Annotated in this window: 108 protein-coding genes; 66 read left to right on the top strand and 42 right to left on the bottom strand. The window is 71.0% G+C overall.

The genetic code is table 11. The annotated features are described in order from the left end of the window. Nucleotides 1–70 precede the first annotated feature (70 nt). Entirely contained in the window at nucleotides 71–718 is a 648-nt protein-coding gene (locus ACIBKX_RS01170; protein WP_363272364.1) for a DUF4291 domain-containing protein, read from the bottom strand. Nucleotides 719–825: 107 nt separating this feature from the next. Here ACIBKX_RS01170 and ACIBKX_RS01165 point away from each other — a divergent pair, with 107 nt between their 5' ends. Beyond that, complete coding sequence (locus ACIBKX_RS01165) at nucleotides 826–1245, top strand: hypothetical protein (RefSeq protein ID WP_363272363.1); 420 nt, start codon at nucleotides 826–828, stop codon at nucleotides 1243–1245. A gap of 34 nt (nucleotides 1246–1279) precedes the next feature. Here ACIBKX_RS01165 and ACIBKX_RS01160 read toward each other — a convergent pair whose 3' ends face one another. Both ACIBKX_RS01160 and ACIBKX_RS01155 read right to left on the bottom strand, forming a co-directional pair. Next, nucleotides 1280–1930, bottom strand: coding sequence for a 2'-5' RNA ligase family protein (locus tag ACIBKX_RS01160; RefSeq protein WP_363272362.1), 651 nt, complete (start codon nucleotides 1928–1930; stop codon nucleotides 1280–1282). A gap of 88 nt (nucleotides 1931–2018) precedes the next feature. Next, entirely contained in the window at nucleotides 2019–2507 is a 489-nt protein-coding gene (locus tag ACIBKX_RS01155; RefSeq protein WP_363272361.1) for a DUF3574 domain-containing protein, read from the bottom strand. Between the two features lie 263 nt (nucleotides 2508–2770). Here ACIBKX_RS01155 and ACIBKX_RS01150 point away from each other — a divergent pair, with 263 nt between their 5' ends. Next, nucleotides 2771–3862: a phosphatidylinositol-specific phospholipase C domain-containing protein gene (locus tag ACIBKX_RS01150; protein WP_363272360.1), complete on the top strand. Its 1092-nt coding sequence runs from the start codon at nucleotides 2771–2773 to the stop codon at nucleotides 3860–3862. 108 nt (nucleotides 3863–3970) lie between these two features. Here ACIBKX_RS01150 and ACIBKX_RS01145 read toward each other — a convergent pair whose 3' ends face one another. Then, nucleotides 3971–4930: an endonuclease/exonuclease/phosphatase family protein gene (locus tag ACIBKX_RS01145; protein WP_363272359.1), complete on the bottom strand. Its 960-nt coding sequence runs from the start codon at nucleotides 4928–4930 to the stop codon at nucleotides 3971–3973. 146 nt (nucleotides 4931–5076) lie between these two features. Between ACIBKX_RS01145 and ACIBKX_RS01140 the strand changes: the two genes are divergently transcribed. The 7 genes from ACIBKX_RS01140 (at nucleotide 5077) to ACIBKX_RS01110 (ending at nucleotide 12307) form a co-directional block, all read left to right on the top strand. Beyond that, the gene (locus ACIBKX_RS01140; protein ID WP_363272358.1) at nucleotides 5077–6438 is read left to right on the top strand and encodes an amidohydrolase; all 1362 of its coding nucleotides are present in this window, start codon (nucleotides 5077–5079) and stop codon (nucleotides 6436–6438) included. A 37-nt stretch (nucleotides 6439–6475) separates the two neighbouring features. Next, a complete protein-coding gene (locus tag ACIBKX_RS01135) occupies nucleotides 6476–7708 on the top strand; it encodes a cytochrome P450 (RefSeq protein ID WP_363272357.1) in 1233 nt (410 codons plus the stop codon). 164 nt (nucleotides 7709–7872) lie between these two features. After that, nucleotides 7873–8562: a DUF899 domain-containing protein gene (locus ACIBKX_RS01130; RefSeq protein ID WP_363272356.1), complete on the top strand. Its 690-nt coding sequence runs from the start codon at nucleotides 7873–7875 to the stop codon at nucleotides 8560–8562. A gap of 182 nt (nucleotides 8563–8744) precedes the next feature. After that, nucleotides 8745–8936 carry a hypothetical protein gene (locus ACIBKX_RS01125; protein ID WP_363272560.1) on the top strand — a complete coding sequence of 64 codons (192 nt, stop codon included), beginning with the start codon at nucleotides 8745–8747 and terminating at the stop codon, nucleotides 8934–8936. 155 nt (nucleotides 8937–9091) lie between these two features. Beyond that, on the top strand, nucleotides 9092–10096 hold the full coding sequence (locus ACIBKX_RS01120; RefSeq protein ID WP_363272355.1) for a thiamine pyrophosphate-dependent dehydrogenase E1 component subunit alpha: 1005 nt from the start codon (nucleotides 9092–9094) through the stop codon (nucleotides 10094–10096). 38 nt (nucleotides 10097–10134) lie between these two features. Then, entirely contained in the window at nucleotides 10135–11148 is a 1014-nt protein-coding gene (locus ACIBKX_RS01115; protein WP_363272354.1) for an alpha-ketoacid dehydrogenase subunit beta, read from the top strand. 43 nt (nucleotides 11149–11191) lie between these two features. Continuing rightward, nucleotides 11192–12307: an acetoin dehydrogenase dihydrolipoyllysine-residue acetyltransferase subunit gene (locus tag ACIBKX_RS01110; RefSeq protein WP_363272353.1), complete on the top strand. Its 1116-nt coding sequence runs from the start codon at nucleotides 11192–11194 to the stop codon at nucleotides 12305–12307. A gap of 121 nt (nucleotides 12308–12428) precedes the next feature. Here ACIBKX_RS01110 and ACIBKX_RS01105 read toward each other — a convergent pair whose 3' ends face one another. Together ACIBKX_RS01105 and ACIBKX_RS01100 are read right to left on the bottom strand one after the other, a co-directional pair. Beyond that, nucleotides 12429–12884, bottom strand: a complete 456-nt coding sequence (locus tag ACIBKX_RS01105; protein WP_363272352.1) for a hypothetical protein — start codon at nucleotides 12882–12884, stop codon at nucleotides 12429–12431. Between the two features lie 13 nt (nucleotides 12885–12897). Then, nucleotides 12898–13368 carry an ATP-binding protein gene (locus tag ACIBKX_RS01100; RefSeq protein WP_363272351.1) on the bottom strand — a complete coding sequence of 157 codons (471 nt, stop codon included), beginning with the start codon at nucleotides 13366–13368 and terminating at the stop codon, nucleotides 12898–12900. 156 nt (nucleotides 13369–13524) lie between these two features. On the opposite strand from ACIBKX_RS01100, the gene ACIBKX_RS01095 reads away from it, so the two are divergent. Further along, nucleotides 13525–14385 (top strand): helix-turn-helix transcriptional regulator, encoded by an 861-nt coding sequence (locus ACIBKX_RS01095; RefSeq protein WP_363272350.1) that lies wholly within the window; start codon nucleotides 13525–13527, stop codon nucleotides 14383–14385. A gap of 93 nt (nucleotides 14386–14478) precedes the next feature. Beyond that, nucleotides 14479–14694 carry a DUF397 domain-containing protein gene (locus tag ACIBKX_RS01090; protein WP_055528010.1) on the top strand — a complete coding sequence of 72 codons (216 nt, stop codon included), beginning with the start codon at nucleotides 14479–14481 and terminating at the stop codon, nucleotides 14692–14694. Nucleotides 14695–14760: 66 nt separating this feature from the next. Here the strand turns inward: ACIBKX_RS01090 and ACIBKX_RS01085 are convergent, their stop codons facing one another. From ACIBKX_RS01085 to ACIBKX_RS01055, 7 genes are all read right to left on the bottom strand, one after another. After that, a complete protein-coding gene (locus ACIBKX_RS01085; RefSeq protein WP_363272349.1) occupies nucleotides 14761–15471 on the bottom strand; it encodes a dual specificity protein phosphatase family protein in 711 nt (236 codons plus the stop codon). A gap of 89 nt (nucleotides 15472–15560) precedes the next feature. Continuing rightward, nucleotides 15561–16469 (bottom strand): hypothetical protein, encoded by a 909-nt coding sequence (locus tag ACIBKX_RS01080; protein ID WP_363272348.1) that lies wholly within the window; start codon nucleotides 16467–16469, stop codon nucleotides 15561–15563. After that, entirely contained in the window at nucleotides 16466–16678 is a 213-nt protein-coding gene (locus tag ACIBKX_RS01075) for a hypothetical protein (RefSeq protein ID WP_363272347.1), read from the bottom strand. The genes ACIBKX_RS01080 and ACIBKX_RS01075 overlap by 4 nt, the downstream gene beginning before the upstream one ends. Continuing rightward, nucleotides 16675–18834 carry a PEP/pyruvate-binding domain-containing protein gene (locus ACIBKX_RS01070; protein ID WP_363272346.1) on the bottom strand — a complete coding sequence of 720 codons (2160 nt, stop codon included), beginning with the start codon at nucleotides 18832–18834 and terminating at the stop codon, nucleotides 16675–16677. The genes ACIBKX_RS01075 and ACIBKX_RS01070 overlap by 4 nt, the downstream gene beginning before the upstream one ends. Before the next feature lie 231 nt (nucleotides 18835–19065). Next, nucleotides 19066–20556, bottom strand: coding sequence for a glutamate synthase subunit beta (locus ACIBKX_RS01065; protein ID WP_363272345.1), 1491 nt, complete (start codon nucleotides 20554–20556; stop codon nucleotides 19066–19068). Between the two features lie 129 nt (nucleotides 20557–20685). Then, nucleotides 20686–21165, bottom strand: a complete 480-nt coding sequence (locus ACIBKX_RS01060; protein WP_363272344.1) for an anthrone oxygenase family protein — start codon at nucleotides 21163–21165, stop codon at nucleotides 20686–20688. A 479-nt stretch (nucleotides 21166–21644) separates the two neighbouring features. Further along, on the bottom strand, nucleotides 21645–22448 hold the full coding sequence (locus ACIBKX_RS01055) for a DUF2293 domain-containing protein (protein WP_363272343.1): 804 nt from the start codon (nucleotides 22446–22448) through the stop codon (nucleotides 21645–21647). A 54-nt stretch (nucleotides 22449–22502) separates the two neighbouring features. Between ACIBKX_RS01055 and ACIBKX_RS01050 the strand changes: the two genes are divergently transcribed. Beyond that, entirely contained in the window at nucleotides 22503–23144 is a 642-nt protein-coding gene (locus tag ACIBKX_RS01050) for a uridine kinase (RefSeq protein ID WP_363272542.1), read from the top strand. A gap of 147 nt (nucleotides 23145–23291) precedes the next feature. After that, nucleotides 23292–23711 (top strand): CBS domain-containing protein, encoded by a 420-nt coding sequence (locus ACIBKX_RS01045; protein ID WP_363272342.1) that lies wholly within the window; start codon nucleotides 23292–23294, stop codon nucleotides 23709–23711. Nucleotides 23712–23829: 118 nt separating this feature from the next. Here ACIBKX_RS01045 and ACIBKX_RS01040 read toward each other — a convergent pair whose 3' ends face one another. Next, nucleotides 23830–26037, bottom strand: a complete 2208-nt coding sequence (locus ACIBKX_RS01040; RefSeq protein WP_363272341.1) for a serine/threonine-protein kinase — start codon at nucleotides 26035–26037, stop codon at nucleotides 23830–23832. Between the two features lie 84 nt (nucleotides 26038–26121). After that, entirely contained in the window at nucleotides 26122–27258 is a 1137-nt protein-coding gene (locus ACIBKX_RS01035) for a magnesium and cobalt transport protein CorA (protein ID WP_363272340.1), read from the bottom strand. 171 nt (nucleotides 27259–27429) lie between these two features. Between ACIBKX_RS01035 and ACIBKX_RS01030 the strand changes: the two genes are divergently transcribed. After that, nucleotides 27430–28233 carry a methyltransferase domain-containing protein gene (locus ACIBKX_RS01030; RefSeq protein WP_363272339.1) on the top strand — a complete coding sequence of 268 codons (804 nt, stop codon included), beginning with the start codon at nucleotides 27430–27432 and terminating at the stop codon, nucleotides 28231–28233. Between the two features lie 76 nt (nucleotides 28234–28309). Here the strand turns inward: ACIBKX_RS01030 and ACIBKX_RS01025 are convergent, their stop codons facing one another. Further along, nucleotides 28310–29245 (bottom strand): carbohydrate kinase family protein, encoded by a 936-nt coding sequence (locus tag ACIBKX_RS01025; protein WP_399375559.1) that lies wholly within the window; start codon nucleotides 29243–29245, stop codon nucleotides 28310–28312. Then, a complete protein-coding gene (locus tag ACIBKX_RS01020; protein ID WP_363272337.1) occupies nucleotides 29230–30135 on the bottom strand; it encodes a pseudouridine-5'-phosphate glycosidase in 906 nt (301 codons plus the stop codon). The genes ACIBKX_RS01025 and ACIBKX_RS01020 overlap by 16 nt, the downstream gene beginning before the upstream one ends. Before the next feature lie 133 nt (nucleotides 30136–30268). Here ACIBKX_RS01020 and ACIBKX_RS01015 point away from each other — a divergent pair, with 133 nt between their 5' ends. Continuing rightward, on the top strand, nucleotides 30269–30634 hold the full coding sequence (locus ACIBKX_RS01015; RefSeq protein WP_363272335.1) for a cupin domain-containing protein: 366 nt from the start codon (nucleotides 30269–30271) through the stop codon (nucleotides 30632–30634). A 49-nt stretch (nucleotides 30635–30683) separates the two neighbouring features. On the opposite strand, the gene ACIBKX_RS01010 is transcribed toward ACIBKX_RS01015, so the two are convergent. The 3 genes from ACIBKX_RS01010 to ACIBKX_RS01000 all read right to left on the bottom strand — a co-directional run bounded on the left by ACIBKX_RS01010 (nucleotide 30684) and on the right by ACIBKX_RS01000 (nucleotide 33558). After that, nucleotides 30684–31946, bottom strand: a complete 1263-nt coding sequence (locus tag ACIBKX_RS01010) for an MFS transporter (protein WP_363272334.1) — start codon at nucleotides 31944–31946, stop codon at nucleotides 30684–30686. Between the two features lie 72 nt (nucleotides 31947–32018). Beyond that, complete coding sequence (locus ACIBKX_RS01005) at nucleotides 32019–32588, bottom strand: methylated-DNA--[protein]-cysteine S-methyltransferase (RefSeq protein WP_363272333.1); 570 nt, start codon at nucleotides 32586–32588, stop codon at nucleotides 32019–32021. Nucleotides 32589–32652: 64 nt separating this feature from the next. Next, on the bottom strand, nucleotides 32653–33558 hold the full coding sequence (locus ACIBKX_RS01000) for a glycerophosphodiester phosphodiesterase family protein (RefSeq protein WP_363272332.1): 906 nt from the start codon (nucleotides 33556–33558) through the stop codon (nucleotides 32653–32655). Nucleotides 33559–33825: 267 nt separating this feature from the next. On the opposite strand from ACIBKX_RS01000, the gene ACIBKX_RS00995 reads away from it, so the two are divergent. From ACIBKX_RS00995 to ACIBKX_RS00970, 6 genes are all read left to right on the top strand, one after another. After that, nucleotides 33826–34692, top strand: coding sequence for an MHYT domain-containing protein (locus ACIBKX_RS00995; protein WP_363272331.1), 867 nt, complete (start codon nucleotides 33826–33828; stop codon nucleotides 34690–34692). A gap of 40 nt (nucleotides 34693–34732) precedes the next feature. Beyond that, a complete protein-coding gene (gene uvrB, locus ACIBKX_RS00990) occupies nucleotides 34733–36877 on the top strand; it encodes an excinuclease ABC subunit UvrB (RefSeq protein ID WP_363272330.1) in 2145 nt (714 codons plus the stop codon). Between the two features lie 159 nt (nucleotides 36878–37036). Continuing rightward, nucleotides 37037–37615, top strand: a complete 579-nt coding sequence (locus ACIBKX_RS00985; RefSeq protein ID WP_363272329.1) for a TerD family protein — start codon at nucleotides 37037–37039, stop codon at nucleotides 37613–37615. A gap of 58 nt (nucleotides 37616–37673) precedes the next feature. Next, nucleotides 37674–39623 carry a TerD family protein gene (locus ACIBKX_RS00980; protein WP_363272328.1) on the top strand — a complete coding sequence of 650 codons (1950 nt, stop codon included), beginning with the start codon at nucleotides 37674–37676 and terminating at the stop codon, nucleotides 39621–39623. Nucleotides 39624–39885: 262 nt separating this feature from the next. Continuing rightward, nucleotides 39886–40899, top strand: a complete 1014-nt coding sequence (locus ACIBKX_RS00975) for a TerC family protein (protein WP_363272327.1) — start codon at nucleotides 39886–39888, stop codon at nucleotides 40897–40899. Between the two features lie 126 nt (nucleotides 40900–41025). Beyond that, nucleotides 41026–42123 (top strand): ionic transporter y4hA, encoded by a 1098-nt coding sequence (locus tag ACIBKX_RS00970; RefSeq protein WP_363272326.1) that lies wholly within the window; start codon nucleotides 41026–41028, stop codon nucleotides 42121–42123. Between the two features lies 1 nt (nucleotide 42124). On the opposite strand, the gene ACIBKX_RS00965 is transcribed toward ACIBKX_RS00970, so the two are convergent. Continuing rightward, entirely contained in the window at nucleotides 42125–43429 is a 1305-nt protein-coding gene (locus ACIBKX_RS00965) for an MFS transporter (protein WP_363272325.1), read from the bottom strand. Nucleotides 43430–43549: 120 nt separating this feature from the next. Here ACIBKX_RS00965 and aroQ point away from each other — a divergent pair, with 120 nt between their 5' ends. Further along, entirely contained in the window at nucleotides 43550–44011 is a 462-nt protein-coding gene (gene aroQ, locus ACIBKX_RS00960; RefSeq protein WP_363272324.1) for a type II 3-dehydroquinate dehydratase, read from the top strand. A 31-nt stretch (nucleotides 44012–44042) separates the two neighbouring features. Here aroQ and ACIBKX_RS00955 read toward each other — a convergent pair whose 3' ends face one another. Both ACIBKX_RS00955 and ACIBKX_RS00950 read right to left on the bottom strand, forming a co-directional pair. After that, nucleotides 44043–44699, bottom strand: a complete 657-nt coding sequence (locus ACIBKX_RS00955) for an MBL fold metallo-hydrolase (protein WP_363272323.1) — start codon at nucleotides 44697–44699, stop codon at nucleotides 44043–44045. A gap of 10 nt (nucleotides 44700–44709) precedes the next feature. Next, nucleotides 44710–45393, bottom strand: coding sequence for a maleylpyruvate isomerase family mycothiol-dependent enzyme (locus ACIBKX_RS00950; RefSeq protein ID WP_363272322.1), 684 nt, complete (start codon nucleotides 45391–45393; stop codon nucleotides 44710–44712). A 223-nt stretch (nucleotides 45394–45616) separates the two neighbouring features. On the opposite strand from ACIBKX_RS00950, the gene uvrA reads away from it, so the two are divergent. Both uvrA and ACIBKX_RS00940 read left to right on the top strand, forming a co-directional pair. After that, the gene (uvrA, locus tag ACIBKX_RS00945) at nucleotides 45617–48625 is read left to right on the top strand and encodes an excinuclease ABC subunit UvrA (protein WP_363272321.1); all 3009 of its coding nucleotides are present in this window, start codon (nucleotides 45617–45619) and stop codon (nucleotides 48623–48625) included. Between the two features lie 79 nt (nucleotides 48626–48704). Further along, nucleotides 48705–49469: a crotonase/enoyl-CoA hydratase family protein gene (locus ACIBKX_RS00940; protein ID WP_363272320.1), complete on the top strand. Its 765-nt coding sequence runs from the start codon at nucleotides 48705–48707 to the stop codon at nucleotides 49467–49469. Nucleotides 49470–49479: 10 nt separating this feature from the next. On the opposite strand, the gene ACIBKX_RS00935 is transcribed toward ACIBKX_RS00940, so the two are convergent. After that, nucleotides 49480–50049, bottom strand: coding sequence for a YceI family protein (locus ACIBKX_RS00935; RefSeq protein ID WP_363272319.1), 570 nt, complete (start codon nucleotides 50047–50049; stop codon nucleotides 49480–49482). 102 nt (nucleotides 50050–50151) lie between these two features. Here ACIBKX_RS00935 and ACIBKX_RS00930 point away from each other — a divergent pair, with 102 nt between their 5' ends. Then, nucleotides 50152–51006 (top strand): helix-turn-helix transcriptional regulator, encoded by an 855-nt coding sequence (locus ACIBKX_RS00930; protein ID WP_363272318.1) that lies wholly within the window; start codon nucleotides 50152–50154, stop codon nucleotides 51004–51006. A 12-nt stretch (nucleotides 51007–51018) separates the two neighbouring features. Here the strand turns inward: ACIBKX_RS00930 and ACIBKX_RS00925 are convergent, their stop codons facing one another. Then, a complete protein-coding gene (locus tag ACIBKX_RS00925) occupies nucleotides 51019–51930 on the bottom strand; it encodes a carbohydrate kinase (RefSeq protein ID WP_363272317.1) in 912 nt (303 codons plus the stop codon). Between the two features lie 228 nt (nucleotides 51931–52158). Here ACIBKX_RS00925 and ACIBKX_RS00920 point away from each other — a divergent pair, with 228 nt between their 5' ends. Next, nucleotides 52159–52584, top strand: coding sequence for a Rieske (2Fe-2S) protein (locus tag ACIBKX_RS00920; protein WP_363272316.1), 426 nt, complete (start codon nucleotides 52159–52161; stop codon nucleotides 52582–52584). 64 nt (nucleotides 52585–52648) lie between these two features. Here the strand turns inward: ACIBKX_RS00920 and ACIBKX_RS00915 are convergent, their stop codons facing one another. After that, on the bottom strand, nucleotides 52649–53605 hold the full coding sequence (locus ACIBKX_RS00915; protein ID WP_363272315.1) for a hypothetical protein: 957 nt from the start codon (nucleotides 53603–53605) through the stop codon (nucleotides 52649–52651). Between the two features lie 226 nt (nucleotides 53606–53831). Between ACIBKX_RS00915 and ACIBKX_RS00910 the strand changes: the two genes are divergently transcribed. From ACIBKX_RS00910 to pgi, 13 genes are all read left to right on the top strand, one after another. After that, the gene (locus ACIBKX_RS00910; protein WP_363272314.1) at nucleotides 53832–54500 is read left to right on the top strand and encodes a papain-like cysteine protease family protein; all 669 of its coding nucleotides are present in this window, start codon (nucleotides 53832–53834) and stop codon (nucleotides 54498–54500) included. 5 nt (nucleotides 54501–54505) lie between these two features. Continuing rightward, the gene (locus ACIBKX_RS00905) at nucleotides 54506–55285 is read left to right on the top strand and encodes a hypothetical protein (protein ID WP_363272541.1); all 780 of its coding nucleotides are present in this window, start codon (nucleotides 54506–54508) and stop codon (nucleotides 55283–55285) included. 128 nt (nucleotides 55286–55413) lie between these two features. Then, entirely contained in the window at nucleotides 55414–57471 is a 2058-nt protein-coding gene (uvrC, locus tag ACIBKX_RS00900) for an excinuclease ABC subunit UvrC (protein WP_363272313.1), read from the top strand. Further along, a complete protein-coding gene (gene rapZ / locus ACIBKX_RS00895; RefSeq protein ID WP_363272312.1) occupies nucleotides 57468–58403 on the top strand; it encodes an RNase adapter RapZ in 936 nt (311 codons plus the stop codon). Before uvrC ends, rapZ begins: the two co-directional genes overlap by 4 nt. After that, on the top strand, nucleotides 58400–59407 hold the full coding sequence (gene yvcK / locus ACIBKX_RS00890; RefSeq protein WP_363272311.1) for a uridine diphosphate-N-acetylglucosamine-binding protein YvcK: 1008 nt from the start codon (nucleotides 58400–58402) through the stop codon (nucleotides 59405–59407). Before rapZ ends, yvcK begins: the two co-directional genes overlap by 4 nt. Beyond that, nucleotides 59398–60387, top strand: coding sequence for a DNA-binding protein WhiA (gene whiA, locus ACIBKX_RS00885; protein WP_160504363.1), 990 nt, complete (start codon nucleotides 59398–59400; stop codon nucleotides 60385–60387). Before yvcK ends, whiA begins: the two co-directional genes overlap by 10 nt. A gap of 174 nt (nucleotides 60388–60561) precedes the next feature. Continuing rightward, nucleotides 60562–63528 (top strand): M14 family zinc carboxypeptidase, encoded by a 2967-nt coding sequence (locus tag ACIBKX_RS00880; protein WP_363272310.1) that lies wholly within the window; start codon nucleotides 60562–60564, stop codon nucleotides 63526–63528. 179 nt (nucleotides 63529–63707) lie between these two features. Further along, the gene (gap, locus tag ACIBKX_RS00875; RefSeq protein WP_363272309.1) at nucleotides 63708–64718 is read left to right on the top strand and encodes a type I glyceraldehyde-3-phosphate dehydrogenase; all 1011 of its coding nucleotides are present in this window, start codon (nucleotides 63708–63710) and stop codon (nucleotides 64716–64718) included. 109 nt (nucleotides 64719–64827) lie between these two features. After that, nucleotides 64828–66039 (top strand): phosphoglycerate kinase, encoded by a 1212-nt coding sequence (locus ACIBKX_RS00870; protein WP_363272308.1) that lies wholly within the window; start codon nucleotides 64828–64830, stop codon nucleotides 66037–66039. 6 nt (nucleotides 66040–66045) lie between these two features. Then, nucleotides 66046–66822 (top strand): triose-phosphate isomerase, encoded by a 777-nt coding sequence (tpiA, locus tag ACIBKX_RS00865; protein ID WP_363272307.1) that lies wholly within the window; start codon nucleotides 66046–66048, stop codon nucleotides 66820–66822. 152 nt (nucleotides 66823–66974) lie between these two features. Continuing rightward, on the top strand, nucleotides 66975–67205 hold the full coding sequence (secG, locus tag ACIBKX_RS00860) for a preprotein translocase subunit SecG (RefSeq protein ID WP_135329442.1): 231 nt from the start codon (nucleotides 66975–66977) through the stop codon (nucleotides 67203–67205). A 193-nt stretch (nucleotides 67206–67398) separates the two neighbouring features. Continuing rightward, nucleotides 67399–67734 carry an RNA polymerase-binding protein RbpA gene (locus ACIBKX_RS00855; RefSeq protein ID WP_003957010.1) on the top strand — a complete coding sequence of 112 codons (336 nt, stop codon included), beginning with the start codon at nucleotides 67399–67401 and terminating at the stop codon, nucleotides 67732–67734. Between the two features lie 215 nt (nucleotides 67735–67949). Further along, a complete protein-coding gene (gene pgi, locus ACIBKX_RS00850) occupies nucleotides 67950–69602 on the top strand; it encodes a glucose-6-phosphate isomerase (RefSeq protein ID WP_399375551.1) in 1653 nt (550 codons plus the stop codon). A gap of 69 nt (nucleotides 69603–69671) precedes the next feature. On the opposite strand, the gene pgl is transcribed toward pgi, so the two are convergent. The 5 genes from pgl to tkt are packed head-to-tail and all read right to left on the bottom strand — an operon-like array spanning nucleotide 69672 to nucleotide 76289. Then, nucleotides 69672–70451 carry a 6-phosphogluconolactonase gene (gene pgl, locus ACIBKX_RS00845; protein WP_363277376.1) on the bottom strand — a complete coding sequence of 260 codons (780 nt, stop codon included), beginning with the start codon at nucleotides 70449–70451 and terminating at the stop codon, nucleotides 69672–69674. After that, the gene (opcA, locus tag ACIBKX_RS00840) at nucleotides 70448–71497 is read right to left on the bottom strand and encodes a glucose-6-phosphate dehydrogenase assembly protein OpcA (RefSeq protein ID WP_363277375.1); all 1050 of its coding nucleotides are present in this window, start codon (nucleotides 71495–71497) and stop codon (nucleotides 70448–70450) included. Before opcA ends, pgl begins: the two co-directional genes overlap by 4 nt. Continuing rightward, nucleotides 71494–73026, bottom strand: a complete 1533-nt coding sequence (gene zwf / locus ACIBKX_RS00835; protein WP_363277374.1) for a glucose-6-phosphate dehydrogenase — start codon at nucleotides 73024–73026, stop codon at nucleotides 71494–71496. Before zwf ends, opcA begins: the two co-directional genes overlap by 4 nt. Before the next feature lie 5 nt (nucleotides 73027–73031). After that, nucleotides 73032–74150 (bottom strand): transaldolase, encoded by a 1119-nt coding sequence (gene tal, locus ACIBKX_RS00830; protein WP_363277373.1) that lies wholly within the window; start codon nucleotides 74148–74150, stop codon nucleotides 73032–73034. A gap of 45 nt (nucleotides 74151–74195) precedes the next feature. Further along, on the bottom strand, nucleotides 74196–76289 hold the full coding sequence (gene tkt, locus ACIBKX_RS00825) for a transketolase (RefSeq protein WP_363277372.1): 2094 nt from the start codon (nucleotides 76287–76289) through the stop codon (nucleotides 74196–74198). A 399-nt stretch (nucleotides 76290–76688) separates the two neighbouring features. Here tkt and ACIBKX_RS00820 point away from each other — a divergent pair, with 399 nt between their 5' ends. The 3 genes from ACIBKX_RS00820 to ACIBKX_RS00810 all read left to right on the top strand — a co-directional run bounded on the left by ACIBKX_RS00820 (nucleotide 76689) and on the right by ACIBKX_RS00810 (nucleotide 79290). Continuing rightward, nucleotides 76689–77642, top strand: coding sequence for a heme o synthase (locus ACIBKX_RS00820; RefSeq protein ID WP_363277370.1), 954 nt, complete (start codon nucleotides 76689–76691; stop codon nucleotides 77640–77642). Nucleotides 77643–77738: 96 nt separating this feature from the next. Continuing rightward, the gene (locus tag ACIBKX_RS00815; RefSeq protein ID WP_363277369.1) at nucleotides 77739–78086 is read left to right on the top strand and encodes a hypothetical protein; all 348 of its coding nucleotides are present in this window, start codon (nucleotides 77739–77741) and stop codon (nucleotides 78084–78086) included. A 124-nt stretch (nucleotides 78087–78210) separates the two neighbouring features. Next, nucleotides 78211–79290, top strand: a complete 1080-nt coding sequence (locus ACIBKX_RS00810; RefSeq protein WP_363277368.1) for an amidohydrolase — start codon at nucleotides 78211–78213, stop codon at nucleotides 79288–79290. A gap of 43 nt (nucleotides 79291–79333) precedes the next feature. Here the strand turns inward: ACIBKX_RS00810 and ACIBKX_RS00805 are convergent, their stop codons facing one another. From ACIBKX_RS00805 to ACIBKX_RS00790, 4 genes are all read right to left on the bottom strand, one after another. Continuing rightward, nucleotides 79334–80341, bottom strand: a complete 1008-nt coding sequence (locus tag ACIBKX_RS00805; RefSeq protein WP_363277367.1) for a COX15/CtaA family protein — start codon at nucleotides 80339–80341, stop codon at nucleotides 79334–79336. Between the two features lie 75 nt (nucleotides 80342–80416). Further along, the gene (locus ACIBKX_RS00800) at nucleotides 80417–81187 is read right to left on the bottom strand and encodes an ABC transporter permease (protein WP_363277366.1); all 771 of its coding nucleotides are present in this window, start codon (nucleotides 81185–81187) and stop codon (nucleotides 80417–80419) included. After that, on the bottom strand, nucleotides 81184–82110 hold the full coding sequence (locus tag ACIBKX_RS00795) for an ABC transporter ATP-binding protein (protein ID WP_363277365.1): 927 nt from the start codon (nucleotides 82108–82110) through the stop codon (nucleotides 81184–81186). Before ACIBKX_RS00795 ends, ACIBKX_RS00800 begins: the two co-directional genes overlap by 4 nt. 150 nt (nucleotides 82111–82260) lie before the next feature. Continuing rightward, nucleotides 82261–82656 carry an AAC(3) family N-acetyltransferase gene (locus tag ACIBKX_RS00790; RefSeq protein ID WP_399375549.1) on the bottom strand — a complete coding sequence of 132 codons (396 nt, stop codon included), beginning with the start codon at nucleotides 82654–82656 and terminating at the stop codon, nucleotides 82261–82263. Nucleotides 82657–82779: 123 nt separating this feature from the next. Between ACIBKX_RS00790 and ACIBKX_RS00785 the strand changes: the two genes are divergently transcribed. The 8 genes from ACIBKX_RS00785 (at nucleotide 82780) to ACIBKX_RS00750 (ending at nucleotide 89364) form a co-directional block, all read left to right on the top strand. Further along, on the top strand, nucleotides 82780–83511 hold the full coding sequence (locus ACIBKX_RS00785; protein ID WP_363277364.1) for a metalloregulator ArsR/SmtB family transcription factor: 732 nt from the start codon (nucleotides 82780–82782) through the stop codon (nucleotides 83509–83511). Then, the gene (gene sufB / locus ACIBKX_RS00780; protein ID WP_363277363.1) at nucleotides 83508–84929 is read left to right on the top strand and encodes a Fe-S cluster assembly protein SufB; all 1422 of its coding nucleotides are present in this window, start codon (nucleotides 83508–83510) and stop codon (nucleotides 84927–84929) included. Before ACIBKX_RS00785 ends, sufB begins: the two co-directional genes overlap by 4 nt. 91 nt (nucleotides 84930–85020) lie before the next feature. After that, nucleotides 85021–86202 (top strand): Fe-S cluster assembly protein SufD, encoded by a 1182-nt coding sequence (sufD, locus tag ACIBKX_RS00775; protein ID WP_363277361.1) that lies wholly within the window; start codon nucleotides 85021–85023, stop codon nucleotides 86200–86202. Continuing rightward, nucleotides 86199–86516, top strand: a complete 318-nt coding sequence (locus tag ACIBKX_RS00770; RefSeq protein WP_363277360.1) for a bifunctional 3-phenylpropionate/cinnamic acid dioxygenase ferredoxin subunit — start codon at nucleotides 86199–86201, stop codon at nucleotides 86514–86516. Before sufD ends, ACIBKX_RS00770 begins: the two co-directional genes overlap by 4 nt. Before the next feature lie 5 nt (nucleotides 86517–86521). Then, a complete protein-coding gene (gene sufC / locus ACIBKX_RS00765; RefSeq protein WP_363277359.1) occupies nucleotides 86522–87286 on the top strand; it encodes a Fe-S cluster assembly ATPase SufC in 765 nt (254 codons plus the stop codon). Further along, a complete protein-coding gene (locus ACIBKX_RS00760; RefSeq protein WP_363277358.1) occupies nucleotides 87283–88539 on the top strand; it encodes a cysteine desulfurase in 1257 nt (418 codons plus the stop codon). The genes sufC and ACIBKX_RS00760 overlap by 4 nt, the downstream gene beginning before the upstream one ends. Nucleotides 88540–88555: 16 nt before the next feature. Beyond that, complete coding sequence (sufU, locus tag ACIBKX_RS00755) at nucleotides 88556–89032, top strand: Fe-S cluster assembly sulfur transfer protein SufU (RefSeq protein ID WP_363277357.1); 477 nt, start codon at nucleotides 88556–88558, stop codon at nucleotides 89030–89032. Beyond that, a complete protein-coding gene (locus ACIBKX_RS00750; protein ID WP_135329414.1) occupies nucleotides 89029–89364 on the top strand; it encodes a metal-sulfur cluster assembly factor in 336 nt (111 codons plus the stop codon). Before sufU ends, ACIBKX_RS00750 begins: the two co-directional genes overlap by 4 nt. 75 nt (nucleotides 89365–89439) lie before the next feature. Here ACIBKX_RS00750 and ACIBKX_RS00745 read toward each other — a convergent pair whose 3' ends face one another. After that, the gene (locus tag ACIBKX_RS00745) at nucleotides 89440–90459 is read right to left on the bottom strand and encodes a hypothetical protein (RefSeq protein ID WP_363277356.1); all 1020 of its coding nucleotides are present in this window, start codon (nucleotides 90457–90459) and stop codon (nucleotides 89440–89442) included. Between the two features lie 275 nt (nucleotides 90460–90734). On the opposite strand from ACIBKX_RS00745, the gene ACIBKX_RS00740 reads away from it, so the two are divergent. Both ACIBKX_RS00740 and ACIBKX_RS00735 read left to right on the top strand, forming a co-directional pair. Beyond that, complete coding sequence (locus ACIBKX_RS00740; RefSeq protein WP_363277355.1) at nucleotides 90735–91055, top strand: multidrug efflux SMR transporter; 321 nt, start codon at nucleotides 90735–90737, stop codon at nucleotides 91053–91055. After that, nucleotides 91055–91606, top strand: coding sequence for a TetR family transcriptional regulator (locus ACIBKX_RS00735; protein WP_363277354.1), 552 nt, complete (start codon nucleotides 91055–91057; stop codon nucleotides 91604–91606). Before ACIBKX_RS00740 ends, ACIBKX_RS00735 begins: the two co-directional genes overlap by 1 nt. Here ACIBKX_RS00735 and ACIBKX_RS00730 read toward each other — a convergent pair. Then, nucleotides 91595–92485 (bottom strand): winged helix-turn-helix transcriptional regulator, encoded by an 891-nt coding sequence (locus tag ACIBKX_RS00730; protein WP_363277353.1) that lies wholly within the window; start codon nucleotides 92483–92485, stop codon nucleotides 91595–91597. The genes ACIBKX_RS00735 and ACIBKX_RS00730 overlap by 12 nt on opposite strands. A gap of 57 nt (nucleotides 92486–92542) precedes the next feature. On the opposite strand from ACIBKX_RS00730, the gene ACIBKX_RS00725 reads away from it, so the two are divergent. The 4 genes from ACIBKX_RS00725 (at nucleotide 92543) to ACIBKX_RS00710 (ending at nucleotide 96753) form a co-directional block, all read left to right on the top strand. Next, nucleotides 92543–93769, top strand: coding sequence for an MFS transporter (locus tag ACIBKX_RS00725; protein WP_363277352.1), 1227 nt, complete (start codon nucleotides 92543–92545; stop codon nucleotides 93767–93769). A gap of 9 nt (nucleotides 93770–93778) precedes the next feature. Beyond that, a complete protein-coding gene (dapD, locus tag ACIBKX_RS00720; protein WP_363277351.1) occupies nucleotides 93779–94768 on the top strand; it encodes a 2,3,4,5-tetrahydropyridine-2,6-dicarboxylate N-succinyltransferase in 990 nt (329 codons plus the stop codon). Between the two features lie 192 nt (nucleotides 94769–94960). Beyond that, on the top strand, nucleotides 94961–95530 hold the full coding sequence (locus ACIBKX_RS00715; protein ID WP_363277350.1) for a SigE family RNA polymerase sigma factor: 570 nt from the start codon (nucleotides 94961–94963) through the stop codon (nucleotides 95528–95530). Beyond that, nucleotides 95527–96753, top strand: coding sequence for a WD40 repeat domain-containing protein (locus ACIBKX_RS00710; RefSeq protein ID WP_363277349.1), 1227 nt, complete (start codon nucleotides 95527–95529; stop codon nucleotides 96751–96753). The genes ACIBKX_RS00715 and ACIBKX_RS00710 overlap by 4 nt, the downstream gene beginning before the upstream one ends. Here the strand turns inward: ACIBKX_RS00710 and dapA are convergent. Next, nucleotides 96686–97654 carry a 4-hydroxy-tetrahydrodipicolinate synthase gene (dapA, locus tag ACIBKX_RS00705; RefSeq protein ID WP_363277348.1) on the bottom strand — a complete coding sequence of 323 codons (969 nt, stop codon included), beginning with the start codon at nucleotides 97652–97654 and terminating at the stop codon, nucleotides 96686–96688. The two genes, ACIBKX_RS00710 and dapA, sit on opposite strands and share 68 nt — an antisense overlap. Before the next feature lie 184 nt (nucleotides 97655–97838). Here dapA and ACIBKX_RS00700 point away from each other — a divergent pair, with 184 nt between their 5' ends. The 5 genes from ACIBKX_RS00700 (at nucleotide 97839) to ACIBKX_RS00680 (ending at nucleotide 101204) form a co-directional block, all read left to right on the top strand. After that, complete coding sequence (locus tag ACIBKX_RS00700) at nucleotides 97839–97991, top strand: hypothetical protein (RefSeq protein ID WP_363277347.1); 153 nt, start codon at nucleotides 97839–97841, stop codon at nucleotides 97989–97991. Next, nucleotides 97988–98656, top strand: a complete 669-nt coding sequence (locus ACIBKX_RS00695) for a hypothetical protein (RefSeq protein ID WP_363277346.1) — start codon at nucleotides 97988–97990, stop codon at nucleotides 98654–98656. The genes ACIBKX_RS00700 and ACIBKX_RS00695 overlap by 4 nt, the downstream gene beginning before the upstream one ends. 91 nt (nucleotides 98657–98747) lie before the next feature. Next, nucleotides 98748–99515: a glucose 1-dehydrogenase gene (locus ACIBKX_RS00690; RefSeq protein ID WP_363277345.1), complete on the top strand. Its 768-nt coding sequence runs from the start codon at nucleotides 98748–98750 to the stop codon at nucleotides 99513–99515. Nucleotides 99516–99601: 86 nt separating this feature from the next. Further along, nucleotides 99602–100390 (top strand): SGNH/GDSL hydrolase family protein, encoded by a 789-nt coding sequence (locus ACIBKX_RS00685; protein WP_363277343.1) that lies wholly within the window; start codon nucleotides 99602–99604, stop codon nucleotides 100388–100390. Nucleotides 100391–100466: 76 nt separating this feature from the next. Beyond that, the gene (locus ACIBKX_RS00680; protein ID WP_363277342.1) at nucleotides 100467–101204 is read left to right on the top strand and encodes an SRPBCC domain-containing protein; all 738 of its coding nucleotides are present in this window, start codon (nucleotides 100467–100469) and stop codon (nucleotides 101202–101204) included. A gap of 7 nt (nucleotides 101205–101211) precedes the next feature. On the opposite strand, the gene ACIBKX_RS00675 is transcribed toward ACIBKX_RS00680, so the two are convergent. Beyond that, nucleotides 101212–103071, bottom strand: a complete 1860-nt coding sequence (locus ACIBKX_RS00675) for an endonuclease/exonuclease/phosphatase family protein (RefSeq protein ID WP_363277341.1) — start codon at nucleotides 103069–103071, stop codon at nucleotides 101212–101214. Between the two features lie 226 nt (nucleotides 103072–103297). Between ACIBKX_RS00675 and ACIBKX_RS00670 the strand changes: the two genes are divergently transcribed. Beyond that, entirely contained in the window at nucleotides 103298–104761 is a 1464-nt protein-coding gene (locus ACIBKX_RS00670; protein ID WP_363277340.1) for a hypothetical protein, read from the top strand. A 72-nt stretch (nucleotides 104762–104833) separates the two neighbouring features. Here the strand turns inward: ACIBKX_RS00670 and ACIBKX_RS00665 are convergent, their stop codons facing one another. Genes ACIBKX_RS00665 through ACIBKX_RS00655 form a run of 3 tightly spaced genes read right to left on the bottom strand, consistent with a single transcriptional unit; the run spans nucleotide 104834 to nucleotide 106776 of the window. Then, nucleotides 104834–105280: a hypothetical protein gene (locus tag ACIBKX_RS00665; protein ID WP_363277339.1), complete on the bottom strand. Its 447-nt coding sequence runs from the start codon at nucleotides 105278–105280 to the stop codon at nucleotides 104834–104836. 46 nt (nucleotides 105281–105326) lie between these two features. Next, nucleotides 105327–106484 carry a hypothetical protein gene (locus ACIBKX_RS00660; protein WP_399375544.1) on the bottom strand — a complete coding sequence of 386 codons (1158 nt, stop codon included), beginning with the start codon at nucleotides 106482–106484 and terminating at the stop codon, nucleotides 105327–105329. A 55-nt stretch (nucleotides 106485–106539) separates the two neighbouring features. Further along, complete coding sequence (locus ACIBKX_RS00655; protein WP_363277337.1) at nucleotides 106540–106776, bottom strand: hypothetical protein; 237 nt, start codon at nucleotides 106774–106776, stop codon at nucleotides 106540–106542. 266 nt (nucleotides 106777–107042) lie between these two features. Here ACIBKX_RS00655 and ACIBKX_RS00650 point away from each other — a divergent pair, with 266 nt between their 5' ends. From ACIBKX_RS00650 to ACIBKX_RS00635, 4 genes are all read left to right on the top strand, one after another. Beyond that, nucleotides 107043–108506, top strand: a complete 1464-nt coding sequence (locus ACIBKX_RS00650) for an alkaline phosphatase PhoX (protein ID WP_363277336.1) — start codon at nucleotides 107043–107045, stop codon at nucleotides 108504–108506. A 992-nt stretch (nucleotides 108507–109498) separates the two neighbouring features. Then, the gene (locus ACIBKX_RS00645) at nucleotides 109499–109681 is read left to right on the top strand and encodes a hypothetical protein (protein WP_363277335.1); all 183 of its coding nucleotides are present in this window, start codon (nucleotides 109499–109501) and stop codon (nucleotides 109679–109681) included. A gap of 517 nt (nucleotides 109682–110198) precedes the next feature. Next, the gene (locus ACIBKX_RS00640) at nucleotides 110199–111779 is read left to right on the top strand and encodes a TROVE domain-containing protein (RefSeq protein ID WP_363277334.1); all 1581 of its coding nucleotides are present in this window, start codon (nucleotides 110199–110201) and stop codon (nucleotides 111777–111779) included. A 165-nt stretch (nucleotides 111780–111944) separates the two neighbouring features. Beyond that, on the top strand, nucleotides 111945–112172 hold the full coding sequence (locus tag ACIBKX_RS00635) for a CarD family transcriptional regulator (RefSeq protein ID WP_363277333.1): 228 nt from the start codon (nucleotides 111945–111947) through the stop codon (nucleotides 112170–112172). Nucleotides 112173–112303 lie beyond the last annotated feature (131 nt).

The raw sequence follows: 112303 nt of genomic DNA, 5'->3' as shown, positions 1-112303 counted from the left end.
CGGCAGGCACGGTCGCCGCCGCCTTGCCGAGTGGCGGCCTCGGCGGCCCGGACGGACAGTTCCTCAAGAATCATCCGGGTGGGGTGCCTCGCCGGTTCCTCGCGGTCAGATGACCGAGCAGACCCTCGGCGGCCGGGTAGGGCTGCTCGCGGGGGAGCAGCCGGGCGGCACCGTCGAGATCGTTCTCGCGTACGAGGGTGTGGACGGCCCTGGCCTTCTCGGTGACGTCCGTGATCGACACCGTCCACTCGTCGGCGTAACGCCGCGCGGCATCACCCGCGAGCCCCAGCTGAAGTGAGCGGTGCGGGAGGGGGTTGAGGCGCAGGTCGCGCTCCGGATCCCACTGGACCCGCGCCGGCGCCCGCCGCAAGTCCCGCTTCCAGGAGCCCTGGTCGGGGTGCAGGCCAGGAAGGTAATGCGAAAGGCACGCGTTCCGCAGCGCCCACTCGAATCCCTCACGGGCGATCTCGACGGCCAGGACGGTCTCCTGGTTCTCCTTGGCGGCCCACCCGCAGCGGTACATCATCCACAGGAACGAGGGCTTGACCCAGGTCATGCGGTCCCGTTTCCACGCGGCGGGGAACCGCCCGTCTCGTGCCGCCGCCTCGCCGATGGCGGGGGCGTACGCCTGGTAGACGGTGACCGTCGTGGCCGTGTACTGGGCGCGGATCTGGTGGGTCGGGGGTGCGGTGGCGTCGACGGTGTCTGTGGCGTTCATGGGGGTCAGCGTGCAGGGAGACGACTCCGTCCGCCAGTGGATTGTCGGTGGTCGGCGCTACCGTGAAGGTGTTGGTTCGTGGTGGGCGGTGAGATGGAGGAGGCCTGGTGGACGCTGAGTTGACCGCATTGGCGGCGGCGGGGGCTACGGCTCTTGTGCAGCAGATGGTGACCGATGGGTGGGGGCAGGTCAGGGGGAAGGTCGTCGGGTTCTTCTCGCGGGGGCGGGAAGGGGACGAGGACGTCGTCGAGGGGGAGCTGGAGGAGGCGCGGGCCGAGCTTGCCGCCGCTCGGGACAGTTCTGATGAAGAGGCCGAGGCGGATGTGCTGGCCGAGTGGCGCGGGCGGATGCGGCGTACGTTGCGGGCGGATCCCGAGGCCGCCGGTGAACTGCGGGCGCTGCTCGACGAGTTGGCTCCCCAGGGGGAGCCGGAGCGGCGGGGCGATGTCTACAACACCATCAGTGGTGGGGTGCAGAGCGGGTTCGTGATCCAGAGCGGGTCCATCGGGCAGGTGCGGAAGGGGTGAGCCTGCGAGGTCGTCGAGGGTGGCGCCGGGGGCGTCAGCTCCGGCTTCCGGTCGGGTAGCTCCCGCTCCCGCTCCCGCTCCTGGTCGGCGTCAAGGCGTACGTCCTGCTGTTCTGCCATGCGCCGTTCCTCTTCACTATCAAGTGGACCTCGCCGACTCGGGCTCGGAGAGGGAGGTGCGGGGCTAGTTCGGACTGCAGGGTGTCGTACGCCGTCTCGTACGTCTTCGGGCCCTCGTGGTTCGCGATCGTCAGGTGGGGGTCCAAGCCCTCGGGGCCGAAGATGCCCCGGTACGGGATCGCCTCCGGCCAGCGGGTGGTCAGCGCCTGAGTCAGGGCTTGTATGGGGTCCGGCGGGGCCGGGGGGAGGTAGAGGACTCCGGGGTAGCGGCGGAACTCCGTGAAGTCGAGGGTGAACTCGGGGTGCGCCGTGAACAGGCGGCTCAGTTCGGCGTCGGTCGACTTGTCGATACGGGACTCGTGGAGGAACGGGTACAGGACCGTCACGTGCGCCGGGAAGTCCGCCCGCACCAGCTGGTCCGCCTCGGGGACCTTGATGGTCAGGGCTGTCTCGCCGGGGCGGTCGGGCCAGCCGGATTCCTTGCCTGCCGGTTCACCTTCCGGTTCTCTCTCCGGTTCCTTTTGCGGGTGCTGTTGCGGTTCTTTCCTCAGGTTCTTGTTGCGCACACCGCAGCATCACATTCGAGCGTCACATCGTGGAAACGTGGCAGCGGGCTCCCCGCCCTGGCCTGAACCCGCTGCACCTGTACGAGCGTCAGAAGTCCACGCGGGTTCGGTCGTCCAGGCGGGCCACCGAATCCTGCGCGTACAGCTTCTCGTAGTCCGAGCGGATCTCCTCGATCTGCGGGTCGCGCTTGCGTGCCTCGCTCGTCGGGTACAGCAGGATCAGCTCGTACGAACGCTCCCGCTCGATCTTGCCGTTCGAGTCGCGCCACTGGCCGCGTCCGTCCTGCACGGTCAGTCCATCGGGGAACGACGGCGTCACCTCGTCGTCGATGAACGCCATGAACTGCTCGTCTGTCACATCGGGGCCGCCGTCGGGGCGTTCCGTGCCGAAGAAGAGGCGGGTCTCGGTGTAGGCGTCGCCGCGCGCCACCGTCGCCGTCCTCGGCGTCGTCCGGGTCGGGGTGTCGGCCGTGTCCAGCGAGGCGTAGGCGGCCGGTGCGCCGACCGCGAGGACCGCCGTCGCGGCGGCGGCCACGGCGAGACGGGTGCGGGAGACAGGGGAGAGAGTGATCGGCATGGCGGCGTGAGCCCTTTCTGCGGGGGGTGGAGAACGCTTCTGCGGGGGGTGGAGAACGCTGTGGAGCACGCTGGGAACCTCCGCGGAACACGGAGATCCACAACGGTGGCAGACAGTAGCGGACTCGTGACGCCCATGGACCGTCCCCGCCCGCGCCCGGCCGGATATCTCCCCCCTCCCGGCAATCGGCCGTCTTTCCAACGGTCACTCAACTCCCATACTTTGCTGAGGACTTGACCGTGTGGCGGTAGGGAGCAGTGGACATGAAGGTGCATTCGAGAGGGGCGGGACTCGCGGCGGCCGTCGTCGCGGCGGGCGCGCTCGCGCTGGGTGCCGCCGGTGGCCCCGCCCAAGCCGCCCACGCCGACCGCGCCGACCGCGCCGACCGCGCCGTCTACGAACCCGCACCCGCGTCCCCGTACTCCTCGACCACCGGAGTAGGCGTCCACAACGCCTACGAGAAGGCGAAGTACCCCTACTTCGCCGACGCGCTCGACTCCGGCGCGGGGATGCTCGAACTCGACGTATGGACCAATGTGTTCGGCAGCGGCTGGCGCGTCTCGCACAGCAATCCGCTCGGCAACGACAACAACTGCGAGAACGCCGCCACCGCGGCCGAACTGCGCACCAAACCGCGCGACCAGAGCCTCGCCGGCTGCCTCGCGGACATGCGCAGCTGGCACGACGCGCACCCCGGACACCGGCCCATCCTGGTGAAGGTCGAGCTGAAGGACGGCTTCCAGGCGAAGAACGGCCGCGGCCCCGCCGACCTCGACGCCCTCCTGGCGAGCAAGCTCGGCGACGCCGTCTACCGCCCCGGCACGCTGACCGGCGGACACGCCACCCTCGACGAGGCCGTACGCGCCGACGGCTGGCCCCAACGGAGCGCACTGGCCGGGAAGTTCGTCGTCGAGCTGATCCCCGGCACCGTCGAACAGGGCAACCCGGCGGACACCCTGTGGACCGACCGCGAGTACGCCACCCATCTGCGCGACCTCGCGGCAGCCGGCCGCCTGGGCGAGGCCGCCGCCTTCCCCGCGGTGCTCGGCGCCGAGCCGGGCGATCCGCGCGCCCGGTACCAGGACGCGGCGATCAGGCCCTGGTTCGTGCTGTTCGACGGCGCCGCCTCCGCGTACGCGGGCGGCGGCATCGACACCAAGTGGTACGCCGACCGGCGCTACCTGGTCGTCATGACCGACGCCCACAACGTCGCCCCGGCCATCGACTCCGTCAACCCGACCGAGACCCAGGCCCGCGACCGGGTCGCCCTGCTCGCCCGCGGTCACGCGAGCATCGTGTCGTCCGACTGGTATCCGCTGCCGGGGGTGCTGTCCACGGTGCTTCCGCGGGGCTGACGGCAGCCTGTCACGTACGCCGAAATCGCGCGGGCGACGTGCGCGCGTGTCGCGTGAAGTGCCGGTTCAGACGGGACTGGTCTCGCGTGACCCGGTCAGAGTGCGGAGCTAGCGCTCGATCCGGATCCACACCGGCGCATGGTCCGAACCCGCCGCGTTCCTCCGCACCGCCGGATCCTCGTCCTCGGCGAGCGACGGCAGCGCGGTCGGTGCGGCGCCCGGTACGCCCGTGCCCGCCTCCTTGACGTAACCGAGGAGCTTCTTGCTCAGCAGGATGTGGTCGATGAGTTCGCGGCGGCCCGCGTGGATCCGGGAGAAGCGCCGGTCTGCGGGGATCAGCGGGGCCACGTTCCACAGCCGCCGCGCGTCGCCCTTGTCCGGCTTGTCGAAGCCGGGGGTGCCGATCTCCGATCCCGGCGGGCCCAGGAGGAGCTGCGTCGTCGCCGACGCGACCTCGTCGTTCAGGTCGCCGAGCACCATCACCTCGTGCAGGCGGCCGTCGCCGTGCAGCATCCGGTCGGCGAGGAAGCGCACCACGGTGGCCTCCGCCGCACGCCGGTACAGGGCGTAGGCGCCGTAGCGGGCCCGCTCGCCCTCGTCCTCGGGCTGGAAACGGCCGCCCGGATACGACAGGAGTTTCGACTTCAGGTGGCAGACCGCCGCCTCGAAGAAGAACGCGCGCGTCGACACGCTCACCGCGAGTACGCCGCGCCCCGACCGCGCCACGGGGCGGCCCGAGTCGTCGGCCTGCACCGGGCGCATCGGACCGGGGAAGCAGTTCTCGTCGGCGACGACGGACATCGGCAGGTCGGCGAGGAAGCCGACCCGGATGCCCCGGTCGTCCGCGTGCTCGGAGAGCAGCACGTTCCAGCGCTCCCCGAGCATGCCGGCCAGATCCTGCACGGCCTCGGGGTCACCGACCTCCTGTACGCCGAGGACACTGGGTCGCAAGGCCTTGATCGTCGTCGCGAGCGAGGCCAGCTTCGCCTCGTACGCGGCCTTGTCCTTGGGCCCGAACCTGCCGCCGGGCCGGTAGAGGTTCTCCAGGTTCCAGGTGCCTAGGAGCATGGCGGGCTCCAATTTTCCGTACGGGAACGCCGGTTGATGTCACGGGTCCGCCGGTGACGTCGCGCGTTCGTCGGTTGACGTCAGAGTGCTCGCGAAACCGGCGACGTGACAGGGCACGGGATGCGCACTCCCCGTACCGTGAAGAGATGACGCCGCCTCCCGCGCAAGGCCCCGCCGATCTCGTCGTCACCGGCTGCACCGCCCTCGTCCATGACGCGGACGAGACGATCCGCTTCCGTGCGGACGCCGCGATCGTCGTCCGGGACGGGCTGATCGACTCCGTCACCACGAGCGAGGCCGTGGCCGGGCTGGCCGCCGCCGAGACCGTCGACGCCCGCGGCCAGGCCGCCCTGCCGGGGCTGATCAACTGTCATACGCATACCCCGATGGTGGCCCTGCGCGGCCTCGCGGAGGATCTGCCGGCCCACGAGTGGTTCAACGACTGGATCTGGCCCATCGAGTCCAATCTGACGGAACGGGTCGTCGCGCTCGGTGCCCGCCTCGCCTGCGCCGAGCTGATCCGGGGCGGGGTGACGTGCTTCGCCGACCACTATTTCGCGATGGACGCCGTCGCCGACGCGGTGACGGACAGCGGGCTGCGGGCCAACCTGGGCGCGGCGTTCTTCTCCTCGCAGGGGCCCGAGGGGCGGGAAGCCTCCCTGGAGTTCGCGCTCCGGCGCCAGGGCGATGCCGACGGCCGCATCACCACATCCCTCGCCCCGCACGCGCCGTACACCGTCGACGACGCCGACCTCGCCGCGACCGCCCGACTCGCCGGGGAACACGGACTGCTGGTGCATCTGCACGCCTCGGAGAATGCCGAGCAGACCCGGAACAGCCTGGACCGGAACGGCCGTACGCCCATCGAGGTGCTGCACCGCACCGGACTCCTCGACGTCGACGTCCTCATCGCGCACGGCACCGGCATCCTCGACCGCGACCTGCCCGTGCTGCGGCAGGCCACGGGCCGCGTCGCCGTCGCCTCCGCACCGCGCGGCTACCTCAAGTTCGGCTGGGACACCACACCCGTACGCGCCCTGCGCGACCTCGGCATCCCCGTCGGCCTCGCCACCGACGGGGCCGCGTCCAACAACTCCCTCGACGTGTGGGAGTCCATGGCGCTCACCGCGCTCGTGCAGAAGTCCACCGAGCGCGACCCGCGCTGGCTGACCTCCCGTCAGGCGCTGCACCACGCCACGCTGCAGAGCGCGCGGGCCGTCGGCCTCGGCGAGCAGATCGGCAGCCTCGCGCCGGGGCGCCGCGCCGACATCGTCCTCGTCGACCTCACCGGGCCGCACACCCAGCCGGTGCACGACCTGGCGGCCACGCTCGTGCACAGCGCCCGCTCGGCGGACGTCCGCACGACGATCGTCGACGGGCGGGTCCTGATGCGCGACGGGCGGCTGCTGACCCTTGATGTGCCGGAGATCGTAGGGGAGTTGACCGCCGAGCTGCCCGCGCTGATCGACCGCAGCCACGGCAAGCGCATCCAGGACTACCAGGGCTGACGACAGGCTCCGCAAGGCCGCTGCCTAGGGTGGGGGCATGCCGCACGCACCGCAGCCGGACCCCGCCGAAGGACTCGTCGACGACCCGTACGCCGGGTACGCGCGGCTGCGTGACACCGCCCCCGTGCACCGCGTCGCGGGACCCGACGGCAGCCCGGCCTGGCTGGTCACGCGGTACGACGACGTCCGCGCCGCACTCGCCGACCCCAGGCTCTCGCTCGACAAGAGCCATGCGCTGCCCGGCGGTTACCGGGGCTTCGCGCTGCCGCCCGCCCTGGACGCGAACCTGCTCAACATGGACCCGCCGGACCACACCCGCATCCGGCGTCTGGCCACCAAGGCGTTCACCGCGCGCCGCGTGGAGAGCCTGCGCGCACCGATCCGGCGCACCGCCGACGAACTCCTCGACGCCGTCGAGCCGTTGGGACGCGCCGACCTCGTCGCCGGCTACGCCGCCCCGCTGCCGATCACCGTCATCTGCGACCTGCTCGGCGTCCCCGGGGACGACCGGCCCGACTTCCGCGCCTGGACCGACGCCCTGGTCGCGCCCGACCCGGCACGGCCGCAGGGCGCCAAGGAGGCCGTCGTCGCGATGCTCGGCTTCTTCACCCGGCTGCTGGCCCAGAAGCGCGAGAGGCCCGCCGACGATCTGCTGTCGGACCTCATCGCCGTACGGGACGAGACCGTACGGGACGAGACCGTAAGAGACGAGCGCGCAGGCGAAGGCGGCCGGCTCAGCGAGGACGAGTTGATGTCGCTCGCCTTCCTGATCCTCTTCGCCGGGTACGAGAACACCGTCCAGCTCATCGGCAACGCCGCCCTCGCCCTGCTGCGCCACCCCGACCAGCTCGCGGCCCTGCGTAAGAATCCCTCCAAACTGCCGCGTGCCGTCGAGGAGTTCATGCGGTACGACGGTCCAGCTCTGCTCGCCATCCGGCGCTTCCCGCTGGAGGACGTCACCATCGGCGGCGTCACCGTACCCGCGGGCGAGACCGTGCTGCTCTCGCCGTCCGCCGCCAACCGCGATCCGCGCCGATTCGCCGACGCCGACCGCCTCGACATCGGCCGCGACACCACGGGGCAGCTCGCCCTCGGCCACGGCATCCACCACTGCGTGGGCGCGCCCCTCGCCCGCCTGGAGACGGCAACCGCGCTCGGCGCCCTCATCGAACGCTTCCCCCGCCTCGCGCTCGCCGTGCCCCCGGAGGAACTGCGGTGGCGGCCCTCGACGCGGGCCCGCGGTCTGCTCGGACTCCCGGTCACCTTCTAGGCGTTCAGGTCAGGCGCCCAGGCCGGACTTCGGGCCACTGACCAGGCGTAACAGAAAATCTCAAACTTTCTTCGCGCAGACCGATGAGTTCCGGTGAGTGCTCGGGTCACACCTCCGAAGGCACGGATCCGACGTGCGGATCCCGCAGGAGGGACTGAGGGACCATGGGACTTCCCGACATCGTCACGCGCGAGGAGTGGGTCGCCGCGCGCGCGGAACTGCTCGCCAAGGAGAAGGCCGAGACGCGGGCGCGCGACGCGCTCAACGCCGAGCGGCGCAGGCTTCCCATGGTGGAGATCGAGAAGGAGTACCTGTTCGACGGATCCGACGGCAAGGCGACCCTGTTCGACCTCTTCGACGGGCACGCCCAACTGATCGTCCATCACTTCATGTTCGCCCCGGAGTGGGACGCGGGCTGCACCAGCTGCTCGGCGTTCCTCGACCAGATCGGGCACCTCGCCCATCTGCGGGCCCGCGGCACCAACTTCGTCACCGTCTCCCGCGCGCCGTTCACCAGGATCCTGCCCTTCAAGGCGCGCATGGGCTGGACGGTGCCGTGGTATTCGTCGAACGGCGACGACTTCAACCACGACTTCCACGCCACCCTCGACGAGGACGGCCACTCCGTCGACGTACCAGGTCTGAGCTGCTTCCTGCGGGACGGCGACCGCGTCTTCCACACGTACTCGACGTTCGACCGGGGCACCGACTGGGTGGGCTCCTACTCCAGCCTCCTCGACCTCACCGCCCTCGGCCGGCAGGAGGAGTGGGAGGAGCCGAAGGGGCGGTCGTCGGCGCTGGGCGCTCCGGCGGGCAGCGGGCGGGTGCGGTATCACGACGAGTACGAGGACTGACGGGTACGAGGACTGACGGGTACGAGGACTGACGGGTACGAGGGCTGACGAGTACGAGGACTGAGGTACCGATACAACTCGGTGTCAGGTACGTCACGTTGTGAGTCCTTCTCGCCCCGCGGCGCGTTCTACTCCCTGAGAGTCCTTTGCGGGACTGCCGACGGGGGAGCAGGAAGACGACGATGACGACAACGACGATGAACAGCCGAGTGGTACTGGGACGCTTTCCGGCCGGCGGGCCGCGCGGATCGTGGCCCGCGGAGGAGTTCGCACGGGCCCGCCGCATGGAGGGGCAGCCGGCGGAGGTCGTCATGGACCTCGCGAGCGACGCCTTCCTGGTGATCGTGCGGGAGCCGGAGCCCGCCGCCGCGTGAGCCCTCGCGGCGCCGTGAACCGAAGCTGATCCTGCTCCGGTTGCGTACGTCCTGTGGTGACTTGCAACCCCGGGCAACTGTTGCCGGTCGGTCCGGGTCGCAGTGCGATACCCCATGCACGCGACTGAGCACCGCACAGGCAGAGGGGTTCTTCCGTGACCGACGCACTCCGGACATCCCGAGCGCCCCGCGAGCATGGTCTCGACCAGCCCGCGCTGCTCGACGCGTACCGCACGATGCGTACGATCCGTGCCTTCGAGGAGCGGCTCCACGAGGAGTTCGCGACCGGCGACATCCCGGGCTTCGTCCATCTGTACGCGGGTGAGGAGGCGTCGGCGGCCGGGGTGTGCGCGCATCTCGACGACGAGCGCGACGTCATCGCGTCCACCCACCGGGGCCACGGCCACTGCATCGCCAAGCACGTCGACGTGAAGTCGATGATGGCCGAGATCTACGGCAGGGCGACCGGATCCTGCCACGGCAAGGGCGGCTCCATGCACATCGCCGACCTCTCCAAGGGCATGCTCGGTGCCAACGGCATCGTCGGCGGCGGTCCGCCCCTCATCTGCGGTGCCGCGCTCGCGGCGAAGCTGCGCGGGGACGGCGGTGTCGGCGTGGCCTTCTTCGGTGACGGCGGCAGCAATCAGGGCACCACGCTCGAATCCCTCAACCTCGCCTCCGTCTGGCGGCTGCCCGCCGTCTTCGTCGCCGAGAACAACGGGTACGCGGAGGCCACCGCGGCCGGCTGGTCCGTGGGCGGCGGCTCCATCGCGGCCCGCGCGGCGGCGTTCGGGATGCCCGGCAGGACTGTCGACGGCTTCGACTTCTTCGCGGTGCACGAGGCGGCGGGCGAGGCGGTCGACCGGGCCAGGAACGGTGGCGGGCCCACCCTCATCGAGGTCCAACTCACCCGGTACTACGGGCACTTCGAGGGCGACCAGCAGAAGTATCGGGCCGACGAGGTGCGCCGCGCCCGCGCCGAACTCGACTGCATCAACCGCTTCCGGGAGCGGGTCGCGGACGACGTCTCGGCGGCGCGGCTCGACGCGATCGACGCGGAGGTCGCGCGACTGATCGACGAGGCCGTCGCCCAGGCGCAGGCGGCGCCGCCGCCGACCGACGCGGATCTGGGGACGGACGTCTACATCTCGTACCTCTGAATGTACGCGTGACGTGATTCGTGTGAGGGGAGTCGACCGTGGCACGCAGCATCAGCTATCGCGAGGCGATCGGGGAGGCGCTGGCGCAGGAGATGGAACGCGATCCTTCGGTCGTGGTGATGGGCGAGGACAACGCGGGCGGCGCGGGCGCACCCGGTGAATCCGACACCTGGGGCGGGGTGTTGGGCGTCACGAAGGGGCTCTATCCGCGCTTCCCGGGGCGGGTCCTCGACACGCCCATCTCGGAGTCGGCGTTCATCGGCGCGGCGGTCGGTGCCGCGACCCGCGGTCTGCGGCCGGTCGCCGAGCTGATGTTCATCGACTTCATGGGCGTGTGCTTCGACCAGATCTTCAACCAGGCGGCGAAGTTCCGCTACATGTTCGGCGGCAAGGCCGTCACCCCCGTCGTCATCCGTGCCATGTACGGGGCCGGGCTGCGGGCGGCGGCCCAGCACTCCCAGGCCATGTACCCCGCGTTCACCGCCGTGCCCGGACTGAAGGTGGTGCTTCCGTCGTCTCCGTACGAGGCGAAGGGGCTGATGATCCAGGCGATCAGGGACGACGACCCGGTGATCTTCTGCGAGCACAAGGCGATGTACGACGTGGTCGGCGAGGTGCCCGCCGAGAGCTACGCGATTCCCTTCGGCGAGGCGGACATCGTGCGCGAGGGCGACGACGTGACGGTGGTGGCGCTCGGGCGCATGGTGTCGGTGGCGTCCGACGCGGCGGCGGAACTGGCGGCTTCCGGGGTGGAGTGCGAGGTGATCGACCCCCGTACGACGAGCCCGCTGGACGCCGACACGATCCTGGAGAGCGTCGCGCGGACCGGGCGGCTGGTGGTGGTCGACGAGGCGTCGCCGCGCTGCGGGATGGCGGCCGACATCTCGGCGCTGGTCGCCCGCGAGGAGTTCGGGGCGCTGCGGGCGCCGATCGGGACGGTGACGCCGCCGCATACGCCGGTGCCGTTCAGCCCGGCGCTGGAGGACCTGTACATGCCGGACGCGGGGCGGGTCGCCGCCGCGGTGAAGTCGGCCGTCGACTGGAAGCCGTGAGGGAAGTTTCGGGAGCTCAGGGGGGATACCGGGGATGCCGGGGATGTCGCTCGTCGAGCGGGTCACCATGCCGAAATGGGGCCTGTCCATGAAGACCGGGAAGATCACCGAGTGGCTCGCGGAGGAGGGCGACGAGGTCGAGGAGGGGGACGATCTGGCCGAGATCGACACCGACAAGATCGCGGGCACGCTGGAGGCCCCGCGCGGCGGCGTACTGCGGCGGATCGTCGCCGGGGCGGGCGGTGAGGCGCCCGTGGGGTGCGTGATCGCGGTCATCGCGGCAGCCGACGTACCGGAGGACGAGATCGAGCGGGTGGCGGAACAGGCGCGGGAGCAGCTGGCGCGCGGCGTTCCCGCGGAGGACGAGGGCAGTCCCGTCAGTGGTCTCGCCTCGGTGCAGGGCAGGGCGATCGCGTACACGACGTCGGGGTCGGGGCCCGAGGAGATCGTGCTCGTGCACGGGTACGGGGGCGACAAGAACTCCTGGCTCTTCGTGCAGGAGCCGCTTGCCGCGCGGCACACGGTGTACGCGCTGGACCTGCCGGGGCACGGCGAGTCCGGCAAGGACGTGGGCGACGGGAGCCTGGGGGCGCTGGCGGACGTGGTCATGGGCTTCCTGGAGGCGCTCGGCATCGAGCGGGCGCATCTGGTGGGGCATTCGCTGGGCGGGGCGGTCGCCACGGCGGTGGCCGCGCGGGTCCCGGAGCGGGTGCGGTCCCTGACACTGATCTCGCCCGCCGGGTACGGGCCCGACGTCGACGCCTCTTATCTGCGGGGCTTCGCGGCGGCGGGGACGCGGCGGGAGCTGCGGCCGGAGGTGGAGAAGCTGTTCGCCGACGCGGGCCTCGTGACGCGGCAGCTGGTGGACGACCTGCTCAGGTACAAGCGCCTGGACGGCGTGGACGCCGCGCTCCGTGCACTCCTTGGCACGCTGCTCGACGAGGACGACGCACCGGCCCTCGACGTGCGGCCCCTGCTTCCGGAGTCCCTGACGGTGGCGGCGGTCTGGGGCAGCGCGGACCGCGTCCTCCCCCTCTCCAACGCGAAGTCCCTGGAGGGCCGGGTCTCCCTCCGGGTGGTGGAGGGCGCGGGGCACATGGCGCAGATGGAGGCGCCGGGGGAGGTGGTGGCGGCGGTGGAGTCGGTGGTGTCCGCCTGACGCGTGGGCGGGAGACAGGGGGCGGGAGGCAGGGGGCGGCGTCCGCGGGAGGGCGCCGCGCTCCCTCGCAGTCGTCGCCCCGGGTTTGAGGAGCCCCGCGTTCGATGAACCCCGCAGGGCCCTAAGCCCGTACCGGCCTGGACCAGCCCGGAGTCGTCCCCGTGGCCCTGCACAGGGCCAGGTACAGGGGGATCGGCGGGGTGTAGGGGACGCCGCCGTCCGATGGCGGCGGGGTGTGGATCAGGGACGGGGCGTGGAGGGCGTCCGGGATGATCGCGCCCGGTGCGTAGTAAGAAGGGGACGGCCACTCCAGGGCCACGTCGGAGTCCGCGGGGACGATCCACCACCAGCGCGCCCCGTCGACGTCCTCGTACACACACCCCACCCGCGGCAACCGGGCCATCAGGAGGGGCCCGAGCCCCGCCGGCACCGCCACCGCGTCACACCCCAACGGCTGCGACATCCCCTCGGGCACGGCCAGCCGCGTCACCGGCGGCGCCACCGAGGCGACCCGCCCCCGCTCGAGCCGCACCAGCGTGTCCAGATCCAACGGCCGCCGCACTGTCACCGCGCTCACACACTCCCCGTCCTCACGCCCGCAATTCCGCCCACACCGTGGAGCCGACCCCGGCTCCCTCGTCCCGCACCCCCCACGCGCGGCTGACCGCTTCGACGAGGAGCAATCCCCTCCCGTGCTCGTCGTCGGGTCCCCGCCGGGCGGGGCGCGGCACACCCGACCCGTAGCCCTCGTCACGCACAGCTATCCGCAGCGTCCCCGGACGCGTGCAGAGCTCGCAGATGATCCGGTGGCTCGCGGTGTGCACGATCGCGTTCGTGACCAGCTCGGAGACGACGAGGGCGGCGGCGTCGCGCGCGTCCTCGCCTATGTCCCAGCTCAGCAGCCGGTCCCTGGCCAGCGCTCTGGCCTGCGCGGCCGAGCCCGGCCGCGGTGCGAGCGCGAAGCTGACGCAGAGCTCTGTGCCGTCCTCGAACCAGGCGTCGGCGGTATCGCCAACACGGTCCTCGGCGGCTGCGGCATGTAACGGCGCGGGCGGAGTCACGCCATCCACTATCGCCCCGCCGGGAACACCTTGGCAAGACCCACTCTGAAAAGTGCACAGTGGCGTGTTCCTCCGAGACGGCGCATGGCACACTGCTCGCAACGACTCCAGGTGCGGAGTGAGTTGGGGTTACGTGGAGTACGTGGAGGTAGGGCAGTGAGCGAACCGCGGTCCGCGCCGACCGTCGGACAGGTCGTTCTCGGTCGTCGCCTGCAGGACCTGCGTGAGCGCGCCGGTCTCAAGCGCGAGGAGGCCGCGCGGATCCTGCGCGTCGCCCCCGCCACGGTCCGCCGGATGGAGCTGGCCGAGGTCGCGCTGAAGATCCCGTACCTCCAGCTGCTCCTGAAGTCCTACGGCGTCGCGGACGAAGAGGCCGAGGGTTTCGTGCTGCTCGCCGAGGAGGCGAACAAGCCGGGCTGGTGGCAGCGGTTCCACGACATCCTGCCGGGCTGGTTCAGCATGTACGTCAGCCTGGAGGGCGCGGCCAGCCTCATCAGGTCGTACGAACCGCACTTCGTGCCCGGACTGCTCCAGACCGAGGAGTACGCCCGCGGCGTGATGCGCTCCGGGGCGATCGGCCAGACCAACCCCGACGACATCGAGCGGTACGTGGCGCTGCGCATGGAGCGCCAGTCGCTGCTCGCCCGCGCGGACGCGCCGCGCCTGTGGATCGTGATGGACGAGACCGCGCTGCGCAGACCCGTGGGCGGTCCCGATGTGATGCGCGAGCAGATCGACAAGCTGCTCGAAGCCGTCGAACTGCCTCATGTGACGCTGCAGATCGCGCCGTTCGCGGCGGGTCCGCACCCCGGCACGTACGGCCCGTTCGTGCTCTTCCGGTTCGCCATGCCGGAGCTGCCCGACATGGTCTACAGCGAGTACCTGACCGGCGCCGTCTATCTGGACGCGCGCACCGAGGTGGCGACCCACCTGGAGGTCATGGACCGCATGGCGGCGCAAGCCGCGACGGCACATCGCACAAAGGAGATCCTCCGGGATGTCCGCAAGGAGCTGTGAATGGATCGACACCGAGCCGGTACGCGACCCGGGTCCAAGCCCGGAGCGGGGTCCCGCCCCGAGTCCCGCGACGACTCCCGGATTTACAACGGCATGCCGGCCCGTGACCTCGGGAGCGACGGCTGGCACAAGCCGTGGAGCGGCGGCAACGGCGGCAACTGCCTGGAGGCCATGAAGCTGGCCGACGGCAGGGTCGCGGTCCGCCAGTCCGCCGATCCCGACGGCCCGGCGCTGATCTACACCCACGGCGAGATCAACGCGTTCATCCAGGGGGCGAAGGCCGGGGAGGCCGATTTCCTGCTGTCCTGATCTCCCGCGCCCTGATCTCCCGCCGCCCTGATCGCCCGCCGTCCCGGGCGCCTGGTCCCGCCGGCCCTACAGCCGCGACCACATCCTGCGCGGGGCGTCCACGAGGCGGCTCACCGCGACGACCGGCAGCGGGGGCTGCTGCGCACGGTCGTCGCGCAGCCGCAGCGCGTAGTAGACCTGCTCGACCGAGGGCGGACCCACCGCGAGATTGCGGCGCACCGCGGACTGCGACGAACCCTGTCCGGTCCGCACGAGATACGCGGCCGCCATCGTGCCCGTACGCCCCACTCCCGCGCCGCAGTGCACGAACACCGGGCCGGGTGCGGTGCGCACCACGTCCAGGAACCGGCGCACCTGCCGGGCCGTCGGCGTCTGGCCGTCGCGGATCGGCAGCCGTACGACGTCGAGCCCGGCCCTGCGGGGCGCGCCGAGCTGTGCCGCGCTCAGGTCCTCGGCGCGCAGATCGACGACCGTACTGAAGTCGAGCCGCGCGAGCCGCCGGTATCCCTCGGGCGACGGGGCGGCACCCCGCCACAGCCGCCCGACACTGTCCACCGGGCGGAAGTGGTGGATGCCGGCGACCGCGCCCGAGGGGGCGGGAGTCGTGCTGCGGGCCCAGGAGGAGAGGGCGAGGATGCCGAAGGTGCCGGTCGCCCAGAGCACCAGATAGCCGAGCGCGCAGCCGACCACGGCACGCAGACAGCGGCGGCGCAGGCCGCGGCCGCGCTGCTCACGGCGGGGGAGCGGTGGGAGCGGGGCGGTGCGGGGAACGGTCATGAGCGACCAGGGGGCCGGGGACGACGGGTCGTACTCGCAGGGTAACGCGTCGATTGCGCAAGGGAGTTGACGAGGAGCGGACGAGCTCCTCAGTCCTCGGCGTCCGCATCCGCGTCCCCGATGGCAAGCACCGTCAGACGCGTCTTGTCCAGGCCCGTGTCCTCCAGGCAGCCGCGCAGCCGCATCCGGTCGTGGCCGGTCAGCGCGGGCCGTACGACACCCGCGTACGTGTCGTCGCCGAGCGCGCCGAGGGAGGCGTGGCGCAGGGGCACGGAGGTGGAGTCGCGGCAGCGTTCCCAGACCTGGCGGGCGGCCAGCGAGCGGCGTTCCGCGGTGGCGTCGCCGCCCCGCATGTCGACGCGCAGGAGCACGGAGGTCGCCGCCGAGCCGCCGCGCTCCTCGGCGCGGGTCTGGGTGAGCTCGGCGAGGCCCACCACGAGCGAGCCCAGCAGGGCGGCGCCCACGGCGGCGACGGCCAGCAGCCGTACCGTGCCGCGCCGGTCGCGAGGAGCGCCCGGCGGTGGCAGGTCCTCCAGGCCGGTGCCGGGCGGCGGCGCCGCAAGGACGGCGAGGCGTCCGGCGAGCCGCTGCTCCGCGGCGGGCCGCGCGGTCAGGGCGGCGACGCGCTGCACCAGCCAGGCGAGACCGGAAAGGACCACTCCGGTGACCATCAAGACGGGCACGAAGACATACGTACGGTCGGCGGGGTCGTCGTCGAGCCAGCGGAAGCCCCGCGTCCGCGCCTCGGGCCCCGGATGCTCGGCCGCCCGCAGCCGGGCGAGGACGTCCTCCTGGCGCCGGTCGGCGTCCCGCAGCCGTTCCTCGACGCGGGCGATCCGGGCCAGCAGCACGGCGCCGAGCAGCATGATCTCGACGACCAGGAGCAACACCCCGCAGAGGATGGCCCGTTGCCACTGCCAGCGGTAGAGGTAGACGACCAGATACCCGGCCGCTCCCGCCGCTGCGGCCCCACCGAAGACGTACGCGAGGCGCCTCATCGCGGCACCTCGGGCAGCCGGGGGCGGCCGTCCCGGTCGGAGGGGTCGGCTTCGTGTACGTCCCCGGTTGTTCCGTCGAGGGTGAGCTGGGAGCCCGAGGGGAAGCGTCCCGTGGCGTCGGTGGCATCGGTGGCATCGGTGGCGCTGATGGTGGTGGGTGGGGCGGATTCCCTGGCGGCCCGGCTGAAGACGTACGCGAGGCGCCTCATCGCGGCACCTCGGGCAGCCGGGAGCGGCCGTCCCGGTCGGAGGGGTCGGCTTCGTGTACGTCCCCGGTTGTTCCGTCGAGGGTGAGCTGGGAGCCCGGCGGGAAGCGGACCGTCGCGTCCGTGGCGCCGACGACCGTCGGCAGGCCGAACTCCCGTGCCAGGACGGCCAGATGGGAGAGCGGGCTGCCCGTCTGGGCGACGAGGCCCGCGAGGCCGGGGAGCAGGGGCGCGTACGACGGGTCGAGGGTGCGTACGACGAGGACCGCGTCCGGCGGCCGTGTCCCCGTGCCGTCCCACGCCGTCCCGGCGGCCCGTCCGCCGGACACGCCGCGCCCGCCGTCGTTCTTGCCCCGCGCGGTCCGTTCCGCGACCACCGTGCCGCCCTCCGCGACCCGGAACGCGTCCGGCAGTCGCGCCGACACCGCCCGCGGCAGCCGCTCGCCGACGTCGCCCGGCAGCCGCCCGCCGGTGAGTGCGACCGTCAACTCCGTCCACCGCAGCAGCCCGACCCGCTCGGGCCCGTCGAGCTCGCCCCGTGCCACCAGCCGCCGGGCCGCCTCGCGGACCAGGCGTACCTGCAGCTCCTGCACCCAGCGGACGCGCAGCCGCAGGGCCTCGCGCGGGGGCAGGGCCGACGGGGGCGCGGGCGTCGCCGAAGGCGCGGTTTCGGCGTCCGGCAGTCGCAACTCCCCTGCCAGGCGCGGCGGAACGAGCGCCAGCACTGCCGGGTGCGCCGCCACAAGGCGGTGATCGGGCAGGCCCAGCGCCCGCCCCTCCGCGAGCGCCGCGAGGCCCGTGCCCGCCGCCGTGGCGGTGTGCCGCTCGGGCAGCAGGGACCCGCACAGGGCCTCCTGGGCGTGCAGGGAGACGAGGGCGGCGCGGGTCCAGCGGAGGGTGGACTCCAGGGCGGGGTAAGGGAGTTCGGCCGGAGGTGCCGTCTCGGCGAGCCCGCGGTCGATGTCCGCCGCCAGGTCGACGGCCAGTCCGGGGAGCGCCGCGGTCAGCCTCCCGAGCCGCCAGGCCGCGGCGAGCCGGCGTGCGCCCGGCGCCGGGTTGAGCAGCGCGAGCCCGCGGTGCGGGGGTGGCACGACGCCGAGGAGGCGCAGATCGGCGGCGGCGCGCCCGCCGACCACCGTCACGACGGGCGTCGTCCGCAGGGTGCGGCGCGGGGCGGCGGCCGCGATGTCCAGGGCGGCGGCGAGACCCCTGGCCATCGGCGCGACCCACAAGTCCTCTTCCAGGGGCTGGAGTTGATCCGGCAGGGTCTCCGCGACCGGGCCGGGGCCGAGCAGCCGGGCGCCGCGCGGCGGCCGGGCCGCCATCGCCGTGATGGGCCGGCTCTGGAAGAGCCAGAGCCGCCCGTCGCCGTCGAAGCCGAACTCGATGTCCTGGGGCCCGCCGAACACCTTCCGCGCACGCCGGGCGAGGCGGGCGAGACGGCGCAGCTCGGCCGGGGACAACAGCCGCTCCTGCGTGGGCGGTTCACTGCGCAGCACGCGACCGCGCGGGCCGAGCACATAGTTCACGCCGGGCTGCGCACCGCTGACGAGGGTGTCGGGACCGCCCCGCACCGCGCTCACCAGCATCCGGTCCCGCCGCCCCTCGACGGGGTCCGCGCCGAACAGCACACCGCCGACACGGGCGGTGAGCATCGGCTGGACGAGCACCGCCATCGCGGCCGTCGAACCGTCGGGCAACCGCGCCGAAGCGAGGACGGTGCGCACGGCATCACGGAAGGCGTCCCAGCCGCGTACGTCGAGCACCGAGGCGAACTGCCCCGCGAGGGACGACTCCTGGGTGTCCTCCTGAGGCGACGACGAACGCACGACCAGGGGCAGTGCGCCGTCCGCCGAGAGCTCGCGCCAGGCACGGCGCAGTCCGTCGGGGGAGCCGTCCGGGTCGTGCGGGGCGTCGCCCGCGTCGTGCGGGACGATGAAGCCGTGCGGGACGACGTAACCGTGCGGGACGACAAAACCGGGCAGTACGGGAAGTCCCGCTCGGGCGGCCCGCGCGAGGTGGGCGGCCTTGGAGCCGGTGAGCCCGACCCGCGCGGCCAGGGAATCGTGCAGCGGGACGGTCGGCAGCCCGGCGGCACCCCCCGTCCCCTGCTGCCTGCCCCTGCCGTCATAGGCGGGGCGTTCGCCGAGCGTCGTCATCAGGCACCCTCCAGGACCGGCCGCCAACAGGGGGGACGCGCTGGGGTGGCCCTGCGCCTGACGGCGGAACGAAGGATCTCGGCACACCGCCGAATCGCCCGGCCCCGCTTCCGCACACCGGCCGGACGGCGACATGCCTCCTCTGACAACGATCCCAACGCGGGGTCAATTCCCGGAGCGGGCCCGCGAGTCGACGCACGCTTCCGGTCAGGCCGTGGGGGGGGGCGGGCCTCAGACCGTCATCGGCCGGTCGTACGGGCCGATGGGCGCGGTGAGCCGCGTCGAGCCCGTCAGCCAGCGGTCCACCGCCGCCGCGACCGCGCGGCCCTCGGCTATCGCCCACACGACCAGTGACTGGCCGCGCGCCGCGTCGCCCGCCGCGAAGACGCCCGGCACGCCGGTCGCGAAATCCGCGTCGCGGGCCAGCGTGCCGCGCTCGTCGACCCGTACCCCGAGCTGGTCCAGCAGGCCGCCCGCAGGCCGCTCGGGACCGGAGAAGCCGAGGGCGAGCAGCACCAGGTCGGCGGGGAGCACCCGGTCCGTGCCGGGCAGTGGGCGGCGGTCCGCGTCGACCTCGGTCAGGTGCAGGGCGCGCACCCGCCCCGCCGCGTCGCCCGTGAAGCGCAGCGTCGACGCCGCGAAGAGGCGCGCGTCGGCGTCCGCCGCCGGTGCGGTGCCGAGCTGCCCGGCCTCCTCGTGCGCGGCGGAGAGCCGGTAGACCTTCGGGTACGTCGGCCAGGGCTCGGCGAGGTCGTCGCGGGCGTCGCCGGGCCGTGCGTAGATGTCCAACTGCGTGACCGACGCGGCCTGTTCACGTACCGCCGTGCCCAGACAGTCGGCCCCGGTGTCCCCGCCCCCGACGATCACGACATGCTTGCCGGCCGCCGACAGCGGGGACCGGTCGATGTCGCCCTCGCAGACGTGGTTGGCCAGCGGCAGATACTCCATGGCCTGCCGGATCCCGGCCAACTCCCGCCCCGGCACGTCCAGTTCACGCCACGCGGTGGCGCCGACCGCGAGCACGACCGCGTCATGCCTGGACCGCAGCTCGGCCGCGCCGATGTCCCGCCCCACCGTCGTCGACGTACGGAAGACCGTGCCCTCGTCCCGCATCTGCGCGAGCCGCCGCTCGACGTGGTGCTTCTCCATCTTGAACGCGGGGATCCCGTAGCGGAGGAGCCCGCCCGCCCGGTCGTCGCGCTCGTACACGGCGACGGTGTGCCCGGCCCGTGTCAGCTGCTGCGCCGCGGCGAGCCCGGCCGGTCCGGAGCCGACGACGGCGACGGTCCGTCCGGAATGCCGGTCCGGCGGCCGCGGCGGATTGAGCCCGTCCCGCCAGGAGCGGTCGGCGATCGCCGCCTCGACGTTCTTGATGGTCACCGCGGGCTGGTTGATCGCGAGGACGCAGCCCGTCTCGCACGGCGCGGGGCAGAGCCGCCCGGTGAACTCCGGGAAGTTGTTCGTGGCGTGCAGCCGGTCCGCGGCGGCCCGCCAGTCGGCGCGCGAGACGAGGTCGTTCCACTCCGGGATCAGATTGCCCAGCGGGCAGGCGTCGTGACAGAACGGAATGCCGCAGTCCATGCACCGGTCGGCCTGCCGCTCCACGATGGGCAGCAGGGCGCCGGGGACGTACACCTCGTCCCAGTCCTTGATCCGCTCGCCGACGGACCGGCGCGGCCATTCCCGCCGGGGGGTGGTGAGGAAGCCCTTGGGGTCGGCCATGGCCGTCTCCCTCGCGTGCATTCGCAGGCTCTCGCGTGCTTTCGCAGGCTTTTGGCCACCATACGTCGGGCCGGGCGGCCCGGCACTCGGTCACGTCGGGTCAGGTCGGTCGGGTGGGGTCAGGTCAGGTCAGGTCAGCGCCAGGATGAACGCCGCCGACGAGGCGAGTGCCGCGCCGACCCGGATGTGGTTCCAGCGGGTCCACTCGGCGACGTACGTACGCCAGCGGTCCGCGCTCTGCGGGGCCTCGGGGTCAAGCTTGGCCAGGGCGTCGTTGCGGGGGACGTTCGCCGCGACGGTCACCCCGAACGAGCCGAACAGATACAGCGCGCTGCCGAGCAGGATCTCGACGGTGCCCTCGTCGGGCCAGAGCACGAAGGTGACCACGGCGACGACCGCGCTGAGGCCCGCGGCGCCCATGAACACGGCCATGAACGCCGGGGTGACCGCGGCGACGTTGATCGACTGCATCGCGGCGATGCCCCGCGCCGGGGGCAGTGCGGCGAGGCCCTTCATCACGAAGGTCGAGAACGCGACGAACGCTCCGGCCACCAGGCCACTGGAGAGCGCGCCGAGCAGCACGAGCACGAAGTACGGTCCCTCGATCATGGCAACTCCCGCGTCAGATGTGGCAGCCGTCCCGGTGCCGGGCGAGCCGTGAGTCTGCATGGCCGGGTCGCCCACCACAAGTCAATTCCCTCGGGCGCCGGAAGGCCATGCGCGGGGCCCGCAGGCGCATGCGCGGGCGTCTGCGGGGAAGTGGGCCGCAGCCGGGGGCCGGGGGCCGGGGGCCGGGGGCCGGGGGTCGGGAGCCGGGAGCCCGAAGCCGGGAGTCGGGGGCTGGAAGCCCGAAGCCGGGGGTCGGGGGTCGGGGGCCGGGAGCCCGAAGCCCGAAGCCGGGAGCCGGGAGCCCGAAGCCGGGAGTCGGGGGCTGGAAGCCCGAAGCCGGGGGCTGGGGGCCGGGAGCCGGGGGCTGGAAGCCGGGTGGCTGGAAGCCCGAAGCCCGAAGCCCGGAGCCGGGTGGCTGGAAGCCCGAAGCCCGAAGCCCGGAGCCGGGGCCGGAAGCCCGAAGCCCGGAGCCGGAAGTCTCAGGCCGTCGCCCGGCCGGGCGGGGCGGTGCCCCAGCCGTGCAGCACCGCCTCGACCGCGGGGGTGATCCGGCGCCGGGCCTCCGCCCGTGGCACCCCGCTCATCAGGAGCCGGTCGTACGGAGTCTCCGTGTGCCGCACGGCCGCCACCACGGCCGCGGTCACCGCCGTACCGGACAGTGCGCGGCCCGCGGCACTGCGCCCCACCCGCCCGCTGCCCCGCACGGACGCGTGCGCGGCGATCGCGTCGGCCCGCTCCGGCGGGCATCCCGGAAAGAGGCGGCGTATCTCGGCGGCGAACGCGGCCGTGAAGCGGACGTCTTCCGCCGCCCGGCGCACCGCGTCCCGCGCCCTGCGCCGCGCCCGCGCCTCCGCGTCCGCGAGGCACCGCTCCTCGGCCCGCGCGAGCGCCGCCTCCTCGACCAGGACGCCCTGCCGCTCGTACCGGCTCCGGCGCCGGTTGAGGCGGACGACCACCGCCGAGAGGCCGCTGCCCTCGCGCGCCCTGCGGGTCAGCGCCGTGTCGCCGCGCGGCAGGAAGACGAGATGGCCGAGGTCGGCGCAGTCCAGGCAGTGTGGTTCGGCGTCCTCGACGACCAGCAGGGCGAGCGGCCCGCCGCGGCACTCGGCGCAGTGCCGCCGCTTCAGCGGCTGGACGGCGACAAGTCCCGGTCGGGAGGGCGGAATCGGCAGAGTCGGAGCCGGAGTCGGAGTCGGAGGCGGAGTCCGACTCGGATTCGGAGTCTGATTCGGATTCGGATTCGGCGTCGGGGGAGGCGGCGGAGGCGTGGCGTTCGGAGCCATGCCGACGTGATGCCCGCTCCCCGGCGCCGCGTACCGCGTCCGCCGCCCGGCATCATGGGGTGGGTGCGACTCGAAGCGATCACCTGGGAACGGCTCACCGAAACGCTCGCCGACCGGATCACGGACCTCAAGACCGCCGACGCGAGCCCCTGGCCCCGCGTCGCGTTCGACGGCGCGCCCGCGGGCAGGCCGGGCGAGCTGGCGCTCCGGGTCGCCGATGCCCTGCGGCTGCGCGGCCGTTCCGCGCTCGTGGTCGGCACGGAGGGTTTCCTGCGCCCCGCGTCGCTGCGTCTGGAGTACGGCCGCGAGGACGTGGAGGCGTACTACAGCGGCTGGTTCGACACGGGCGCGCTGTGGCGCGAGGTGTTCGGACCGCTGGACCCGGACGGGACGGGGCGCGTGCTGCCGGACCTGTGGGACCCGGCCGCGGACCGCGCGACCCGCAGCCCGTACGTCCGACTCCCGCCCGGCGGCGTCCTGTTGCTGCACGGTCCGCTGCTCCTCGGCCACTGGTTCCCGTTCGACCTGACGGTGCATGTCCGGCTCTCACCGGGCGCCCTGCGACGACGTACGGAACCGGGGGAGCGGTGGACGCTGCCGGCCTTCGAACGGTACGAGGCGGAGACGGATCCCGGCGCGGCGGCGGACGTGGTGGTGCGGGCGGACGATCCGCGGCATCCGGCGTGGAGCGGTTGAGCGGCTGAGTGGCTGAGCGGTTGAGCGGCTTGGCACGGGCGGAGGCCGCCCGGCGTGCGGACCCCGGTGGCCCCGGCGAGAATGAGGGGCGCCGGGACTAGCGGTGCCTCCGCGCCGCGCCGGCCCGTCCGGCAACGGGAGGTACCCATGACCACCGCCGGAGACATGATGCACCGCGGCGCCCAGTGGATCCCCGCACACGAGACCCTGGACCGCGCCGCCCAGCTGATGGCCCGCCTCGACGTGGGCGCGCTGCCCATCAGCGACGCGAACGAACGGCTCTGCGGCATCCTCACCGACCGTGACATCGTGGTCGGCTGCGTGGCGATGGGGCACGACCCGGCCAAGGTGACGGCGGGCGAGATGGCCAAGGGCACGCCCCGCTGGGTCGAGTCGAGCGCGGACGTCGGCGAGGTCCTGGACGAGATGCAGGGCCACCAGATCCGCAGACTCCCGGTCATCGAGAACAAGCGCTTGGTCGGCATGATCAGCGAGGCGGACCTGGCCAAGCACCTCACCGAGGAGCAACTGGCGGGCTGGGTGGAGAGCGTGTACGCGAAGGGCTGAGGCACCCCGCGCGCTCCGTGGAGAACCGGGAAACCGGCAGACCGGGAAACCGGGAAACCGGGAAACCGGCAGACCGGGAGACCGGGAGACCGGGAGACCGGGAAACCGGAGGAAGCTGCTACCGCTTCGCCGCCACCGAGAACGTCCCCTCGTCCGACACCCCGTACAGCACACCGCCCACCGCCAGCGGGGCGACGCCACTTGGCGAACGGTCGTCGACCGAACCGCCCTTGGCGGCCGTGAAGGAGGGCTCCGAGCGCCAACGCTCCTTCCCCGTACGGATGTCGACGGCGATCACGCTGGTGTCCGGCATCGTCGCGTACAGCGTCTCGCCGCGCACCGACGGCTCGCTGAAGATCCGCAGCTCGCGGGAGGTCGTCCACAGCGGCTTGCCGCGCTTGAGGTCGAGCGCGAGCACGGTCTCGTTGGCGTAGTCGAAGAGGTACATGGCGTCGCCGCGCACCAGCGGCGGCGCCTCCGGCTCGACCGCCCACGGGAAGTCGATGCCGCGCACGTCGCCCGACGTCAGGTCCTGGATGAAGAAGCGCGAGGACACACCCGAGTCGTTCTCCCAGCGTGCGAAGTACCCCTTGCCGTCCTGCACCGTGGCCAGCCACAGGTCGCCCTTCGGCGCCTCGACCGTGCCCAGCTTCCGGCCGGAGCGCGCGTCGAAGCGCGTGATGTCCGACGAGGCGCGGGCGGCGGAGCCCTTGCGCGCGGTGGTGCGCAGATCGGCGAAGACCGTGCCGTCCGGGCCCGCGTAGAACACGCTCGGCGAGTTGCTGGTCACCTCGTGGTGCCACAGTTCCTCGCCCGACCGGGGGTCGTACGCCGTGTACGTCGACGTCGGGGACTCGCTCAACTCGCCCTTGTGCACGACGAGTACGCCGCTGAGGAACTGGAACTCGGCGTGCGGGCCCGGCAGTCGCCACAGCCGCCGGCCGCTCACCGCGTCGTACGCGTCGACTCCCTGGGTGCCCTCCGCGCTGTAGGTGAACACCGTCCCCGCGCCCACGACGGGTTCGGTGACCGAATAGCCGTTGACGGACTTCGGGCGGTGCATCGGCTTGGTCCACTTGACCTTGCCCGTCAGGGGATCGAGCCGGGTCAGCGCTGTGGTCGGCGATGCGCAGTAGACGCCGCGCGCGTTCGGGGTGCAGGACTCCATCGAGGGCATCATGTTGTCGCCGTCCTTCTCGGCTGCGACATGCCAGGGCCGCCAGCCCGCGGGCAGGCCCGGCTTCGCGTCCGCGCCGCCGTCGGCCGGCTCCGGGCCACCGAACAGGGCGACGGAGGCGCCGATGCCGACGACGGCGACCAGGGCCACCGCGCTCGCGAGGATCACCTTGAACCGGCGCCCCCGGCGCGGGCGTTGCGGCGTGGGTGCCGTCGCGGGCAGGGCGAACGTGACGTCGGTCGCGGGTTCCGGCGCCGTCTGCTCCCCGGGAGGCGCGGGCTCCCGCGGCGCGCTCGGCTGCCCCGCCTCGTCGGGGAGCGCCGCAAGCGCCTCCAGGACCTGCAGCGGAGTGGGCCTGTCCTGCGGGGACTTGGTGAGGCAGGAGAGGACGAGGGGGCGCAACCGCTCGGGCAGCGCGCCCAGTTCGGGGTCGTTGTGCACGGTCTGGTAGGCGGCCAGATACGCGTTCTCCGCCTCGAACGGGCTGCGCCCCGTCGCCGCGTACACCAGGAGCGCGCCCAGCGCGAAGACGTCGACGGGCGGCCCCACCTCGCGCGGATTGCTGAACTGCTCCGGGGCCATGAACGGCGGCGAGCCCATCACCAGGCCCGTCTGCGTGCGCACATCGCTGTGCGCGGCGCGGGAGATGCCGAAGTCGATGACGCGCGTCATCCCGCTGTCGCCGCCGTCGCCCGCGTCGGACCCGGTGGAGTCGAGCAGCAGTACGTTGCTCGGCTTCAGGTCGCGGTGCACCACTTCGGCGCGGTGGATCTCCCGCAGCGCCTCGGCCAGCTCGCCGCCGAGCCGCTTCAGGGTCGGCCAGTCCAGCGGCCCCCGCTCCGTGATGCGCTGGGCGAGCGTGTCCCCGGAGACGTACGCCGTGGCCATCCAGGGCAGCGCGGCCTCCGGGTCGGCGTCCACGACCGGCGCGGTGAAGGCGCCGCTGACCCGGCGCGCGGCCGTGACCTCCTGGCGGAAGCGGGCGCGGAACTCAGGGTCGTCCGCGTACTGGGTGTGGACGACCTTGACCGCGACCGCGCGGCCCGACGCGGAGCGCCCGAGATAGACGACGCCCATGCCGCCGGTGCCGATCCGCGACTCGATCCGGTAGCCGCCGATCGACTCGGGATCATCCTCGCGCAGAGGCATCGGTCACCTTCCCCCAGTTCCCCCGGTGTTTGACATGGCCGTCACAGACTAGACGCCGGGCGCCGTGCGGTACTCGCCCGCGCGTCAGAGCCAGCCATTGCGGCGGAAGCCGCGGTAGAGCGCGAAACAGACCGTGGCGATCAGGCCGACGACCATGCCGTAGCCGTACTTCCAGTGCAGTTCGGGCATGTGGTCGAAGTTCATCCCGTACAGACCGCAGACCATCGTCGGTACGGCGATCACCGCGGCCCATGCGGTGATCTTCCGCATGTCCTCGTTCTGCGCGACCGTGACCTGGGCGAGGTGGGCCTGGAGGATCGAGTTCAGGAGTTCGTCGAACGAGGCGATCTGTTCGGTGGCGCGCTTCAGGTGGTCGTCGACGTCCCGGAAGTACGCCTGTATCTCCGGGGCGATGACCCGGATCGGCTGGGTGGACAGGAATTGCAGCGGGCGGCCGAGCGGCACCACGGCCCGCTTCAGTTCGAGCAGTTCGCGCTTGAGCTGGTAGATGCGGCCCGGATCGGCGCGCTCGCCCTCCTTGGCGAAGACCTCCATCTCGACCTGGTCGATGTCGGCCTGCACGGCGTCCGTGGCGGCGAGATAGTCGTCCACGACATGGTCGGCCAGCGCGTGCAGCACGGCTCCGGGGCCCTTGGCGAGCTGCTCGGGATCCGCTTCCAGGCCTTCGCGCAGCGGGCCGAGCGAGCCGTGCCGTCCGTGCCGGACCGTGATGACGAACTCCCGGCCCACGAAGACCATGATCTCGCCGGTGTCCACGACCTCGCTGGTCGCGGTCAGCTCGGCATGGTCCACGTAGCAGACCGTCTTGAAGACGGCGAACAGCGTCTCGCCGTACCGCTCGACCTTCGGGCGCTGGTGGGCGTGGACCGCGTCCTCCACGGCGAGCGGGTGCAGGTCGAAGAGGTCGGCGATGCCGGCGAACTCCTGCTCCGTGGGCTCGTGCAGGCCGAGCCAGACGAATCCGTCGCCGCTCTTGCGGACCCGCTCGACCTCCTCGACCAGGTCACGGCCGCCCTCCTGGCGGACCCCCTCCCGGTACGTCACGCACTTCACCACGGACGAGCCCAGCGGGGAACGGGCGGGGTGACTGAGGTCGACGCGGGTGTGCCTGCGCGTGAGGCGCGCGGCGCGCGCGACTCTTCTCAGGCCGCCCACCTTGCGAAGGTTCCCCACCTTTCGCAGGTTGCCTGCCATCGACATGCCTGGCTCCTCGTTCCGGTGACTTGGCGAGCAAGTCTGCCAGTACGAGGCGACAGTGCGGCCTGACCCTGGGGGAACGGAGGATTCCGCTCCGGTATGTCCGGGTCGGTCGTTCCGATATGCCCGGATCGGCCTCCCCGGAGTGGGCCGGTCAACTGGGATGATTTCGACATGACGCTCATCGACAGTCATCTCTCCGGAAAACGACCGGCGGGGGCCGCCGAGTCCGCCGAGGCCGACCGGCGCCGCGACGCCTTCGCGGCCCTCTTCGACCCCACGACCTTCCGGCACATCGAGCGGCTCGGCATCGGGCCGGGATGGCGCTGCTGGGAGGTCGGGGCGAGCGGCACCTCCGTCGTCTCCTGGCTCGCCAAGCGGGTCGGCCCCACCGGCCGGGTCCTCGCCACCGCGACGGACACCTCCTGGCAGACCTCCGCCGCGCGCTCGCCGATCGAGGTGCGCCGGCACGACCTGGAAACGGACGCGCCGCCCGCCGAGGGCTTCGACCTCGTGCACGCGCGCCTCGTACTCGGCCGGATGCCGGACCTGGAGCAGGCCCTGCGCTCGATGATCAGGGCGCTGCGCTCCGGCGGCCGGCTGCTGATCGAGGAGGCCGACCCCGCGCTGCAGCCGCTGCCCTGCCCCGACGAGCACGGCCCCGCACAGCAGCTGGCCAACCGACTGCGCCGCGCGCTGCTCACCCAGCGGGGCAACGACGTGGCATACGGCCGCGGACTGCCCCGCCTGCTGCGCGCCGCGGGCCTGCGCCAGGTGGAGGCCGACGCGTACTTCCCCCTGACGGCGCCCGCCTGCGCGGCCCTGGAGACCGTGACGATCCAGCAGTCCCGCACCTCCCTGACCGCCGCGGGCCTGGCCACGGACGAGGACATCACCACACACCTGGCCAGCGTCGCGACGGGCACGATGGACCTGGCGACGTCACCGCTGATCTCGGCGTGGGGGAAGAAGGGGTAGCTCGTAGCGGCCGGGCGGACGGGAGCAGGCGGGCCGGCTGATCCCGTCCCCTTCGGCCTGCCGCTCCCCGCATCCCTCAGGGCGCCGTCGACTCCGGCAACGGAGGCCTCCCGCCGATCCGTTCGACGGCCTGGGCCCCCGCCCTGCACCCTTCCGCCGCGGCCTCGCCGAGCCCCGAACCGCCGAGCCGGGACGCCAGGAACGCCCCGGTGAACGCGTCCCCCGCCCCCGTCGAGTCGCGCGGCTCGGCGGGCCGCGCGGGAACCGTGGCCCGCACCTCGCCGTCCCGCGCGACCAGCGCGCCCGCGGCGCCCCGCTTGACCACCACCGCGGGGAACTGGCGGCTCAGCTTCACGGCCGCGTCCGCCGCGTCCGGCAGACCCGTCAGGAGCCGTGCCTCGTCCTCGCTCGGCAGCAGCACGTGCACGCCGTCCGCCGCCGCCAGGAACGCGTCCACGCCGAGTTCGGCGAGGAACCCCGCCGACGCGGGATCCACGCTCACCGGCACGCCACGCGCGCGTGCCGACGCGAGCGCCGCCCCGGCCGCCGCCCTGCTCGGCCCGGCGAAGAACAGATACCCCGACAGATGCAGCCACCCGACACCGTCCAGGAGCGCGGGCGACCAGTCGGCCGCCGACAGGCGCAGGGAGGCGCCGCCGTCGCTCAGGAACGACCGCTCGGCCCCGGCAGCCCCGTCGACCAGACAGATCACCGTCCCCGTCGGCGCCCCCGGATCGACGACGAGGCGTGGACGTACGCCCGCGCGCGTGAGCGCCTCCTCGTGCCACGCCGCCGACTCCGCGCCGACCCGCCCCAGGAGCCGTACGTCCCCGCATCCCCAAGAGGCCGCCCAGGCGGCCGCATTGGCGCCCGCGCCGCCCGGCACCGTACGGATCGCCGCCGCCGTGTCGGTGCCCGGCGCGAGCGGAGCGCGATGCCGGGCCACGATGTCCGTGACGACATCACCCACGACCAGCAGCGCGCCGCCCCCAGGGCTCACCGCCCGGCCCACGCCGCGGCGATCCGCCCCGCGAGCCGTACGTTGCCGCGCACCGCCGCGAGGTTCGCCTCCAGCGACGCGCCCTGTGTACGGCGTACCAACTGGTCCAGGAGGAACGGCGTGACCGCCTGCCCCGTGATGCCCCGCTCGGCGCATTCCTCGAGGGACTCGGCGAGCACGCGCGCGTGGAGCGCGGGATCGAGCTGCTCGGACTCGGGGACGGGGTTCGCCACGATCAGCGCGGACTCCGGGCCGCCGACCGCGTCCTGGGCCCGCATCACCTGCGCCACCTCCGCCGGCGTACGCAGCGTCCAGTCCACCGGATGCCCGGAGTCGGTGAGATAGAAGCCGGGGAAGCGGTCCGTCCCGTACCCGGCCACCGCGACACCCAGGGTCTCCAGACGCTGCAGGGTCGCCGGCACGTCCAGGATCGACTTCACGCCCGCGCAGACGACGGTGAGCCGGGTCCGCGCGAGCAGCCCCAGATCGGCGGACTCGTCCTGGGTCACCGTCCACTCCCGGTGCACCCCGCCGAGCCCGCCGGTCGCGAACACCCGCACACCCGCGCGGGCGGCCAGCAGCGCCGTCGCCGACACCGTCGTCGCCCCGCTCGCCCCGGCCGCGACCGCGAGGGCGAGATCGCGGTGGCCCAGCTTGCGGATGCCGTCCTCGTTCGCGACCCGGTCCAACTGCTCCTTGTCCAGGCCGATATGAGGCCGCCCGTCCAGGACGGCGATCGTCGCGGGGACGGCACCCTCCTCGCGTACGACCTGCTCCAACTCGACCGCCACCTGGAGATTGCGCGGGCGCGGCAGCCCGTGCGCGATGATCGTGGACTCCAGGGCGACCACCGGACGCCGCTCGGTCACCGCCGTCTGCACCTCGTCGGACACCACCAGCACGGGCCTGCCTCCTGCCTGTCGGGTCTCCCTCTCATCCCTGGCGGGCGGCGCATCCCGTCAAACCCGTGGGGTACGGGGGACGACCCCGACCCTGCCGGATCCGCTCGCGGAGGCCCGGCTAGGGTGACCGGCCATGACCACGAATGATCAGGCCACCGCGTCTTTTGCCGTGCACATTCCGGATGCCGACCTCGAGCCCGAGCCGCTCGACCCGGCGCAGATCGTTTCCGGCACCCCGGAGGTCACCGGCAAGGTCCTGTGGGAGTCCGCCGACGGCAAGCAGCTGCGCGGCATCTGGCAGATCACGCCCGGCGTGGTCACGGACACCGAGGCCAATGAACTCTTCGTCGTCGTCAGCGGCCGTGCCACGGTCGCCGTCGAGGGCGGCGACGTACTGGAGATCGGCCCCGGCGACGCGGCCGTGCTGCGCGAGGGCGACCGTACGACGTGGACGGTGCACGAGACGCTGCGCAAGGCGTACCACATCACGCTGCCCTGACCCGCGCGGTCACGACTGCCGGGGTCCTGCGGGGTCACGACTGCCGGGGTCAGGACTTCTTGACCGCCCGGCGGATCGCGAGCCCCGCCATCGGCAGCAGCACACAGACGCCGATGAGGTTGAGCCAGCCGTAGCTCGCCTGCGCGACGATCAGTCCGGCCGCCGCGCCGCCGATGCCCGCCGCCGTGTTCATCGTCAGGTCCGAGAGGCCCTGCACGGCGGCGCGGGCGGGCCCCGGCACGGAGTCGGTGAGCAGCGCCGAGCCGGACACCAGGCCCGCGGACCAGCCGAGGCCGAGGAGGAAGAGACCGGCGGCGGTCTGGCCGTGGCTGGGCCCGGCCGTGCCGGCGAGCAGCGCGGCGCAGCACAGCAGCCCGACGGCGAGACCGATCACCGAGAGCCTGCCGAACCGGTCGGCGAGCCAGCCCATCACCGGCGACAGCGCGTACATACCCGCGATGTGACCGCTGATGACCAGGCCGACCAGCTGCAGGCTCGCCCCGTGGTGGCCCAGGTCGACCGGCGTCATCACCATGATCGAGACCATCACCGTGTGCGAGGCGGCCACCGTGACCAGCGCGAGCCGGGCCATCGGCGACGCGGCCACCGCGGCGATGCCGGCCCGCAGCGAGCGGCTCTGCGCGGAGTCGTCCTCCTGCGGGGCCAGGGCGCGGGCGGTGAGCAGCGGGTCGGGCCGCAGCAGTACGGCCACCACGATCCCGGCGACGGCGAAGATGCCGGCGGCGAAGAGGAACGGACCTGCCTCTTCCGGAATGGCGGTGCCGGCGAAGGCGCGGCTGGTGGGCGCCGCGATGTTCGGCCCGAGGACCGAGCCGATGGTGGTGGCCCAGATGACCAGCGAGATGGCCCGGCCGCGCCGCTCGGGCTCGGCGAGGTCGGCCGCGGCGAAACGCGCCTGGAGGTTCGCCGACGAACCCGCGCCGAAGCCCGCCATGCCGAGCAGCAGCAACGGGAAGCTCTCGACCACCGCGGCGAGCACCACGAGCCCCGCGCCGACCGCGCCGATCACATACGCGAGGACAAGACCGGGCCGCCGCCCGCGTGACGTCATCAGCGCGGCGAGCGGCAGCGAGAGCAGCGCCGTACCGGCCACGGACGCGGTGGGCGCGAGGCCGGACATCGCCTCGGTGCCGCTCACCTCGGTCGCGAGGACCGGGGCCAGGGCGATGCCGATCGGCACCCCGAGCCCGCCCAGTATCTGACTGGCGACGAGTACCGCGGTGGTACGGCGGCGCAGGCCGGGCAGGGCTTCCGGCGCGGGTATGTCAGGAGCGTCCAGGGTCGAAGTCACTGACGCAGTGTGCCAGCACGTCCGTACGCATGAAACAGGGTTCTCTTCATACGCGCGCAACACCGCCGCATCTCAGAACAGCGGCTGCGGCAGCACCCCCTCCAGCGCGAGCAGCTGCCGCTTGGTCTCCAGGCCGCCGCCGAATCCGCCGATGCCGCCGTCGCTCTCCACAACCCGGTGGCACGGCACCACGACCGGCAGCGGATTGGCGCCCATCGCCAGCCCGACCGCCTGGGCCGCGCCGGGCTGGCCGACGCGGCGGGCCAGGTCCCCGTAACCCACCACCGCGCCATAGGGGACGGCGGTCAGCTCGCGCAGCACCTGGCGGTTGAACCCGGAGATCAGCGACCAGTCGAGGGGCAGCTCGAAATCGCGCCGCTCGCCCGCGAAGTACTGGGCGAGCTGGCGTATGGAATCGGCGAGGAGCGGCGAGTCGGGTGCCTCGACCGGCTCGGCCCCGAGCCGGGAGCCGAGGCGGTCGAGCGCCCTGTCGCGCACCGCGTCCGTGGCGTGGAAGACGACGGTGACCAGACCCGCACCGGTCGCGGCGAGCAGCAGCGGGCCGATGTCGCTCGCGACCACGGCCCACACCACCCGCTGCCGGTCCTCCGGCGCCTGCGTGTCCTGCCCATTGGCGTTCATGCCGACCACCGTACGACCGGGCACTGACAACGCCCGGTCGCGGCGGCCGGTCCGCCGGGTGCCGCTACTCGGAGATCGCCCTGCGCACGACGTCCGGGGTGTTGGTGATGATGCCGTCCACGCCGAAGTCCGCGACGCGCCGCGCGGCCGCCGCGTCGTTCACGGTCCACGTGAAGATCTCCAGGGGCTTGCCGTGCGGCCCCTTGAGCGCGTGGATCGCGGCGACGTAGTCGTTGGATATCGAGCCGTGCGTCGAGTTGATCTGGTCGGAGAACTCGGCGTACTTGGGCAGGTCGGCCACGGCGGGCGTGCCGAGGAAGCCCGTCTTGACGTCCGGCCGCAGCGCGTGCACCGTCTTCACGCTCTCCGCGCTGAAGCTCTGGATGACGAGCTTGCTGCCGACGTGGTGCCGGTCGAGCCAGCCCGTCTTGCGGAGCACCTCGAGGCCCTGCTTCTCGATGCCCGGGTACAGCTCGGGCTTCTTGAACTCGAAGACGAGCTTTTGGTGGTTGCGCGAGACCCGGTTCATGTACTGCTTCAGCGTCGGCACGCGCTGGCCCGCGTACTTGGGGCTGAACCAGCTGCCCGCGTCCAGCGTGGCGATCTCCGCCGCCGTGAAGTCGGCCACCTTCCAGGGCGCGCGGTCGGGGAAGAGCTCCTCGACGTTCGTCGTCCGCTTCAGGGTGTCGTCGTGCATGATGACGAGCTCGCCGTCCTTGGTGCGCTGGACGTCGTTCTCCACCCAACGGAACCCCATGTCAGCCGCCTTGTCGATGGCTGAAAGAGTGTTCTCCGGAGCGTAGGCGGAAGCACCCCGGTGCGCGACGACCAGCGGTCTGTCGTGCCCGGCGGAGGACTGGGCGGACGTCTGCTCCGAAGTCCGGTCGTCGGCCTGAGCGGTGGAGGGGAGAGCGAGTGCACCGGCTCCAAGAAGAGCGGCGGTGGTGGCAGCGGCAACGCGTGCGTACAACGGAGTCTCCTCGCGATGTGCGGTCACGGACCGGATGAGAGTGACAGTCCACGGCCAACGCGAGACAGGTGCAGGATGGCCACAGGTTGAACGGAGACAACCGGGTCTCTTTCCCGGAAAATCGTTCGTACGTTCCGGCGTGGGCTTTACTCTCAGCGGCAGCCCACGGTCTTTCAGCAGACCGTCGGCTGAGGCCGGACGGGGATGTTCCCGGCCCATCGGGGATTACCGGGCGATCAGGTATCAGAGGCGGAAGGGCTACCGCGAATGCAGGGCACGGTCGACGGCTTCAGCTACGGAGCGGTCACACCCGTAGTGGCGTACCTCATGGCCTGTCTGGGCGGCGCGCTCGGACTGCGCTGCACCACGAGATCGCTCCTTGTCGCGCACTCCTGGCGGCCCGGCTGGCTCGCCCTGGGGTCGGCCGCCATCGGCTCCGGCATATGGACCATGCACTTCGTCGCGATGATGGGCTTCACCGTCAAGGAAGCCCCGATCCACTACGACAAGGCGCTGACCTTCGCGAGCCTCGCCGTCGCGATCGTCATGGTCGGCATCGGGATCTTCATCGTCGGCTACCGCGGCGCCACGGGGACGGCACTGTTCACCGGGGGGACGATCACCGGCCTCGGTGTCGCCTCGATGCACTACCTCGGGATGGCCGGAATGCGTCTACGCGGGACGCTGGAGTACAACACCCTCACCGTCTCCGCCTCCGTGGTCATCGCCGTCGTCGCCGCCACCGCGGCCCTGTGGGCGGCCGCACAGGTCAGGGGCTTCCTGTGGAGCCTCGGCGCGAGCCTCGTCATGGGCCTGGCCGTCAGCGGCATGCACTACACGGGAATGGCCGCGCTCCGGGTCCATCTGCACGGCTCGTCGGCCGCGCCCTCGACCGGCGACTCACCCGCCGAGCTGCTCGCGCCGATGATGATCGGCCCGCTCGCCTTCCTGCTCCTCGCCGGGGTGATCGTGATGTTCGACCCGCTGATGGTGATGGGCAAGGAGGACCTCAAGAACGCCGCCCAGGCGGCCCGCGCCCCCTACCCCGTCCCGCGCTCGGGCGACCGGCACGACCCGCGGGCCGGCCGCAGGCCCCCGCCCCGCCCCGGCTCCAGGGCCCCGCAGAGCTGGTGATCAGGCCCCGTTGTCAGTGCGGGGTCGTACGGTGGGTTCCATGCGGCCCGTATCCAAGATCGAACGCACGGTGGCGCCCTTCGAGGTCGTCAGCAACTACACGCCAAGCGGCGACCAGCCGGCGGCCATCGCCGACCTGGACCGGCGCATCCGCGCAGGTGAGAAGGATGTCGTCCTGCTCGGCGCGACCGGCACCGGCAAGTCGGCCACCACCGCGTGGATGATCGAGAAGCTCCAGCGCCCCACCCTCGTGATGGCGCCGAACAAGACGCTGGCCGCCCAGCTGGCCAACGAGTTCCGCGAACTCCTGCCGAACAACGCGGTCGAGTACTTCGTCTCGTACTACGACTACTACCAGCCCGAGGCGTACGTCCCGCAGTCGGACACCTACATCGAGAAGGACTCCTCGATCAACGAGGAGGTGGAGCGCCTGCGCCACTCCGCGACGAACTCGCTCCTGACCCGCCGTGACGTGGTCGTGGTCGCCTCCGTCTCCTGCATCTACGGCCTCGGTACCCCGCAGGAGTACGTGGACCGGATGGTCCCCCTCAAGGTCGGCGACGAGATCGACCGCGACCAGCTCCTGCGCCGCTTCGTCGACATCCAGTACACGCGCAACGACGTGGCCTTCGCCCGCGGCACCTTCCGGGTCCGCGGCGACACCATCGAGATCTTCCCGGTCTACGAAGAGCTGGCCGTCCGCATCGAGATGTTCGGCGACGAGATCGAGGCGCTCTCCACGCTGCACCCCCTCACCGGCGAGGTCATCAGCGACGACGACCACCTCTACGTCTTCCCGGCCTCGCACTATGTGGCGGGGCCCGAGCGCATGGAGAAGGCCGTCACCGGCATCGAGAAGGAGCTCGCCGAGCGCCTCGCCGAGCTGGAGAAGCAGGGCAAGATGCTGGAGGCCCAGCGCCTGCGCATGCGCACGACGTACGACCTGGAGATGCTCCGCCAGATCGGCTCCTGCTCCGGCGTCGAGAACTACTCGATGCACTTCGACGACCGCGAGCCCGGCTCCGCCCCGAACACCCTCATCGACTACTTCCCGGAGGACTTCCTCCTCGTCATCGACGAGTCGCATGTGACGGTCCCGCAGATCGGCGCCATGTACGAGGGCGACGCCTCCCGCAAGCGCACCCTGGTGGACCACGGCTTCCGGCTGCCGTCCGCGCTGGACAACCGCCCGCTGAAGTGGGAGGAGTTCCTCGACCGCATCGGCCAGACCGTCTATCTGTCGGCGACCCCGGGGAAGTACGAGCTCTCGCGCGGCGACGGCTTCGTCGAGCAGATCATCCGCCCCACCGGCCTCGTCGACCCGGAGGTCGTGGTCAAGCCCACCGAGGGCCAGATCGACGACCTGGTGCACGAGATCCGCACGCGCACCGAGAAGGACGAGCGGGTCCTGGTCACCACCCTCACCAAGAAGATGGCCGAGGACCTCACCGACTACTTCCTCGAACTGGGCATCCAGGTCCGCTATCTGCACAGCGACGTCGACACCCTGCGCCGCGTGGAGCTCCTGCGCGAACTGCGCGCCGGTGAGTACGACGTACTCGTCGGCATCAACCTGCTGCGTGAGGGCCTCGACCTGCCCGAGGTCTCCCTGGTGGCGATCCTCGACGCGGACAAGCAGGGCTTCCTGCGCTCCGGCACCTCGCTGATCCAGACCATCGGCCGCGCGGCGCGCAATGTGTCGGGCCAGGTCCATATGTACGCGGACAAGATCACCCCGGCGATGGAGCAGGCCATCGACGAGACCAACCGCCGCCGCGAGAAGCAGATCGCGTACAACAAGGAGAAGGGCATCGACCCGCAGCCGCTGCGCAAGAAGATCAACGACATCGTGTCGGCGATCGCGCGCGAGGAGGTCGACACCGAGGAACTGCTCGGCACGGACTACCGCAAGGCCAAGGAGGGCAAGGAGGGCAAGGCGCCCGTGCCCGCGCTCGGCGGTGCCAACGGCAAGGCGGGCAAGGCCGCCAAGGGAGCCAAGGGCAAGGCCGAGAAGGTGCCCACCGACCGGCCCGCCGCCGAACTGGCCGAGCAGATCGAGGAGATGACCGCGCGGATGCGCGCGGCCGCCGCGGACCTGCAGTTCGAGATCGCCGCCCGGCTGCGTGACGAGGTGTCGGAGATGAAGAAGGAGCTGCGGCAGATGAAGGAGGCGGGCCAGGCCTAGCGCGGCCTCTGAGAGGGCTGGAAACACCGTACTGGCTGGTGTGTTGCAAGAACGCCACAAAGTGCCGCCCATGGTGCGGCACCGTCAGTGGCTCTGCGTAGGGTGCTGGGCAACCGCACAGACTGGCGGTTGCCCAGGCAGTTCGAGAGGGGACAGCGCGTGACGGTCAACATGACCAAGGGTCAGGCCATCAGCCTGCAGAAGGACGACGGGGGCGCCCTGACCGCGGTGCGCATGGGACTCGGCTGGCAAGCGGCCCCGAGGCGGGGCCTGTTCGGCACGCGCACCCGCGAGGTCGACCTGGACGCGTCGGCGGTGCTCTTCGCCGACAAGCAGCCGGTGGACGTCGTGTTCTTCCGTCACCTGGTCAGCGACGACGGCTCGGTACGGCACACGGGTGACAACCTGGTGGGCGGCGCCGGACAGGGCGGCGACGACGAGTCGATCCTCGTGGACCTGCAGCGGGTCCCGGTCCACATCGACCAGATCGTCTTCACGGTGAACTCGTTCACCGGCCAGACGTTCCAGGAGGTGCAGAACGCGTTCTGCCGTCTGGTCGACGAGACCAACGGCCAGGAGCTGGCCCGGTACACCCTGGACGGCGGCGGTCAGTACACCGCGCAGATCATGGCGAAGGTCCACCGCGCGGGCACCGGCTGGCAGATGACGGCCCTCGGCAACCCGGCCAACGGCCGGACGTTCCAGGACCTGATGCCGTCGATCCTGCCGCACCTGTAGAGCACGCGACACGGCGCGCGGCACGAGTACGCACAAGGGCACGAGGGGGACGAAGGCGATGACGGCCGAGCTGGTCCGGGGGCAGAACCACCCGCTTCCCGGGACCCGTCTGGAGATCCGCGTATCGGTCGGCAAGCCGATCGTGGCCGGGGTCACGCTCAGCGACGACCAGGGCAAGGTGCGCGGCACGGACTGGGTGGCCCACCCCGGATCACCCCACCTGCCCGGGCTCGAAGTGCCCAAGCAGGCGGCGGCCGACCATCGCCTCGCCGTGGACCTGGACGCGGTGCCGGACACCGTGCACCGGGTCAACGTCCTGCTCGCGCTCCCCGTGGGCGTCGGGGGCCCGGTCAGCTTCGGCGCCCTCGCCGCCCCGTTCGTCGCGGTCACCGGACTCGACGGCTCCGAGGTCGCCAGCTACACCATCACCGACCTCGACGCCGAGTCCGCCGTCGTCGCCCTGGAGCTCTACCGCAGGCAGGACGCCTGGAAGGTGCGCGCCGTCGGCCAGGGCTATGCGGGCGGTCTCGCCGACATGCTCACCGACCAGGGCCTGCCCCAGGCCAGCGAGCTGGCGGCGACGATCAACGAGGCGGTGGCCCAGGGCCTGGCCCGCTCGGTCGCCGCGCCGCCGCCCCGCCCCTCGGACGAGGCCCGGGTGCGCACCACGGGACAGCAGGCCACCGGTTCGCCCGCCGGGGGCCCCGGCCCCGGCCCGGCGACCACCGGCCAGCCCGCGCAGCCCTCGCACCAGCCGGGCGACGCGGGAAGCGGCGCCACGGGCGGCGGCCCCGTCAACTACACCCATCCCGGCCGCCAGACGACCACACCGCCGCCGCCCCCGCCGAGCGCGGCCCCGGCCGAGCCCGGAAAGCCCGCCCAGCCCGTGGCGGGCGACGCGACGGGCTGGTCCATGGAGGAGCGGCTCTACAACCAGGTGTGGGGCATGTTCGAGGACCTGGCCCGCACCACGGCGGCGTACCGGAGCGCCGTCGACTTCGCCGAGTCCCGTATGGAGCAGGAACTCGACAAGGTCCTCTCCGACCCCCGCAGCCGCATCGGCAACACCGGAGACGCCGCGCGCGAGGCCGCCCGCACCAAGCACGGCCTCCTCGTCGACCAGGCGAGGGCCGCCCTCGACCGCGACCTGGCCCAGCTCGCCGCCGAGTCCGACGTCGTCGAGCCCGCCCTGCCCGCGGCGTACGCAGGCTGGGACAACCCGGTCTGGCACGGCTACCGCGTCCCCATGGAGATCCCCATGGCGCTGCGCCTGGGCGACCTCCATCTGCCCGAGCGCCCCGACCTGCACATCCCCATGCTGGTCCGGCTGCCGCTTGAGCGCGGCCTGTGGATCGACAGCGGCCGCTCCTCCGGCACGGACTCCCTCGCCGACGCCGACCAGCTGCGCCGCCTCGCCATGGACAGCGCGGTCGCGCACGCGGCGCGGCTGCTCGCGGCGTACCCGCCGAACGAGTTCTCGGTGCACGTGATCGACGCGGCCGGTACGGCTGCCGGAGCGCTCGCCCCGCTGGTGACGGCCGGTGCGCTGGCCGGACCGCCGGCGTCCGGAGCAGCCGGTGTATCCGCCGTGCTCGCCCGGCTCACCCAGCGGGTGGACCTGGTGCAGATGGCGATCCGCGCGGGCGCCGCCGACGCGCTGCCGCCGGACCTCGACACGGCCGAGCAGCTCCTGATCGTCAACGACTTCCCGCACGGCTTCGACGACCGCGCCGTGACCCAGCTCCGCTATCTCGCGGACGAGGGCCCCGCGGTCGGCGTCCACCTGATGCTGGTCGCCGACCGGGAGGACGCCGCGGAGTACGGCCCGCTGCTCGACCCGCTGTGGCGCGCGCTGCTGCGTCTGACGCCGGTGGCCGACGACCACCTCGCCGACCCGTGGGTCGGCCACGCGTGGACGTACGAACCGCCGATGGCACCGCCCGGCAGCCAGGTGCTCAGGGAGGTCCTGAACAAGGTGGGCGAGGCCCGCCGCACGGGCGGCCGGTGAACCGGTAAAGCGACTTTTACTCGCCCCTGACCAGGGATTTTGGTCCTTCTTTACCGTCTCCTTTACCAAACCTTGGTGTTTCGCGTACTCTTCTACCAGCGGAGGGGAGTACTCCCGAACGCGACGTGCCCGTCAATACGGACCGCCATCGGTCCCGGGGCGTCGGCCCGCGGGGCGCCAGCCGCCCCGGGTGGAAGAGACCTCCGGCAGCGACGACGCTGATCAGTAGCCGTACGACGCCGGAGGCGCAGTGGACGTTTCAATGACCCTTTGGGTGCTGACCATTCTTGGTCTGTGTGCCCTGATCGCGGCCGACTTCTTCATCGGCCGCAAGCCGCACGACGTATCCATCAAGGAAGCCGGCATCTGGACGGTCGTCTGGATCGTGCTGGCCGCGCTCTTCGGCGTGGGCCTGCTGATCTGGGGCGGCGGGGAGCCGGCCGGCGAGTTCTTCGCGGGCTTCATCACCGAGAAGTCGCTCAGCGTCGACAATCTCTTCGTCTTCATCCTGATCATGGCGAAGTTCTCGGTGCCCTCGCACCTCCAGCAGCGGGTGCTGCTCTTCGGTGTGCTGATCGCGCTCGTCCTGCGGGCGATCTTCATCGCCGCCGGTGCCGCGGTCATCGCCAACTTCTCCTGGGTCTTCTACATCTTCGGCGCGTTCCTGATCTACACCGCCTGGAAGCTCATCCAGGAGGCGCGGGCCGACGAGGACGAAGAGGACTGGGAGGAGAACCGCCTCCTGAAGGCCGCCGAGAAGAAGTTCGGCGTCGCCGACCGGTACCACGGCACGAAGCTGTTCATCCAGAAGAACGGCAAGAAGATCATGACGCCCCTCATGGTCGTCATGCTCGCCATCGGCACCACCGACGTGCTCTTCGCGATGGACTCGATCCCCGCGATCTTCGGCCTCACCCAGGACCCGTACATCGTGTTCACGGCGAACGCCTTCGCCCTGATGGGTCTGCGTCAGCTGTACTTCCTCATCGGCGGCCTGCTCAAGAAGCTGGTCCACCTCAGCTACGGCCTGTCGGTGATCCTGGGCTTCATCGGCGTGAAGCTGGTCCTGCACGCACTGCACGAGAACGGCGTGCACGTTCCCGAGATCTCCATCCCGGTCTCGCTCGGCGTCATCTGCGGCGTGCTGATCGTCACCACGATCACCAGCCTCATCGCCTCGAAGAAGCAGGCGCAGAAGGAGGCCGCGGAGGAAGCCGCCAAGGGCGGCGAGAAGACCGTGACCGACGAGTCCTCGAAGGACAGCATCGAGGCCTGACGGCGTCCGACGCAGCAGCTTCCAGTAGGGCGGTGGCCCGCGGCAACGCGCCGCGGGCCACCGCCCTTACACGTTCGGGGCGCTCTTGAAGTCGCGGGGCCCCGGTACCCGGTGCAGCATCGAGGAATGATCGCTCGGCTCCGGGAACTCGCCACGCGGTGGACCGCGGTCGTACCTGTCCTCGCCGTCGTGCTGCTCGCCTTCACCTGGGGCCGCGATCTGCCGGGGCCGGTCGTCGCCGTGGTGACGCTGGTGCTCGCCGGTGCCGTACTGTCCGCCGTGCACCACGCCGAGGTGATCGCGCACCGCGTCGGCGAACCCTTCGGCTCGCTCGTGCTCGCGGTCGCCGTGACGGTCATCGAGGTCGCCCTGATCGTCACGCTGATGGCGGACGGCGGCGACAAGAGCGCGACCCTGGCCCGAGACACCGTCTTCGCCGCCGTGATGATCACCTGTAACGGCATCGTCGGGGTCTGTCTGCTCGCGGGCGCCCTGAGGCACCGCGTCGCCGTCTTCAACCCCGAGGGCACCGGCGCCGCCCTCGCGACCGTCGCCACGCTCGCCACCCTCAGCCTGGTCCTGCCGACCTTCACCACGAGCAAACCGGGCCCCGAGTTCTCCACGGCACAGCTCACCTTCGCGGCGCTCGCCTCGCTCGTCCTGTACGGCCTGTTCGTGGCGACCCAGACCGTGCGGCACCGCGAGTACTTTCTGCCCATCACCCGCAAGGGCGAGGTGATCGACTCCGATCACGACGAGGGCCCCTCCAGCCGCGAGGCCCTGGTCAGCGTGGGGCTGCTCGGACTCGCCCTGATCGGCGTCGTCGGCCTCGCCAAAGGCGTCTCGCCGACCATCGAGTCCGGCGTGGAGAACGCCGGTATGCCGCACGCCGTGGTCGGCGTGATCATCGCGCTGCTCGTGCTGCTTCCCGAGACCATCGCGGCCCTGCGCGCCACCCGCCGCGACCGCGTGCAGACCAGCCTCAACCTCGCCCTCGGCTCCGCGATGGCCAGCATCGGACTGACCATCCCTGCCGTCGCGGTCGCCTCCGTGTGGCTCTCCGGACCGCTGGTGCTCGGCCTCAACTCGACCCACATGGTGCTGCTCGCGCTCACCGTCGTCGTCGGTACGCTCACGGTCGTGCCGGGACGCGCCACCCCGCTCCAAGGCGGCGTCCACCTGGTGCTGTTCGCGGCCTATCTGGAGCTCGCGGTCACGCCGTGAGTCACGCCGTGACGGGTGCTGCTTCCGGCGCGGGCCGCGTCTCCGGCAGCAGCGCGAAGCAGCCCAGGCTCAGCAGCGCGACCCCCGTCAGATACGCCGCGACGCCCCACGGCGGCCCGCTCCCGGAGGCCACCGCCGTCGCCACGATCGGGGTGAGCGCGCCGCCGAGCACCCCGCCCAGGTTGTAGCCCACCGCGGCGCCGGTGCAGCGCACCCGAGGCGCGTACAGCTCCGGCAGATACGCGGCGATCACCGCGAACATCGTGATGAACGCGAGCATCGCCACCAGGAAGCCGAGGAACATCAGCAGCGGTTCACCGGTCGAGAGCAGCGCGATCATCGGGAACATCCACAGCGCCGACAGCGCGCACCCCAGCAGACACAGCGGCCGGCGCCCGTACCGGTCGCCGAGGACCGCCGCCACGGGCGTCAGCGCCCCCTTCACCACGACCGCCGCCATGATGCAGCCGAGCATCACCGTACGGCTGACGTCGAGCCGTTCCACGGCGTACGCCAGGGACCAGGTCGTCACCGCGTAGAACACCGCGTACCCGACGGCCAGCGCGCCCGCCGTGAGCAGGACAAGGCGCCAGTGCTCGCGCACCACTTCGGCGAGCGGCACGCGCGCGTGCTCCCGCAGTTCGAGGAAGCTCGGGCTCTCCGCGAGCGAGGTGCGCAGCGCGAGCCCGGCCGCCGCGAGCACGCCCGCCGCCCAGAACGGCACCCGCCACCCCCAGGAGGCGAACTGCGCGTCGGTGAGGGTCGCGGAGAGCACCAGCATGATGCCGTTGGCGAGCAGGAACCCGAGCGAGGGACCCATCTGCGGAAAGCTCGCCCACAGCCCCCGCCGGCGGGCCGGCGCGTGCTCGGCGGTCAGCAGCACCGCCCCGCCCCACTCGCCGCCGAGCCCGAGCCCCTGGAGGAACCGCAGCACCAGGAGCAGCAACGGAGCGGCCGTACCGATCGAGTCGTACGTGGGCACACAGCCGACGGCGACCGTGGCGAGGCCCGTCAGGAGCAGCGACACGATGAGCACGGGGCGCCGCCCGTGCCGGTCACCGACGTGCCCGAAGAGGACGGACCCCAGCGGCCGGGCCACAAAGCCCACTCCGAATGTCGCGAACGCCGCGAGAGTTCCCGCCAGCGGTGAGAACGTCGGAAAGAACAGCGGCCCGAGCACGAGCGCCGCGGCCGTCCCGTAGATGAAGAAGTCGTAGAACTCGATCGCGGTCCCGGCGAGCGAGGCCGCCGCGAGCCGGGGCAGTGAAGGCGTGCTGGTGGCGGTGGGGGAGTGGCTCTTGCGCATGCCGCGTCAACTACCCGCCGTGACAGCCGGTTACGGGGGCGTACGGAGGTGCGGGAGGGGTTCCTCGGGACGCGGGGAGGTCTCTCGGTGCGCGGACGGCTTCCTCAGTACGCTGACGGCATGACCCGCACCCTGGCCAACGCCCCCATCATGATCCTGAACGGCCCCAACCTGAACCTGCTCGGTCAGCGCCAGCCCGAGATCTACGGCTCCGACACCCTCGCCGACGTCGAGGCCCTGTGCGCCAAGGCGGCAGCGGCCCACGGCGGCACGGTGGACCTGCGACAGAGCAACCACGAAGGCCAGTTGGTCGACTGGATCCACGAGGCGCGCGAGCGCCACGCGGGCATCGTCATCAACCCGGCGGCCTACTCGCACACGTCGGTCGCGATCCTGGACGCGCTCAACACCTGTGACGGAATGCCGGTGTTGGAGGTCCACATCTCCAACGTCCATCAGCGCGAGGCGTTCCGGCACCATTCGTACGTCTCCCAGCGCGCCGACGGCGTCATCGCGGGCTGCGGCGTGCAGGGTTACGCGTTCGCGGTGGAGCGGGTGGCGGCGCTGCTCGGCGGGGCCTGAGCCCCCGGCTCGCCGGCCCCGACCCCCCGGTTCACCAGCCCCGCGCCCGCCACTCGCCCAGATGCGGGCGCTCGGTGCCGAGCGTCGTGTCGTTCCCGTGGCCGGGATAGACCCAGGTCTCGTCCGGGAGCGCGCCGAAGATCTTCGACTCGACGTCCCGCAGCAGGCTCGCGAAGGCCTGCGGATCCTGGTGGGTGTTGCCGATGCCGCCCGGGAAGAGGCAGTCGCCGGTGAAGACGTGCGGGTGGCCGTGCGGGTCGTCGTAGACGAGGGCGATCGAGCCAGGCGTGTGGCCCACCAAGTGCCGCGCGGTGAGCGAGACCCGGCCGACCCGCACGGTGTCGCCGTCGACCAGCGGGACGTCCGTGGGCACCGGGATGCCGGGGGCGTCCTCGCGGCCCGCGAAGGTCCGCGCGCCCGTCGCGGCGACCACCGCGGCGAGTGCCTGCCAGTGGTCGCCGTGCTGGTGGGTGGTGACGACGGACGCGATGCCGTCGTCACCGATCAGCGTGAGCAGCGTGCCGGAGTCGTTCGCCGCGTCGATCAGGAGCTGCTCGTCCGTGGCCCGGCAACGCAGCAGATAGGCGTTGTTGTCCATCGGGCCGACCGCGACCTTCGAGATCATCAGGTCCTGCAGCTCGTGCACATCCGCGGGACCGCCGACCTTCACTGCTCCGCTGTACGTCATGTGCCTCAGCCTATAGCGGGGGCAGTGCGGGCAGGAGGCCGCCTTCGGCCGTCAGGGCGGCGCCGTCGCGACGGCCGGAGAGCCAGCCGACGACGTCGGGCGCGGCTCCGGAGACGGTGACTTCGGGGTCGCCCTCCCGGCCGGTGCTCCACGCGTGCGTGCCGTCCGAGATCCGGGTGGGCGGCACATCGGGGTTGCCCGAGAAACGCGCCGCGAGGAACGCGATCTCCCGCTGGACGAACTCCTCCGGCAGGTCCTCGAGCTCGTACCCGATCCCCAGGTCGACATGGTGCAGCTCGACCTCGACCCACCGCCGGAACGGCACCCGCGACGCGGAGTCGGTGACCCCGTTGCGCATCTCGATGGTCCGGGACCAGTCGGCGGGGACGGCCGCCTGTGCCTCGAAGCGGGCCGCGCTGTCGCGGACGTCGTCGAGCTGCGTGGCCAGCGGTCGCGGCGCGTCCCGCTCGATGTCGGCGTCCCGCGCCTCCCCGCTGACGTACATGGGCCGTCCGGCGAGGACGTTCACGAGCGCGTCCGCGTTCCGCGCGAGATGCGCGAGGACATGGCCACGGGTCCAGCCGGGGAGCCGTGACGGCTCGGCGGTCGAATCGTTGTTCAGTTTCGCGGCTGCGGTGAGCAGCCGGTCGGTCGCGTCACGTACAGACGCCAGGTCGCGCACATGATCAATCATGCGCCCGACGATAGCCGCGCCACACGTTCGGGTGAAGGTGGTGGAGCGGCACCGCAAATCGAATGCACGTGCTATATGGTCGGGTGCGGCATCGGGCATGCTTGAAGGTCCGGGTTTGTTGCCGTCCAGGGAAAGCAGCCCGGCGTTGTCAGTGGCTCGCCCTAGTCTGTGAACGACGGGGGTCCCGCCCCTGTCACCACTCTCAAGAAAGGTGCGGACCGGCGTGGCCGACCGTCTCATCGTCCGTGGCGCGCGCGAGCACAATCTCAAGAACGTCTCGCTCGACCTCCCGCGTGACTCCCTCATCGTCTTCACCGGGCTCTCCGGGTCGGGCAAGTCCTCGCTCGCGTTCGACACGATCTTCGCCGAGGGCCAGCGGCGGTACGTCGAGTCGCTGTCCTCGTACGCCCGGCAGTTCCTCGGCCAGATGGACAAGCCGGACGTCGACTTCATCGAGGGCCTCTCGCCCGCGGTCTCGATCGACCAGAAGTCGACCTCGCGCAACCCGCGCTCGACGGTCGGCACGATCACCGAGGTGTACGACTACCTCCGCCTGCTCTTCGCCCGCATCGGCAAGCCGCACTGCCCCGAGTGCGGCCGCCCGATCTCCCGGCAGTCGCCGCAGGCCATCGTCGACAAGGTCCTGGAGCTGCCGGAAGGCAGCCGCTTCCAGGTCCTGTCCCCGCTGGTGCGCGAGCGCAAGGGCGAGTTCGTCGACCTCTTCGCCGACCTCCAGACGAAGGGCTACAGCCGCGCTCGGGTCGACGGCGAGACGATCCAGCTCTCCGAGCCGCCCACGCTGAAGAAGCAGGAGAAGCACACCATCGAGGTCGTCATCGACCGCCTCACGGTGAAGGACTCCGCCAAGCGCCGCCTGACCGACTCCGTGGAGACCGCCCTCGGGCTCTCCGGAGGCATGGTCGTGCTCGACTTCGTCGACCTCCCCGAGGACGACCCCGAGCGCGAGCGCATGTACTCGGAGCACCTCTACTGCCCGTACGACGACCTGTCGTTCGAGGAGCTGGAGCCCCGCTCCTTCTCCTTCAACTCGCCCTTCGGCGCCTGCCCGGACTGCACGGGTATCGGTACGAGGATGGAGGTCGACCCCGAGCTGATCGTCCCGGACGAGGACAAGTCGCTCGACGAGGGCGCCATCCACCCCTGGTCGCACGGCCACACGAAGGACTACTTCGGCCGCCTCGTGGGCGCCCTCGCCGACGCCCTCGGCTTCTCCACGGACATGCCCTGGGCGGGCCTCCCGCAGCGCGCCAAGAAGGCCCTCCTGTACGGGCACAAGACGCAGATCGAAGTGCGCTACAGGAACCGATACGGCCGCGAGCGGGTCTACACCACCGCCTTCGAAGGCGCCGTCCCCTTCGTCAAGCGCCGGCACAGCGAGGCCGAGAGCGACGCGAGCCGCGAGCGCTTCGAGGGCTACATGCGCGAGGTGCCCTGCCCCACCTGTGAGGGCACGCGCCTCAAGCCGATCGTCCTGGCCGTCACGGTCATGGGCCGGTCCATCGCCGAGGTCTCCGCGATGTCCATCAGCGACTGCGCGGACTTCCTCGCCGAGCTGAAACTGGGCGCCCGCGACAAGAAGATCGCCGAGCGGGTCCTCAAGGAGGTCAACGAACGGCTGCGGTTCCTGGTCGACGTGGGCCTGGACTACCTCTCGCTGAACCGCGCCGCGGGCACCCTCTCCGGAGGCGAGGCCCAGCGCATCCGCCTGGCCACCCAGATCGGCTCCGGCCTGGTCGGCGTGCTCTACGTCCTGGACGAGCCGTCCATCGGCCTCCACCAGCGCGACAACCACCGCCTGATCGAGACGCTCGTACGCCTGCGCGACATGGGCAACACGCTCATCGTCGTCGAGCACGACGAGGACACCATCAAGGTCGCCGACTGGGTCGTCGACATCGGCCCCGGCGCGGGCGAGCACGGCGGCAAGGTCGTGCACAGCGGCTCCATGAAGGAGCTGCTCGCCAACGACAAGTCGGTCACCGGGCAGTACCTGTCGGGCAAGAAGTCCATCCCGGTGCCGGACATCCGCCGCCCCGCGGACCCCGCCCGCCAGCTCACGGTGCACGGCGCCCGGGAGAACAACCTCCAGGACATCGACGTCTCCTTCCCGCTCGGCGTCCTCACGGCGGTCACGGGTGTCTCGGGATCGGGCAAGTCGACGCTCGTGAACGACATCCTCTACACGCACCTGGCAAGGGAGTTGAACGGCGCACGGTCCGTTCCCGGCCGCCACACGCGCGTGGACGGCGACGACCTCGTCGACAAGGTCGTGCACGTCGACCAGTCGCCCATCGGCCGTACGCCCCGGTCAAACCCGGCGACGTACACCGGAGTCTTCGACCACGTCCGCAAGCTCTTCGCGGAGACGATGGAGGCGAAGGTCCGCGGCTATCTGCCCGGCCGCTTCTCCTTCAACGTCAAGGGCGGCCGCTGCGAGAACTGCTCCGGTGACGGCACCATCAAGATCGAGATGAACTTCCTCCCGGATGTGTACGTGCCGTGCGAGGTCTGCCACGGGGCGCGCTACAACCGCGAGACGCTGGACGTCCACTACAAGGGCAAGTCCATCGCCGAGGTCCTGGACATGCCGATCGAGGAGGCGCTCGGCTTCTTCGAGGCGGTCCCGGCAATCGCGCGTCACCTGAAGACGCTCAACGACGTCGGTCTCGGGTACGTCCGTCTCGGGCAGTCCGCGCCGACGCTCTCCGGTGGTGAGGCCCAGCGCGTGAAGCTGGCCTCCGAGCTGCAGAAGCGGTCGACGGGGCGGACCGTGTACGTCCTCGACGAGCCGACCACCGGTCTGCACTTCGAGGACATCAGCAAGCTGATCACGGTGCTCTCCGGGCTTGTCGACAAGGGCAACACGGTCATCGTCATCGAGCACAATCTCGACGTCATCAAGACGGCCGACTGGGTCGTCGACATGGGCCCCGAGGGCGGCAACGGCGGCGGTCTCGTCATCGCGGAGGGCACGCCCGAGGAGGTCGCCGGGGTGCCGGCGAGCCACACGGGGAAGTTCTTGCGGGACATCATTGCCGCAGACCGCATCAGCGATATGCCCTCACAGGGGCGTAAGCGGGTCGCGGTTTCCGCTGCTGCGACCGCGAAGAAGGCTGTTGCCAAGAAGACGGTGGCCAAGAAGACGGTTGCCAAGAAGGCCGCCGCCAAGAAGGTTGCTCCGAAGAAGGTGACCAAGGCTCGTAAGAGCTGACGTTCGCCGTCGGGCGCGGGGTGCGTTGTGGCTGATCGCGCAGTTCCCCGCGCCCCTTACGGGGCGCCAGACTGAGGCCATGTCAGTGCGCACCGAACGTCAAGGCCCCGTCACCACCGTCGTGTTGTCCCGGCCCGCCTCACGGAACGCCGTCGATGGGCCCACCGCACGTGAACTCGCCGATTCCTTCCGGGAGTTCGACGATGATCCCGAGGCCTCCGTCGCCGTGTTGTGGGGTGAGGGCGGGACCTTCTGTGCGGGGGCCGATCTCAAGGCGATCGGTACGCCGGACGGGAACGAGGTGAGCGAGAAGGGTGACGGGCCCATGGGGCCGACCCGGATGCGGCTCTCCAAGCCCGTCATCGCCGCCATCTCCGGACACGCGGTCGCCGGCGGCCTCGAACTCGCCCTCTGGTGCGATCTGCGGGTCGCCGACGAGGACGCCGTACTCGGAGTGTTCTGCCGCCGCTGGGGCGTCCCGCTCATCGACGGCGGGACGGTGCGGCTGCCGCGGCTCATCGGCGAGAGCCGGGCCATGGACCTGGTGCTCACCGGCCGCCCCGTGCCCGCCGCCGAGGCGCTCGCCATGGGGCTGGTCAACCGGACCGTGCCGCCCGGCACTTCCCGCGCCGCGGCCGAGCGCCTCGCCGCGGAGATCGCCGCGTTCCCGCAGACCTGTCTGCGGGGCGACCGGCTCTCCGTGCGGGAGCAGGCCGGGCTGAGCGAAGAGGAGGCCATGGCGGGCGAGTTGAGGCACGGGCTGCGGTCGTTCGCCGAGGCGTCCGAAGGCGCCGCCCGCTTCGCCGCCGGAGCGGGACGGCACGGCGCCTTCACGGACGACTGAGCCCCCAAAGTCACTTCTCCGAAGACACGGGCTCCAGGAACTGCATGTCCAGCTGGATCTTCACCACGTCACCGAGCAGCCCCGTACCGAAGTCGAGCCCGAAGTCGCTGCGGCGGATCTCGCCCGTCGCCTCGAAGCCCGCGTGGCGGCGCGTGTCGCCGGGGAAGGCCTGAAGGCCGCCGAACTCGACGTCGAGCGTGGTCGGCCTGGTGACGTCGCCGATGGTCAGCTCGCCCTCCAGGGCCCAGTCCTCGCCCTCGCCGGACACCCGCGTCGAGCGGAACGTCATCGTGGGCCGACGCTCCACGTCGAGCAGATCGGGCGCCCTGACATGCGCGTCACGGTCCGCGTTGCCGGTGTCGATCGAGGCCAGGGCGATGGTCGCCGTCACCGAGGAGGTCTCGGCGCTCTCGCCCACGACGAGGCCGGCCGACACCTCGCTGAAGCGGCCCCGCACCTTGGAGATCCCGAGGTGGCGGATGGTGAAGTTCACGGCGGAGTGGAACGGGTCGATCTCCCACTCCCCGGCGGGCAGCGGAAGGGCGGTCGTCGCGGTGCCGGCACTGCTCTCAGTAGTCATGCCGTCCACGATGTGCGCCCGCCCGGACCCGAGGAAGGCCGGGCCGAGACTGGTAGTGACAGGGCCACGATCCGGTCCGGGGGAGGCTGGTACGTTCGATCGGTGAGCGACAACGAGCTGGGCAATTTCCTGCGCACCTGCCGTGAGGCGGTCACGCCCGCCGAGGTCGGACTGCCCACAGGGCCCCGGCGCCGCACGCCGGGCCTGCGCCGCTCCGAGGTGGCCACGCTCGCCGGCGTCAGCGTCGAGTACCTCGCCCGGCTCGAACAGGGCCGCGACCGCCACCCCTCGCCGCAGGTGATGGGCGCGCTCGCCGATGCCCTGCGGCTGTCCGTGGAGGCACGGTTCCATCTGCGGCGCCTGGAGAAGGAGGCGACCGGCGACCCCTGCTGCCCGACGGCGAGCGCACCGGCCCAGTCGGTGCGGCCCACCGTGCAGGCGCTCGTCGACCGCCTGGAGCCGGGCCCCGCCGTCCTGTTCAACCGGCTGAGCGATGTCCTCGCGTACACATCGGGTTACGAGCGGATCGTCCGCCCCCTCGGTCTCCTGGACGGCGGGCGGCCCAACTTCATCCGCTTCCTGTTCACCGATGAGCGGGCCCGTGCCGCCTACCCCGACTGGGACAGCGTGGCCGACGAGCAGATGGCGGGCTTCCGGCTGGAGTCCATGCTCACCGACCCGCATGCCGTGGGGTTCGCCGACGAGCTGACCGTCCTCGCGGGCGCCCCGTTCGCCGACCGCATGGCGGCCGTGCCGCGGCTGCCCCGGCGCAGCGGCATCGACCGGCTGACCCACCCGGAGGCGGGCGCACTGCGTCTGTCGTACGAGACCCTCGCCCTGCCCGAGGGCGACGGCCAGCACCTGGTGGTCTACCTGCCGGCCGACGACGCCACGTCGGCGGCGCTGGACCGGCTGGGCGGCCGTCGGCCCGGCGGCCTGCGCGCGGTGAACGGCTGACCGTCAGCCGCCTCAGGCCAGCTCCGCCGCGTACGGCGGCTCCGCGCCCGCCCGTGACACGGTGACGGCCGCCGCGCGCGCCGCGAAGCGCAGCACCTCGCCCCAGCCGTCCGCTCCGAGGGAAAGCGTCGCCTCCGTAGACAGCGCGTCCCGCGTGGAAAGACCGTGCAGGAGCGCCGCGTTGACGGTGTCGCCCGCGCCGATGGTGTCCGCCACGTCGACCCGCTCGCCCGGCACCGACCACTCGCCGCCGTCCCGCGTGAAGACGGTGAGCCCGGCACCGCCCCGCGTGACCACCACCGCGCCGGGCCCGGACGCGAGCCACTCGCGCGGTGTGCCGCCGAGCCAACTCGCGTCGTCCTCCGACAGCTTGAGCAGCGACACCGACGGCAGCCAGCTCTTGAAGCGGGCCCGGTAGGCGTCCGCGTCCGGGATCAGACCGGCGCGGATGTTCGGGTCGAGCGCCACGAACACGCCCCGTCCCGCCTCCCGGCGCATCAGCTCCTCGTACGCGCTCGCGCCCGGCTCCAGGACGAGCGAGCAGGTGCCGAACGACATCGCGCGTACGCCGCCGGGCAGTCGGTCCGGGGCGGTGAACAGCCGGTCGGCAGTGCCCTCGACGTAGAAGGAGTAGCCGGCCGAACCGTCCGCGCCGATCGAGGCGACGGCGAGCGTCGTCGGCTCCGCGCCCCGTCCGACGTACGACACGTCCACGTCGGCGGCCCGCAGCCCGTCCACCAGCGCATCGCCGAACGCGTCCCGCGAGATCCGGGAGCAGAAGGCGACGGGGGAGCCGAGCCGGCCGAGCGCCACCGCCGTGTTGTACGGGCCGCCGCCGAGCCGCGGGGCGAGCGAGGGCAGTCCGGCGCCGGGGTCACCCTCCGGGACGAGGTCGATCAGGGCCTCTCCGGCGACGACAATCACGGGCGTTTCCTCTCGGCTCTGCGGTCGTGGACGCCGTACTCCCGGCTGACGCACAGGCTAGGGCCACCGGGCGGGCGCGGGCCGATGCGGGCGGCACTCGGGCACGGTCGTGCCCAACACGGGCGGGCGAGGCCGCACCGGTATGGTCTGATCCGTCACCGAAGATCCGTCCGTGACGCTCCGTCCCTGAAGTTCCGTCACCGAAGCGCCTGACCTGTGGAGACCCGAATGCCCGGCACGCCGCCCCCCGCCCGTCGCACCGTGCTGCGCGCCGCCGCCCTGGTGCCGGCCGCCGGGATCGGCGTCACGGCCTGCTCGTCCGGCGACGGCGGCGGCAGCCGTTCCGCGCCGACCGCGCCGGTGGACCTCGGGGCTGCCGACGACATCAAGGTGGGCGCCTCGAAGCTCTACAAGGACGAGAACGTGGTCGTGAGCCGGATCTCGGACGACGAGTACAAGGCGTTCAGCTCGATCTGCACGCACCAGAGGTGTGCCATCAACAAGCTGGAGGGGCACAAGCTCATCTGCCCCTGCCACGGCAGCGAGTTCGACGCGACCAACGGCAAGGTGTTGCACGAGCCCGCCGTCAGCCCGCTGCCCGAGCTGCCGGTGAAGGTGGAGAAGGGCAAGATCGTCGCGGGTCCGGGGGCATAGCGGTCAGCGGTCAGCGGTCAGCGGTCGGCGGTCGGCGGTCGGCGGTCAATGGTCGGCGGGCCGCTCACTCCCAGTCCCAGGCGATCCCCAGTATTCCCGCCCGCACCTGCGGCTCCACGAGGTGCACCGAACGGTGGCGGCCGCTCAGCGTCAGTTCCCGGCGGCCCGCGCGCGGGGCGGCTGCCGAATGCTGGGCGAATCGGTGGCAGCGCAGCGGCAGGGCGCCCTCGTCGAACCGCACCTGCAGCGCGTACTGCCCGCCCGCGAAGCTGAAGCCGCGCAGATACTCGGTGGCCGCGCCCGCCGTGCCGTCCTCGAAGCCGTAGCGGAACAGATGGGTGTCCCCGGCGCGCAGCCGTGCGTCGAAGAGCAGCTCGGCGACGAGGACCCCCGTCTCGTGGTGCCAGCGCACCCGCCCGGTGCGGCAGTTCTCCAGGGCGCGTACGCCGATGTGTTCGGGTACGCAGCCGGGGTCCCCGTGGTAGATGGCGAGGTAGCGGTCCACGTCGTCCCGGTGGGAGCGTACGACGTGCTGGGAGTCGCGGCCGAGGAGTTCGCGGCGCGCCCCGATCCGCACCCGCTCGTGGTGGCCGATGGTGTGCAGCCCGCCGTCCAGCGGGGACTCCAGCTCGGCGAGGAGCCGCTGCACGACGTCGGAGGCTTCCAGGAGGGAGCGGTAGGAGCGGGCGGCGGGGCGTTCGAAGCCCGGGGCCGCAGAGGAGTGGGCGGGCTGGGCGAGGAGCCGGATCAGTGACTCTTCAGGGAGCTGGAGGATCTCCTCCAGGGCGCGTACGGCACGCAGCGACTCGGTGCGCTGGGGGCGGCGCGCGCCCTGCTGCCAGTAACTCAGGCTCGTCACGCCGACGTTGACGCCCTGCCGGGCGAGATGATGGCGTACGCGTTGCAGGGGGAGGCGGCGGGCGGCGATCGCGGCCCGCAGCGCCACATGGAAGGGGCCGGTGCGCAGGACGGTCTCCAGGTCCGCAGGAGTGCCGTCCGCGAGCTCTGTCCCGTGCCGCATCGCAAGGCCCCTTCTGTGAACGTTCACTTCGGCCGGCCGGGCGTACGCGCCGGTCGGAGCGGGCCACCAGGTGGGCGTACGAGGGGTGTTCACATACGTACGCCGCCGTTCACGGCCCAAGTAATCCCGCATTGAACCGTGTTGACCTGCACCGGACAACACTCGATGCTCAATCGCAGCGTCCGGACGCGCTCCTCCACCCCTCACTCCCCTCGGGAGGAACGCGATGCGCCAGAGAAACTGCAGGTACAGCGGGCGCAGACGGTTGTCCGCGCTCGCCGTCGTGGCGGCGGCACTGGTGGCCGCGCCGGCGGCGACGGCTACGGCGGCGCCCGCCGATCCGTCGACTCAGCCGGCCCAGCCCGCCCCGTCTGCCCCATCCGCCCAGTCCACCTCGTCTGCCCCGTCGGCTCTCGCGGCCAAGCGGCTGAACATCACGATGCAGGCCCAGGAGAAGACCAACTGGTGCTGGGCGGCGGGAGGGAACACCATCGCCGCCTTCTACGGCAGGAAGTACAGCCAGAACCAGTTCTGCAACGCGGCCTTCGGGCGCAACCAGAACACCGAGTGCCCCAACAACCAGGCCACGCTCGGCAACGTACAGAGCGGTCTGGAGTGGGCGGGCATCAACTCTGGTTCGTACGTCACCGGGTGGCTGCGCTATCCGACCGTGCAGGCCGAGATCAACGCGGGGCGGCCCGTCGAGACCCGCATCCAGTGGTCGGGCGGCGGCGGCCACATGCACGTCATCTACGGCTACGACGACGCCCAGAGCTGGGTCTACTGGGGCGATCCCTGGCCCTCCAGCGACCGTTACAACTGGGCCTCGCACGACTGGTATGTCGGCAACAACACCTTCTCCTGGACCCACTCGCTGTACCGGATCGGGGCGTGAGCGCGATGAGCCGTCAACTGCTGCGAGCCGCGCTCGCCGGATCCGTCGCCACGGTGTTCCTCGGCCTCGCCGCCCCGCACGCCGCCGCGGAGCCGGGCCCTTCTGAGTCCTCGCGCGCCGCCGCGCACAAGGCGGCGAGCGCGCCGGGGACGCTGGACACCCTGTCCCGCTTCTTCGCGCGGGAGGGAGCCGTCAGCAGGGCGGCGGCCGATCCCCGCGTCCAGGGGGACGCCGTGCCCGTGTACTACCTCTCCCCGGAGTTCGTCGCGGGGAAGAAGGGGGCGCCGGTCGCCCGCCTCGAGTTCCTCGCCAGCAAGGCGGTCTCCTCGGACGGCCAGAAGGCCTCCCTCTGGACCGTCGAGGAAGGCGGGTCCTGGAAGGTCGTGAACATCGCCACCGGGGACGACGAGACGCGGTACGCGCGCGTGGGCGCCGAGAAGCTCCCCGGAGGCACCGTTTTCCGCGAGCCGCAGATCGACGCCTGGTACGTCCAGGGGAGCGGCCGGGTGCTGCCGCTGGACGCCGACGCGAGGGCTGCCGTGGGCTCCGGCGGTGTCTCGGTGGCCGCCTATCAGAAGCGTGTCCATGCTGCGTACGCCGACAAATTGCCCGGCAGCGGCTACGCCAAGTCCGGCGAGGCGGGCGGCTACGCACCGCCCTCCGGCAACCCCTCACCCGCCGGCCCCATAACGCTGGCCTCCTCGATAGCCGGCGCGGGAGCCGTGCTTGCCCTGGGCCTCTCAGGGGCAATGCTCCTACGCCGCCGCACCCGGCAACACAGCTAACCTGGCCCGCCCTCCGGCCGGGCTTCCCCCCACCCGCCCTTTAGGGCGGGTGGGGGGGGGAAGGCCGACCGCCCCCGCCTCACCCTCCAGCCCCCGGACTGTCACCCCCCGCCAGTAGGGTGTGGAGCATGGCAGACCCCTCCAGCTATCGCCCCAAGCCGGGACAGATCCCCGACTCGCCGGGGGTCTATAAGTTTCGTGACGAACACCGCCGGGTGATCTACGTCGGCAAGGCGAAGAGCCTGCGTCAGCGCCTGGCCAACTACTTCCAGGATCTCTCCAACCTGCACCCGCGTACCGCCTCGATGGTGACGACCGCGGCATCGGTCGAGTGGACCGTGGTCTCCACCGAGGTCGAGGCGCTCCAGCTGGAGTACAGCTGGATCAAGGAGTTCGACCCCCGGTTCAACGTCAAGTACCGCGACGACAAGAGCTATCCGTACCTCGCGGTGACGATGAACGAGGAGTTCCCGCGCGTCCAGGTGATGCGCGGCCACAAGAAGAAGGGCGTGCGCTACTTCGGGCCGTACGGGCATGCCTGGGCCATCCGCGACACGGTCGACCTGCTCCTGCGCGTCTTCCCCGTGCGGACCTGTTCCGCCGGTGTCTTCAAGAACGCCGCCCGCACCGGCCGCCCCTGCCTGCTCGGCTACATCGGCAAGTGCGCGGCGCCCTGCGTCGAGCGGGTCTCCCCCGAGGAGCACCGCGAACTCGCCGAGGACTTCTGCGAATTCATGACGGGCCGCACCGGGACGTACATCCGCCGTCTGGAGCGGCAGATGACGGACGCCGCCGAGGAGATGGAGTACGAGAAGGCGGCCCGCCTCCGTGACGACATCGAGGCGCTCAAGAAGGCCATGGAGAAGAGCGCCGTCGTCCTCGCCGACGCCACCGACGCCGACCTGATCGCCCTGGCGGAGGACGAGCTCGAGGCCGCCGTCCAGATCTTCCACGTCCGCGGTGGCCGGGTGCGCGGTCAGCGCGGCTGGGTCACCGACAAGGTCGAGGCGGTCACCAGCGGTGACCTCGTCGAGCACGCACTCCAGCAGCTCTACGGAGAGGAGAGCGGGGACTCCGTACCGAAGGAAGTCCTCGTGCCCGCGCTGCCCGACCCGATAGAGCCCGTCCAGGAGTGGCTCACGGAGCGGCGCGGCGCGAACGTCTCGCTGCGCATCCCGCAGCGCGGCGACAAGAAGGCGCTCATGGAGACCGTCGCGCGCAACGCGCAGCAGTCGCTCATGCTGCACAAGACCAGGCGCGCCTCCGACCTGACCACCCGCTCCCGCGCCCTGGAGGAGATCGCCGAGGCCCTGGAGCTCGACAGCGCCCCGCTGCGCATCGAGTGCTACGACATCTCGCATCTCCAGGGCGACGACGTGGTGGCCTCGATGGTCGTCTTCGAGGACGGCCTCGCCCGCAAGAGCGAGTACAGGCGCTTCCAGATCAAGGGCTTCGAGGGCCAGGACGACGTCCGCTCCATGCACGAGGTCCTCACCCGCCGCTTCAAGCGCTACCTCGCCGACAAGGAGAAGACGGGGGAGTGGTCGCCCGATTCCCCCGGGGCCGAGCAGGAGAGCCTGACCGAAGAAGACGGGCGTCCCAAGCGCTTCGCCTACCCGCCGCAGCTCGTCGTCGTCGACGGCGGCCAGCCGCAGGTCGCCGCGGCCCAGCGCGCCCTGGACGAGCTGGGCATCGACGACATCGCGGTCTGCGGCCTCGCCAAGCGCCTCGAAGAGGTCTGGGTGCCCGGCGACGACGACCCGGTGATCCTGCCCCGCACCAGCGAGGGGCTCTACCTCCTCCAGCGCGTACGTGACGAAGCGCACCGTTTCGCGATCACCTACCAGCGCGCCAAGCGGGCCAAGCGCTTCAAGGCGGGGCCGCTGGACGCCGTGCCCGGCCTGGGCGACGCGCGCAAGCAGACACTGATCAAGCACTTCGGTTCGGTGAAGAAGCTGCGATCCGCGACAATCGAGCAGATCTGCGAGATCCCCGGGATAGGCCGCAAGACGGCCGAGGCGATCGTCGTGGCCCTCGCGGACGCGGCTCCCGTGGCGCCCGCCGTGAATACGGCGACCGGAGAGATCATTGAAGATGAGGAGCCCACCACGCAGGGCACCTCGGGCAGTGCGAACGAGGAGCCCGCGACCGTGGGCACCGCAGAGAACGACGGGGGCACACCATGAATGAGCATGACGAAGGCGGCGAGCAAGTGAGTACGGGCACGTCCATCGAGACGCCGGGAGTCCCCGACGCGGCGATCCCCGAGCTGGTGATCATCTCCGGGATGTCGGGCGCCGGACGCAGCACGGCGGCGAAGTGTCTGGAGGACCTCGGCTGGTTCGTCGTGGACAACCTGCCGCCCGCGCTGATCCCCACCATGGTGGAGCTCGGCGCCCGCTCGCAGGGCAACGTGGCCCGCATCGCGGTGGTCGTCGACGTACGAGGACGGCGTTTCTTCGACAACCTCCGCGACTCCCTCGCGGAGCTGGAGTCCAAGAACGTGACACGGCGCATCGTCTTCCTGGAGTCCTCGGACGACGCCCTGGTGCGCCGCTTCGAGTCGGTCCGCCGCCCGCACCCGCTGCAGGGCGACGGCCGCATCGTCGACGGCATCGCGGCCGAGCGCGACCTGCTGCGCGAGCTGCGCGGCGACGCCGACCTGGTGATCGACACCTCCAGCCTGAACGTGCACGAGCTGCGCGCCAAGATGGACGCCCAGTTCGCGGGCGAGGAGGAGCCCGAGCTGCGGGCCACGGTGATGTCCTTCGGCTTCAAGTACGGGCTTCCGGTCGACGCCGACCTGGTCGTCGACATGCGCTTCCTGCCGAACCCGCACTGGGTCCCGGAGCTGCGCCAGTACACCGGCCAGAACGAGGAGGTCGCGGCGTACGTCTTCAACCAGCCGGGCGCCAAGGAGTTCCTCGACCGGTACGCCGAGCTGCTCCAGCTCATCGCCGCGGGCTACCGCCGCGAGGGCAAGCGTTACGTGACGATCGCGGTCGGCTGCACGGGCGGCAAGCACCGCTCCGTCGCCATGTCGGAGAAGCTCGCCGCCCGCCTCGCGTCCGAGGGAGTGGAGACCGTCATCGTCCACCGGGACATGGGGCGAGAGTGAAGGCTTCCCTGCGGCTGAACCGTCTGGGCCGCAAGCGGGGCACCCAGCCCAAGGTGGTGGCGCTCGGCGGCGGAATGGGGCTGTCCGCGTCCCTGGCGGCGCTGCGCCGCATCACCGGTGACCTCACCGCCGTGGTCACCGTCGCCGACGACGGCGGCTCCAGCGGGCGGCTCCGCGACGAGCTGGGCGTGCTGCCGCCCGGCGACCTGCGCAAGGCGCTCGCCGCCCTGTGCGGGGACGACGACTGGGGCCAGACCTGGGCCCGCGTCATCCAGCACCGCTTCCAGTCCAAGGGCGCGCTGCACGAGCACGCGGTCGGCAATCTGCTGATCGTCGCCCTGTGGGAGCAGCTCGGCGACCATGTCCAGGCCCTGGACCTGGTCGGCAAGCTGCTCGGCGCGCAGGGCCGCGTACTGCCGATGTCGGCCGTGCCGCTCGAGCTGCAGGCGCTGGTCAAGGGCCATGACCCAAAGCGCCCGGACGACGTGGACACGGTGCGCGGGCAGGCCACGGTGGCGCTGACTCCGGGCGAGGTGCAGTCCGTGCACCTCGTACCGCACGACCCGCCGGCGGTCCCCGAGGCGGTCGCCGCCGTCCTCGACGCGGACTGGGTGGTGCTCGGCCCGGGCTCCTGGTTCTCCTCGGTGATCCCGCATCTCCTGGTGCCCGAACTGCTCGACGCGCTCATCGAGACGAAGGCCCGCCGGGTGCTCTCGCTGAACCTCGCGCCGCAACCCGGTGAAACCGATGGGTTCTCTCCGCAGCGTCATTTGGAGGTTTTGGCCCGACACGCCCCTAAACTCGCCCTGGACGTGGTGCTGGCCGACGACGCCGCCGTGCCCGACCGTGAGTCACTGACCGATGCCGCCAAGCGGCTCGGTGCCACGGTCGAGCTGGCGCCGGTGGCCAAGCCCGACGGCACTCCGAGGCACGATCCGGAGCTTCTGGCCACCGCGTACGACCGTATTTTTCGGATGCATGGAAGGATCGGCCCATGGCGATGACGGCAGCGGTGAAGGACGAGATCTCCCGGCTTCCCGTCACCCGGACCTGCTGCAGGAAGGCAGAGGTCTCGGCGATCCTGCGGTTCGCGGGCGGCCTTCACCTGGTGAGCGGCCGCATCGTGATCGAGGCGGAACTGGACACGGCGATGGCCGCGCGGCGGCTGAAGCGGGACATCCTGGAGATCTTCGGGCACAGCTCGGAGCTGATCGTGATGGCTCCCGGCGGGCTGCGCCGCGGCTCGCGCTACGTCGTACGGGTGGTGGCGGGCGGCGATCAGCTGGCCCGGCAGACGGGACTCGTGGACGGCCGCGGCCGTCCGATCAGAGGGCTGCCGCCGCAGGTGGTCTCGGGGGCCACGTGCGACGCGGAGGCCGCCTGGCGCGGCGCCTTCCTCGCGCACGGCTCGCTGACCGAGCCGGGGCGCTCCTCGTCCCTGGAGGTCACCTGCCCGGGCCCGGAGGCCGCGCTCGCGCTGGTCGGTGCCGCCCGCAGGCTGCAGATCGCGGCGAAGGCCCGCGAGGTGCGCGGCGTGGACCGGGTCGTCGTCCGGGACGGCGACGCGATCGGCGCGCTGCTCACCCGGCTCGGCGCCCATGAGTCGGTGCTCGCCTGGGAGGAGCGGCGGATGCGCCGCGAGGTGCGGGCCACCGCCAACCGGCTCGCCAACTTCGACGACGCCAATCTGCGCCGCTCGGCCCGCGCGGCGGTCGCCGCCGGCGCCCGCGTGCAGCGCGCCCTGGAGATCCTCGGCGACGAGGTGCCCGAGCACCTGGCGGCCGCGGGGCGGCTGCGCATGGAGCACAAGCAGGCCTCCCTGGAGGAGCTGGGCGCGCTCGCCGACCCGGCGCTGACCAAGGACGCGGTCGCGGGCCGGATCCGCCGGCTGCTCGCCATGGCCGACAAGCGGGCCCAGGACCTGGGCATCCCGGGCACGGAGTCCAATCTGAGCGAGGAGCTCGCCGACAACATGGCGGTCTGAGCACCACGCGTCACATACGCCTCGTGAGCCGCCGGTGTCCCCTTGGGCACCGGCGGCTTACGTATGCCCGTCTTGAACGCCCCTTGTCCCTCTTCCCGCCATATTGACATGATCATGAAGTGTCACGAGCCTGGCGTCCCGCACGTATGTGCCGGACAACTGCAAGGGGGGCTCATGAGACGAAGAGCAAGAGCCAGATCCGTCGTCGCCGCGGGCGCGCTGCTCATCGGCGGCCTCGTCGCCGCGCCGGGCGCATCCGCACAGCCCGACCCGCAGGCCCCGGCCGCCGACGATCCGGCGGCCGTCAAGGTCTACGAGGCGGACGTCACCAAGCAGCAGATCCCGATCCTGGTGAAGGCGGGCCAGGACGCCCATGAACTCGCGGGCCAGGCGCCCGAGCGCGGCACCGCCCGCGTCCAGGTCTATCTGACCGAGGCGCAGGCCAAGGGCGTAGAGCGCGAGGGCATCGAACTCACCGAGCACAAGGTCTCGGCGAGCACCGTGAAGAAGCTCAAGGCCGCGGGGGACGGCGTCTTCCGGCCGTACAGCGGAAAAGGCGGCCTGAAGGAAGAGATCGTCAAGACCGGGCAGGCCCACCCCGACCTCACCAAGGTCGTCTCCATCGGCAAGACCCTCAAGGGCCAGGACATCCTCGCGCTGAAGCTCTCCAAGGGCGCCAAGAAGTCCAAGGACGGGGCCAAGCCCGCCACGCTCTACCTCTCCAACCAGCACGCGCGCGAGTGGATCACCCCCGAGATGAACCGCCGCCTGCTGCACCACTACCTCGACAACTACGGCAAGGACAAGCGCATCACCAAGCTGGTGGACTCCACCGAGCTGTGGTTCGTGCTCTCCGCCAACCCCGACGGCTACGACTTCACGCACGCCGCCGACGGCAACCGCCAGTGGCGCAAGAACCTCCGCGACATCGACGGCGACGGCAAGATCGCCGCGGGCGACGGCGTCGACCTCAACCGCAACTTCCAGTACAAGTGGGGCTACGACAACGAGGGTTCGTCCCCGGCGCCCTCCTCGGAGACCTATCGCGGCACGGGCCCGATGTCCGAGCCCGAGACCAAGGCGCTCGACCGCCTGCAGAAGCGCATCGGCTTCGAGTACGGCATCAACTACCACTCGGCGGCCGAACTGATCCTCTACGGAGTGGGCTGGCAGGTCGCCACGCCCACCCCGGACGACGTGCTCTACAAGGCCCTCGCCGGCACCCCGGAGAAGCCCGCGATCCCCGGCTACCACCCGCAGGTCGCCTCCGAGCTCTACACCACCAACGGCGAGGCGGACGGCCACGCGGGCAACATCAACGGCATCTCCATGTTCACGCCGGAGATGTCCACCTGCCAGACCGTCTCCGCGATCGACCCGAACGACCCCTGGAAGCCCGAGGACTGCGCCTCGATCTTCACCTTCCCGGACGACGAGAAGCTGATCCAGCAGGAGTTCGCGAAGAACGTGCCCTTCGCGCTCGCCGTCGCCGAGACGGCGCTCCACCCCGACCAGCCGGTCTCCGTCACCGGCATCGAGGCCCCGGACTTCACCCCGGACGCCTTCTCCACGTCGTACGCGCGCGGAGGCGACCAGGAGGTCGCCGTGACCGCCCGCAAGTCGGTGCGGGACAAGAAGCTCAACTACCGCGTCAACGGCGGTCGTACGCGGGCCGTCGATGGCGCCCTCGCGGCCTGGAAGGGCGGCGAGACATACGGCGGCGAGGACAACCTGCACTTCGACCAGTACCGCGCCGAGGTCGAGGGCGCGCGCGTGGGCGACAAGGTCGAGGTGTGGTTCACGGGACGTACGAAGAAGGGCCGCACCGAGAGCGAGCACTTCACGTACACCGTCGCCGAACGGCCCAAGGGGAGCACCCTCGTCGTCGCCGAGGAGGGCGCACCCGCGACGCAGGCCCAGAAGTACGTCGACGCCCTCAAGGGCAACGGCCGCTCGGCCGCCGTCTGGGACGTCGCCAAGCAGGGCGCCCCGCATCCGCTCGGCGTCCTGTCGCACTTCTCCGCGGTCGTGCACTACACCGGCGACCCCGTGCCCGGCGCGCCCACCCAACTCGCCCTGCGCGCCTACCTCAACGAGGGCGGCAAGCTGATCGAGTCCGGCGAGCGCACGGGCACGAACGTGGACCTCGGTGACGCGCTCACCGACGACTTCGCGCAGTACTACCTCGGCGCGTACGAGCGGCTCTCCGCGCCCGGCGCGGCGAGCTTCAGCGGCAGCGGCGCCCTCAACGGGGTCACGACCCCGCTCGCCGCCGCCGACGCCAACCCCCTGGACAAGGCGGGCCGTTACACCGTCACGTCCGACAGTCTGCCCGCCGACAAGTTCCCGCAGTTCAAGAGCGCGGCGGCCGGCAGCTACCCCGGACTCAGCAACCCGTACGCACCCTTCGAGGGCCAGGGCATGGCGTCGGCGACCCACGCCGACCAGGACTGGAAGCGGCTGACCCGCACCATCGACCTGACCGGCGTCACGGCGGCGGACAAGCCGGAGCTGCGGTTCGCGCTCAACTGGAACCTGGAGCCCGGCTACGACCACGGCCTCCTGGAGGCACACACGGTCGGCGCCGACGACTGGAGCACACTGCCGGACAGCAACGGCAACTCGTCCACCACCGTGCCCGCCGAGTGCGGGGCCGGGTTCTTCATCAACGGCCACCCGTTCCTGCGCCATTACCTGACGCAAACGGCGACCGGTTGCACGGCGAGCGGCACCAGCGGCGTCTGGAACAGCTTCACCGGATCCTCCGGCGGCTGGAAGCCCGTCGCCTTCGACCTCAGCGCCTACGCGGGCAAGAAGATCGAGGTGTCGCTCAGCTCCGTCACCGACCCCTCCAGCGGCGGCCGCGGACTCTTCGCCGACAACGCCCAGCTGGTCGTCGGCGGGGACGCGAAGGAGACAGAGGGATTCGAGTCCGGACTCGGCGTCTGGGCCGTCTCGCCGGCCCCGGTGGGGAGCCCCAATATCACAGGCGACTGGGCGCGCACCGGGGAGCTCTACAAACCCTATGCGGCGGTCACAGCGCGTGACAGTGTGCTCCTCGGCTTCGGGTTCGAGCATGTGCCCGGAACCCCAGAGCGCACCGCTCTAATGGGCGCCTCCCTGGCACATCTGAGCCGCTGACGCTCCGTGACGAAGTACGGCCCCTGCCCCTACTCGGGGGTAGGGGCCAACCTGCCGCATATCGCCTCTCTCGATGTCACTCCGGGGCCGTCAGAGAGGTAGGGTCGGAGGCGGTCGGGGACATCCCATACAACTCGCCGGCGTCTGAAACCGGCGTACCTATACGAGGAGATCGGTTCGTGACGATCCGCGTAGGCATCAACGGCTTCGGCCGCATCGGGCGCAACTACTTCCGGGCGCTGCTTGAGCAGGGTGCGGACATCGAGATCGTGGCTGTCAACGACCTGGGTGACACCGCGACCACGGCGCACCTCCTGAAGTACGACACCATCCTGGGCCGTCTCAAGGCCGAGGTGTCGCACACCGAGGACACCATCACGGTCGACGGCCACACCATCAAGGTCCTTTCCGAGCGCAACCCCGCCGACATCCCCTGGGGCCAGCTCGGCGTCGACATCGTGATCGAGTCCACGGGCATCTTCACGAAGAAGGCGGACGCCGAGAAGCACATCGCCGGCGGCGCCAAGAAGGTCCTCATCTCGGCTCCGGCCAAGGACGAGGACATCACCATCGTGATGGGCGTCAACCAGGACAAGTACGACCCGGCGCAGCACCACATCATCTCGAACGCGTCCTGCACCACCAACTGTGTGGCGCCGATGGCGAAGGTCCTCGACGAGAACTTCGGCGTCGTCAAGGGCCTGATGACGACCATCCACGCGTACACCAACGACCAGCGCATCCTGGACTTCCCGCACAAGGACCTGCGTCGCGCGCGTGCCGCCGCCGAGAACATCATTCCCACCACGACGGGTGCCGCCAAGGCCACCGCCCTGGTCCTGCCGCAGCTCAAGGGCAAGCTCGACGGCATCTCGATGCGCGTCCCGGTCCCGACCGGCTCCGCCACCGACCTGGTCGTCGAGGTCTCCCGCGAGGTCACCAAGGACGAGGTCAACGCCGCGTTCAAGAAGGCCGCCGACGACGGCGACCTCAAGGGCATCCTCTACTACACCGAGGACCCGATCGTGTCCTCGGACATCGTCAGCGACCCGGCCTCCTGCACCTTCGACTCCCTGATGACCATGGTCCAGGAGGGTACGTCGGTGAAGATCCTCGGCTGGTACGACAACGAGTGGGGCTACTCCAACCGCCTCGTCGACCTCACGGTCTTCGTCGGCGGCCAGCTCTGATCGGCAGAGCAGGCACCTCGATGTGAGCACAGGGTCCGGACCGCGCGATACTGCGTGGTCCGGGCCTTGTTGCACGTCAGCCCTCTTTTAGGAGTCCAGGAGTCCAGCCATGAAGACGATCGACGAACTTCTCGCCGAAGGGGTCGAGGGCAAGCGGGTCTTTGTCCGAGCCGACCTCAATGTGCCGCTCGCCGACGGCACCATCACCGACGACGGCCGCATCCGTGCCGTCCTGCCGACGGTCAAGGCCCTCGCGGGCGCGGGTGCCAAGGTGGTCGTCGCCTCGCACCTGGGCCGCCCCAAGGGTGCCCCGGACCCGGCGTTCTCGCTGCTGCCCGCCGCCGAGCGGCTCGGTGAACTCCTGGGCGCGCCCGTCGCGTTCGCGCAGGACACCGTGGGCCCCGCCGCGCACGACGCGGTGGACGGACTGCAGCCCGGCCAGGTCGCCGTCATCGAGAACCTCCGCTTCAACGCCGGCGAGACGTCCAAGGACGACGCCGAGCGCGGCGCCTTCGCCGACCAGCTCGCGGCCCTGGCCGATGTCTACGTAGGCGACGGTTTCGGCGCGGTGCACCGCAAGCACGCCTCCGTGTACGACCTGCCGGCCCGTCTGCCGCACTACGCGGGCTACCTCATCGCCACCGAGGTCGGCGTCCTGAAGAAGCTCACCGAGGACGTCAAGCGCCCGTACACCGTCATCCTCGGCGGCGCCAAGGTCTCCGACAAGCTCGCCGTCATCGACGAGCTGCTCGGCAAGGCCGACCGTCTCCTCATCGGCGGCGGTATGGCCTACACCTTCCTCAAGGCCAAGGGGTACGAGGTCGGCATCTCCCTCCTCCAGGAGGACCAGATCCCGGTCGTCACGGAGTACATGGAGCGCGCCGAGAAGAACGGCGTCGAGCTCGTTCTCCCCGTCGACGTCCTCGTCTCCACGGACTTCCCCGACCTGAAGACGATGGCCCCGGCCGACTTCAAGACCGTCGACGCGGACCAGATCCCCTCGGACATGGAGGGCCTGGACATCGGCCCCAAGAGCCGTGAGCTCTTCGCCGCGAAGATCGCCGACGCCGAGACCGTCTTCTGGAACGGCCCGGTCGGCGTCGCCGAGCACCCCGACTACGCCGGGGGCACGGCCGCCGTCGCGCGGGCCCTGCTCAACTGCGACGGTTTCACCGTGGTCGGAGGCGGCGATTCCGCTGCGGCCGTCCGCAACCTAGGCTTCGACGAGAACGCATTCGGCCACATCTCGACCGGCGGCGGCGCCTCCCTCGAATACCTTGAGGGCAAGACGCTCCCCGGCCTCGCCGCACTGGAGAACTGACACCTGATGACTACGCGCACCCCGCTGATGGCGGGCAACTGGAAGATGAACCTCAACCACCTTGAGGCCATCGCCCACGTCCAGAAGCTCGCCTTCGCCCTGGCCGACAAGGACTACGAGGCGGTCGAGGTCGCCGTCCTGCCGCCCTTCACCGACCTGCGCTCCGTGCAGACCCTGGTCGACGGCGACAAGCTCAAGATCAAGTACGGCGCCCAGGACATCTCGGCGCACGACACCGGCGCGTACACCGGTGAGATCTCGGGCCCCATGCTCTCCAAGCTGAAGTGCACGTATGTGGCCGTGGGCCACTCCGAGCGCCGCCAGTACCACGACGAGACCGACGAGATCTGCAACGAGAAGGTGAAGGCGGCCTACCGGCACGGCCTGACCCCGATCCTCTGCGTCGGCGAGGGCCTCGACATCCGTGAGGCCGGCCAGCAGATCCAGTACACGCTCAACCAGATCGACGGCGGCCTCAAGGGCATCCCCGCCGAGCAGGCCGAGTCCATCGTGATCGCCTACGAGCCCGTGTGGGCCATCGGCACCGGCAAGGTCGCGACCCCCGAGGACGCCCAGGAGGTCTGCGGTGCGATCCGCGGCCGCCTCGCCGAGCTGTACTCCCAGGAGCTCGCCGACAAGGTGCGCATCCAGTACGGCGGCTCGGTGAAGTCCGGCAATGTGGCCGCGATCATGGCGCAGCCCGACGTCGACGGCGCCCTGGTGGGCGGTGCCGCCCTGGACGCGGACGAGTTCGTCAAGATCGTCCGCTTCAGCGAGCAGTGAGTATGCCGTAGCGGCGTTACGACGTACCCTTGCGGGGTCGGCGGCTCTCGAATAGAGCGCATAACGCTCTAAAACAGAGCGTATGACGCTCTAAAACAGAGCCCCGGCCCCGTCGTCAGATCTGATCCGAGGAAGTTGGTCCAGCCGTGGTTATGGGGTTCTCGATCGCCCTGATCGTCTTCAGCCTGCTGATGATGCTGCTGGTGCTGATGCACAAGGGCAAGGGCGGCGGCCTCTCCGACATGTTCGGTGGCGGCATGCAGTCGTCCGTCGGCGGCTCGTCGGTCGCCGAGCGCAACCTCGACCGCATCACCGTCGTGGTCGGTCTTCTCTGGTTCGCGTGCATCGTCGTGCTCGGTCTGTTGATGAAGGTGAACAACTGACCGCGAAAGCGGCCTGATTCTTACCTTGCGAAAGCTTCGCTGAAAGCCCCATGTACGGTGCGTGCTCACAAGCGCGGATTATCATGGGGCTTGCGTCTTAGGGTGGGGGTGTAACTCCGCACACTGGACGCGCGTTGGGCCTTACGTAGACTGAGGCGCCCGCAGCAGCACCATCACGCAGGGAGTTACGACCGTGGCAAGTGGCAACGCGATCCGAGGAAGTCGGGTCGGGGCGGGGCCGATGGGCGAGGCCGAGCGCGGTGAGTCAGCGCCGCGTCTGCGCATCTCCTTCTGGTGCTCCAACGGGCACGAGACGCAGCCCAGCTTCGCCAGCGACGCGCAGGTTCCCGATACTTGGGACTGCCCCCGCTGCGGCTTCCCGGCCGGTCAGGACCGGGACAACCCGCCGGACCCGCCGCGCACCGAGCCGTACAAGACGCATCTCGCGTACGTACGTGAGCGGCGCAGCGACGCGGACGGCGAGGCGATTCTCGCCGAAGCACTCGCCAAACTGCGGGGCGAGATCTAGGACTTGTGACGGGGCCGGACATCTTCGGGTGTTCGGCCGCCGCGCTTTCCCGTCCGGCCTTCTTGTCCGGGCCGGTCCGTCTTTCACGTGACGTTTCCCGTTACGTGTACGGACAGACAGCCGCAGAACTCTCATACCGGGCCCTGATCAATTAGGTTGGACCGTGCAGCGGGGCAAGGTACGTACATGGGTACGAGAGAAGGCTGAAGTCCGAGATGAACGCAGAAAGCCGCGCGCGGCTCAACCAGACGCCCGAGTGGGCGGCGATCGGCAAGCACCGGGAGCAGCTGGGGGAGGTGCAGCTGCGTGAGCTGTTCGCGCAGGATCCGGCGCGTGGTACGGCGTACTCGCTCCAGGTCGGCGACCTGTACATCGACTACTCCAAGCACCTGATCACGGACGAGACGCTGACGCTGCTCCGCGAGCTGGCCGTCGCGACCGATGTGTTCGGGCTGCGTGACGCGATGTTCCGCGGCGAGAAGATCAACACGACCGAGGGCCGCGCCGTGCTGCACACGGCTCTGCGTGCCCCGGCCGGTGCGGTGATCGAGGTCGACGGCGAGAACGTCGTACCGAAGGTGCGTGAAGTCCTCGACCGGATGGCCGCCTTCGCCGACAAGGTCCGCTCCGGTGCGTGGACGGGCCACACGGGCAAGCGCATCAAGAACGTCGTGAACGTCGGCATCGGCGGCTCGGACCTCGGTCCCGCGATGGCGTACGAGGTGCTCCGCTCCTTCACCGACCGCGACCTCACCGTGCGGTTCGTGTCGAACGTGGACGGCGCCGATCTGCACGAGGCCGTGCGGGACCTGGACCCGGCCGAGACGCTCTTCGTCATCGCCTCGAAGACCTTCACGACCATCGAGACGATCACGAACGCCACCTCCGCGCGCGACTGGCTGCTCACCGGCCTGCGCGCCGACCAGAGCGCGGTGGCCAAGCACTTCGTGGCCCTCTCGACGAACGCCGAGAAGGTCGCCGGGTTCGGTATCGACACGGCGAACATGTTCGAGTTCTGGGACTGGGTCGGCGGCCGCTACTCGTACGACTCGGCGATCGGTCTCTCGCTGATGATCGCGATCGGCCCGGACGCCTTCCGTGAGATGCTCGACGGCTTCCACCTGGTCGACGAGCACTTCCGCACCGCCCCCGCCGAGGCCAACGCACCTTTGCTCCTTGGTCTGTTGGGCATCTGGTACGGCAATTTCCACGACGCCCAGTCGCACGCCGTGCTGCCGTACTCGCACTACCTCTCCAAGTTCACCGCGTACCTCCAGCAGCTGGACATGGAGTCCAACGGCAAGTCCGTCGGCCGTGACGGTGAGCGCGTCGACTGGCAGACAGGGCCGGTCGTCTGGGGCACCCCGGGTACCAACGGGCAGCACGCGTACTACCAACTCATCCACCAGGGCACGAAGTTGATCCCGGCGGACTTCATCGGCTTCGCCGAGCCGGTCGGTGATCTGCTGCCGGGTCTGGTCGCCCAGCACGACCTCCTGATGGCCAACTTCTTCGCGCAGACACAGGCGTTGGCGTTCGGCAAGACGCCGGACGAGGTGCGGGCCGAAGGGGTGCCGGAGGAACTGGTCCCGCACAAGACGTTCCGGGGCAATCACCCGACGACGACGATCCTCGCCGGGGAACTGACGCCGTCGGTTCTCGGCCAACTCGTCGCGCTCTACGAACACAAGGTGTTCGTGCAGGGCGCCGTCTGGAACATCGACTCCTTCGACCAGTGGGGCGTCGAGCTCGGCAAGGTGCTCGCCAAGCGCGTCGAGCCGGCGCTCACCGAGGGCGCGGACGTCCCCGGACTCGACGAGTCGACGAAGGCGCTCGTCGCCAAGTACCGGACGCTGCGCGGGCGTTGAGCCCCTGAAACGCCGTACGGCCCGGACCACCGAGAGGCGGTCCGGGCCGTACGGCGTTTCAGCGGTCGCTCAGGGCGAAGCCGGCGGATACAGGTCGCGCGGCAGCTGCGAGGCCGCCGCCGCGTCCAGCAGCCACAGGGTGCGCGACCTGCCGTAGGCGCCCGCCGCGGGAGCCTGTATCTCGCCCGCTCCGGAGAGGGCGATCGCCGCCGCGTTCGCCTTGTCCTCGCCCGCCGCGAGCAGCCACACCTCGCGGGCCGACCGGATCGCCGGGAGGGTGAGCGTGATGCGGGTGGGCGGCGGCTTGGGCGCGCCGTGCACGCCGACCACCGTGCGCTCCGTCTCGCGGACCGCCGGCAACTCCGGGAAGAGCGAGGCGACATGGGTGTCGGGCCCGACGCCCAGCATCAGCACGTCGAACGTCGGCACCGGACCGTGGTCCTCGGGTCCGGCCGCCGCCGCGAGCTCGGCGGCGTAGACGCCCGCCGCCGCGTCCGCCTCGTAGGCGCCGTCCGAAGCGGGCATCGGATGCACCCGCGCCGGATTGAGCGGCACCGAGTCGAGCAGCGCCGCCTTGGCCTGGGTGTAGTTGCGCTCCGGGTCACCGTCCGGCAGGAAGCGCTCGTCGCCCCACCACAGGTCCAGGCGCGACCAGTCGATCGCGTCCCGCGCGGGGGCCGAACTCAGCGCCGCCAGCAGGCCGTTGCCGTTGCGGCCGCCGGTGAGGACCACCGACGCGTAGCCCCGCGCGGACTGCGCGTCGACGATCTTCGTGATCAGCCGGGCCGCTGCCGCCTGTGCCATCAGCTCCTTGTCGCGGTGGACGACGAGCTGTGGTGCCGCGCTCACTTGGCGACCGCCTTCTTCGCCGCGGCCTTCTTCGCGGGAGCGGCCTTCTTGGGCTCGGCCTGCTCCGCGGCCGGAGCCGCCGCCGCAGTCGCGGCCGCCTTCGCCGGAGCCTGTGGCGTCGGTTCGCCGAGCCGCTCCACGCCGAACCTCAGCGCGGACGCGTAGGTGTCGTCCGGGTCTAGACGGCGCAGCTCCTCGGCGATCAGCTCGGCCGTCTCGCGGCGCTTGAGCGCCACCGCGCGGTCGGGCTGCCCCTGGATGGAGAGCGTCGCGAGCGAGCCGTCGGGCCGGCCGAGCGTGATGGGACCGCAGTCGGTGTCCATGCGTACGGCGGTCAGACCGGGGCCCGCGGAGAGCAGGCGCTTCACCGGGACGTCGAGCCGGTCGGCGAGCCACATGCCGAGCAGCTCGCAGCTCGGGTTGAACTCCTCGCCCTCCACCTCGACGGCGGTGACCTTGCAGGTGACCTGGTCGAGCGCGGCCGCCAGCATCGAGCGCCACGGCGTGATCCGGGTCCAGGACAGGTCCGTGTCACCGGGGTGGTACGCCTCGGCGCGCGCGGTCAGCTCGTGGATCGGCTGCTCCGCCGCGTAGGTGTCCGTGACGCGCCGCTGGGCCAGCGCCCCGAGCGGGTCGTTGGACGGGTCCAGCGGGGCGTTCACCGGCCACCAGACGACCACGGGGGCGTCGGGCAGCAGCAGCGGCAGGACGACCGACTGGGCGTGGTTGATGACCTCGCCGTACAGCCGCAGGACGACCGTCTCGCCGGTGCCCGCGTCCGCGCCGACCCGCACCTCGGCGTCCAGGCGCGATGTGGTGCGGTCACGGGGCGAGCGGGCGGCGCGCCGGATGACGACCAGGGTGCGCGAAGGGTGTTCGCGGGACGCCTCGTTGGCGGCCTTCAGGGCGTCGTAGGCGTTCTCCTCGTCGGTGACGATGACGAGGGTGAGGACCATGCCGACGGCCGGGGTGCCGATCGCGCGGCGGCCCTTGACGAGCGCCTTGTTGATCTTGCTGGACGTGGTGTCCGTGAGGTCGATCTTCATGGCCGACGCCAGCTCCGTCCGTCTCGTGCGAGCATGTCGTCCGCCTCGGTCGGGCCCCACGTGCCTGCCGGGTACTGCGCGGGCTTGCCGTGCTCGTCCCAGTACTCCTCGATCGGGTCGAGGATGTTCCAGGACAGCTCGACCTCCTCCGTGCGCGGGAAGAGGTTGGCGTCGCCGAGCAGGACGTCCAGGATGAGCCGCTCGTACGCCTCCGGACTGGACTCAGTGAAGGACTCGCCGTACGCGAAGTCCATCGACACGTCGCGGATCTCCATCGACGTACCGGGCACCTTGGAGCCGAAGCGGACCGTGATGCCCTCGTCGGGCTGGACGCGGATGACGATCGCGTTCTGGCCCAGCTCCTCCGTCGCCGTGTGGTCGAAGGGGGAGTGCGGGGCGCGCTGGAAGACGACCGCGATCTCGGTGACGCGGCGGCCCAGGCGCTTGCCGGTGCGCAGGTAGAAGGGGACGCCCGCCCAGCGGCGGTTGTCCACCTCCAGCTTGATGGCCGCGTAGGTGTCGGTCTTCGACTTGGGGTCGATGCCGTCTTCCTGGAGATAGCCGACGGCCTTCTCGCCGCCCTGCCAGCCCGCGGAGTACTGCCCGCGGACCGTGCTCTCGCCGAGGTCCTTGGGCAGCCGGACGGCGCCGAGCACCTTCGCCTTCTCGGCGACCAGCGCGTCCGCGTCGAAGGAGGCGGGCTCCTCCATCGCGGTCAGCGCCATCAGCTGGAGGAGGTGGTTCTGGATGACGTCACGGGCGGCGCCGATGCCGTCGTAGTAGCCGGCCCGGCCGCCGATACCGATGTCCTCGGCCATCGTGATCTGCACGTGGTCGACGTACGACCGGTTCCAGATCGGCTCGAACATCTGGTTGGCGAAGCGCAGCGCCAGGATGTTCTGGACGGTCTCCTTGCCCAGGTAGTGGTCGATCCGGAAGACCTGGTCCGGGGCGAACACCTCGTGGACGATCGAGTTGAGGTCCTTGGCGGACGCCAGGTTGTGCCCGAAGGGCTTCTCGATGACCGCGCGGCGCCAGGAGCCCTCGGGGGCGTCCGCGAGCCCGTGCTTCTTGAGCTGCTGGACGACGTCCGGGAAGAACTTCGGCGGCACGGAGAGGTAGAAGGCGAAGTTGCCGCCCGTGCCCTGCGCCTTGTCGAGGTCCTGGATGGTCGCCTTGAGCTGCTCGAAGGCGTCGTCGTCGTCGAAGTTGCCCTGGACGAAGCGCATGCCCTGGATGAGCTGCTGCCAGACCTCCTCGCGGAAGGGCGTGCGCGCGTGCTGCTTGACCGCGTCGTGCACCTCCTGCGCGAAGTCCTCGTCCTGCCACTCGCGGCGGGCGAACCCGATGAGGGAGAAGCCCGGCGGGAGCAGACCTCGGTTCGCGAGGTCGTACACCGCGGGCATCAGCTTCTTTCGGGACAAATCGCCCGTGACACCGAAAATGACCAGGCCCGACGGCCCCGCGATACGCGGGAGCCGTCGGTCTGCGGCGTCACGGAGCGGGTTCGCTCCATGAACTGCGGTCAAGGTGGTCAGCCCTCCGAAGGGGTGAGGCGCTTGAGCTCCGCCTCGGTGGACTTGAGCAGGTCGTTCCAGGACGCCTCGAACTTCTCCACGCCCTCGTCCTCAAGAAGCTGCACGACGTCGTCGTAGCTGATGCCGAGCTTCTCGACGGCCTCGATCTCACCGCGCGAGGCGTCGTAGGTGCCCGCCACGGTGTTGCCGGTGATCTGCCCGTGGTCGGCGGTCGCCTCCAGGGTGGCCTCCGGCATGGTGTTCACCGTGTTCGGCGCGACCAGGTCGTCGACGTACAGGGTGTCCTTGTACGCCGGGTCCTTGACGCCGGTCGAGGCCCACAGCGGACGCTGCTTGTTGGCCTGCGCCTTGTCGAGGGCGGCCCAGCGGTCCGACGAGAACACGTCCTCGTACGCCTCGTAGGCGAGCCGGGCGTTGGCGAGCGCGGCCTTGCCCTTGAGGGCCTTGGCCTCGTCCGTGCCGATGCCGTCCAGGCGCTTGTCGATCTCGGTGTCCACGCGGGACACGAAGAAGGACGCCACCGAGTGGATCTTGGAGAGGTCCAGGCCCGCGGCCTTCGCCTTCTCCAGGCCCGCCAGGTACGCGTCCATGACCTCGCGGTAGCGCTCAAGCGAGAAGATCAGCGTCACGTTCACGCTGATGCCCTTGCCGATGACCTCGGTGATCGCGGGCAGGCCCGCCTTCGTCGCCGGGATCTTGATGAGCGTGTTCGGGCGGTCCACCAGCCAGGCGAGCTGCTTGGCCTCGGCGACCGTGGCCGCCGTGTTGTGCGCCAGGCGCGGGTCGACCTCGATCGACACCCGGCCGTCCTGGCCGTCCGTCGCGTCGAAGACCGGGCGCAGGATGTCGGCGGCGTCACGGACGTCCGCCGTCGTGATCATGCGGATGGCCTCTTCGACGGTGACCTTGCGGGCGGCGAGGTCGGCGAGCTGCTGCTCGTAGCCGTCACCGCTGCTGATCGCCTTCTGGAAGATCGACGGGTTGGTCGTGACGCCCACCACGTGGCTCTGGTCGATCAGTTCGGCCAGATTGCCGGACGTGATCCGCTTGCGCGACAGGTCGTCCAGCCAGATCGCGACGCCTTCGTCGGAGAGGCGCTTGAGTGCGTCTGTCATGAGGGTTACATCTCCGGTTCCTATGATTTCGTCGTCTGTTCGGCGTCAGCGCTGAGCGGCTTCGAGGGATTCCCGGGCGGCGGCGGCGACGGCGTCGCCGGTGAAGCCGAACTCGCGGAAGAGGACCTTGCCGTCGGCCGAAGCGCCGAAGTGCTCCAGCGAAACGATGCGTCCGGCGTCACCGACGTACTTGTGCCACGTCAGACCGATGCCCGCCTCGACCGCCACGCGCGCCTTCACGGACGGCGGAAGCACGCTGTCGCGGTACTCCTGCGTCTGCTCCTCGAACCACTCGACGCACGGCATCGACACGACCCGCGTCGGAACGCCGGCCGCCTGGAGCTGCTCGCGCGCCTCGACGGCGAGCTGCACCTCGGAGCCCGTACCGATGAGGACGACCTCGGGCTTGCCGCCCTCGGCCTCGAACAGGACGTAACCGCCCTTGACCGCGCCCTCGGTGACCTCACGGTCGTACGTCGGCACGCCCTGCCGGGTCAGCGCCAGACCGTGCGGGGCGCCCTTGCCGAACACCTTGGTGTAGCGCTTGAGGATCTCGCGCCAGGTGATCGCGGTCTCGTTGGCGTCGGCCGGGCGGACCACGTTCAGGCCGGGGATGGCACGCAGCGAGGCCAGGTGCTCGACCGGCTGGTGCGTCGGGCCGTCCTCGCCCAGGCCGATGGAGTCGTGCGTCCACACGTACGTCACCGGCAGGTGCATCAGCGCGGACAGACGCACCGCGTTGCGCATGTAGTCGGAGAACACCAGGAAGGTGCCGCCGTAGATACGGGTGCCGCCGTGCAGCGCGATGCCGTTCATCTCCGCGGCCATGGAGTGCTCGCGGATGCCGAAGTGGATCGTGCGGCCGTACGGGTCGGCCTCCGGCAGCGGGTTGTCCGCGGGGAGGAACGACGACGTCTTGTCGATCGTGGTGTTGTTGGAGCCCGCCAGGTCGGCGGAGCCGCCCCACAGTTCGGGGATGACCGGGCCGAGGGCCTGCAGCACCTTGCCGGACGCGGCGCGGGTGGCGACACCCTTGCCCGTCTCGAAGACCGGGAGCTTCTCCTCCCAGCCCTGCGGCAGCTCGCCCGCGGCGACGCGGTCGAACTCGGCGGCGCGCTCGCCGTTGGCGGTGCGCCAGGCGGCGAAGCCCTTCTCCCACTCGGCCTTGGCGTCACGGCCGCGGTCGAGGGCGGCGCGGGTGTGCCCGATGACCTCGTCGGAGACCTCGAAGGTCTGCTCCGGGTCGAAGCCCAGGACGCGCTTGGTGGCCGCGACCTCCTCGTCGCCGAGCGCCGAGCCGTGCGCGGCCTCGGTGTTCTGCGCGTTCGGCGCGGGCCAGGCGATGATCGAGCGCATCGCGATGAAGGACGGCTTGTCCGTCACCGCCTTCGCCGCCTCGATCGCCTCGAACAGGGCCTGCGGGTCCAGGTCGCCGTTCTCCTTGGGCTCCACGCGCTGCACGTGCCAGCCGTAGGCCTCGTACCGCTGCATGGTCTCTTCGGAGATCGCGGTCTCCGTGTCGCCCTCGATCGAGATGTGGTTGTCGTCCCACAGCAGGACCAGGTTGCCGAGCTTCTGGTGCCCGGCCAGCGAGGACGCCTCGGCGGAGATGCCCTCCTGGAGGCAGCCGTCACCGGCGATGGCGTAGATGTAGTGGTCGAACGGCGAGGTGCCCGCCGCGGCCTCCGGGTCGAACAGGCCCCGCTCGTAACGGGCGGCCATCGCCATGCCCACGGCGTTCGCGACACCCTGGCCCAGCGGCCCGGTCGTCGTCTCCACACCCGTGGTGTGCCCGTACTCCGGGTGACCCGGCGTCTTGGAGCCCCAGGTGCGGAACGCCTTCAGGTCGTCCAGCTCCAGGCCGAAGCCGGCCAGGTACAGCTGGATGTAGAGGGTCAGGGACGAGTGTCCCGCGGACAGCACGAACCGGTCGCGTCCGGCCCACTCGGCGTCCGCCGGGTCGTGCCGCATCACCTTCTGGAAGAGGGTGTACGCGGCAGGCGCGAGGCTCATGGCCGTACCCGGATGGCCGTTGCCGACCTTCTGTACGGCGTCGGCGGCCAGGACGCGGGCGGTGTCAACGGCCCGCTGGTCCAATTCGGTCCACTCGAAGTCTGTGGTGGTCGGCTTGGTGCTCACCCTGAGTCAGGGCTCCTCTCCACATGTCGAATGCCGGCGATGTAGATCCCACCGGCCGATGTCGAGCCTACCGCTGTAAAGACGTGCATTTTTTCGAGTCATTCCAGACTGCCGGGATGCGTCCGGATCCGCCTGTTGAAAGGGATCCACGGTGTTCACCATGTGAAGTCGCAGCCGCTCAGATGGACTGTGTGAACGAGTGCCCGACCGCTCATCTGAACGGGTGCAGCACCACGATTCCGGGAGCTTCCCGGCCGACTCAACACGCCGTCCAACACGACCCCACCCCCGCGAAGGGCGAGGTATGGGCAACGTCTACAGTGGCGTGGTACGCGCGAGCCTTTACCGGATCTTCATGTCTGAACGTCCCGGCGGCTTGCTGGGAAGTCTCTGTCAGGGGTGTGCGTGACGGCCGTTGAATCCCGTCCAGCGGGAGCGATTGGGACGAGCTCTAGCCCAAGCCACCGGCCGTTCGGGGCCCGTGTCATGGCGTTCGTGGCGCTCACGAAGCCGCGGATCATCGAGCTCCTCCTGATCACCACTGTTCCGGTGATGTTCCTCGCCGAGCAGGGTGTGCCCGACCTGTGGCTCGTGCTGCTGACCTGCGTCGGCGGCTACCTGTCGGCGGGCGGAGCCAACGCGCTCAACATGTACATCGACCGCGACATCGACGCCCTGATGGACCGTACGTCGCAACGGCCGCTGGTCACCGGCATGGTGAGCCCCCGCGAGTGCCTGGTCTTCGGCATCTCGCTCGCGGTGATCTCCACGCTCCTGTTCGGCCTGACCGTCAACTGGCTGTCGGCCTGGCTCTCCCTGGGCGCACTGCTCTTCTACGTGGTCGTCTACACGATGATCCTGAAGCGCCGTACGTCGCAGAACATCGTCTGGGGCGGCATCGCCGGCTGTCTGCCGGTCCTCATCGGCTGGTCCTCGGTCACCAACTCCATGTCGTGGGCGCCGGTCATCCTCTTCATGGTCATGTTCTTCTGGACGCCGCCGCACTACTGGCCGCTGTCCATGAAGGTCAAGGACGACTACGCGCGCGTGGGCGTGCCGATGCTGCCGGTCATCGCCTCCAACAAGGTCGTGGCGAAGCAGATCGTGATCTACAGCTGGGTCATGGTCGCCGTGTCCCTGCTGCTCCAGCCGCTCGGCTACACCGGCTGGTTCTACACGGCCGTGGCCCTGCTCTCCGGCGGCTTCTGGCTCTGGGAGGCGCACGGCCTGCAGAACCGCGCCAAGGCCGAGGTCACCGGCGGCAAGCTCAAGGAGATGCGGCTCTTCCACTGGTCGATCACGTACGTCTCGCTGCTCTTCGTGGCGGTCGCGGTGGACCCCTTCCTGCGCTGATCCTGCGGAACTCCGCCGACGGGCGGGGCGCGTGGTGTTGAACGCCACGTGCCCCGCCCGTCGCCAGTTGATCTACCCGTCGGTAGCATCCTGCCCATGGCAGAGACGCAGCAGGTGGAGAGCAGCAAGCAGGCGGCGAAGGCCGAGCGCAAGGCGGCCAGGCTCGCCAAGGAGATCGGTACGTTCGCCAAGGCGCACGGCGGTGCCGAGGGCCAGGTCGCGTACATCGGGGAGCACGGCACCCGGATCGTCCTGGTCGGCGAGGACGGCGGCTGGGGCGACCTGGTGGCGCCCACCTACGCCATCGCGCAGAGCGCCGTGGAGAAGGCCGGCATCACCGTCCACGAGGACTTCGACGGCGAGTTCGCCGCCAAGGTGAAGACCGGGCCCTACGAGTGGTCGCGGATGGCGGGCATCCAGATCGGCGGCAAGCGCAACGGCTGACGGCCGCCGCGCGGAGACCTCCCGGGACGGGCACGGCACTTCCCGAGAACGGCCGAAAGCAACACCTGACGACCGGGTCACCCGTTAGGACCGTAGGAGCAAGGTCCGCCTACCGGGAGCCCGGATGATCGAAACGCCGTCTCTGGTGGACCAGTACTGCCATGGCGTGCTGCGTACGGAGCTGGGCCTCGGCACCTTCGAGGCCCACCTCGGCCGCGGCGAGGGCCCGCCCGCGCCCGGCACCACCTTCTTCGACACCCAGACCGGCTTCGCGGTGCGCCGCTGGTGCCCGCCGTTGCTCGGCCTCGAGCCGCACTGCCCGCCCGCCCGCTATCTCGCCCGCCGCCGTGAACTGGGCGTGCTGGAGGCGGGCCGGCGGCTGCTCAGGGGCAGCGGCATCACGACGTACCTCGTCGACACGGGACTGCCCGGCGATCTGACGGGACCCGGCGAGATGGCGTCCGCCGGTGCCGCCGAGGCCCATGAGATCGTCCGCCTGGAACTCCTCGCCGAGCAGGTCGCCGACACCTCGGGCACCGTCGACTCCTTCCTGGCCAATCTCGCCGAGTCCGTGCACGCCGCGGCCGCGGGCGCCGTCGCGTTCACCTCGCTCGCGGGGGTCCGGCACGGCCTCGCCCTGACCCCGGAACCGCCGGGCCCCGGCGAGGTGCGGGGCGCCGCGGGGCGCTGGCTCTCGGGGCGGCAGGTGGGCGGCGCGCTCGGCGATCCCGTGCTGCTGCGGCATCTGCTGTGGATCGCGGTCGCCTCGGGGCGCCCGCTGCAACTGCACGCGGGGGACGGCGATCCGCAGGCGTCGTTCGGCGGCTTCGCGCGGGCGACCGCGGGGCTCGGCACCGATCTGGTGCTGCTGCACGGCTACCCGTACCACCGGGGCGCCGCCCAGCTCGCGGGCGACTTCCCGCATGTGTACGCCGATCTGGGCCCCGCCCTGGTGCGCACCGGGGCCCGCGCGGCGGCCGTACTCGCGGAGATCCTGGAGCTGGCGCCGTTCGGCAAGGTGCTGTTCTCCAGCGGCGCGCACGGCCTTCCCGAGCTGCACGTGGTGGGCGCGCGGCTGTTCAAGGAGGCGCTGGGCAGGGTGCTCGGCGGCTGGGTCGCGGAGGGCGCCTGGTCGCTGGCGGACGCGCAGCGGGTGGCGGGTCTGGTCGCGGCGGACAACGCCCGCCGCGTGTACGGGCTCTAGCGGTCGCCCGGCCTCAGATGCGGGCTCTGGCGGTCGCCCGGCCTCAGACCGCGGAAAGGCGGGAGTCGTCGGCCTGCGCCGGGACCTCCACCGCGGTCAGCGGGCGCTCGCGCAGCGACAGCAGCACCCGCATCACGCCGATCCACACCAGGCACGAGCCGAACATGTGCAGGCCCACCAGGACCTCGGGCAGGTCCGTGAAGTACTGGACGTAGCCGATCGCGCCCTGGGCGAGCAGGATCAGGAACAGGTCGCGGGTGCGGTTCAGCGGGCCCTTGGGCGCGTCGACGGCCTTGAGGACGAACCACAGGGCGAACGTCAGGGTCACCACGATCCAGGCGAGGACCGCGTGCACCTTGCTGACCGTCTCCCAGTCGAAGCCCATCCGCGGCACCTCGCTGGAGTCGCCCGCGTGCGGACCCGATCCGGTGACGATCGTGCCGGCCGCGATCAGCAGCGCCGAAGCCGCGAGCAGGAACCACACCAGCTGCACCACGGCCTTGCCGACCAGCGGGCGCGGCTCGGCGTCGCCCTCGCGGGTGCGCTGCCACATCGTGACGGCGACCGCGATCAGACCGGTGGAGAGCAGGAAATGCGCCGCGACGGTCCACGGGTTCAGGCCGACGAGCACGACGATGCCGCCGAGCACTGCGTTGCCCATGACCAGCCAGAACTGGATCCAGCCGAGCCGGGTGAGGCTGCGCCGCATCGGCTTCTGCGAGCGGGCCGTGATGATCGCCCAGCCGACGGCCGCGCACAGCACGTACGTCAGCAGGCGGTTGCCGAACTCGATGAAGCCGTGGAAGCCCATCTCGCTGGTCGCGGTGAGCGACTCGTCGGTGCACTTGGGCCAGGTCGGGCAGCCGAGGCCGGAGCCGGTCAGGCGGACGGCGCCACCGGTGACCACGATGCAGACCGTCATCACGAGCGAGATCATGGCCGCGCGCCGGACGGTCCGCTGCTGCGGGGTCCAGCGTTCGGCGATGAAGGCGAGCGGGTTGCGCACGGCTTGAGCGGCGTCGGCTCGGGTCACGTTTGGCACGGGCCCCATCGTAGGGGGCCGCTTGTGCACGGCTTCACGAGGGGGACGTATGCGGTGCTTTTGTGACGCGGCTTACCCCGGCCGCTACTCCCAGCGGAAGAACTTCCCCGCCGTGCCGAGCCCGACGACCGACCACACCGCGAGGATCCCGAGGTCGCCCCACGGCATCCCCGCCCCGTGCTGGAGCACGTCCCGCAGGCCGTCCGAGAGCGCGGAGATCGGCAGCAGGCCGAGCACCGACTGGGCCGCGTCCGGGAACTTGTCGAGCGGGACGATGACACCGCCGCCGACGAGCAGGAGCAGGAAGACCAGGTTCGCCGCGGCGAGCGTCGCCTCCGCCTTCAGGGTGCCCGCCATCAGCAGCCCGAGCCCCGAGAAGGCGGCGGTGCCGAGGATCAGCAGGAGGAGTACGGCGAAGGGGTTGCCCTGCGGCGACCAGCCGAGCGCGAAGGCGATGGCCGTGAGCAGCACGATCTGCAGGACCTCGGTTACCAGGACCGAGAGGGTCTTGGCCGCCATCAGGCCCCAGCGGGGCAGCGGGGACGCGCCGAGCCGCTTGAGCACGCCGTAGCGCCGCTCGAAGCCCGTCGCGATGGCCTGCCCGGTGAACGCCGTCGACATCACGGCGAGCGCGAGGATGCCGGGGGCGAGGAAGTCCACGGCCTCGCCCTTGCCCGTGTCGACGATGTCGACCGCGCTGAACAGCACGAGCAGCAGGGTCGGGATCACGACCGTGAGGAGCAGCTGCTCGCCGTTGCGCAGCAGCATCTTCGTCTCGAGCGCGGCCTGCGCGGCGATCATGCGGGGGAGCGGGGCGGCGCCCGGCTTCGGTGTGTACGTACCGGCGGCGCTCATCCGCGCAGCTCCTTGCCTGTGAGCTCCAGGAAGACGTCTTCGAGGGTGTGGCGTTCCACCGCGATCTTCTCCGGCATCACGCCGTGCTGGGCGCACCAGGAGGTGACGGTGGCGAGCAGCTGGGGGTCGACCGTGCCGGTCACGCGGTAGGCGCCGGGGGTGAGTTCGGCGGCGGCGGAATCCGGCGGGAGTGCTTTCAGCAGGGAGCCGACGTCCAGTCCGGGGCGGCCGGTGAAGCGCAGGGTGTTCTCGGCGCCGCCCTTGCAGAGCTGCTCGGGGGTGCCCTCGGCGATGACCTTGCCCGCGTCGATGATCGCGACCTCGTCGGCGAGCTGTTCGGCCTCGTCCATGTGGTGCGTGGTGAGGATGACGCTGACGCCGTCGCGCCGCAGATCGCGTACGAGGTCCCAGGTGGCCCGGCGTGCCTGCGGGTCCAGGCCCGCGGTGGGCTCGTCCAGGAAGACCAGCTCGGGCCGCCCCACCACGGCCATCGCGAGCGCGAGGCGCTGCTGCTGGCCGCCGGAGAGGCGCCGGTAGGTGGTGCGCCCGCAGCTGTCGAGCCCGAGGCGTTCGATGAGCGCGTCCACGTCCAGCGGGTGGGCGTGCAGCTTGGCGACATGGCGCAGCATCTCGTCGGCGCGGGCTCCGGAGTAGACGCCTCCGGACTGGAGCATCACGCCGATGCGGGGGCGCAGGGCGGCGGCCTGCGTGACCGGGTCGAGGCCGAGGACGCGGACCGTGCCGCCGTCCGGCCTGCGGTAGCCCTCGCAGGTCTCGACGGTGGTGGTCTTCCCCGCGCCGTTCGGCCCCAGGACCGCGGTGACGGTGCCCGCACGGACCCGGAGGTCGAGGCCGTCCACCGCGGTCTTCTTGCCGTACCGCTTGACCAGGCCGGTGACCTGGACGACGGACTCAGTTCCCATGGCGGGAAGTCTAGAGAGGGAGGGAGAGGGTGCGGGCAGGGGGTGCGGCTCGTCTTGGGGGCGGGCGTCGCAGTGCTCTGGGCGTCGCGGTTCGGTTGTGGGGCGGGGCCGCGCCGGTATGTCCGTACTCGCCATCTCCTGCAAGCCCCTTTACTGCTTCGGCTCGGGAGGCCTGCGCACCGTGCTCCGTGCGGACATACCGACACGTCCCCTCGCGTCTCGTCGCGTGCCGCGGGTCGTGCCCCGAAGGGGCGCGGGGCTGTGACATTTGCGGCTCCGCCGCGGGGCGCGACCAGCCACAGCGTGGCCGCGGACGACTACGTTGTCGCTGGACTGCGTGGGGACCACGAGGGTGCCCTGCTCGCCGAGGGCGTCGAGCAGTGCCTGGACGACCGTGGTCTGTCCGCCGCTGACCCAGCCGAGCGTGGGGTCTCGCCGGGCCGTACGCCGAGCCCGCGGCGAGCGACGTCCTCGTACACAAAGGGCCGGTCGGAGGGGGTGTGGGCATGGTTGGAGAGTGTCCTCGGAGCCGCTTGCGCGTGCCACCGATTTGATCGATCAATGATCGTTTTCGCAGGTCAGCTTAGGTATGCCTAAGTGATGCAGCGCACCGGACCGTGATCCGGACGCGGGTTGTCAGGCTCTGAGGAATTACGCAACAATGGCGTTGTGAAAAACGTTGGCGAGGCTCCGCAGGAGGAACTCGCGGCTGGGGTGCGCTCGGATCGGTCTACGCGCAACCGGGTCGCGCGGTCCATCCTGGATCACGGTCCCTCGACGGTCGCCGACCTCGCGGGCCGCCTCCGCCTCACCCAGGCGGCGGTCCGCCGTCACCTCGACAGCCTGGTGCACGAGAACGTCGTCGAGCCCCGGGAGAAGCGGGTCTACGGAGCGCGTACCCGCGGCCGGCCCGCCAAGGTCTTCGCGCTGACCGACTGCGGCCGCGACGCCTTCGACCAGTCCTACGACAAGCTCGCCGCCGAAGCCCTGCGCTGGATCAGCGAGCGGCACGGCGAGGGAGCGGTCGTCGAATTCGCCCGCGAGCGGATCGCCACGGCGGCCGAGACCTACCGGAAGGCGATCGACGCGGCCCCCGCGGAGCAGCGCACCGAGGCTCTTGCGAAGGCGTTGACCGCCGACGGGTACGCTGCTACGGCGCGCAGCGCCCCCGTGGGAGAGCAGCTGTGCCAGCACCACTGCCCCGTCGCTCATGTCGCCGAGCAGTACCCGCAACTGTGCGAGGCGGAGACGGAGATCTTCTCCGTCCTGCTCGGAACGCATGTCCAGCGGCTCGCCACCATCGCCCACGGCGACGGCGTCTGCACGACGTTCATTCCTCGCAACACCCCACAGACCACACATAACGCATCTGCAAGCACGGCCGGGAGGAACCCCGCATGACTCTCCCCACGGAGACTGCCCACCCCGAACTCGAGGGTCTGGGTACGTACGAATACGGCTGGGCCGACTCCGACGCGGCTGGTGCCTCTGCCAAGCGCGGCATCAACGAGGACGTCGTCCGGGACATCTCGGCCAAGAAGTCCGAGCCGGAGTGGATGACCAAGCTGCGCCTCAAGGGCCTGCGCCTCTTCGACAAGAAGCCCATGCCGAACTGGGGCTCGGACCTGTCGGGCATCGACTTCGACAACATCAAGTACTTCGTGCGCTCCACGGAGAAGCAGGCGGAGTCCTGGGAGGACCTGCCCGAGGACATCAAGAACACGTACGACAAGCTCGGCATCCCCGAGGCGGAGAAGCAGCGCCTCGTCGCCGGTGTCGCGGCCCAGTACGAGTCCGAGGTCGTCTACCACCAGATCCGCGAGGACCTGGAGGAGCAGGGCGTCATCTTCCTGGACACCGACACGGCCCTGAAGGAGCACCCGGAGCTCTTCAAGGAGTACTTCGGGACCGTCATCCCCGTCGGTGACAACAAGTTCGCCTCGCTGAACAGCGCCGTGTGGTCGGGTGGGTCGTTCATCTACGTGCCGAAGGGCGTGCACGTCGAGATTCCGCTCCAGGCCTACTTCCGTATCAACACGGAGAACATGGGCCAGTTCGAGCGGACGCTGATCATCGTCGATGAAGATGCATACGTTCACTACGTCGAGGGCTGCACCGCGCCGATCTACAAGTCGGACTCGCTGCACTCCGCCGTCGTCGAGATCATCGTCAAGAAGGGCGGCCGCTGCCGCTACACGACGATCCAGAACTGGTCGAACAACGTCTACAACCTGGTCACCAAGCGCGCCGTGGCGTACGAGGGCGCGACCATGGAGTGGATCGACGGCAACATCGGTTCCAAGGTCACCATGAAGTACCCGGCCGTCTACCTCATGGGCGAGCACGCCAAGGGTGAGACCCTGTCGATCGCCTTCGCGGGCGAGGGGCAGCACCAGGACGCCGGCTCCAAGATGGTCCACATGGCGCCGAACACGTCCTCCAACATCGTCTCGAAGTCCGTGGCGCGTGGCGGCGGCCGTACGTCCTACCGCGGTCTCGTCGAGATCGGCGAAGGTGCCGCCGGATCGAAGTCGAACGTGCTGTGCGACGCGCTGCTCGTCGACACGATCTCGCGCTCGGACACCTACCCGTACGTCGACGTCCGCGAGGACGACGTCTCCATGGGTCACGAGGCCACCGTCTCCAAGGTCTCCGACGACCAGCTCTTCTACCTGATGAGCCGCGGCATGACCGAGTTCGAGGCCATGGCGATGATCGTCCGCGGCTTCGTCGAGCCGATCGCCAAGGAGCTGCCCATGGAGTACGCCCTGGAGCTGAACCGGCTGATCGAGCTGCAGATGGAGGGTTCGGTCGGTTAACACCGGCCGCGTCCCGGCCGGTCACCGCACCGGCCGGGCCCCCGTAGCAGCGACTGACTTCTTTACGCAGAGAGAGAGCACGACGACAGCCATGGCTGAGGCTCAGAACATCCCGGTGGGGTCCACCACCGCCGGATCGATCGCGGTGGCCGCCGAGTCCACCGTCGCGACCCGCATGAGCGCGCCCCCGTCCTACGACGTGGCGGACTTCCCGGTGCCGCACGGCCGCGAGGAGGAGTGGCGGTTCACGCCGCTGGAGCGCCTGCGCGGGCTGCACGACGGGACGGCGGTCGCGAGCGGCGGCATCCGCGTCGAGGTGACCGCGCCCGAGGGCGTCACCCAGGAGACCGTCGGCCGTGACGACGCGCGCGTCGGCAAGGCGGGCAAGCCCGTCGACCGCATCGCCGCGCAGGCGTACACGTCCTTCGAGAAGGCCTCGGTGGTGACCGTCCCCAAGGAGACGGTGCTCACCGAGCCCATCCGGATCGCCGTGCACGGCGAGGGCGGCACCGCCTTCGCGCACCAGGTCATCGAGGTCGGCGCGTTCGCCGAGGCCCTCGTCGTCATCGACCACACCGGTGACGCCGTGCTCGCCGCCAACGTCGACTTCGTCGTCGGCGACGGCGCCAAGCTGACCGTCGTCTCCGTCCAGGACTGGGACGACAAGGCCGTGCACGTCGCGCAGCACAACGCGCTGCTCGGCCGGGACGCCTCCTTCAAGTCGGTCGTCGTGACCTTCGGCGGCGACGTGGTCCGGCTGCACCCGCGCGTCGAGTACGCGGGCACGGGCGGCGAGGCCGAGCTCCTCGGTCTGTACGTCACCGACGCCGGCCAGCACCAGGAGCACCGCCTCCTGGTCGACCACAACACCCCGCACTGCAAGTCGAACGTCGTCTACAAGGGCGCGCTCCAGGGCGACGACGCCCACGCGGTGTGGATCGGCGACGTCCTCATCGAGGCCGCGGCCGAGGGCACGGACACGTACGAGATGAACCGCAACCTGGTTCTGACCGACGGCGCCCGAGTCGACTCCGTGCCGAACCTGGAGATCGAGACCGGCGAGATCGTCGGCGCGGGCCACGCCTCGGCGACCGGCCGCTTCGACGACGAGCAGCTCTTCTACCTGCAGTCGCGCGGCATCCCGGAGGACGAGGCCCGTCGCCTGGTCGTCCGCGGCTTCTTCGCCGAGCTGATCCAGCAGATCGGCATCCCGGATGTCGAGGAGCGCCTCATCGCCAAGATCGAAGAGGAGCTGGAGGCGACGGTCGCATGACCTTCGTACGCGCCTGTGGGCTGAGCGAGCTGTCGGAGGACACCCCGAAGCGGGTGGAACTCGACGGCACGCCGGTCTCGGTCGTCCACACCGAGGGCGAGGTGTTCGCGATCCACGACATCTGCTCGCACGCGAACGTCTCCCTCTCCGAGGGAGAGGTGGAGGACTGTCAGATCGAGTGCTGGCTGCACGGCTCCGCGTTCGACCTCCGCACCGGCAAGCCGTCCGGCCTTCCCGCGACGCGCCCCGTCCCCGTATACCCCGTAAAGATCGAAGGGGACGATGTGCTCGTCTCCCTCACCCAGGAGTCCTGAGGCACATGGCAACGCTTGAAATCCGCGACCTGCACGTCACCGTCGAGGTCGACAACGGCACCAAGGAAATCCTCAAGGGTGTCGACCTGACCGTGAAGCAGGGCGAGACCCACGCCATCATGGGCCCGAACGGCTCCGGCAAGTCGACCCTCGCGTACTCGATCGCGGGTCACCCCAAGTACACGATCACGCAGGGCACCGTCACCCTCGACGGCGAGGACGTCCTGGAGATGTCCGTCGACGAGCGCGCCCGCGCCGGCATGTTCCTGGCCATGCAGTACCCGGTCGAGGTCCCCGGCGTCTCGGTCTCCAACTTCCTGCGCACGTCGGCCACCGCGATCCGCGGCGAGGCCCCCAAGCTGCGCACCTGGGTGAAGGAGGTCAAGTCCGCGATGGAGCAGCTCCAGATGGACCCGGCCTTCGCCGAGCGCAACGTGAACGAGGGCTTCTCCGGCGGTGAGAAGAAGCGCCACGAGATCCTCCAGATGGAGCTCCTCAAGCCGAAGATCGCGATCCTCGACGAGACGGACTCCGGTCTGGACGTCGACGCCCTGCGTCAGGTCTCCGACGGCGTCAACCGTGTCCGTGACACGGGCGAGGTCGGCACCCTGCTGATCACGCACTACACGCGCATCCTGCGCTACATCAAGCCCGACTTCGTGCACGTCTTCGCGAACGGCCGCATCGCCGAGTCCGGCGGCGCGGAGCTCGCCGACAAGCTCGAGGCCGAGGGCTACGAGGCTTACACGAAGGGTGGCGTATCCGCGTGACACAGCTGCCGGGCCTCCTCGACACCGAGGCGATCCGCAAGGACTTCCCGATCCTGGATCGCACGATCCACGACGGCAAGAAGCTCGTGTACCTGGACAACGCGGCGACCTCCCAGACGCCGCGCCAGGTGCTCGACGTACTCAACGAGTACTACGAGAAGCACAACGCCAATGTCCACCGCGGCGTGCATGTCCTCGCGGAGGAGGCCACGGCGCTGTACGAGGGCGCGCGTGACAAGGTCGCGGCGTTCATCAACGCGCCGAGCCGCGACGAGGTGATCTTCACCAAGAACGCCTCGGAGTCGCTCAACCTCGTCGCGAACATGCTCGGCTGGGCCGACGAGCCCTACCGCGTGGACCACGAGACCGAGATCGTCATCACGGAGATGGAGCACCACTCCAACATCGTGCCGTGGCAGCTGCTCTCGCAGCGCACGGGCGCGAAGCTGAAGTGGTTCGGCCTGACCGACGACGGCCGGCTCGACCTCTCCAACATCGACGAGGTCATCACGGAGAAGACGAAGATCGTCTCCTTCGTGCTCGTGTCGAACATCCTGGGCACGCTCAACCCGGTCGAGGCCATCGTGCGCCGCGCCCAGGAAGTCGGCGCGCTCGTCCTGATCGACGCCTCGCAGGCCGCCCCGCACATGGTGCTCGACGTGCAGGCGCTGCAGGCTGACTTCGTGGCCTTCACCGGCCACAAGATGCTGGGCCCGACGGGCATCGGCGTCCTGTGGGGACGGCAGGAGCTCCTCGAAGATCTCCCGCCCTTCCTCGGTGGCGGCGAGATGATCGAGACGGTGTCGATGCACTCGTCGACGTACGCTCCCGCGCCGCACAAGTTCGAGGCGGGTACGCCCCCGGTCTCCCAGGCCGTCGGCCTGGGCGCGGCCGTGGACTACCTGTCCGCGATCGGCATGGACAAGATCGCCGCTCATGAGCACGCGATCACCGAGTACGCGGTCAAGCGCCTCCTTGAGGTCCCCGACCTCAAGATCATCGGCCCGGCATCGGCCGAGGACCGCGGCGCCGCGATCTCCTTCACGCTCGGCGACATCCACCCGCACGACGTGGGCCAGGTCCTGGACGAGGAAGGCATCGCGGTCCGCGTGGGTCACCACTGCGCCCGCCCCGTCTGCCTCCGCTACGGAATTCCTGCGACCACGCGAGCGTCGTTCTATCTGTACTCCACGCCCGGCGAGATCGACGCGCTGATCGACGGCCTGGAGCACGTACGGAACTTCTTCGGCTGAGGGGCTGGCTGGGAACGTGAAGCTGGATTCGATGTACCAGGAAGTCATCCTGGACCACTACAAGCACCCGCACGGGCGCGGTCTGCGTGATGGCGACGCCGAGGTGCACCACGTCAACCCGACGTGCGGCGACGAGATCACGCTGCGCGTCAAGTACGACGGTTCGACGATCGCCGACGTGTCGTACGAGGGCCAGGGCTGCTCCATCAGCCAGGCCAGCGCGTCCGTCCTGAACGATCTGCTCGTCGGCAAGGAGCTCGCCGAGGCGCAGAAGATCCAGGCCGTGTTCCTGGAGCTGATGCAGTCCAAGGGCAAGCTGGAGCCCGACGACGCGATGGAGGAGGTCCTGGAGGACGCGGTCGCGTTCGCCGGGGTCTCGAAGTACCCGGCGCGGGTCAAGTGTGCTCTGCTGAGCTGGATGGCGTGGAAGGACGCGACGGCCCAGGCGCTCGAGGGCGCCGAGGCCGGGATCGCTGAGAGGAAGACCGCATGAGCGAGAACGAGACGCTGACGAAGCCGGCCTCCGAGGAAGAGGTCCGCGAGGCGCTGTACGACGTCGTCGACCCCGAGCTGGGCATCGACGTCGTCAACCTGGGCCTGATCTACGGCATCCACATCGACGACGCGAACATCGCGACGATCGACATGACGCTCACCTCGGCGGCCTGCCCGCTGACGGACGTCATCGAGGACCAGGCGAAGTCCGCCACCGACGGCATCGTGAACGAGCTGCGGATCAACTGGGTCTGGATGCCGCCGTGGGGCCCGGACAAGATCACGGACGATGGCCGCGAGCAGCTTCGGGCGCTTGGGTTCAACGTCTGAGACAGGACCTCAGGGTCTGAGACAGGACCGCTGATTCGGCCCCCCGCACCTTGGGTGCGGGGGGCCGAACTGTGTTTACGGGACCGGATCCTGGACCGGCTCCTGGACTGCCGACGCCTCCGTCAGCGTCTGCGCCAGCCCCTCCTTGCGGATGCGGCGGTCGATGTACAGGAGGGCCGTCACCAGGGGCAGGAACACCGTGGCGGCCAGCTGGGTGAGGAAGCTGGCGAGCAGGCCGAGGACGGCGTACAGGCCGAACTGGGAGCGCAGTTGGTCGAGGAGGTAGGCCGACGCGGGGTCGTCCGGGTCGACCGGGGGCGGGGTCGGGGCGGCGAACTGCAGGGGGAGGCGCAGGGCCAGGGAGACGCCCACCACGATGAGGCCCGCGAGCAGTGAGATGCCGAACGTGCGCCACCAGGCGCCGCGCACCAGGCGCACGGAGCGCCGCAACGCCGTGAAGGGGCCCGCCGTCTCCAGGACCGCCGCCGCAGGGGCGAAGGCGAACAGGACGTACAGCCAGGCCGCGAGCGGGATCGTCAGCAGGAACAGCGGGAAGACCAGGCCGATCGGGATGAGCGACTGGGTCATCATCAGGAAGACGACGGAGAAGAGGACCAGCGCGAACCCGGCCATCGGCAGCATCAGAATGAGCGAGAGCAGCAGGGTCACGGCCAGCACGGACGGCGTCCGTGACCACGCCCTGCGCCAGACCGCGCCGAATCTCGCCGGGCGGCCGAGGACCGCCTCGTGCAGCGTGGCGGCGCACGAGGCCTGGACGAACGAGTTGACGACCAGCGTGGCGAGCATGAACAGCAGCCACGCCAGGCCGAACGCGACGAGGATCGGCCTGGCGTCGTCCCAGGTGAAGTCCGCGTCCGCTTCGTAGATGGCGCTGACGTGTTCCCGGGTCGCGACGTAGGCGACCCCGAGACCGGCCACGACGACTACGGCGAGCAGGCCGTAGGCCGCCGCTGCGGTGCCGAACAGCGGCTTGGCGTAGCGCCGCATCGTCGCGAACGCGCCGCCGATGACGTGGTTGGCGCCGAGCGGGGCCAGGGGTATGACGCCCGGCTTCGGCGGCGGGGGCGGCGGCACCCAGCCGCTGCCGTTCCAGCCCCAGCCGGGGGGTGCGCCGTACGGCGCACCATACGGTCCGGGCGGCCCGCCGTAAGGTCCCTGTGGTCCCTGTGGTCCCTGAGGTCCCCACCCCGATGTGTCCGACATCGCTCTTGTGCTCCGTAGTGTCGTGCGGATTCTGCCGAGTGTTCTCTGTGGCCCCCCACAGTGATTGCGCCACCTTAACCGGTTTTCTCCCCTCCGCTTCCGGTTGTTGCGTACGCCCGTACACAACGTTATGTACACTCGTACGCATGGGATACGGACTGCTGGCCGCGGCGATCGCGGCGGAGGTGGCCGGGACGACGGCCATGAAGTACAGCGAGGGGTTCAGCAGGCTCTGGCCCTCGCTGATCACCGTCGCCGGATATCTGGTCGCCTTCACGCTGCTCGCGCAGACGCTGAAGACGCTGTCCGTGGGCACCGCCTACGCGATCTGGGCGGGGGCAGGGACCGCCGCCGTCGCCGCCATCGGCATGCTGTTCCTGGGGGAGTCGACCAGTCTGGTGAAGGTCGCGGGGATCGGCCTCGTGATCGCCGGAGTCGTCGTGCTCAACCTCGGCGGTGCGCACTGATGGCTCGTCGGTACGATCCCGAGCGGCGCCAGCGGATCATCGACGCCGCGATCCGGGTGGTGGGCGAGAAGGGCATCGGGGCGCTCAGCCATCGGTCGGCGGCGGCCGAGGCCGATGTGCCGCTCGGGTCGACGACGTACCACTTCAAGACACTCGACGAGCTGCTGCTCGCCGCGCTGCGGCAGGCCAACGAGGGCTTCGCGAAAGTCGTCGCGAGCCGGGGCGCCTTCCAGGACCCGCGCGTCGACCTCGCCGGCGAGATCGCCGAGATCCTCGCACTGTGGCTAGGCCAGGAGCGTACGGCCGTCGAGCTTGAGTACGAGCTGTATCTGGCGGCCCTGCGCAGGCCCGCGCTGCGGCCGGTGGCCGCCTGCTGGTGCGACGAGCTGGCCGGGGTCTTCGCCGAGCGCACCGACCCGGCCACCGCGCGGGCGCTGGTCGCGCTGATGGACGGGATCTGTCTGCAGGTGCTGCTGACGGACGGGGTCTATGACAAGGCGTACGCCCGTGAAATGTTCAACCGGCTGCTTCCGGCATCCTCAACCGGGTGACCCGGCAAGGCGATTGACCGCCGCCAGCGCCGCCTCGACGCTCGCCGTCACGTCCGTGACCGGATACTGCACGTCCCGTACGACCCGCTCCCGGTCCACCACCAGGGTCAGCCGCTTCAGGCGGCTCACCCCCGCCGTGCGGAACGTCGGCAGGCGCAGTGCCGCCGTCAGGTTCAGCTCCGCGTCCGAGAGGAGCGGGAAGCGGATCCGCTCCTTCTCGGCGAACGCCCTTTGTTCGTCCGGGCGTTGGGTCGATACGCCGTGGACGCTCGCGCCCGCCGCGGTGAACTCCGTGAGCTGATCGCGGTAGGTGCAGGACTCCAGGGTGCAGCCGCGCGCGCCCGGGATCCCGGCCCAGCCGGGCGGGTAGGCGTCCGGGCGGGCGTACGCGCCGGGGAAGCAGTACAGGACGGTGTACGGGGTGGACTCGGCCACTGGGTCCCGCAACTCCCCGTCGTGGGCGAGGAGTTGAAGCTCCGGGAGTCTCGTCCCGAGCAGCTCGTGCACGCGCTGTGCCTCCACGGAGGCCTCCGCCGCGGTCGCCATCGTCTCTCCCTCTCCCAGTACCCAGGTGTCGCCCCAGTCCTGCAGTGCGACCAGGACCGGCAGCAGGGCGCGGCCGCGCGGCGTCAGTCGGTACTCGTGGCGCGGCGGGCGGTCCTGGTACGGGACGCGTTCCAGTACGCCCGCGTCCACCAGGAGCCGCAGCCGCTCGGTCAGCACCTTGCGGGAGACGCCCAGTTCGCGCTGCAGCTCGTCGAAGCGGTGCAGGCCGCGGGCCGTGTCGCGCACGATCAGGAGGGTCCACCAGTCGCCCACCACGTCCAGGGCCTGCGCGATGGCGCAGTGGTCGTCGTCGAGTCGGGTCCGTTGCGCCATGCCCCTCATGCTGACATAGTCCGTTCCCAAAAGGAACTGACTCAGGGGGCGGGCAGAGTGGGGGCGCTGCGTGACGTACCGAGGACCGTGTGGCTGCTGGCCGCGGGCGGGTTCTGCAACATGGTCGTGGCCTTCACCTTCGTCTATTTCTTTGTCTACCTGACGGACGGGCGCGGCCTCTCCGTCGCCCAGGCGGGGCTGATCAGCGGCATCGGCGGGGCGGGCCAGGTCGCGGGCAACTTCACCGGCGGCTGGTTCGGCGACCGGTACGGCCACCGGCGCGTCCTGCTCATCGGCTCGCTCGTCAGCGGAGTCGCGGTGCTCGCGCTGCCCGTCCTGCCGGTCGCGCTGCTGTACGTCGTGCCGGTACTCGGTCAGTACGCGGGGGGCTGCGTGCGCGCGGCCAACGGGGCGCTCGTCGCCGTGAGCGTGCCCGAGGGCGAGCGGCGGCAGGCTTTCGCCGTGATGCGGTTCGCGGGCAACGCGGGCTTCACCGTCGGGCCCCCGCTGGGCGCCCTGCTGATCGCCCACGCCTCCTACGGCTGGCTCTTCGTCGTCGACGGTCTCGGCACCCTCGCCTTCGCCGCGTACGCCTGGCGGGTGCTGCCCGCGCACGGCGCGGTGCGCGGAAAGGCGGCCGAGCCGGGCCCCGGCGTCTTCGCCGCGCTGCGGCAGCGCCCCACCGTCCTCATCCTGCTCGGCGCCATCCTCGTCACCGACCTCGTCTACCGCCAGCAGTACTCGACCCTCCCCGTCGACCTCGACCGGCACGGCCTCGACACCGGCGTCTACGGCTGGCTCCTCGCGATCAACGGCGGCGTCATCCTGCTCCTCGAACTCCCCGCCACCCTCGCCCTGCGGGGCCGCGCACCCCTGCGGATCATCGGCACCGGGCTGCTGCTCGTCGGCGCCGGATACGGCGCGCTCGCCCTCGGCACCGGTCTCGCGACGGCCGTCATCCTGATGCTGCTGCTCACCGCGGGCGAGATCCTCTACAAGACCCCGGCCACCGCGTACGTCGCCGACCACGCGCCCGCCCAGGTGCAGGGCCGCTTCCAGAGCCTGTACTCGGGTGTCTCGGTGAGCGGCGTCGTGCTCTCCGCGCCGCTCGGCGGCGCCCTCTACACCGTGGCGCCGGGGCTGCTCTGGCCGCTGTGCGCGGGGCTCGCGGCGGTGGCGGGCGGCGTCGTGCTGGCCGCCGGGAGACGGGCCGCGACCGCCCCGCGGCCCGTGACCGGCTCGGCCACTGAGACCGGTTCGCCCGCGCGGCGCCCCGCCGGTTAGGTTTTCCCCATGACCGACACGAACGCTTCCCGCACCACCGGCGCCGTCGCCGCAGGCCTTGCCACCGTCACCGCCGACGGCACCGTCCTCGACACCTGGTTCCCCGCCCCCGAGCTCACCGCCGAGCCGGGCCCCGCGGGCACCGAGCGGCTGACCGCCGAGCGCGCCGTCGAACTGCTCGGCGAGGGCGCCGCCAAGGCCATCGGCCGCGACGACCGCCGTGGCGTGGAGATCATCGCCGTACGTACGGTCATCGCTTCCCTCGACGAGAAGCCGCTGGACGCCCACGACGCCTACCTGCGTCTGCACCTTCTCTCGCACCGCCTGGTCAAGCCGCACGGCCAGAGCCTGGACGGCGTCTTCGGCCTCCTCGCCAACGTCGCCTGGACCTCGCTCGGCCCGGTCGCCGTGGACGACGTGGAGAAGGTCCGCCTCAACGCCCGCGCCGAGGGCCTGCACCTCGCCGTGACCTCGATCGACAAGTTCCCGCGCATGACGGACTACGTCGCCCCGAAGGGCGTCCGCATCGCCGACGCCGACCGCGTCCGCCTCGGCGCGCACCTCGCCGAGGGCACCACGGTCATGCACGAGGGCTTCGTGAACTTCAACGCCGGCACGCTCGGCACCTCGATGGTCGAGGGCCGCATCTCCGCCGGCGTCGTCGTCGGCGACGGCTCGGACATCGGCGGCGGCGCCTCCACCATGGGCACCCTCTCCGGCGGCGGCAACGTCCGCATCGTCATCGGCGAGCGCTGCCTGGTGGGCGCGGAGGCGGGCGTCGGCATCGCGCTCGGCGACGAGTGCGTCGTCGAGGCGGGCCTCTACGTCACCGCCGGTACGCGCGTCACCATGCCCGACGGCCAGATCGTCAAGGCCCGCGAACTCTCCGGCGCCTCGAACATCCTCTTCCGCCGCAACTCGGTCTCCGGCGCGGTGGAGGCCCGCCCGAACAACGCGGTGTGGGGCGGGCTGAACGAGGTCCTGCACAGCCACAACTGACGCACCCGACGTCGTCCCCGTGGGCGGCCCGTGCCGGAGGAACCGGTGCGGGCCGCCCACGCGTATGTGGAGACGGATACGCCTTCGTGGAGACGGACGCACAGGCGAGGCATAGCCGCGGCGCGGTGCGCGCGTCATCAAGGGCAGAGGGGCAGTGAGGCCCGTCGGGACGTCGGAGACGAGAAGGTGGCGATGGATGCCGAAGGGCAGGAAAGCTTCCGGGAGTTCGTGGACGGTCGGTCGGCCGCGCTGCTGAGGACCGCCGTGCTGCTCAGCGGCGGCGACCGGCACGCCGCCGAGGATCTGTTGCAGAACGCGCTGGTCAAGGCCGTGGGCCGGTGGCACAGGATCGATGACCCGGAGGCGTATGTCCGGCAGATCCTCTACCGGCAGCAGGTCAGCAGATGGCGGCTGAAGTGGCCGCGGCGGGAGCTGGCCGTCGCCGAGCCGCCGGAGAGCGCCGTGGGGGACGGTTCGGGCGCCGCCGAGCTGCGGGTCGTGATGCGGGCCGCGCTCGGCAAGCTCACCACGCGGCAGCGCACCGTGCTGGTGCTCCGGTACTTCGAGGACCTGCCCGAAGCCGACGTGGCCCGGCTGCTCGGCTGCTCGGTCGGCACCGTGCGCAGCACCACGCACCGCTCGCTCGCCAAGCTGCGGGGCCTCGCGCCCGAGCTGGCGGCGCTCGACGGGCCGGACGCCGGCACCGGCAGCCGGCCGTCCCATGACTATTCGCCCGTGTCGTCCGTGGAGGTACAGCCGTGAACGTGGAAGAGCTGGTGCGCGAGTCGCTCCGGGAACAGGCGGACGGCGGAGCCAGGCCGCCGGCCGGGTTCGCCGACCGGGTCCTCGCCGTGCGGCGCCGGCGCAGGACCCGGAATCTCGCGGGACTCGCGGCCGCCACTGCCGCCGTAGTCGCCGCCGCCGTGGCCGTGCCCGCCCTGGACTCCGGTGACCAGGACGTACGCCCGGCCAGCGAGGCGCAGTCCGGGGATGTCGTCGCTCACCCCGACCAGTCGCCCCCGCGCGACCTGATCGCGGCGGGCAACACCGCGCTCGCCGCGTTCTACACGACCAGGACCAGCAAGCTGCCGGGCGGCGACAAGCTCACCACCCGCACCTACGGCCTGCTCGACCAGAAGACCGGGAAGTACGAGAAGGCCGCCAAGAAGTGGGCCTGGATCGATGTCGCGCCAGGCATGCGCACCGCCGCCGTCCTGGAGGGCGAGCTGCCCGCCCCGCGCATCGGCGTCCTCGACCTGATCACCGGCAAGGTGGAGCGCTGGATCCCGGTCGACCGCGAGGTGGCCGGCGTCCAGTGGTCGCCCGACGGCAGCAAACTCGTCGCCACCGCCTACAGCAAGAACCCCGACCGGATGATCGACCTGCCCGACGACCACCCCAAGAACCCGCCCCAGCGGCACGGCAGTCGTACCGGGTTCTTCGTTGTTGATGTCTCGTCCGGTCAGGTCGGTCCGTTCCGCGCGCTGCCGCAGAAGACCGACGACAAGTTCGGCTTCTTCTCCGGCAATTCACGTGAGGACCTGCAGTGGAGCCGTGACGGCAAGGTGCTCTACGTACAGGGGGCGGAGGGTCCCGACGGCAAGAATCGGTCCTGGTACACGTTGGCGGGAGAGAAGGCCGCGGCGCCCGACGGCGAGCGGTACGCGGGCTGGCCCGCGGCCGGTCTGTCGCCCGACGGGAAGCTGCTCGCGAGCGACGGCGACGACAAGGGATCGCCGATCCTCGACCCGGAGACCGGCAAGAAGATCACCACCGTGCCCGGCCAGCAGCAGCTCGCCTGGGCCGACAACAAGCGGCTCATCGCCTGGGGCTGCGACCCCAAGAAGTGCGACGGCAAGGGCGAGTTCCGCAACCAGCTCCTGCTGGTGACCGTGGGCAGCAAGAAGGTCGTGCCGCTCAGCGACTTCCGCAAGGCGTCCGACGACTATCCGGGCCGCTGGACGCCCATGTTCGCCGCCCGCTGACCCCCTGTCGCAGCGCCTCGTACGCAGCCAGCAGCCCGTCGGTCGCCTCGCGGCCGGCGGGCAGCAGCGGTGCCCGCACCGGGCCGCCGGGCAGACCGAGCGCGCCGAGCAGCGCCTTGGAGGTGACCGTGCCGGGCAGGCCCGAGCCCATCATCAACTCGATGAGTCCCATGGCCCGTTGCTGGAGTCGCCGGGCCTCCGTCGGGTCACCCGCGTCGAACGCGTCGATGATCGACCGGAGTTGACGTGGTGCCGCGTTGGCCACCGTGCTGATGTAGCCGACTCCGCCGATCGCGTACATCGCCAGGATGTACTCGTCGCAGCCCGTGTAGTACGCCAAGTCCGTGCGGGACAGCACCTTCTGAGTGCCCATCAAGTCATACGCACAGTCCTTCACCGCGACGATCCGTGGATGCTCCGCCAGCCGCAGCATCGTCTCCGGCTCGATGCGCGTCCCGGTGCGGCCCGGGATGTCGTACAGCGCGAGCGGAAGCCCCGACGCGTCCGCGACCTCCCGGAAGTGCGCCTCGACGGCGTCCTGCGGCGGCCTGCTGTAGTACGGAGTGACCACCAACAGGCCGTCCGCGCCCGCCTTCTCGGCCTGCAGCGCCAGCTCGACCGTGTGCCGCGTGGCGAAGCTGCCGACCCCCGCGACGATCGAGGCCCGGTCGCCGACGGCCTCGGCCACGGCCCGCACCAGCGCGGACTTCTCGCTGTCCGACGTGGTCGGCGACTCACCGGTGGTGCCGGACAGGACGAGCCCGTCGCAGCCGCCGTCCACCAGACGCGCGGCGAGCCGCTGCGCCCCGTCGAGGTCGAGCAGCCCGTCTTCGGTGAAGGGCGTGATCATCGCGCAGAGCGCGCGGCCGAAAGGGGGACGGGCGGATGAGGGTGAGGTCATAGAGGCAGTGTCGGTACGCAGACGGTGAAGCTCCACTTAATTCTGCTACGAGGTAAGGGCGAGGAACGCTACGACGTACGCCTGGACTCGGCGGGCACTAGTGCCAACTCGCCCCTGTATGGGTCACCATGGGCCGGACGGTAGTCGACGACGGACGGCCGCTGGGCCGGCCACAGGAGGCGTCATGAGGCTGGGCAAGGCACTCGCCACCGGTATCGCCGAGGAACAGCCGATCGAGGAACGGAGGGTCGAGGACGCGGTCCTCGATCCCGAACGGGTCCAGGAGCCCCGTGAGTCGGCCGACCCGGCCCCGGTCGAGGTCGCGGCGGCCCGATGAGGCTGCGGCTCCCCGCGGAACGCCCGAAGGAGCCGCCGACCGGATACAAGATCGCCCGCCCGGTGCTGTCCCAGGACGGCACCCGGGCCGGGTTCACCGGCGTCTCCCTGGGCGCCGCGCTGCCCTACGCCGTGCTCGACGAGGCGCACTGCGTCTACGGCCGGCGGCACGCGGCCCCGCACCGGCGCTGCGACTGCGGCTTCCACTGCGTCCATGAGCGCGCCACGGCGGAGGCACTCCTGTGCACCGCCGAGCACCGCGGGGCGGCCCTGCTCGAAGTGACGGTGCTCGGCGCGTACATCCGCTTCGAGCGGGGCTTCCGGTACGCGCGTCAGCGCGTCCGTACGGCGACGGTGCGGCCTTGCCGCTGCGGCGCGCGGGCGACGCTGCTCGTGGACGCGGGATGGGGCAGGCCCGGCTGGCAGGTGCTGGAGAGCGCGTGCGGCGGCTGCGCCGGGCGGCGCTCGGCACTGCGCCTGTCGGAGTTCGCGGGCGTCGCGGGGGAGGGGCTCACGGTCGTCGGGGCGCGCCCGGACACGGTGCCCACCTCGCCCGCGCAGGCCATGGGCGTACCCGAACTGGTCGCGGAGGCGGCGCTGCTGCAGGCCCGACTCGACGTGTTCCAGGGCGAGTTGGCGCGGCTGAGCGAGGACGGAGCGAGCTGAGCGAGGACCGAACGAGCTGACCGGGGCCGGTCTGGCATGATCGGCCGCGGGGCGTGACAGGCCGACATGACATGACAAGGCATGAGGCTTGATGAACGAGAACGACAACAACGGAACACGAACGCAGGAGAGGCGCGTCGCCCTGGTGACGGGCTCGTCCTCGGGAATCGGCGCCGAGGTGGCCCGCCGCCTCGCCGCCGCGGGCATCCGGGTGGTGGTCAACTCCGCCAACTCGGTCGAGGCGGGCGAGAAGCTGGCCGCCGAACTCCCCGACGCCGTCTACGTCCAGGCGAACGTCGCCGAGGAGGCCGACGCCAAGCGCCTGGTCCAGGCCGCCGTCGACACGTACGGCCGCCTCGACGTCCTGGTCAACTGCGCGGGCGCCACACGCTTCATCGCCCACGACGACCTGGAGTCCGCGAGCCCCGACGTCTGGCGCGAGCTCTACGACATCAACGTCATCGGCGTATGGCAGACGATCACGGCCGCCGTCCCGCATCTGCGGGCCGGTGGCGCGGGCAGCGTCGTCACGATCTCCTCGCAGGCCGGTGTGCGCCCCGGCGGCAGCTCGATCCCGTACTCGGTCAGCAAGGCCGCCGTGAACCACATGACGAAGCTCCTCGCCAAGACCCTCGGCCCGGACATCCGGGTCAACGCGGTCGCCCCCGGCATGATCGACACCCCCTGGTTCGACGGTGTCGAGGGCATCGAGTCCGCGATGGCCGAGACCGCGGCCCGGCTGCCGCTGCGCCGCGTGGGCCGGCCGCAGGACATCGCCGACGCCGTCTTCGACCTGGTCGGCGCCGCGTACATCACCGGAGAGGTGCTGCTGGTGGACGGCGGCGGCCACCTCCTGTGAACGGACGGGCCGTGCGCGCGTCCCATGGGGCGGGCGCACGGCCCCGCCGCGTTGACGCCCCTGGCCGCCCAGAGGAGGCTCAGGCCATGAGGACACACCCGTACGCACGTTATGTCGCGCTCGGCGACAGCCAGACGGAAGGGATCGGCGATGGCGACGAGACCCACGGCTACCGCGGCTGGGCCGACCGGCTCGCCGAGATACTCGCCGAGGGCAACCCCGGTCTCGGCTACGCCAACCTCGCCGTACGCGGCAGGCTGACGGCCGGCATCAAGGCGGAGCAGCTGGCCCCGGCGCTCGCCCTGAAGCCGGACCTGGTCACCGTCATGGCCGGGATGAACGACCTGGTGCGCCCCGGCTTCGACGCCGCACGGGTGGCCCGCGACATCGAGGACATGTTCACCGAGCTCACCGCGGCGGGCGCGCGCGTGGCCACCGTGACGTTTCCGGACATCGGGCGGATCTCCCCGCTCGCGCGCCGGGCGCTGCCCCGCGTGCTCGACCTGAACGCCCGCATCAGGGCCGCCGCGGACCGCCATTCGGTGGTCGTCTTCGACACCTTCCCGCACCGCGTCACGACCGACCCCCGGCTGTGGACCTCCGACCGGCTGCACGCGAGCCCCGTCGGCCACGCCCGGATCGCCGCCGGAATGGCCGACGCGCTCGGCATCCCCGGCCACGAGGACTGGGTACGGCCGCTGACGCCGCCGCTCGCCCCGGTGTCGACGCTGCGGGCCGCCGCGGCGGAGGCCAAGTGGTTCGCGGAGTTCATGGGCCCCTGGGCGTGGCGGCGGCTGCGGGGCCGCTCCTCGGGGGACGGCCGGGAGGCGAAGCGGCCGCGCCTGGGCCCGGTGACGATTCCAGAGCGGGCGTGAACGGCCCGTACCGCACTCCAGCATGAACGCCCCGTAACGGCCCGTACCGCACGGCAGAGCGACAGGGGGAGTCAGCATGAGCAACGGCAAGGAGTTCGAGATCGCCCGGGAGTTCGAGGTCGACGCCTCGCCCGCGGAGGTCTGGGACGCGCTCACCACCGGCACCGCGGGCTGGCTGTGGCCCATGGAGTACGAACCGCGCGAGGGCGGCTCCGCCCCCTCCGGCGGGACCGTCGTCCACTGGGACCCGCCGCACCGCCTCACCGCCCGCGTGACGGACCCGGCGGGCCTCCCCGCGGGCCAGACCCGGAGCGAGCTCGACCACCTGGTCCAGCCCCGCGACGGCGGCCGCCGCTCCTGGGTCCGCTATGTGCACGGCGGCTTCTTCACCGACGACTGGGCGGGACGGTACGACGCGGCGTGCAAGCACACCGACTTCCATCTGCACACCCTGCGCCAGTACCTGACCCACTTCGCGGGCCTCCCCGCCACCTTCACCACCCTGGAGGGCCCGCCGGCCTCCACCGCCCCCGACGCCTTCGTCAGGCTCGGCCGCGGCCTCGGCCTGCCCGACGACGCGCGGGAAGGCGCCCGCGTACGCGTCGAGGCGCCCGGCGGACCCCTCGACGCGCTCGTCGACTTCCGTACGCGGTACTTCATCGGGCTGCGCACGGACAGCGTGCTGCACCGCTTCTTCGGCCTGGGCCGGTTCGGTGCACCGGTGGGCATCAGCGTCCACGACTTCGCGCCGCACGCCGACCCCAAGGGCACCGAACTGGCCTGGCGGGACTGGCTGGACAGGCTCTACGCCTGACCCTCTGCTACGGGCGGAACCGCAGCACCTGCGGGTCGTGGTCGCTGTTCTGCTCCGCGAACTCCGCGTTGATGTGCACGCTGTCGTAACTGAAGTCCCCGGCACCCCCCACACCGGGACTCGCCAGGATCTGGTCGAGGACCTGCGAGTTGCCCTGGTAGACGTACGAGTAACGCTCGGACCGGGGGAGGGACTTGACCGCGGACTTCAGCGCGCCGCCCGCCTCAAGGGCCTTCGTCGTCGCGGAGAACTCGAAGTCGTTCACGTCCCCGAGGACCACCACGTCCGCGTCCTTGCGCACCGCGCGCACGTCCCGCACGAAGTCGTTCACGACCTTCGCCTGCCGCACCCGCTTCTCCTCCGAGGACCGCACCGGCGGCTGGTGCTTCGAGGTGAGACCCTCGTCGCCGCCCTTCGAGCCGAAGTGGTTGGCGACCACGAACACGGTCCGCCCCTGGAAGGTGAACTCGCCGGCCAGCGGCTTGCGGCTGTCCGCCCACGCGGAGTTCGCGGGGTCGATCCGGCCCGGCGAGAGGCTCAGCGCGGGCCGCCCGCCGTCGCGCACGACCTCGGTGCCGGTGGTCGCGTTCCCCTCGCCGCGGTCCGTGAAGGACACCCGCTCCGGGTTGAAGAGGAACACCTGCCGGATGTTCCCGCCGGGCTCCCCGCCGTCCTTGTTGTTCTCGGGGGCGATGGACCGCCACTGGTAGCGGGGCCCGCCCGCGGCGACGATCGCGTCCGTGAACTTCTTCAGCGTCGCCTCCGCGGAGACCGTCCCGTCGTTCTTCGCGCCGTTGTCGTCCTGGATCTCCTCCAGGGCCACGATGTCGGGCGATGCGAGGTTCGAGACGACGGCCGCCGCGAGCGCGTCGAACTTCTTCTGCGGGTCGGTCGGGTCGAGGTTCTCGACGTTGTACGTGGCCACGGCGAGCTCGCTCTTCGCCTGGCGCCGCGTCTTCTCCCGTACGAGACCGTTGTCCGTGACCTTGCCGAGCGTGCGGGCCGTCAGGGTGTAGCCGCCGAACTGGTTGAAGTCCAGGGGGCCTTCGGCGCCGCCGGAGAGCACGTCGCCGACGTTCGCCTTCGGGAAGGGCTGCTCGGCGACCGGGGCGAGCTGCTGGATCTGCAGCCGTCCGGTGTTCTGCGCCGTGTAGGAGCCGTAGACCGTGCCGCCGCGCCGGTTCGCGTTCTCGTTCGGCTTCACCGTGATCCACAGCTCGTTGTACGGGTCGGTGGCGCCGACCACGCGCGAGGTGCCGACGCGGACGTTCATGCCCTCCAGGGACTCGTACCGGTCGAGCGCGTACGAGCGGGGCTTCAGCCCCAGCCCCTCGATGCTGCCGCCGTCCGCCGGGTCGCCCTCGGGCGCGTACGCGGAAGGCACCGACTTGGCGTCCACGGTGACCGGTGCGGGCAGCTTGTTGCCGGAGGACTCCACGGTCACCGTCGGCTTGGTGAGCTGCGTCAGGGACTGGTTGCCGGAGTCGGCGCCGCCGGGCACGTACTCGGTGACCGTGCCGGAGACGCGGACGGCGTCGCCGACCTTGACGGTGAGCGCCGCCGAGCCCGTGTAGACGAAGACGCCTTCGCTGGTCGCGGCGTCGGAGTCGGCCTTCGGGTCCTGGATCCAGAAGCCCTTCGAGCCATGGCCGCGGACCCCCGTGACGATGCCCGCCACGTCGGTGACCTGCTGCCCGGCCAGCGGAGAGAGCCGGGTGGTGCCCTGGATGTCGTGCACGCGGACCTCGTCGGCGGATGCCGTGGAGGAGGTCGCCGCCAGCAGACCGGCCGCGAGAGCGGTGGTGACGACCGCCGCGACGGCGGTGGTCCTCGCGGTGGGGCGGGCGGCGCGGGATATGTGAGGCATGAAGGTACTCCGGTGAGGGTGACGACGTGAGGGTGACGAACTGACGAGTACGGCGCTCTACGCGCGTCAATCTCTTGTGTGACCAGGGGAGTTGTCAAGGTTCGATGGGTGTTCTCGCCGTGTATGTCTGCTGCATGGCTCCTGACAGGGACATGAACCGGGCGGCATGGGTCCAAATCCGTCTAGGCTTCTGTCGACCACCTTTCCCCCGGAGGAGAAGCAGCCGATGTCCGTAAGTCCCGCCACCCTGCCGCCGGTGCTGCTGCACCCCGAAGCGGAGCTCGCGCGGGCCGCGCTCGCCACACCGCTGCTCTCCCGCGCCGCGCGGCTCGCCCGCTGGGCGGGCCCCGAGACCCGGGTCGGGGCGGGCGGCGAGCTCGTCGACGAGCAGCTTCCGGCCGCCGCCGCAGAGCTGGGCCTGGACGCCGGCGACCCGGACTCCGCCGCGTACGCGAGCGAGGCCTGGCGGGTCGCCGTCGACACCGGCCTGGTCGAGGTCACGGACGGCGACGAGGACGCGGAGGGCGAGGCCGCGCTCGGCACGGTCACCGCGGGCGAGGACCTCGCCGCGCTCACCTCCGGCAGCCCGCAGGACATCCTCGGCGTCTGGCTCGGCGCCCTGGACACCGTGTACGCGGACGCGACCGTGCCCGACATGGACAACCTCCTGGACGTCCTGGAGGAGAACGGCGAGATCGACTTCGAGGAGCTCGGCTGGGACCCGCAGGCGGAGGCGGACTTCCTGGACGGTGTGCTCGGCAACCTCTACCTGCTGACCGTCAGCGACTCCGCCGCGAGCGAAGGCCCCGTTCCGCTGCCCGCGCTCGCCGCGTCGATGATCGTCCCGGACGACATGGGCGAGCCCACGGACGACGTCCTGGAACAGGTGTCGGACGCGATGATGAAGCTCGACGACCAGTTCCGGCTCTTCGAGCCGCTCGGTCTCGTCGAGTATCAGCCGGTCGACGAGGCACTGATGGTCGACATCGACGAGGCGGAGGCGCCGCTGCCGGCGGACGACGAGGACGTCTCCCGGTACGGCATGGTCCGGCTGACCCCGCTCGGCCTGTACGGCGTACGCGCCCGGATGCTGGAGGCCGGCGTCGACGCGCCCGCGGTCGGCGACCTCGCCGACAAGGGTGCCGACTCGCTGCTCGACGGCACGGCCGGCTTCCCGCAGGCGGCGGCGCAGGCCGAGATCGAGGGCTGGCTCGCCCGGCACGAACCGCTGGGCGCCGCGCGGGAGTTGCTGGCCGCTGCGCGCGGCGGCGACGAGGACGCGCCGCTGCGCAGGCTCCGCTGCCAGCAGGCGCTCTCGCTGGTCGGCACGGAGGCGGAGCCCGCCCTGCGCGAGGTGCTCGACGACGCGGAACTCGGCGGACTGGCCCGGGTGTGGCTGGTCGAGCACGGCGCGGCGGACGTGCCCGTGCCGTCCGAGGCGATGGTGTTCTGGCTGACCATCGACACGATCGCCGCGCAGCTCCAGGCCGAGGGCAACTCGGACGAGCTGCAGGGCCTGGTCGAGGGGCTCTCCGAGCAGCACGGCGGGTTCTTCGCCGCGGCGTGGCGGGTGGACCACCCCGCCACGGCGGACGTACTGGAGGCGATGGGCCGGCTGCACCCCGACAAGAAGGTGGCCAAGGAGGCGCGGAAGGCGGCGTTCAAGGCGCGGTCGCAGCAAGGGATTTGACGCGGTCGGCGGCCGGGCGGGGAGGTTCCGCCCGGCCGCTTTCCGGTTCAGCTCAGCGCTGATGGAAGGCTGTCAGCACTGATACAGCGTCGTGTGCTTGAACGACGACGTCGCGCCGTCGAATCCGTACGTCCCCCGGTACGCCGGAGGGTTCTGGTACTCGCCGACGATCGTGATCGTGTTCGCGCACGAACCCTGACCGGAGCGCTTGGCGTCCAGCCTGATCGTCTCGCCGATGAGGCCGCCCGTGATGTCCCACGGCGCCCCGCAGATGCCGGCGGTGATCTGGCCGCCGACGACGACGTGCGGGTAGGTGTTCGGGTTGTACTTCACCGTCATGGCGAAGGTGATGGCACCGTTGTGCAGCTCCAGCTTGCACTCGGTGGACACCGCCTCGGCGGATACCTCCTGGGGCGCGGCGAAGGCCTCGTCGCGCGTCTTGACCTCGGCGCCCTGCGGATTGTGGAAGCGGTGCTCCGCGCGGGCCTGGCCCTTCTGCTTACGTGCCTGAGTGGTCATGAAGACCCTCCTCTCGTGGTGCGACCCGTTCTCGTGGTGCGACCGGTCAGGCCAGCTGCTCGGAGACCTCGACCCGCAGCAGCGCGCGGACGTTCTCGTAGTGGTTGATGACGGTCACGGTCGAGGACCCGGCGAACAGCAGGCCGAGCGCGACGTTGTCGAGCGAGGTCACCAGGGACCCGGAGTCGCCGCCCGCCGAGATGTTCGTCGTCAGGATCTGGTCCTTGAAGCGGGCCGTGCCCGCCGTGCCGTAGTTGACGTCGATGGTCGCGTCGACGGAGATGATCCGGCCGAAGGAGATGTTGGTCGTACGGCCGGTCTTCTTCACCAGGTCGCCGACCGCGACGTTCGCCTTGCGGCGCCAGGCGCGCGGCGCACCGCTGAAGTACGTCTCACGGGTCGCGTCCTGGAAGTCGACGGTGCCGAGCGCCGCGTCGACGACGTTGTTGTGCCGCTCCAGCGGGATCTGCGGGGCGAACTGGATCGTGATGAACCGGTCGAGGACCGCGATGCGGTCGGCCGGGTCCTGGCCGCCGTCGAAGACGCCCGGCTGCACGATCGCGCTGCCCAGCTGGGCCCGGTTGGAGTCGGCGAGCACGTGGTTGTTGGAGAGGATGTAGAACTTCGCCGGTACGCCGAGGCCGGGGCCCGGCGGGTCGACGGAGGCGCCGGGCAGGAAGTCGTAGACGACGCTGCCGAGCGTGCCGGCCGTGACGCGTACGTTGCCGACCGAGAACCCGGAGGGGCACGGACGCATCCGGCGCCGCAGGAGCTGCGGCTCGAACGCGCCGAGTCCGCCGAGCTCTTCCAGCATGGGCTGGGACAGGCCCGCGAGCTGCTCGCTGACGCTGCCGTCGGGGTCGAACGTCACGGATGAGCGGTCGTCGGCGCGGCCGGCCTTGCGCTGCTGGCGCTGGGCGGCGACGTGGCCGACGGCCACGATGTCGGTGGGGGTGCCGTCGTCCATCTGGGGCGGGATCACGTCCCGCTCCGGGAGCAGGGACTCCGGGACCTTCTGGGTCACGAAGACGAGGACTGCGGGTTCGCCGGTGGGTTCACCGTCGGTCCATTTCACGCCGTGGCCGAAGCCGACGACATTGGCCAGCGGCGACTGGGGCCGCAGGAACTCGGCCGCCGCCTGCTGACGGGAGCTGTCGCTGAGCTGACCGCCGGTGGGTCCTCGCATCAATTCGGGCTGGCTCACCACGCCAGACCACCTCTTCCCCTTGGTCGAAGGGCGGAGTTCCGGGCCGCCGGAGTCAGTCGTCCTGCTGGGCCACGGGTTCGCCGATGGCGAGCACCCGCACGGGGACGCCTTCGAGCAGCTCCGGAATCACGTCGTCGTCACGGAGCCGGTCGCGGGGCACGGAGCGGGTGACGAACACGACGATCACGTCCGCCCCCGAGTCGTCGTCCCTGCCGATGCCGACGCCGGTGACATTGGCCAGCTTCATCAGCCGGTCCTCGTGGAGGCTGCGTGCCTGCTGTGCGTCCACGCGGCTCGCCTCCCCCAACAGGTGATGCAGGTAGGGGATGTCTATTGCCGGGTGGATCGCCGGTCAAGGCGTTCCGCACGAAATCTTGGCTTTACGGGTGATCCGCGCCTGTTGACCTTCTTTACGAAGATTCTTCCCGGTGGCCTGTTCGGGCGGCCGGCCCCCCGGCGTCGGACGGTGTTCAACCGCCGTTCGCGCGCGGGCGGGAACGTGACGCCGAACAGCAGCCCGTCCGTAGTCCGCCCGTACGCGCCTCAGGAGAGATCATGTCGCTCACCCGCAGGGACTTCGCCAGACGCTCCGCGATCACCGGCGCGGGGGTTGCGCTGGCCGGCAGCGTCGGCGCGCTCGCCACCGCACCCGGCGCGCTCGCCGCCACCGAGACGGAGACCGACACGGAGGCCGGCACGGAAGGGGCCGAAGTGGCACCCGAGCACGGCGCCCCCGGCTACGGCCCGCTCGTCCCCGACCCGGCCGGAGTGCTGGCGCTGCCCGCCGGGTTCTCCTACCGCGTCCTCACCCACAGCGGGAAGACGAAGCTGGAGACGGGCGAGTTCACCCCGTCCAACCACGACGGCACGGCCACCTTCGAGGGCCCGCGCGGAGTGACGCTGCTCGTCAACAACCACGAGCTGAGCGGCCCCCGGTCCAAGTGGAAGCACCCGGTCCCGCTCACCGACGGCCTCGTCTACGACCCGGCCGCGTCCGGCGGCTGCACGGTCGTCGAGGTCCGCCGCGACGGACAGGTCGCCGAGTGGGTCGGCATCGCGGGCACCGCCACCAACTGCGCGGGCGGCAGCACCCCCTGGGGCACCTGGCTCACCTGCGAGGAGACCGAGGACCTGGCCGGCGAGAACGGCATGACCAAGGACCACGGGTACGTCTTCGAGGTCGACCCTCTGGACAAGCGCGCCAACCGCGACCCCAAACCGATCAAGGCGCTGGGCCGCTACGCCCACGAGGCCGTCGTCGTCGACCCCAGGCGCGGCCACCTGTACCTCACCGAGGACGCCGACGAGCCCAACGGCCTGCTCTACCGCTGGACCCCGCCGCAGGGCTTCGAGCACGGCCGCGGCAAGCTGCGCACGCTCGCCGACGACGCGGGCGTCCTGAAGGCCCCCAAGTGCTTCGACTCCGGCGGCCGTTTCGTGGACGACCTGTCCCGCGCCACCAGGATCGGCACGGTGTACGGCGTTGACTGGGTCGAGGTCCCGGACCGTGACGCCCGCACGGTGCCGGTGCGCGAGCAGTTCGACGACGGCGACATCACGCGGGCCCGCAAGCTGGAGGGCATGTGGTGGGGCGACGGCGGTGTCTACATCGTCGCCTCCTACGCCCGCGACGAGAGTCCCGTCCAGCACGACGGGCAGGTGTGGTTCTACCACCCCGCCCGGCGCACCCTCACCCTGAAGGTCCTCCTCGGCGTCAACCAGGACCCCGGCAAGGACGGCGCCTTCGACGGCCCGGACAACATCACCGTCTCCCCGTACGGCGGACTCGTCATAGCCGAGGACGGCGACGGCATCCAGCACCTCTTCGGGGCGACGGACCGCGGCCGCACGTACCCGATCGCCCGCAACGACCTCAACGCGGGCACCCCGGAGAAGCCGTCCTACAGCGAGTTCACCGGAGTCACGTTCTCGCCCGACGGCAAGACCCTGTACGCCAACATCCAGTCGCCCGGCATCATGCTGGCCATCACCGGCCCCTGGCGCAGGCAGCGCGGCTAGCCGCCGCTCGCGGCATTGACCGCACGCACGGAGTCGTTCTCGATCCGCGCGTACCAGCCGGAGGAGTCGGCGGCGAGGCCGGTGATCTCGCCGCCTGCCCGCCACTCCTCGCGGCGCCGCCAGCCGCGCAGGTACCAGGGCGCGGCAGACGTCGCCCGCCGCCGCGTAGACGGTGCCGTCCACGACGGCCGGTGGGATCTGTGCGGTCCCGCCGAACGTCTCCAGCCACAGCTCCTTGCCGCTGGCCGGGTCGACGGCCCGCAGCGCCTTCTCGTCGGTCCAGTGCAGCAGGACGCCGTCCGCGCTGACGGGCCCGTACCCGCCGCCAGCTCGCGTCGAGCCCCGCGGTGGGCAGGCTCCAGCGCCCCTCGCCGGTCAGCGGGTCGAAGCCGATGCGCCGCCCGGCGCCACCGGCGAGCAGGAGTCCGGTGCCGGGACGTTCGCCCACTCCGGGGACGTATCCGAGGGCGGTGCTGCCACGCCCGGCCGCCACCTCCATGCCCCGCCGGTGCAGCCGCTCGCCTCTGGGTACGCCGATGAGATGCAGCTCGGCGTCCTCGGTGAGCAGGGCGAAGCGTCCGGAGCCCAGGGCGATGGGGGCGGTGAGGACCTGACCGTCGTCCGCGAGACCTTCGTACGTCCAGAGCGTCCGCCTGGTGACGGTGTCGAGGCAGAGCGGCCTGCCGCCGACCGCGGGCGTCCAGGGGGCACCGCCGGCGGGCAGGGTGCGGGAGCGCAGTACGGGCCGGCCGCTGCTGTCCGCCGGGTCGCTCAGGGTGATGAGGCGTCGGCCGGAGAGGGCGTACCGGTGAGGGTCCTGCGGCGCTCGGAGCGGACGGCGGCGGCGATGGCGGCGGCGCGGTCGACGGGTTCGGGTTGCGTGGCGTCCGGAGGCGGGGGCGGGGGCGGGGGCAAGGGCCTGGTGGCGGGGCGGCCGGATCAGAGGTCCGCGCAAGCACATCGGGCACGGCGGGCCGAAGCGCCGGATCCCGGTGCAGGCACTCGGCGACGAGATCCCGCGGGCCGCCCTCTTCCGGTACGCCGGTGAGGTCGGGCTCCTCGTGGGCGGCGCGGTAGAGCAGCACCGCCGCCGGCCCGGAGCCGTAGGGATGCTCTCCGGCGGCGGCGAAGGCGAGGACCGCGCCGAGGGCGAACACATCGGCCTCCGGGCCTAGTTGACCGTTCCGCGCGAGCTGTTCCGGGGCGATGAAGCCGGGCGAGCCGATCGCCTCGACCGTCCCGCCGGAGGCTCCCCGCCTCCGGACGATCTGTGCGACGCCCGAGGAGCATCCCACGGTTGCACCGGAAAACCATTGGTGCCCCGTCAGTTCACTCTCCTAAAGTGAAGCTCGTCCAGGTGCGAAGGCAGGACTTACTTCCACTCCTAATGGGGAGGTCGCGGGTTCGAGTCCCGTCTCCGGCACTACAGGCCGGAGTAGCTCAGGGGTCAGAGCACCATCGTCAGTTCAGCCGACCTCGATCTCTGGACACCCATAACTTCATGCGTTCTCACGCACCTCCCGGTGCGCAGGCAGCGGCTACTTCCTTTAAAGAAACCAGCCCGCAGCCACCTTGATCTCGGGAGGCCCAGCAGCAGGTCCCCGGCATGAACATCCGTCGCCGCTCCGGAATCCGAGCGTGCCCTTCTGCTGCCCGCCTCCCCCTCGTACTTCTGAATTCGGGGGAATTCACATGGCACGCTTCAACACCAAGTCGGCCAAGGCACTCGTCACTTCGGCCGTGAAGTCGACCGGCCGTACCACCCGCACCCATCAGGGCGGCCGGGGCCACCTCCGCGACCCGCGCTCCGAGCTTTTTCTGCTCGCGGTGGCGAACTTCGTGTCGCAGCGCACCTTTTACGAGTCCGGCGAGAACCGCGACGACCGTTTCACCGCGCTCGTGCGCCGCCTCGCCGTCGAGGACCCGCAGTGGACGGCCGGCCTGCTCGGCTGGCTGCGCGGCGACGGCAACATGCGGACGGCCTCGCTCGTCGGCGCCGCCGAGTACGTGAAGGCGCGGCTCGACGCGGACGCCACCGAAGGCCCGAGCAACCGCCAGGTCATCGCCTCCGTGCTGCGCCGCCCCGACGAGCCCGGCGAACTGCTCGGCTACTGGACGGCGACGTACGGGCGGAGCATCCCCAAGCCCGTCAAGCGCGGCATCGCCGACGCCGTGCGCCGGCTGTACGGCGAGAAGGCGCTCCTGAAGTACGACACGGCGTCCAAGGGCTACCGCTTCGGCGACATCCTGAACCTCGTGCACGCCGCGCCCGACCCCGACAAGCCGTGGCAGGGCGACCTCTTCCGGTACGCGCTCGACCGCCGGCACAACCCGGACAGCGCCGTCCCGCCCGCTTCGGCCCGCGTGCTTGCCGCGCACCGCGAGCTGATGGCGGTGCCGCAGGCCGAGCGGCGTGCGGTGGTGACCGGCCCCGGCGGCGCCGAGCGGCTCGCCGCGGCGGGCATCACCTGGGAGGCGCTCGCGGGCTGGCTGCAGGGGCCGATGGACAAGGCCGCCTGGGAAGCGGTCATTCCGTCCATGGGCGCGATGGCGCTCGTGCGCAACCTGCGGAACTTCGACGAGGCGGGGGTCTCGGACGAGGTGGCGGCCGGTGTCGCCGCGAAGCTCGCCGACCCGGCGGAGGTCGCGAAGTCGCGGCAGTTCCCGTTCCGCTACCTGGCCGCGTACCAGCACGCGCCCTCGCTGCGCTGGTCGTACCCGCTGGAGCAGGCGCTCGGCCACTCGCTGGCCAACGTGCCCGCGCTGCCCGGCCGTTCGCTGATCCTGGTGGACCGCTCCGGCTCGATGTGGTCGCCGCTCTCGGACCGCTCGCAGCTCAACCGCGCGGACGCGGCGGCGATCTTCGGCACGGCGCTCGCGCTGCGGGCCGCCGACGCGGACCTGGTCCAGTTCGGCACGGGCAGCGCCGAGGTGAAGTACCGCAAGGGCGAGTCCGTACTGAAGGTCCTGGACCGCTTCGGCAGCCTCGGCGGCACGGACACCACCGAGGCGGTCCGCCGCTTCTACAAGAAGCACGACCGGGTCCTGATCGTCACCGACGAGCAGGCCGGGTACAACCACCACGGCGACCCGACCGAGCAGGTTCCGGCGCACATCCCGGTCTACACCTGGAACCTGGCGGGCTACCGGGCGGGCCACGGCGCGTCCGGCACGGGCAACCGCCATGTGTTCGGCGGCCTTTCCGACGCGGCCTTCCGGATGGTGCAGCTCCTGGAGCAGGGCGCCTCGAGCGACTGGCCGTGGGTGAAGTGAGCGGGGGTTGACGGGCGGATGTGGCACTGATGTGCGCGTGGTGCCACGGAACGGCTACGTTCTGCTACGGGGAAGCCGTATTTGTGTGTCGGTTTGATGCCGATGTGAGGACCGTGTGAGCTCAGAGCATGGTGCGGCGGGCTTCCGGGGGCGCATACTCGGGTCATGACGAGGCCCCCCGGTACCCGACGCCATCTGCCGAACAGTCCCTTCAATGTTCCGCCGCCGCCCGCACCGCCCATCGAGCAGTTCGCCGTGGGCGACCGGGTCTCGCACGACCAGTACGGACTCGGACGGATCGTCGGAGTCGAGGGCGAGGACGCGGTCGTCATCGACTTCGCGGGCCGTCAGGGCAGGTTCCTGAGCCCGTACCCGAAGCTGGCCAAGCTCTGATCTGAGCACGAAAGGGGCGGGGGGGGGGCGGGGGGGGCGGCCCCCCCCCCCCCCCCCCCCCCAAGACACCCCCGGGGGGGGCGGCCAAAGCCACCGCCCCCCCCCCCACAACCACCCCCCGCCCCCGCCCC

Source organism: Streptomyces sp. NPDC050658, assembly GCF_044457025.1.
GTDB lineage: Bacteria > Actinomycetota > Actinomycetes > Streptomycetales > Streptomycetaceae > Streptomyces.
This window is presented reverse-complemented; position numbering and strand designations above follow the sequence as displayed.

Bases quoted from the DNA above. Each gene is read 5' to 3' on its own strand.
- ACIBKX_RS01015 (WP_363272335.1), top strand. From the start codon at position 30,269: ATGACCACGAATGATCAGGCCACCGCGTCTTTTGCCGTGCACATTCCG.
- ACIBKX_RS00940 (WP_363272320.1), top strand. From the start codon at position 48,705: ATGTCAGTGCGCACCGAACGTCAAGGCCCCGTCACCACCGTCGTGTTG.
- ACIBKX_RS01075 (WP_363272347.1), bottom strand. From the start codon at position 16,678: ATGAGGCGCCTCGCGTACGTCTTCAGCCGGGCCGCCAGGGAATCCGCC.
- ACIBKX_RS01055 (WP_363272343.1), bottom strand. From the start codon at position 22,448: ATGGCTCCGAACGCCACGCCTCCGCCGCCTCCCCCGACGCCGAATCCG.
- ACIBKX_RS00920 (WP_363272316.1), top strand. From the start codon at position 52,159: ATGCCCGGCACGCCGCCCCCCGCCCGTCGCACCGTGCTGCGCGCCGCC.
- ACIBKX_RS00800 (WP_363277366.1), bottom strand. From the start codon at position 81,187: ATGAGCGCCGCCGGTACGTACACACCGAAGCCGGGCGCCGCCCCGCTC.
- tal (WP_363277373.1), bottom strand. From the start codon at position 74,150: ATGACAGACGCACTCAAGCGCCTCTCCGACGAAGGCGTCGCGATCTGG.
- ACIBKX_RS00665 (WP_363277339.1), bottom strand. From the start codon at position 105,280: ATGACCACTCAGGCACGTAAGCAGAAGGGCCAGGCCCGCGCGGAGCAC.
- ACIBKX_RS00635 (WP_363277333.1), top strand. From the start codon at position 111,945: ATGACGAGGCCCCCCGGTACCCGACGCCATCTGCCGAACAGTCCCTTC.
- secG (WP_135329442.1), top strand. From the start codon at position 66,975: ATGGGGTTCTCGATCGCCCTGATCGTCTTCAGCCTGCTGATGATGCTG.
- sufD (WP_363277361.1), top strand. From the start codon at position 85,021: ATGGCTGAGGCTCAGAACATCCCGGTGGGGTCCACCACCGCCGGATCG.
- ACIBKX_RS01045 (WP_363272342.1), top strand. From the start codon at position 23,292: ATGACCACCGCCGGAGACATGATGCACCGCGGCGCCCAGTGGATCCCC.
- ACIBKX_RS00690 (WP_363277345.1), top strand. From the start codon at position 98,748: ATGAACGAGAACGACAACAACGGAACACGAACGCAGGAGAGGCGCGTC.
- ACIBKX_RS00650 (WP_363277336.1), top strand. From the start codon at position 107,043: ATGTCGCTCACCCGCAGGGACTTCGCCAGACGCTCCGCGATCACCGGC.
- ACIBKX_RS00735 (WP_363277354.1), top strand. From the start codon at position 91,055: ATGGCTCGTCGGTACGATCCCGAGCGGCGCCAGCGGATCATCGACGCC.
- ACIBKX_RS01040 (WP_363272341.1), bottom strand. From the start codon at position 26,037: ATGCCTCTGCGCGAGGATGATCCCGAGTCGATCGGCGGCTACCGGATC.
- ACIBKX_RS00770 (WP_363277360.1), top strand. From the start codon at position 86,199: ATGACCTTCGTACGCGCCTGTGGGCTGAGCGAGCTGTCGGAGGACACC.
- ACIBKX_RS01070 (WP_363272346.1), bottom strand. From the start codon at position 18,834: ATGACGACGCTCGGCGAACGCCCCGCCTATGACGGCAGGGGCAGGCAG.
- ACIBKX_RS01035 (WP_363272340.1), bottom strand. From the start codon at position 27,258: ATGTCGATGGCAGGCAACCTGCGAAAGGTGGGGAACCTTCGCAAGGTG.
- ACIBKX_RS01135 (WP_363272357.1), top strand. From the start codon at position 6,476: ATGCCGCACGCACCGCAGCCGGACCCCGCCGAAGGACTCGTCGACGAC.
- ACIBKX_RS01140 (WP_363272358.1), top strand. From the start codon at position 5,077: ATGACGCCGCCTCCCGCGCAAGGCCCCGCCGATCTCGTCGTCACCGGC.
- ACIBKX_RS00880 (WP_363272310.1), top strand. From the start codon at position 60,562: ATGAGACGAAGAGCAAGAGCCAGATCCGTCGTCGCCGCGGGCGCGCTG.
- ACIBKX_RS00715 (WP_363277350.1), top strand. From the start codon at position 94,961: ATGGATGCCGAAGGGCAGGAAAGCTTCCGGGAGTTCGTGGACGGTCGG.
- ACIBKX_RS00750 (WP_135329414.1), top strand. From the start codon at position 89,029: ATGAGCGAGAACGAGACGCTGACGAAGCCGGCCTCCGAGGAAGAGGTC.
- ACIBKX_RS00810 (WP_363277368.1), top strand. From the start codon at position 78,211: ATGATCGAAACGCCGTCTCTGGTGGACCAGTACTGCCATGGCGTGCTG.
- ACIBKX_RS00980 (WP_363272328.1), top strand. From the start codon at position 37,674: ATGACGGCCGAGCTGGTCCGGGGGCAGAACCACCCGCTTCCCGGGACC.
- aroQ (WP_363272324.1), top strand. From the start codon at position 43,550: ATGACCCGCACCCTGGCCAACGCCCCCATCATGATCCTGAACGGCCCC.
- ACIBKX_RS01155 (WP_363272361.1), bottom strand. From the start codon at position 2,507: ATGCCGATCACTCTCTCCCCTGTCTCCCGCACCCGTCTCGCCGTGGCC.
- ACIBKX_RS01085 (WP_363272349.1), bottom strand. From the start codon at position 15,471: ATGACCGTTCCCCGCACCGCCCCGCTCCCACCGCTCCCCCGCCGTGAG.
- whiA (WP_160504363.1), top strand. From the start codon at position 59,398: ATGGCGATGACGGCAGCGGTGAAGGACGAGATCTCCCGGCTTCCCGTC.
- ACIBKX_RS00910 (WP_363272314.1), top strand. From the start codon at position 53,832: ATGCGCCAGAGAAACTGCAGGTACAGCGGGCGCAGACGGTTGTCCGCG.
- ACIBKX_RS00870 (WP_363272308.1), top strand. From the start codon at position 64,828: ATGAAGACGATCGACGAACTTCTCGCCGAAGGGGTCGAGGGCAAGCGG.
- ACIBKX_RS00965 (WP_363272325.1), bottom strand. From the start codon at position 43,429: ATGCGCAAGAGCCACTCCCCCACCGCCACCAGCACGCCTTCACTGCCC.
- ACIBKX_RS00740 (WP_363277355.1), top strand. From the start codon at position 90,735: ATGGGATACGGACTGCTGGCCGCGGCGATCGCGGCGGAGGTGGCCGGG.
- ACIBKX_RS01080 (WP_363272348.1), bottom strand. From the start codon at position 16,469: ATGAGGCGCCTCGCGTACGTCTTCGGTGGGGCCGCAGCGGCGGGAGCG.
- ACIBKX_RS01030 (WP_363272339.1), top strand. From the start codon at position 27,430: ATGACGCTCATCGACAGTCATCTCTCCGGAAAACGACCGGCGGGGGCC.
- dapD (WP_363277351.1), top strand. From the start codon at position 93,779: ATGACCGACACGAACGCTTCCCGCACCACCGGCGCCGTCGCCGCAGGC.
- ACIBKX_RS01065 (WP_363272345.1), bottom strand. From the start codon at position 20,556: ATGGCCGACCCCAAGGGCTTCCTCACCACCCCCCGGCGGGAATGGCCG.
- ACIBKX_RS00970 (WP_363272326.1), top strand. From the start codon at position 41,026: ATGATCGCTCGGCTCCGGGAACTCGCCACGCGGTGGACCGCGGTCGTA.
- ACIBKX_RS00955 (WP_363272323.1), bottom strand. From the start codon at position 44,699: ATGACGTACAGCGGAGCAGTGAAGGTCGGCGGTCCCGCGGATGTGCAC.
- dapA (WP_363277348.1), bottom strand. From the start codon at position 97,654: ATGACCTCACCCTCATCCGCCCGTCCCCCTTTCGGCCGCGCGCTCTGC.
- ACIBKX_RS00670 (WP_363277340.1), top strand. From the start codon at position 103,298: ATGTCCGTAAGTCCCGCCACCCTGCCGCCGGTGCTGCTGCACCCCGAA.
- ACIBKX_RS00680 (WP_363277342.1), top strand. From the start codon at position 100,467: ATGAGCAACGGCAAGGAGTTCGAGATCGCCCGGGAGTTCGAGGTCGAC.
- ACIBKX_RS01125 (WP_363272560.1), top strand. From the start codon at position 8,745: ATGACGACAACGACGATGAACAGCCGAGTGGTACTGGGACGCTTTCCG.
- ACIBKX_RS01060 (WP_363272344.1), bottom strand. From the start codon at position 21,165: ATGATCGAGGGACCGTACTTCGTGCTCGTGCTGCTCGGCGCGCTCTCC.
- sufB (WP_363277363.1), top strand. From the start codon at position 83,508: ATGACTCTCCCCACGGAGACTGCCCACCCCGAACTCGAGGGTCTGGGT.
- ACIBKX_RS00995 (WP_363272331.1), top strand. From the start codon at position 33,826: ATGCAGGGCACGGTCGACGGCTTCAGCTACGGAGCGGTCACACCCGTA.
- ACIBKX_RS00935 (WP_363272319.1), bottom strand. From the start codon at position 50,049: ATGACTACTGAGAGCAGTGCCGGCACCGCGACGACCGCCCTTCCGCTG.
- ACIBKX_RS00730 (WP_363277353.1), bottom strand. From the start codon at position 92,485: ATGGCGCAACGGACCCGACTCGACGACGACCACTGCGCCATCGCGCAG.
- sufC (WP_363277359.1), top strand. From the start codon at position 86,522: ATGGCAACGCTTGAAATCCGCGACCTGCACGTCACCGTCGAGGTCGAC.
- opcA (WP_363277375.1), bottom strand. From the start codon at position 71,497: ATGAAGATCGACCTCACGGACACCACGTCCAGCAAGATCAACAAGGCG.
- ACIBKX_RS00675 (WP_363277341.1), bottom strand. From the start codon at position 103,071: ATGCCTCACATATCCCGCGCCGCCCGCCCCACCGCGAGGACCACCGCC.
- ACIBKX_RS00685 (WP_363277343.1), top strand. From the start codon at position 99,602: ATGAGGACACACCCGTACGCACGTTATGTCGCGCTCGGCGACAGCCAG.
- uvrB (WP_363272330.1), top strand. From the start codon at position 34,733: ATGCGGCCCGTATCCAAGATCGAACGCACGGTGGCGCCCTTCGAGGTC.
- ACIBKX_RS00795 (WP_363277365.1), bottom strand. From the start codon at position 82,110: ATGGGAACTGAGTCCGTCGTCCAGGTCACCGGCCTGGTCAAGCGGTAC.
- ACIBKX_RS00695 (WP_363277346.1), top strand. From the start codon at position 97,988: ATGAGGCTGCGGCTCCCCGCGGAACGCCCGAAGGAGCCGCCGACCGGA.
- ACIBKX_RS01145 (WP_363272359.1), bottom strand. From the start codon at position 4,930: ATGCTCCTAGGCACCTGGAACCTGGAGAACCTCTACCGGCCCGGCGGC.
- ACIBKX_RS01090 (WP_055528010.1), top strand. From the start codon at position 14,479: ATGCCGGCCCGTGACCTCGGGAGCGACGGCTGGCACAAGCCGTGGAGC.
- ACIBKX_RS00815 (WP_363277369.1), top strand. From the start codon at position 77,739: ATGGCAGAGACGCAGCAGGTGGAGAGCAGCAAGCAGGCGGCGAAGGCC.
- ACIBKX_RS00950 (WP_363272322.1), bottom strand. From the start codon at position 45,393: ATGATTGATCATGTGCGCGACCTGGCGTCTGTACGTGACGCGACCGAC.
- ACIBKX_RS01050 (WP_363272542.1), top strand. From the start codon at position 22,503: ATGGGGTGGGTGCGACTCGAAGCGATCACCTGGGAACGGCTCACCGAA.
- ACIBKX_RS01170 (WP_363272364.1), bottom strand. From the start codon at position 718: ATGAACGCCACAGACACCGTCGACGCCACCGCACCCCCGACCCACCAG.
- ACIBKX_RS00805 (WP_363277367.1), bottom strand. From the start codon at position 80,341: ATGGGGCCCGTGCCAAACGTGACCCGAGCCGACGCCGCTCAAGCCGTG.
- ACIBKX_RS00640 (WP_363277334.1), top strand. From the start codon at position 110,199: ATGGCACGCTTCAACACCAAGTCGGCCAAGGCACTCGTCACTTCGGCC.
- ACIBKX_RS01110 (WP_363272353.1), top strand. From the start codon at position 11,192: ATGTCGCTCGTCGAGCGGGTCACCATGCCGAAATGGGGCCTGTCCATG.
- tpiA (WP_363272307.1), top strand. From the start codon at position 66,046: ATGACTACGCGCACCCCGCTGATGGCGGGCAACTGGAAGATGAACCTC.
- ACIBKX_RS00905 (WP_363272541.1), top strand. From the start codon at position 54,506: ATGAGCCGTCAACTGCTGCGAGCCGCGCTCGCCGGATCCGTCGCCACG.
- ACIBKX_RS01130 (WP_363272356.1), top strand. From the start codon at position 7,873: ATGGGACTTCCCGACATCGTCACGCGCGAGGAGTGGGTCGCCGCGCGC.
- pgi (WP_399375551.1), top strand. From the start codon at position 67,950: ATGAACGCAGAAAGCCGCGCGCGGCTCAACCAGACGCCCGAGTGGGCG.
- rapZ (WP_363272312.1), top strand. From the start codon at position 57,468: ATGAATGAGCATGACGAAGGCGGCGAGCAAGTGAGTACGGGCACGTCC.
- ACIBKX_RS01150 (WP_363272360.1), top strand. From the start codon at position 2,771: ATGAAGGTGCATTCGAGAGGGGCGGGACTCGCGGCGGCCGTCGTCGCG.
- ACIBKX_RS00975 (WP_363272327.1), top strand. From the start codon at position 39,886: ATGACCCTTTGGGTGCTGACCATTCTTGGTCTGTGTGCCCTGATCGCG.
- ACIBKX_RS00915 (WP_363272315.1), bottom strand. From the start codon at position 53,605: ATGCGGCACGGGACAGAGCTCGCGGACGGCACTCCTGCGGACCTGGAG.
- ACIBKX_RS00700 (WP_363277347.1), top strand. From the start codon at position 97,839: ATGAGGCTGGGCAAGGCACTCGCCACCGGTATCGCCGAGGAACAGCCG.
- ACIBKX_RS01005 (WP_363272333.1), bottom strand. From the start codon at position 32,588: ATGAACGCCAATGGGCAGGACACGCAGGCGCCGGAGGACCGGCAGCGG.
- uvrC (WP_363272313.1), top strand. From the start codon at position 55,414: ATGGCAGACCCCTCCAGCTATCGCCCCAAGCCGGGACAGATCCCCGAC.